A 115,343-nucleotide genomic window follows, 5' to 3' on the forward strand; every position below is an offset into this window, starting at 1 on the left:
ATCAAGGAAGGGCCCGGCACAGTGCTTCCAGCGCTGCGCCATAAGCGTGATCCGGTGGAGTCGAGTAGCCGACGACCAGTCCGTCGAACGCGGGCATGGTCGCGTCCGGATGCCGGAACGCGGCCAGCCCGTCGAGCGCGATCCCTTGCCAGGCGGCGGCTTTCACCACGGACGCCTCCGTGCCGGGCGGCAGCCGGAGCACCGCGTGCAGCCCGGCGGAGATCCCGGTGACCCCGATGTGCGGCGAAAGCGCGTCGACGAGCTGATCACGTCGGCGCCGGTAGCGCAGGCGCATCCGGCGGATGTGCCGGTCGTAGGCGCCGGAAGTGATGAAGTCCGCGAGTGTCAGCTGGTCGGGCACGCTCGCCCAGGCTTCGCGTTCCCCTTTGGCCGCAAGGACTTTCCCGACCAGATGCTCGGGCAGGACCATCCACCCGAGACGCAGCGCGGGTGACAGGCTCTTGCTCGCGGAGCCGATGTACAGCACGCGCTCGGGATCGAGGCCTTGCACCGCGCCGACCGGCTGGCGGTCGTACCGGAACTCACCGTCGTAGTCGTCTTCGATGACCAGGCCGCCCCTCGCCACGACTTCGGCGCGCCGCTCATGATGCAGTGGACCGCCGGTCGGGAACTGATGCGCGGGCGTCAGCAAGACCGTCTTCGTGGTCAGTTCCGCCACTCGCGCACCGCGTTCGTCCAGCGGCAGCGGGAAAGCACGCGGCAGCAACGACCAGTGGAACGGCAGGCCGTACGACTCGACGGACAGCGGACCGGTCAGCACGTGCGGGAACAGCAGCCTGAGCGCGTGCGCGAACCCCGAGCACACCACGATCCGGTCCGCCGACGTCCGCACCCCGCGCGCCCGCCCGAGATAGTCCGCCAGCGCGACGCGCAGTTCCACGCGACCACGCGGATCCCCCGGCCCGAACGCCTCGGACGGCGCGGCCGTCAACGCCCGGCGCGCGGACGCGAGCCAGTCTGCACGCGGGAACGAAGCCGCGTCCGGCTGGCCTTGCCGCAGGTTGTGCACGACCTTGGCCGCGGGCGGCTTCTTCGGCACCCGCACGGGTTTGACGGGCACGGCACGCTGGGCAACCCGCGTCCCGGAACCCTGGCGCGCGGTCAGCCTGCCCTCCGCGACCAGCTCCGCGTACGCGTCGGCGACCGTGTTGCGCGCGATGCCGAGATCCGTGGCCAGCGACCGGTACGGCGGCAGCCGCGTACCGGCCGGGAGCCTGCCGACGGCCTCGCGCAGCGCCCCGATGAGCGCCGCGCGCTTGCTCCCGGCCGCCGCGAGGTCGAGGTGCAGGTCGACCGAATTGACCCATGATTCTTCCATCGGAATGCACCATACATCGGGTCAAAATCGGCCGTAGATTGATCTCCATGACGCACCGAATCAACTTCGCCAAGACCGCGCCGAAGGCCTTCAAGGCCCTGATCGGCTTCGACGCCGCCGCCCGCGCCGAGCTCGACCCCGCGCTCGTCGAGCTGGTCCAGATCCGCGCCTCGCAGCTCAACGGCTGCGCCTACTGCCTGCACATGCACACCTCGGACGCCCGCAAGGCAGGCGAGAGCGAAGAGCGGCTGCACATGATCGCCGTGTGGCGCGACGCCTCGAGCTTCTTCAGCGAGAAGGAGCAGGCGGCACTCGCACTGGCGGAAGCCGTGACGCGGATTTCCGGCGGCGTGCCCGACGACGTCTACGCGACCGCCGCGCGGCACTTCGGCGAGACCGAACTCGCCCACCTGCTCGCGCTGATCTTCACCATCAACACCTGGAACCGCATCGCCATCAGCACCGCCAAGGTCCCCGGCACCGACGAGCGCGCCTAAGGGGTCGTGAGTGTTGCGGCCGGTTAGAACCGGCCGCAACACTCACGACTCAGCCGAGCAGGCCTTTCACCTGGGCGCCCGCGGCCGCCGCGGCTTCCTCCGGCGGGCGGGCGTGCGCCAGCACCTGCTGCTCCATGGTCCATACCACCTGCGAGACCTGGGGGTACTTGTCGCCGTAGATGCCGCGGGCGCGGGCGCTGAGCATCTGGTGCGCGAACACCGGGATGATCGGGCTCCACGCCCAGGCCTGGTCGGTGACCGTGTCCTTGCGGTTGGGGATGCCGGACAGGCCCTTCCCCAGCTCGGTCCGGCTGTTACCCGGGTCGGCGATCCACCTGGCCACGTCCCACGCCTCCTCGACGTGCGCGCTGCCCTTGCCGACGGCGAGCACCTCGCCGCCGAGCGGGGAGGCCGAGTTGCCGCCGGAGCCGGTCGGCCACAGCGCGACGTCCCAGCGGAACTTGACCTGCTCGACCGAGCTGAGCACCCACGGGCCGTTGATCATCATCGAGCAGCGGCCCGCGCCGAACTCGCGGCCGATCTCGGACTGGCCGGACTGCAGCATGGACTTCGGGACGCTCTTGTCCTGGTTGATCAGCTTGTCCACCAGGCTCAGCGCGGTCACGCTCGCCTTGTCGCCGAGGCCGCGCAGGTCCCCGCCCGCCTGCCACAGCAGCGGCAGGAACGTGAAAGTGCCTTCTTCGTTGGCAGCGGCCGAGAAACACAGCCCGGAGTGGTCGCCGGTGGTGAGTTTGCGGGCGTCGGCGACGAGGTCGTCCCAGGTCTTCGGCGGCTCGGGGATGCCGGCGGCGGTGAAGTGGTCCTTGTTGTACCAAAGCGCCGTGGTGTTGCTGCGGAACGGGACGCCGTAGAACTGCTTGTCCAGCTGGACGCTTTGGACGACCGGGTCGAGATACTCCTTGAGCGCGTCCCACATCTGCATGCGCGAAGTCAGATCCGTCAGCACGCCCTGTTTCGCGAACACCGGCACATCCGCGTTGTCGATCGCGGCGAGGTCGGGGAATGTGCCGTTCTTGGCGGCTTCCTGCAGTTTCGCGCGAAACTCGCCAAATCGGATGACCGTCCTGCTGATGGTCACATTCGGGTGACTTTTCTCGTACCGCGTGATCAAGCTTTTCACCGCGTTGTCGGCGCTGGGCGAATAGCCGAAATAGTCCCACCAGGTCAGTACCGTCTTGCCTGCCGAGTCGGCCTCCGAGTCACCACACGCCGAGGTCAGCGCCAGCAAACCCGTGAGTAGCAAGGAACCCAGCGCTCGGCGGGCACGGCGTCTTCCACTGGTCATCCCCGAACCCTAGCGGTACCGGCCAACGGGAATGCGCGGCTCATCACCCCTTTTGGCCATATCCGCGGAGTTTGGCCACAACACGTTCGATTTCCTCCGGCGGCAGCAACCGGGGCGTGCCTGCCGCCCGCGCGGTGAGCCAGACCTGGCATAGCCATTCGAGCTGACGGGTCCGCCCATATGCGTCGGCGAGCGACGAACCGAAGGTAATCGTCCCATGATTCGCGAGCAGGCAGCCGCGGCGTCCCGCCAATGCCCCGAGCATTGATTCGGCCAGCTCTTCGGTGCCATAGGTCGCATAAGGCGCGACCCGGACGGACGGCCCGATCAGCGCGCCCGCGTAATGCACGGCGGGCACCTCATCGACCAAAGTGGACACCGCGGTCGCGTGCAGCGCGTGCGTGTGGACCACCGCGGTGATCGGGGCGCCGTCGGGGTCGGCCGCGGTCCGGTAGAGCGCGAGGTGCATCGGCAGCTCGCTCGTCGGCTTCAGCGCCCCGTGCACGACCGTCCCGTCCAGCGAGACGACGGGGATGTCCGCCGCGCCGAGCGCCGCGTAGTCGACGCCGGTGGGCGTCACCGCCACCAGGTCGCCCCTGCGGGCCGACACGTTGCCCGAAGTCCCGACCACCAGGCCGTCGGCGGCCATCCTCCGCGCGTAGTCGGAGATTTCGGCACGCAGCTGTCCCATGAGCACCGCTAGAAAATACTGCGGCGCGCAGCGCCTCCGTTGAGGGTGGTGGTGGGCGACGGGCGGGGTTAGGGATCGGGAAGGTCCAGGAGTCCATCGACGACGTCGTCGAGACTTCCCTCGGCGGTCCAGAGCACCTGTCCGCCGGGATCGCAGCGCATGGCGGCCGCGTCGGTCGTGTAGCGCACGCGCAACGCGTCGGCCTGGCCACCCGGCCAGCTCCGCACGCCGTTGACCTGGACGAGTTCCCCGGAATCGTCGTGCGCCGGATGGAACGTCCACCCCACGTCCCGCAGTCTGGCCAGCCTTTTGAGCTCCGGATAGGCCACGAAAGCCTCATCCTCCATCATCCACCCCGGATGGTCACCGGCCCGCACGGAAGCGGCGAGGGCGTTCCGTACGGGCCGGCTTTCTCGGTGAGCGGGGATTCGCGCCACCGTTGACCACTGTGCAACGAGTTCCCACGGAGTGGAACGCCAGCGAGCGGGGGTGACGCGGGCGCGACGGGGAAACCTGGGGCAGATTCACGAGATCGTGACTCAGCGTGTCTGGTTGGTTAGACTTCACACTATTGGGAGGTCGACTATGCCGGAACCCAATCATCTACTCCGGGCGGCGCGCCACCGGCTGCCGTCCCCCGGCGCGCCCGGCGAACACGCCAGCCGCGCCGAAGTGGCTTCGGCGGTCAACCAGTGGCTTTGGCGGGAAACCGGCAAACGCTACGAGCTCGACGCGCATTACCTCGCCAAGCTCGAACGCGGCGTAGCACGCTGGCCCAACGCGGCCTACCGGTCGGGGCTCAGGCACGTGCTCGCCGCGCAGGACGACGCCGCGCTCGGTTTCCGGCCACCCCGGCGAGCGGATCGGGGGCCGACACCCGCGCCCAGCACGGTCACCAGTCCGCAATGGGACGCCGAACTGGTCGCCGAACGCGCGACGGCTGTAACGGGGGACGATTTGACGCCACCGACACGACGCACGGTCCTAGCCGGCGCGGCCACCCTCATGGGGGCCGCGCTGGCGGGCGAACTCGAACCCTTCCTACGCCCGACCGTCGTCGGGCACGGCAGGGGCACCGCGTTCACCGAGGAGGAACTCGAGTCAGCCGAGCAGCTCACCGCCACCCTGCGGGCCTGGCACACCCGCAACGGCACGCTCGCCCGCACAGCGGTGGTCGCGCAGCTCAACACGCACACGAGAAGGCTCCGCGCCGCGCCGCAGGGCACCCCGGAGACGCTGCGCGCGTTCCGGATCGGCGCCGAGCTCGCCGACGTCGCGGCCTCGATGACCTGGGACGCCGCGCTGCATTCGACCGCGCAGCGGTACTTCATCCTTTCCGCGCAGCTCGCGCACGCCGCCGGTGACGACGCGCTGGCCGCCGTCGCGCTCGCCTCGCTGGCCCGGCAGTGCTACGACCTCGGCCACCCCGACGACGGGCTCGAAATCGTCCAGCTCGCCCAGTACGGCACCCGCCGGACCGCCACGCCCAGGCTGCGCGCGGTGCTCGCGACCAGGGAGGCGTGGGCGTACGCGCTGCTCGGGGACGCGCGCGCGTTCCGCCGCACGGTCGGCCTCGCCGAGGACCACCACGCCGAGGGCGTGCGCGACATCGACGCGGTGACCCCGTCCGCGCGCAGCCTCGACGAGGCCGAGCTCGCCGGCGTGATCGGCGCCCGCTACCGCGACCTCGCCCGGTTCGACGCGAGCCACGCCCGCGATGCGCAGGAGTACATCGGGAAAGCGCTCGCCCTGCGCGATCCCGCCAGGGTGCGCAACCAGGTGTTCGACCTGATCGGGCTGGCCCGCGCGCACCTGATCACCCAGGAGCCGGACCGCGCGGCCGAACTGGTGCTGCGGGCACTGCCGCTCGCGGGCACCTGGACCGGCGGACGCGTCGGCACGAAGCTGCGGGACTTCCACCGCGAAGCCGCCCCGTTCACCACCGTTCCGGCCATGCGAGACGCCAGGGAAGCCGTTTCCACGCTCATCGCATGCTAGCGAGGAGACCTTTGCGCATCGGCATAACCGGACACACCACGCTCAGCGCTGCCAGTATCGGGCTGATCTCCGACCAGTTGCGTGCGCTGCTGGCCGATCAGCCGGACCTGGTCGGCGTGACCTGCCTGGCGCGCGGCGCGGACCAGCTGTTCGCACGGGCGGTGCTCGACCTCGGCGGCCGCATCGAGGTCGTGCTGCCCGCGGCGGACTACCGCGAGCGCAAGGTGAAACCCGGCAACCTCGCCGAGTTCGACGCGCTGCTCGGCGCGGCGGCCACCGTGCGCACCATGCCGTTCGCCGAGTCGGGCAGCGCCGCGTACATGGCGGCGAGCGAGCAGGTGCTGTCCACAGTGGACATGCTGGTCGCGGTATGGGACGGGAAGCCGGCAGGCGGCCACGGCGGAACGGCCGACGTGGTCCAAGCGGCCCGCGAACGCGCTATTCCGGTAACCGTCGTCTGGCCAATAGGCTGCGCCAGGGAATGATTTTGACCTAATTGGGGCCATAAGATTCACAACACCGTTTCGAGCAATGGTGAATCCGGGTGACGCCCGGCGTTCAAGATCTGTTCATCCTACCTATCCCCAGCTAGCGGGCCTCCACGAGACTCTTGGGGCAGCCAGCGGATTGACTCGTCCGATGTTTCGCTCGTAGTCTGGGCCGATCAGGATCAAGAACACCTTCAACTGAAATCCCCGGCTCCCCCGCATCGCCCACCGCAAGCCCGGCAGGCATCCGCCTCTGCCGCCGTGGCGTTCCGCGCCGTGCGCGTATTCACCAGGACCGGGGTTATCGGTCAGTGGAAGGCGTTTGATATAGGAGGCGCATTTCAGAATGCAACGACGTATTCGGATGCTCGCGGTGCTGGCCAGTGCCGTGACGATCATGGCGACCGCCACGGCGGCGAACGCCGCGGATCCCCTGCTGTCGCAGGGCAAACCGGTCACCGCGTCCACGCAGAGCGGCTGCTGCAGCGCCGCCGCCGCGGTCGACGGCGACTCGGCGACCCGCTGGGCCAGCACCGCCAACATCGATCCGTCCTGGATCTATGTCGACCTCGGCGCGACCGCCCATGTCAGCCGGGTCCGGCTGCAGTGGGACAAATCCTGCGCCACCGCGTACGAGATCGGTGTCTCGAACGACAAGACCACCTGGACCAAGATCTACTCGACCACCACCGGCCAGGGCGGCGTCGAGGATCTCACCACGGTCAGCGGTGACGGCCGCTACGTGCGCATGCTCGGCAGCAAGCGCTGCCGCACCGACGCCGCGTACGGCTACTCCCTGCAGGAGTTCGGCGTCTACGGCACGACCGGTGGCGGCGGCGACACCGTGCCGCCGACCCCGCCCGGCAAGCCGGAACTGGTCAGCGCCACCCCGAACAGCGCGACCATCAAGTGGGCGGCCGCGACGGACAACGTCGGCGTCACCGCCTACGACATCTTCCGCGACGGCCAGCTGTGCGCCACCACCGCGGGCAACGTGCTGCAGGGCACCTGCAACAACCTCAACCCCAACGTCACCTACGGCTTCTACGTCAACGCCCGCGACGCCGTCGGCAACATCTCGCAGGCCAGCGAGACCACGCCGGTGAAGACGCCGCCGTCGAACGACACGCAGAAGCCGACCGTGCCGACGAACGTCAAGGCCTCCAACGTCCAGAGCACCAGCGTCGGCCTGTCGTGGACCGCGTCGACCGACAACGTGGGCGTCACCGGCTACAACGTCTACAACGCCTCGGGCGGGACCAGCACCAAGGTCGGCTCGACGAACGGCACCAGCATCACCGTCGGCGGCCTGACCCCGAACACCGCGTACCACTTCCAGGTCACCGCGTTCGACGCCAACGGCAACGAAAGCGCCCCCAGCACCCCGCCGGTCGACGTCACCACCTCCGGCGGCTCGTCGTGCACCCCGTCGCAGGGCATGTGCACCGTCAAGCAGGTCGGCACCGACGACGACGTCGTGTGGGGCCTCGTCACGCTCGCGGACGGCACGATCCTCTACAACCAGCGCGACGCGCACACCATCGTGCACCTGAACCCGGCCACCGGCGCCAAGAAGACGATCGGCACCGTGCCGAACGTCCAGAGCACCAGCGGTGAAGGCGGCCTGACGGGTCTCGAGATCAACCCGAAGAGCTTCGCGAGCGACAACTGGCTCTACATCATGCACACCTCGCCGAGCGACAACCGGATCGTCCGCATCAAGTACGACCCGGCCGCCGACTCGCTGCTCACCTCCACCGAGCAGGTGCTGGTGAGCGGCATCCAGCGCAACAAGTTCCACGACGGCGGCCGCCTGCGCTTCAGCCCCGACGGCAAGTACCTGTTCGCGGGCACCGGCGACGCGCAGAACGGCGACAACGCGCAGAACAAGTCCAACCTCAACGGCAAGGTGCTGCGCATCAACCCGGACGGCACCATCCCGTCGGACAACCCGTTCGGCAACGCGATCTGGACGCTCGGCCACCGCAACATCCAGGGCCTGGCCTTCGACTCGCAGGGCAGGCTGTGGGAGCAGGAGTTCGGCAACTCGATCATGGACGAGACCAACCTGATCGAAAAGGGCGGCAACTACGGCTGGCCCAAGTGTGAAGGCACCTCGGGCAGCTGCGGCGGCTTCATCGCACCGAAGAAGACCTACCCGGTCGGCTCCGGTTCGTGCAGTGGCATCACGATCGTCCACGACGCGCTGTACGTGGCCTGCCAGAAGGGCGAGCGGATCTACCGTCACGAGATCAGCGGCAGCTCGCTGGTGAACTCGAAGCAGTTCTTCAGCGGCACCTACGGCCGTCTCCGCACGGTCGAGCCCGCGCCGAACGGCGGCATCTGGATGGCCACCTCCAACGGCGGTGACAAGGACAGCACCCCGCACAACAGCAACAACAGGATCTTCCACGTGACCGTGGCCTGATCTCCGGTTGCTCGGCGCCCCGCCCTTCACTCGAAGGGCGGGGCGTTTCACGTTTTCAGGTTTTCATCCACAGCCTCGGCTGCGGCACGGGCTTGGTGCTGACCGGTTTCAGCAGCACGAACCAGAGCAGTTCGACGAGCCAGAAGAAGAAAAGCCAGGCGATGATCAGCAATCCCGGCACGAGCACGAAAATCAGCGAAGGGATGGCGACCGCCAGCCAGAGCAACACTTCCCCGGCCCCGGCACCCGCCAGTTTCGACGCGCCGCGCACCCCCGCCCACATCATCCAGCGGCGGACGAACGCGACGCCGAGTTCCCGCATCGACCGCCGGAAAAGCCCGTCGGCGTCGGCGCGGCTGATGTCGCGCCGTCCGCACAGATAGTCATGCAGCACAGCGGATTTCGAGTAGACGCCGTACCTCGGCACCAGCCACACCAGGCAGCGCGGCACCGACGCGAAATCCGTCACGAAACCCGGATCCAGATTGAACAGCTCGCTATTTCCCTCATAAACCAGCGGCGCGACGAGCAGCCATGACGTGTCGTCGAGCTCCTGGACGATCAATTCACCTTCGAAAGGCATCGCACCCGCCTCCTCGCTTCGGCCGGCACTGTCCATGATCCATCAGCCGAAAGCGCGGAGTGACCGTTGACATCCAAATGATGACGATCCGTGATCCCAACACTCCACAAAGGACACTTGATTCACCAGGGTCAGCCGGCGCCCAGGCAGACGAACGGGCGGCGGAACGGGTCGGCGCCGATGGCGTCGGCGAGTGCGGAGGCTGGCGAGGTGGCGTTGGCGAGGCCGCGGTGATAGTCGTCCATCGCCGCGGCAGCCGCTTGGTCGCCGACGCGGCTGAGCGGGGCGATGACCGTGCGGGAGCCGCTGGCGAGCAGCGCGCTGGCGAAGCCGAGTGCCTCGTCGCCGGGGCGGATGCGGTTGAGCGCGAGTTCGCAGGCGGCGAGCACGACCTGGCGCGGCGGTTGTTTGAGACCCGCGATCTCGTGGGCGAACAAGGCGCCGTCGGCCAATTCCAGACGGGAGAACAGCGCGTTCTCGGGTTCGTGGGCGCCGTGGGCCGCGATATGCGCGAGCTTGGCGCCGTCGAGTGCCCGCAGGACGGACTTCACGGTCGCGCGGGAGCCGGACAGGAGGTTGGCGCCCTGGTGATGCGTGGCGAGCTTGTCGATCTCGCCGCGGGCGGCGGGCAGGTCGGGGCCGCGGGCGAGGACGATCTTGCGGGCGCGCGGGGTGCGGGTGTGCTCGGCGGCGAGCCAGGCCGTCGCCGACGGCGCGACCACCGCCGGGCGGGACTGCAGGCTCGGCAGCACTCCCCACGGGACGGCGTACAGCGCGCCCGTCGGCACGATCACGAGGTCACGGTGCCCGAGCATGGTGAGCGGCCGGATCAGCTGGGCGTCGAGCAGCTCGGCCTGCCTGCGCGCCGAGCCCATCACGGCCTCGACGAGCATCGGCGGCAGATGGTCGGGGGCGAGCGCGTTGAGGTCGACATTGAGCCTGCGCGCGTGCTCCCCCGCCGATTTCGCGGACCCGAGCCGCACCAGCCGGACCGCGCCGTCGGCGACCACGACCGCCACCACCGCGTCATCGGACACCGCGAAGCTCACCAGCGCGCGGTCGCCCAGCGCCTCGGCGACCTGGTTCACCGTCGCGACCGGACGCGGTTTGCCCCAGCGACCGGCGTCCCAGCCGAGCCGGTGCGACTCGCGCAGCCGTTCCGCGTACTTCGCCCGCAACGCCGACGTCGGGTGGCCGAGGTGCTGGGCTTGGTGGATCGCCTGGTCGAGGCCGCGCATTTCCGCGATCCGCTCCGCTACCTCGGGGTCGTCGGCGCCCGCGATCGGCTCATAGCGGTGTGTCTGGGCCCTGGTCCGCTCGAGCCAGTCGAAGACGCGCCTGGCCGTGCCACCGTCCAGCACCAGCTTCATGGCCAGCCCGGCGAGTTCCCGGCCGTGCAGCGCGGTGCCGGACACCAGTTCCAGCCCGCCCATCCGATCGCGGACCCGGTCCAGCTCGCCCAGCCCGGCCCGGATCTCGGTGAACGCCTTGGCTCGATCCCCTTGCCCGGCGGCGAGTTCCGCACGGCAGAGGCGGCGCAGCATCCGGTAGTCGATGGGGGTGACCTCACCGGGCCGCGGGATCCGGCGGAGGAGTTCGGCCGCGCGCCGCAGGTTGCCCCGCCGGATCTCCAGGCGGGCGGCCAGCATCCTGGCCGACGCGGCGCGATCGGCGAGCCTGGCGGGCATGGACTTCGCGATCCGCAACGCCCGCGCGGTCAGCGACGGCGACACCTCCCCCGACCGCAACGCCTCCCGCAGGTCCGCCCGCAGCCCGATGATCGCCGCGTCCGCGGCACAGGTCTGACAGCCCCAGCGCACCATGCCCTTACGTGCGGAGGCCGCCATCTGCCGGGCCAGCTCCAGCTCGTCGTTCAGCAACGCGGCCGTGGCCCGCATCAGCTCCACGAACGAAAGATCGGGGGTGAAACCGCGTTGTTCCCGCATCGCGGGCAGTACATCGTCGAAGTACGCGCCTGCCTCGTCCGCCAGCCCAGCCGTCAGCAGTGCTTCGGCTTGCCCCACGCGCAGGAAGAACGGGATCGCGACACCACGCTCGGCGTAGAACTGCTCGCTTTCGGCGTAGCACCGCAACGCCGCCGGGACATCGCCTATGCGCAGTTCCAAAGTGCCGAGCTGACGACGTGAATCGGCTGCCTGTCCCAGCGCGCCATGCTCTTCCGCGAGCGAGATGGCGTGGGTCAGGTCCTCGCGCGCCCCGCGGACATCACCCGCGCGGGTCCGCGCCACACCACGGCTGAACAGCGACTTCAAATAGCGGTCGAGCGCCACGACCGGATCGTCCGCGGTGGCCAGACCCTCCCGCTGGAGTTCGATCGACTTGTCGAGGTATCCGATGCCCTCGTCGTTGCGCCCGACCGCGAGCAGGATCAGCGCCTGGTTGTGGTGGACCGATCCGCTGAGCTCCGCGCGCAACCGCGCGTCGTCCACCTGCGCGATCAGCGGCCAGACTTTCTCGAGCTCGGCCTGCGCCGCCTCGATCCCGCTGACATCCCTGGAGAAATAGGTCAAGGAGATGAGCAGCCGGATCCGGGTGACCAGCCAGTCGCCGTCCCCAGGGGACTCGATCGAGTCCAGCATGGCCAGACCACGCCGCATCATCCGCAGACCATCGGGCAGCCGCGCCGTGCAAGCTGCATCGACCCCGGCTCGGTGTAATTCCCGAGCCTCGCGGATGAGCTTGCCTTGATCTGGTCCTGTCACAGCCACACTAGTATGACAACACAGACAGTAGTGATATTCGCCCGCCCGCCGAGCTTATTCGCCAGGCGGGCGAATACTTCCGTATGCAGGGACTTTCGAGTCAGTGCCCGCAGCCGTAGTCGACGCAGTCCGCCTTCTTGCCCGGGTCGGGCTTGGGCTGCGGTTCAGGCTGCGGTTCGGGCTTGGGGTCCGGTTCCAGGTCCGGCTCCGCCCCCAGCAGGTCATCGATGACCTGCGGATCCATGGCATTCTTGATGTCGGTAGGCGTGGACATTTCGATCTCCTCCCCTGGCGATCATTTGTTGCGCCCCATTCCGACGCAGCCCCGCGAAGTGCGGTTCCCTTAACGCTGCGTCGCCATTTGGCGGACCCTCACTCCGCCAATAGAGCAATGGTGACACAAAGCGAGCAAGATCGGGAGGAATTCCTACCGACAGTCAGCGATACGAGTGAATTCTCTCAGTTCACTCGCCCGGATGGACGCCCGCCGCCCGCCCTCCCGTCCGCCCGATCGGGCAGGGTCGTGAGTGGCGTGACCGGTTAGAACCGGCCATACCACTCACGAGCAGGTCAGCGGGTTAGTTCTCTCGGTCGGGCTCGGTGGGCGGCCTCGGTGGGCGGCGCGAAGACTTCGGTCGCACCGAGTGTGCTCACGGAGCGCCGAAACCTAACTTCGGAAACATGACCGACCTCCGTCATGGCCCGATCGCGGTGCTGACGACCGCGCACGCGATCTTCGAACGCACCAGGGTGACCGTGGCCCCGCGCCTCAGGTCCACTGTGGACAAACTACCCGGCGGCGTGCGCGACATCGCCGGCTATCACTTCGGCTGGTGCGACGAGCGCGGCGCGCCCGCGGCCGCGACGCCGGGCAAGATGTTGCGGCCCGCCTTGACCTTGCTGTGCGCGGAGGCCGTCGGCGCGCACGCCACGCAGGCGATCGAGCCCGCCGTCGCCGTCGAGCTGGTGCACAACTTCTCGCTGGTGCACGACGACGTGATGGACGGCGACGCGCTGCGCCGGTCGCGGCCGACGGTCTGGTCGGTTTTCGGCGTGCCCATGGCGATTCTGACCGGTGACGCGCTCGTGGTGCTCGCCATGGAGGTGCTCGCGGACACGCCGTCGTCCGCGACCAAGCTCGCCGTGGCGATGCGCGAGCTGATCGAAGGCCAGTTCCTCGATCTGTCGTTCGAGCGGCTCGCCACGGTCGGCCTCGACGCGTGCCTCGCGATGGCGGGCGGCAAGACCGCCGCGCTCCTGCGCTGCGCCTGCGAGCTCGGCGCCGCGCACGGCGGCGGGTCGCCGTCGGCCGTCAACGCGCTCGGCCGGTTCGGCTGGCATCTCGGGCTGGCGTTCCAGCTCGTCGACGATCTGCTCGGGATCTGGGGTGATCCGGCGGTGACCGGCAAGCCCGTGCTGGCCGATCTGGTGGCAGGCAAGAAGTCCTTGCCGGTCGCGGCCGCGCTGGCCTCGGGCGGGCGCGGCGCCGAGCAGCTCGCCGAACTCGCCGCCGCGCCGCCGGAACACCGGGACGTGCTGGCCATGGCGGCGCTCATCGAACGGCTCGGCGGCCGGTCGTGGGCGCATTCCGTCGCCGAAGCCCAGGTGCACACCGCGCTGGCGTGTCTCGACGAGGCCGGCGTGGCGCCTGCCGCCCGTGACGACCTGATCGCGCTAGCCACGCTGGTCACCGAACGGGATCGGTGACGACCATGCCACTCGAGATCCCCGACCTGGACCGCCGCTATCCGTTGCGCCGCAGTCCGCATTACGAAGCGGTCGCCGACGAGTTCCACGCCTGGTTCCTCGATCAGGGCCTGTTCACCACCGAGAAGCAACGCAAAGCCTTTGTCGCCAAGGACTATCCGTATCTCGTCTCGATCGCCTGGCCCGCCTGCGACCGGCGGACGCTCTGGGACTTCGCGACGCTGGCCGCCGCGCTTTCCGAACGGGACGACGAGGCCGACGCGGCCAGGGCCGGCGCGTCGCTCGGCAAGCTCCGTGCCAGCCTCGCGGATGTCCAAGCACACCAGTCGACCAGCTCGGAGCGCCGGTGGGGACCGCTGCTCGCGAAGGTCTGGCGGAGCATGCTGGAGTACGTCTCGCCGCAGATGATGACCAGGCTCGCTGACGCGATCTCCGGGTACCTCGAAGGCTGCATCGCTTACGACCTCAAGCAGATCGACGGCTACCGGTTCGGCTGCGTCGAGGACTATCTCGAAATCCGCCGCTTCACCATCGCGCAGCGCGTGGACCAGGTGCTGACCGAAATCAGCCTCGGGATCGACCTCGGCCAGGCACGCGACGACAAGCTGATCAAGGACCTGTGCGACCGCGATGTCGAGCGCGTGATCGTTTACCACGACCTGCTTTCGCTGCGGAAGGATCTCGCCGAGGGCGAGACCGAGAACATCGTGCTGGTGATCGCCGGCACCGAGGGCTGCGACCTGCAGGAGGCCGTGCACCGCACCTGCCGCCTGCTGGACAAGAAAATGGACCGCTACGAGGAAAGCGCCAGGAAGGTGCGGTTGTCGCCGCTCGGCTGGCGCGATGACGTCTGCCTGTTCGTGGACGGGCTCAACGACTTCACGTCCGGGCTCATCGAGTGGGCGACCTGTTCGGCGCGCTACACGATGGGCGAAACCAGCCAGTGGGCCACCAAGACGCAGATCGTGAGTGAGACGCCATGCCGATGACACGGGGACTTCCGGTGCTGGGCCACGCGCTGCGGCTGGCGCGCACGCCGTTGCGATTCGTCGAATCCGCGCGGGACAGTGGCGACGTCGTCGTCTTCCGGCTCGGGCCCAAGCGCTGTTACCTGGTCAACGATCCGGCTCTGGTGCGCGAGGTTTTGGTCACCAGGCAGAAGAACTTCGTCAAGGGCGGTCCCTTGTACGAGCAGCTGCGCAATCTGGTCGGCAAGGGGCTCGTCGCGTCGAGCGGGCAGCTGCACCGGCGGCAGCGCAAGCTGGTCCAGCCCGCGTTCCATCACCAGCGGATCGCGGGCTACGCGGAGGCCATCGCCGAAGTCGTCACCAGCACGTCCGAGAGCTGGCATGACGGGCAGGTGCTCGACGTCAATCACGAGATGCACTCGGTGAGCATCGGCATCCTGGCGAAGACGCTGTGCACCGCGCTGCCTGGTGACGAGTTCGCCGACGAGATCCGGCGGTCGCTTCCGGTGCTGCTGCAGGGAATCGCGCGTCGCGCGTACGTGCCCGCCGGGTTCTTGCACAAGCTGCCGCTGCCCGCCAACCGCCGGTTCGACGAGGCGCTGACCGGGCTGTGCGCGCTGATCGACCGGCTCGTCGCCGCCTGTCACGCGGACCCGGTGGACCGCGGCGACCTGCTGTCGCTGCTGACGTTGTCCGGGTCGATGTCGGATCAGCAGCTGCGAGACGAGGTGATGACCATGCTGCTGGCCGGGTTCGAGACGGCCGCGACGACGTTGATGTGGACCTTGCAGGTGCTGAGCACCCAGCCGGAGATCCAGCGGCGCGTGCAGGAGGAAGTGGACGGCGTCCTTTCGGGGCGGCAGGCGGGTCTCGAGGACCTGCCGAAGCTGGGCTACCTCCGCAACGTGCTGCTGGAGGCGATGCGGCGGTATCCGATCGCCTGGCTGCTGACGCGCCGCTGCGTCGACGAGACCGAGCTCGGCGGGGTACGGATCCCTGCCGACGCGGACGTCTTCTACAGCCCGTACGCGCTGCACCACCACCCGGCGTACTTCAGCGAGCCGCACACGTTCGATCCGGACCGCTGGCTGTCCGAAACCGCCAGGCCGTCCCACGCCTATCTGCCGTTCGGCGCGGGCACGCACAAATGCGTCGGCGAGTCCTTCGCGATGACCGAGATGATGCTCGCGGTCGCGGCGATCACGGCGCGCTGGCACGTGCTGCCGGTGCCGGACAGGCCGTTCGAGTGGTCGGCGACCAGCACGTACTCGCCGAAGGACTTACGGCTCGTCATCGAAGCGCGGTAGCCAGATCGGTCCGCGCGGTGATGCCGAGCTTGCGATAGACGCTGGTCAGGTGAATCTCGACGGTCCGAACGGCGACCTGGAGCCGTCCGGCGATCTGACGGTTGGTGTGGCCCTGCCGCGCGAGCAGGGCCACCCGGCGTTCGCTCGCGGTCAGCGCGCGGGCGCCGGTGAGATACCCGCCGCGCGGGCGTCCACCGGCACGGCGGAGTTCGGCGTGCCCGCGCCTGGCCAGCGGCCCGGCGCCACAGCGTTCGGCGAGCTCGGCGCCTTGGCGCAGCGCGGTCCTGGCGCGGGAAACGGCACCCGCCATGTGCTCGGCGGTGCCGAGGTCGATCAGGGCGTGCGCGAGTTCGAGGCCTTCGAGCAGGTCAACGGCCTCGCGGGCCAGCTTCAGGCCCGCCGCGCCCGGTGTGATGGCCCCCGCGACGCGCAGACTCACGCCGAGGCTGCGGCGCAGGCCGCTCGCGCGGGCGATCTCGACTTCCTCGCCTGCCAGCGCGCGGGCGCGGGCGTGGTCGCCGAGCGCGTAAACGCCAGTCGCGGCCAGGGAACGCCAGTTGCCCATGGCCGGGTTGTCCCAGCCCCACGCGACCATCCGGCGCCCGGCTTCGAGCAGCGCGGCGGTGCCTTCGGCGACGCGGCCGCCAGCGATGCGCAGTTTTCCTTGCGACAGCAGGAATCGGGCGCGGTTCCAGCCGTGGTCGCCGTCGTACATCGGATAGCGGGCCAGCGCGCGCTCAGCGCGGTCGTAGTCTCCACAAAGGACATACGCGTCGACGAGCCCGGCGATGAGCAGCGGATCATTCCTGCGCAGCAACGGCGTCGGCGCGAGTTCCAGCATCGATTCCGCCAGCGCCGCCGCCTTCGCGAGTTCACCGTGGCGGAGGTAGGCGTCGGTGAGCAGCACGACGGTGGGCAATCCGCGCGGCAGGGTTTCGAGCACGCGGATGGCTTCGGGCACGCGGTCGCAGTAGAGGAGCGCGCCCGCCGCGGCCGTCGCGGCGGGGAAGATCGTGTGGTCGCTCGCCACGCCCCGGTCGAGCGTCAGGTTCGCCAGGTGGACACCCTCGCCGATGTCACCGCGCGCGGCGCTGAGGAACGCCCGGATGGCGAGCAGCGCGCGTTCGCCGGGCGTGTCACCCATCGGGACGGTTTCCCAGTCCGCGCGGGGATTCCAGGTGGCGAGGTTGGCCGTGGAGAGCGCGAGCCGTTGCGCGGTCAACACCAGCGCGCAGTCGCGGCCCCGGACGCGGATGGCCGCGCGTTCCAGGATCTCGTGTGCCTCGACGGGACGTCCGCCATGGGAAACGGCCTGCGCCAGCACGGAATACGCCTGCGCGTACAGCTCGGGGTCCTGGTGGGGGTCGATTCCGGCGGCGACCTCGGTCAGTGTGTCGGCGACCCGGCGGGCGTCGAACCACGGGGTGGTCGCGGCGAGCATGTCGAGCAGATCGCGCGGGTCGGCCGGGTGTTCCCGGAGCGCGCGGCACACCAGCTCGCCCGCCTTGACGGCGTCTTCCCGGCTCAGCGCGGTCCGGGCGGCCTGCGCGAGCACGATCACCCGCCACACCTCGTCGCCGGGCGCGGTCTCGAGCAGGTGCTTCGCGATCTTCTCGGCCTCGGAATCCTTGTCGTACAAGTGTTTTGCCGCTTCAGCATGCGCTTTCTCGACCTCGTCGGCGGACATCCCGGCGAGGACGGTCTCGGCGGTGAACTCGTGCACGAACCGCGGCGCGGCGCCGCCGGTCGTCAGACCGGACTCGGCGAGCAGATGGGCGGCCTGGCGTGCCTCCACGCTGTCCATCTCCAGGGCATCGCTCGCGATGGCGAGCGTCCGCGCCATCTCCAGGCAGCGCGGCGGCAGCTCGGCCAGCCGATACCGGATCACTTCGGACAACGCGCGGCTCGCGTACCAGGCGACGGAGTCGGCTTCCCTGGCCCCGTGCCTGGCCAGGCTTTCCAGCAGCCGGTCCAGCATCTGCGGATTGCCGCCTGTGGCCCGGTGACATTCTTTCGCGAACGCTTCGTCCGACTCGCCCACGATGTCCCGGACAGCGGTCTCACTGAGCGGCCGGAGTGAGAGCGTCCGCGCGGCCACGAACGCCGGGTCGTCTCGGAACGCCCCGCCACGACGGCCCAGCACGACGAGCACGGCCAGCTCCCGCAGCCGCCGCGCGACGTACGCCAGCCAGCCGAGCGACGCGCGGTCCGCCCAGTCGACGTCATCGACGAGAAGCAGCACCGGCTCCCGCTCGGCCAGGTTCGCGAGCAGCCAGAACAACCCGTGCAGCGCGGCGAAGTCTCCTTCGGGCGTGACGGCCCGCGGGTCCAGCGCCCGCAGTGCCAGCTCGGCGGAGCCGGTGAGGAGTCGCGCACGCTCGCGGGTGTCCGCTGTGGCCAGCACGGGTTCCAGCAGCTGGCGGACGAGCCCGAGTCCGAACTCACGCTCGGGCAGGCTTCCCTGGGCGCGCAGCACCCGCATGCCCGTGGTCTGCGCGAGGTGGTCGAGCATCGCGGTCCGCCCGATCCCCGGCGGCCCTTCGATCACCGCCACCGCGCCCCGCCCGGCCCGCGCCCGCTCCGCGAGCGCCGACAGCTCGGCCAGCTCGGCCTCCCGTTCGAGCATCTTCCACCTCCCCTGCCTCCCTGTTCACGTACCGCGCGGCCGTGAGGTTCACGATGGACCGGCCGAACGGAGGCTGACCGCGGCGTCTCACTCTCGCTAAGTTGGTGAATGAATCACCGAGGGGAGCCCGGTATGTCTCGAGTCCTGACCGCGTTGCTCGGCTTGGCCTTGCTGCCGATCGCCGCCGCACCCGCTGCCTACGCTGCTGAGGCGCCACCGGCGGCATGCAGTGACGAACCACGGGATCTGCCGATCGACGAGTTCACCGACTATCGGGAACTGGTGGGCGAACTCGGCAGGCTGGAGCGGGCAAGCAAGGGCCGTGTCACCGTCAAGACGGCGGGCACGTCAACCCGTGGCAGGCGGATCCACCAGGTCACCGTCGGCACCGGCCCGAAGGTCTTCCTTGTCTCCAGCGAAATCCACGGCAACGAGAAGACCGGAACCGACGCGATCCTCCGGATATTGGAGTATCTCGGCACTTCGGAGTCCCGCGAGGCCCAGCGCCTGCGCCGCACGATCACCTTCGTCGCGGTCCCCAAGCTCAACCCCGACGGCGCCGAACTCGACCGCCGCGGCAACGACCTCTCCTGGGCCGAAGTCCAGCGCACCTTCCCCCAGCTCGCAGGCCGCCCGCCCGCCTGGAACTACCTCGACACCCAGCTGCAGGGCGACGATTACCGCACCCGCCCCGGCTTCGACGTCAACCGCGACTTCAACCCCGAACTCGGCTACCTCCCCCGCGCCGAGGACGTCCCCGGCGCCCCGGACCAGCCAGGCTGGTTCCTCACCCCGGAGGCCCGCGCACTGCGTTCGGTCTACGTCGGCCTGACGGCCCAGCGCGGCAAAGTGCCCGACGTGTACGTAGACCTGCACCACCAGGGAGCCTGCGTCAAACAGGCGGGCAGCAACCGTTTCCTCGACGTGGGGATCGACTATCCCCCGTTGCCGGACAAGTTCTTCGAGCCGGGCCAGAAGTACGCCAAGTACCGCGACGTGTACACAAAGGACGCCTCACGCCAGCTCGCGATCAGCGGCTTCAACGGAATCCGCGACGCCGGCTACCTCGGCGCCCGCTACCCCCACGACGCGGCCCGCGACCTGCCGGGCCAGGCTCGGTGTTCGTTCGCGCTGAACGGAACCGGGACCGTGCTGTTCGAGGTTCGCGGCCAGACACAGACTCTGGGTCAGTGGCATCGGGAGCACTTCACTCGGGCGGTCATCGCGGGGCTGACGAACATGCTGCGTGACGTCAGTAGTGGAGCGGTGACGACCATCGACCCCGAGAGCTTCGACGACCTTCCCGGGACGATCGAAACCCTTGGCAGGGCTGAGATCGTCGAGTAGGCCGGTCATGCCTTTCGAGTTCCCATCGCGTCTGCGTGTCCCTGGGTTTTGGGTCTGTTTGGGTCGGATCTAAAGACATCCCGTATGGACATTTCCGCTCCGGGGCCGGGTGGTGTTTGGGGTCGCCGCGGAAATATCCATACGGACCGAGGGCACGGTGGTCAGATTTCGTTGTGGCTCACCGGAAACCCCAGCTGGTACTTGCTGCCCGCCTGGGTGCTGGGTCGACCAGCCCGGCGTGTCTAGTGGCATATGACTCTAGATTCGCGTAGTGTGGAATGCATGATCAGCACCGAATACCCCGACGCCGCAGCACCACCGGAATGGTGGCGCTGCGACAAAGACACGCTGCTGCTCGCCTACGTCGCCCGCGAACGAGAAAAACGGCGCCTGGAGGCCGAGCAAGGACAAATCCTCGCCGAGATCGAATCCCGGGGTGTGAAGGAGGTGACCGGCTACGCCACGGTGCCGGGGATGCTGGTCGATTGGGTGCAGATCAAGCACTCCGAGGCCAAAGCCCGCGTCGACCGCGCCCGCGCCCTCAACCCCCGCCAAGACGGCGGCACCCGGATTCCCGCACTCGCACCACATGCAGCAGCCGCGGCATTGAATGGTGATCTCGGGGCGGCGCAGCTGGATCCGATCATCGCCGCCCTCGGGGCACTCCCGCCCACGGTGTCAGCGGAGGATCGGGAGACCGGCGAGGAGATCCTGGTCAACCTGGCCCGCACCGCCGGACCACGCCAGATCACCCACGCCGCCAAGAACCTGCGCGACCGGCTCGACCCGGACGGGCGCGAACCCAAAGACCCCGACCCAGCCGAACCCCGCCACGAACTCGGCTTCGTGACCCACCGCGACGGCACCCACGGCATAAAGATCAAAACCGACGCCGAAACCATCGCCCGATTGAAAGCAACCCTGGACCCACTCGCCAAACCCCGCCCCGCCACCGAAGAAGAAGGCCGCGACACCCGCTCCCAATGGCAACGCCTCGGGGACGCGTTCGCCACCTTTGTCCGCATCGGCATGGGCAACCCCGACATCCCCACCCAAGCCGGAGACAGCGTGCACGTCGTGGTCACCCTCGGCCTCGACGAACTCAAGACCGGCATCGGGCGGGCATGCCTGGATTTGGTCGGAGATATCAGCGCCAGCGACGCACGCCTGCTCGCCTGCGACTGCAAAGTCATCCCGGTCACCCTCGGCTCCCACGGCGAACCGCTCGATGTCGGCCGCGCCCAACGCCTCGCCACCCCGGCCCAGCGTCGGGCCCTCGCGATCCGCGACGGTGGCTGCGCCTTCCCCGGCTGCGACGCGCCCCCACAGCAATGCACCGCCCACCACATCGTTTTTTGGGCACACCATGGAGAAACCCGGATCGATAATCTCGTGCTGCTCTGCGGTCGGCACCACCGACTGATCCACAACAGTGACTGGGAAGTACGCATCGCCAGCGACGGACATCCCGAATTCATCCCACCGGCGTTCATCGACCCCGCACGCACACCCCGCCGCAACACCATGCACACCACACGAACCTGAACCCCACCGCAGGCGCGGGAAGCCCACCCGGCCGAGGCAGATCCTCTTTACTCGCTTCCGGCGCAGCAGCCGCGCCCTAAAGCACCAGAAGTGCCGCCGCCGCGTACTCAAGCTACGCCCCCAGGCCCACCGGCACTGGCACAGAAATCCGTCCGGTCTTGTGCAGGCTTTTCGGCCACTCAGCGGCCGAATATCCCACATAACAACCAAATACCCGGGCCGAGCGCTCAAAAGATCTCGGCCGGACCACCCACCCGATCACCCTTCCCGCCGCCATCGCACACCACGACCACGACAGCCCGAACCAACGCCCAGGCGCGCAGCAAGTACCACCTGAGGTTTCTGGCGAGCCCAAGCGGCGTTGTACCACCGTGCCCTCGGTCCGTATGGATATTTCCGCGGCGAGCACAAACACCACCCGACCCCACGAGCGGAAATTTCCATACGGGACCGCCCTAGATCCGACCCCAACAGACCCAAAACCAGAGCAAGCCGGAGACCTCCCCCGCCCACCATCCACGCGCCTAGCCCACCCGCCCCGGGCCGAACACGACCGGTGGCCTGTGCCCAGACGGACGACACGCGTGCACAGACGGACGACACGCGTACCCAGGTGGACGACACGCGTACACAGACGGACGACACGCGTACCTGGTCGGACGACACGCCAGCGTCCGACCGAGCCGGCCGGGCCGGGCCGGGCGGGGCGAGGCGAGGCGAGGCGAGGCGGGGCGGGGCGGGGGGCGGGCTTAGTCGGATTCGGGGATTACTTGGCGGGACTCGGGGAAGTGGCAGGCGGCCAGGTGGCCGGAGGTGGCCGAGGTGAGCTGGACCAGCGGTGGTTCCTCCGACGCGCAGATGTCCTGGGCCTTCCAGCAGCGGGTGCGGAAGCGGCAGCCCGACGGCGGGTTGATCGGGGACGGGACGTCGCCGGTGAGGCGGATGCGTTCGCGGTGGGCCTCGCTGTCGGGGTCGGCTTCGGGGACCGAAGACAGCAGGGCGTGGGTGTACGGGTGCTGGGGATTGCCGTAGAGGTCGGCGCGGTCGGCCACCTCCACGATCTTGCCGAGGTACATGACCGCGATGCGCTGGGAGAAGTGGCGGACCACCGCGAGGTCGTGGGCGATGAAGACGAACGCGATGCCGAGGTCCCTTTGCAGGCGCTGCAACAGGTTGACGACCTGGGCCTGGATCGAAACGTCCAATGCGGACACCGGCTCGTCCGCGACGATCAGGCGGGGTTCGAGTGCCAGTGCGCGGGCGACGCCGATGCGCTGGCGCTGGCCGCCGGAGAACTCGTGCGGGTAGCGGTTGTAGTGCTCGGGGTTGAGGCCGACCGTCTCGAGGAGCTCCTGGACGCGCTTCTTGCGGCCGCCGGGCGGGTCGATGTCGTTGACCTCCATGGGGCCCGCGACGATGGACCCGACCGTGTGGCGGGGGTTCAGCGACGAATACGGGTCCTGGAAGATCATCTGGATCTCGGACCGGATGGGGGCCAGTTCCTTGCGCGAGGAGTGCGTGATGTCGCGCCCGGCGTAGGTGATCTTGCCCGCCGTCGGTTCGAGGAGGCGGGCCAGCAGACGGCCGGTGGTCGACTTGCCGCAGCCGGATTCGCCGACCAGGCCGAAGGACTCGCCTTCGTGGACGGTCAGGTCGATGCCGTCGACGGCCTGCACCGAGCCGACACGGCGCTTGAAGATGGCGCCGCCGCGGACCGGGAAGTGCATCGTGAGGCCACGAGCTTCAAGGAGGGGCTCAGTCATCGCAGGGCCTCCTTGTCCGTAGTGGACAGATGGCAGGCCGCGGCGTGCTTGAGGTCAGGCGACAAGAGTGGACGCTCCGTGGTGCACAGGTTTCCGGGTACGCGGCCGACGTGGTCGCAGCGCGGGTTGAACGGGCAGCCGGTGGGCAGGTCGATCAGGCTCGGCGGGGTGCCGCGCACCGGGACCAGCGGGACGTCGACGTCGCCGCTGAGGTGCGGGATCGACGCGAGCAGGCCCCAGCTGTACGGGTGCGACGGCGTGTTCAGCACCTCGCGCACGGTGCCGCGCTCGACCGAGCGGCCCGCGTACATCACCAGCACGTCGTCGGCCATCTGCGCGACCACGCCCATGTCGTGCGTGATCAGGATGATCGAGGTCTCGAACTCGGCCTGCAGCTCGCGCAGCAGGTCGAGGATCTGGGCCTGCACGGTGACGTCGAGCGCGGTGGTCGGCTCGTCGGCGATGAGCAGGTCGGGGTCGCAGCACAGCGCGATCGCGATCATCGCGCGCTGGCGCATGCCGCCGGAGAACTGGTGCGGGTAGTCCGAGGCGCGCCTGGCCGGGATGCCGACCTTGCCGAGCATGTCGGCCGCGCGCTTGCGGGCGTCGCGTTTGGACGCTCCGGTGTGGCGGCGATAGGTCTCCGCGATCTGCTCGCCGATCGTGTAATACGGCGAAAGCGAGGTCAGCGGGTCCTGGAAGATCATCGAGATCCGGTTGCCGCGCAGCTTGCGCATCGACGACTCCGAGGCCGAGGTCAGGTCGATCCCGTCGAACAGGATCTCGCCGCCGATCTCGGTCTTCTCGGGGTTGTGCAGCCCGAGTATCGCCATGTTCGACACGCTCTTGCCGGAGCCGGACTCGCCGACGATGCCGAGCGTGCGGCCCTTGATCAGGTCGAACGACAACCCGTCGACGGCCTTGACCACACCGTCCTCTGTGGAGAAGTGCACTTTCAAGTCGCGCACGGAAAGCAGGCTCATCAGGCCACCTTGATTCGCGGGTCGATCACGGCGTAGACGATGTCGACGACGATGTTGGCCACCACCACCGCGGTCGCGGCGAGCAGCACCACGCCCATCATCATCGGCAGGTCCGAGGCGAACACGGAGTTCACCGCGAGCTGCCCGACACCGATCAGGCCGAACGAGGTCTCGGTGATGATCGCACCGGCGAACAGCACGGCGATGTCGAGACCGAGGATCGTCGCGATAGGACTCATCGCGCCGCGGAACGCGTGCTTGACGTACACCTCGCGGGTGCTCAAGCCCTTGGCGCGCACCGTCCTGATGTAGTCCTCGTTGAGCACGTCCACCATGGACGATCGTGTCAGCCGCGCGTAGTACGCGGTGTGGATGATCGCCAGGCAGGTCCACGGCAGGATCAGCCCGGTGACCCACTGGGCCGGACTGTCGAAAAAGGACGTGTACGTCGGCCGAGGCAGCAGGTCCGAGCTGTACACGAAGATGTAGAGGAAGAACGGCGCCATCACGTAGATCTGCATCGAGCCGCCGAGCAGCGCGAAGATCATCGAGATCTTGTCGGCGAGCTTTCCCTTGCGCAGCGCGGCGAGCATGCCCAGCCCGACGCCGAAGATCAGGAACAGCACCACCGCGCCGATGGCCAGCGAGATCGTCACCGGCAGCCGGTCGAGCACCGTGTCGAGCACCGGCTCCTTGTTGACGAAGGAGTAGCCGAGGCACGGCGCGTCGCACGGCTTGTCGCCGATGACCCGCCCGGCGAAGATCCCGCCGATGAACACCAGGTACTGCTGCCAGACCGGCTGGTCCAGCCCGAGGTCACGGCGGATCTGCTCGACCAGCACGGGTGTGCAGGACTTGCCGCAGGACAGCGCGGCGACCTCATTGCCGGGTACGGCGAAGAAGAGCAGGAACGTGATGGCGCTGATGATCAACAGGATGACCACGGCGCCCAGCACCCTGCGTGCCAGGAAAGCCAACATCGGGGGGATTCTCTCCGGAAACGCCAGCTGTCGACAGGTGGTGCCGTCTTTTCAGGCACCACCTGTCGACAGCTGGCTAAGGGGTCAGGACTTCAGGAAGAGGTTCGCGAAGTTCAGCACGCCGTGCGTGTCGACGGACGCGCCGCCGACGTTCGTGCCGGACATGATGAGCCGCCGCGTGTAGGCGTACGGGATCGCCGGGACCTTCTCCATGATCTTGGCGTCGAGCTTGGAGAACTCGTCACCCTGCTTGATCGGGTCGTCGATCGCCAGGATGCGGTCGATCTCCTTGTTGATCTCCGGGTCGTTGAAGTGCGAGTTGTTCGGGCGGCCGTCACCGATCTTGCGGCCGTCGTAGATCTCCGGGTAGACCGTCACGCCGGTCGGCCAGTCCGCCGCCCACGAGGACCAGTACAGGTCCAGGTTGTTGTTGACGGTGTCACGGGCGTCGTTGAACGTCTTCGGCTGCATCGGGATCTTCTCGACCTTGAAGCCGGCCTTCTCGAGGCCGTCCGCGATGGCGAGCGCTTCCTTCTCCCGGTTCGGCTGCTGGCTGTAGCCGAAGGAGATCGACTGGCCGAGCTTGCCGGCGTCGGTCAGCATCTTCTTGGCCTTCTCCGGGTCACCCTTGGGGTTGACGTCGGTGATGCCGGGCAGGTCGTACTTCTTCCAGCCGAGGTTGGCGGGCGAGCCGAGCGTGGTCGACAGGTCGCCGTAGAACGGGCCGCCGTTGGTCTGGCGCGCCTGCTCCTTCGGGAACGCGGTGAGCAGCGCCTTGCGCACGTTCACGTCGGTGATGCGGGTGGTGTTGATCGAGTAGACCTCGGACGCCGAGGTCGCGACGTCGAGCACCTGCGCCTTGAGCTTCGGGTCGTTCATGACCTGGTCGATGCGCTCGGCGGGCACCGAGTGGTACAGCGCGGTGGCGTTCTTGTCGTCGCCGGCGCCGGCGGTCAGCCGGTCGGTGATCTCCGGGGGCAGCGGGCCGAAGTTGATGGTGAAGCCGTCGACGAACTGGTGCCGGATCGGGTCGGTGTTCGGGTCCCAGAACTCGTTCTTGACGAGCTTCAGCGACTTGTCGACAACGTGCGACTCGATCTTGTACGGGCCGTTGGTCGGCGGGTTGGCGTCGAGGCCTTCCTTGCTGTCCTTGGCCTTCTGCACCGGCACGGTGGTGCCGAGCGCCGCGGCGAACGGGAAGTCCGGGTGCGGCTTGGGCAGCTTGAAGATGATGGTCTTGTCGTCGGGAACCTCGATCTTGTCGTTCCCGAGCTCCTTGCCGTCGTACGGGCCGTTGTAGACCTTCGAGAACTCTTCCGAGTCGGCCAGCCAGGTCTGGATGTACGGGAAGCCGCGGTTGTACTTCTCGTAGAACGAGCGCTCGACGGCCCACTTGAAGTCGGCGGCCACGATCGGCGTGCCGTCGGAGTGCTTGATGCCGTCCTTCAGCGTGTACTTCCAGGTCTTGCCGCCGTCGGTGGACTCACCGGTGTTGGTGGCCAGGTCGCCGACCAGCGTCGTCTTGTCGCCCTCGATCTTGTACATGGTCAGGCGGCGCGAGATCAGCTCGGAGATGGTCTGGTCCGGCGAGGTCTGCATCTGGCCCGGGTCGTAGTGGGTCTGGTCCTGGCGCCACAGCGCGGTGATCGTGCCACCCTTGCGCGAGCCGGGGACTTCCTTGGCCGGGCCCTTCGACTGGGACCCGTCCTTGTCGAGGGAGACCTTGCTGACCTCGTTCTTGGGCGCGTCGGTGGTCCCCGAGTTCTGGCCACCGGCGCTGCAGCCGCCGACGAGCAGCGACGCGGCCATCGCGACGCCGACGATCTTCTTCGGTTTCATCTGTCTCCCTGACTTCTTAACGGTGTGACTTCGGGTCGAGCGCGTCGCGGACGGAATCCCCGAGCAGGTTGAAGGCGAGCACGAAAATGATGAGCGCGATGCCGGGGAAGGTCAGATAGGTGATGTCGGCCTTGATGTAGTCGCCGCCGTCGTGGATCATCCGGCCCCAGTCGGGCGTCGGCTCGACCATCCCGACGCCCAGGTAGGACAGCGCGGCCTCGGTGGTCACCATCGCGGGCACGTCCAGCGTCGCGACGATCAGGATCGGCGTGATCAGGTTCGGCAGCAGCTCCTTGAAGATGATCCGCCGCGAACCGGCGCCGGACACCCGCGCGGCCTCGATGAACTCGCGCTCCCGCAGCGAGAGCACCTGGCCGCGCAGCAGCCGCGCGACCCGCGTCCAGCCGAAGACCGAGAGCACCAGCACCAGCGAGATGACCCGCAGCCAGATCGGCGCCTCCTTGCCGGGCGCGATGAACAGCGCGAGCGCGATCGGCATGAACGCCAGGTAGAACAGGGTCGACGGGATGGCCAGCAGCACGTCGATGACCCGGCCGATGAAGTAGTCGGCCTTGCCGCCCAGGTAGCCGGCGGCGATGCCGACGATGGCGCCGAACGCGGTGACGATGAAGACCACGACCAGCGCGATCAGCAGCGAGGTCCGGATGCCGTAGACCAGCTGCATCAGCACGTCACGGCCCAGTTTCGGCTCGAGGCCGAACCAGAACTCGCCGTCGATGCCGCCGTTGGGCTTCACCGGGATGCCGGTGTCGGTCAGCAGGCCGGGCCGGTCGAGGCCGTAGTGGGTGTACGGATCCTTGCCGTACAGCCAGGAGATGACCGGCGCGCCGAGCCCGATGACGAAGTAGAAGAGCACGACGCAGGCCGAGATCACGCCCGCTTTGTCGCGGCGGAACCTGCGCCAGGCGAGTTGCCCGGGCGAACGGCCTGGTGGTGGCTTTTTGACACCTGTGGTGGTCACCTCGGCGACGGCGGCAGGCGTCACCTCGGCGGAAAACAGCTCGGACACTTCTCCCCTGTCACCCGCATGCGTCAAAGAACGGGCGGAAATTTACGGTCCCGAGGATAGGGGCGTCAACCACCGATGGTTGGTTTTCCAGGTTACGAAATGGCCATGGCCGGTAATTAAGCGATTTCTTAGGGTAATTACACCCGAAAGCGTTTACCCGTTTTCGGCGGCCAGCCCGATGGCGACGTCGATGATCATGTCCTCCTGACCGCCGACCAGCCCCAGGTCACCGCACTTGCGCAGGATTTCGTGGGCGGGCACTTTGTACCGCTCCGCCGCGCGCTCGGCGTGCAGCAGGAAGCTCGAGTAGACGCCCGCCCAGCCCTGCACGATCGCGTTGCGATCCATTTTCGGCCATCGGTGCAGGTAGGGCCGCACGACTTCCTCGGCGGCGCTGGTCACGGCGAGCACGTCGAGGCCGGTTTCGATACCCATCCGGTCGAACACGGCGGCCAGCACTTCGGTAGGGGAATTACCCGACCCGGCGCCGAGCGCGCACAGCGACCCGTCGATGTAGCGGACCCCGGACTCGTACGCGAGTACCGAATTGGCTACCCCGAGTGACAGGTTCTGGTGGCCGTGATAACCGACCCAGGCCTCGTCGCCGACCTCGGCGACGAGCGCCTCGAACCGGGCCTTCGCCTCGTGCATGAGCAGCGCGCCCGCGGAGTCGGTGACGTAGGCGGCCTGACACCCGGCGTCGACCATGATCCGCGCCTGCTTCGCGAGGTTCTCCGGTGGCGTCCGGTGGGCCATCATCAGGAACCCGGCCGTCTCCATCCCCAGCTCGCGGGCGACACCGAAATGCTGGGGCGAGACGTCGGCCTCGGTGCAGTGGGTGGCGACCCTGACCATGTCGGCGCCGGCGTCGCGGGCGCGGCGAAGATCGTCGGCGGTGCCGATGCCGGGCACGAGCAGCACCGCGATCTTGGCCAGCTTCGCCTCGTCGCGGGCGGCCGCGATGAGCTTCAGCTCGTCGGTGCGGGAGAAGCCGTAGTTGAACGACGAACCGCCGAGGCCGTCACCATGGGTCACCTCGATGACGCCTGCCCCGGCCGCGTCGAGCGCGCGAACGGTGTCGCGCACTTGGGTTTCGGTGAATTGATGTGCCATCGCGTGACTGCCGTCGCGCAAGGTGGTGTCGACGATGCGGACGTCGTGATCGAATGCCGGTTTCATGCGAGCAGCTCCCCCACGCGGACCGCGGCGGCGGTCATGATGTCGAGATTTCCGGCATATTCCGGTAGATAGTCACCGTTTCCTTTGACTTCGAGAAAGAGAGCGACACGGCCGTTCCCGTCCCAGTCTTCGCGTGGATCGTCGAATTGCGGTTCGGCGCGCAAGGTGTAACCGGGAACGTAGTGCTGGACTTCGGCGACCATTTCGTGGACCGACGCGGTGATCGCGTCCCGGTCGGCTTCGGGGGAAATCGCGCAGAACACGGTGTCGCGCATGATCATCGGCGGTTCCACCGGATTCAGGATGATGATCGCCTTGCCCTTTTCCGCGCCGCCGACCTCGGCGACCGCGCGCGAGGTGACGTGGGTGAACTCGTCGATGTTCGCGCGGGTGCCCGGCCCGGCGCCGCGTGACGCGACCGAGGCGACGATCTCGGCGTACGGCACCGGTGTGATCCGGGAAACGGCGTGCACCATGGGAATCGTGGCCTGGCCGCCGCAGGTGATCATCGAGATGTTGGGCGCGTCCAGGTGCTCGCGCAGGTTGACCGGCGGGCACACCATCGGGCCGAGATACGCGGGCGTGAGGTCGATCGCGCGGACCCCGGCCTCGGCGTAGCGCGGCGCGTTGGCGAGGTGCGCCTTCGCCGAGGTCGCCTCGAACACCAAGTCCGGCAAGGGATCCTGGTTCAGCAGCCAGTCGACGCCATCCGCGGACGCCTTGATCCCCTGCTCCCTGGCACGGGCGAGACCGTCGGATTCGACCACGCCGACCACGTAGCCGACCTCGATCTCCTTGCTGCGCTTGAGTTTCGTCAGCAGATCGGTGCCGATGTTGCCGGGTCCGACGATGGCCGCGGTGATGGTCATGCCTCGACTGTCACGCCTGTGCCCGATCAGGAACAGTCTCTCGTTCCACTCAGCGGCACGGGACGTCGATGAGCAGGCAGGTGACATTGTCGAAACCGCCGGCGCCGTTGGCCAGCGCGACGAGTTCGGCGGCGGCGGTCTCCCGATCCGAATAGAGGGCGTTGTGGATCGCTTCGATCTCGACGTAATCGGTGAGGCCGTCCGAGCAGAGCAGATAGCGGTCGCCGGGCAGCGCGTCGTGCCAGCTGAGATCGGGCTCGTGCGGCTCGGTGCCGCTCTGCAGCGCGCGCATCAGCATGTTGCGGCGCGGGTGCTCCGCCGCTTCCTCGGCGGTCATCCGGCCCTCGTCGACCAGCGCCTGGACCATTGTGTGGTCGCGGGTGATCTGGCGCAGCTCGCCGTTGCGCAGGAGGTACCCGCGCGAATCGCCGATGTGGCCGAGCTGGAAGCGGCTGCCGTCCCAGCGCATCGCGGTCAGCGTGGTGCCGCAGCCGAACGGGGCCCGCTCGTCGAGCCTGCGCGCGATCTCGGCGACGACGAAGCCCAGGTCGGTGTCTTCGAACTCGCGCAGCACGTCGATGGCGATCGTGCTGGCCAGGTCGCCGTGCCCGTGCCCGCCCATGCCGTCGGCGATGGCCTGCACCTGAGGGGTCAGGTACGCCGAGTCCTCGTTGACCTGGCGGCGGAGTCCGACGTCCGTCGCCATGGTCAGCCCCAATCGTGTCATGACCCCAGTAGACCAGTTGTGAAGTCAGTACACAAGCAGTTAGTCTGTGTACATGGACGCCACCGTCAATCTCGGCGACATCGCCCGGCTCGTCGACGTCGGGCGGGCCGCGGTCAGCAACTGGCGACGGCGGCACGAGGACTTCCCGCGCCCGGTCGGCGGCACAGCGTCGAGCCCGCTGTTCTCCCTCGCCGAGGTCGAGAAGTGGTTGCGCGACAACGGGAAGTCGTTCGAGGTCTCCCCGGCCGACCGGATCTGGCAGCGGCTGCGCGCGGCGGACGACGATCTGCGGCTCGGCGAGCTGCTGGTCGAAGCGGGGCGCGAGATACAGGACGCCGCGACGTTCGAGTTCCTCTGCCAGCGGTATTTCGAGGCGCATTCACGGCGGCTGAACCTGACGCCGGTGGACGTCGCCGAGCTGATGGTCCGGCTGGTCGGCGGCGGGCCGGTGACCGATCCGGCCTGCGGCGTCGGGACACTGCTGATGGCGGCGGGGTCCGGCGCCGGGCAGGAGCTGGACCCGGTCAGTGCCCAGATCAGCGCCCTGCGCGTGCCGGGCGCTGAGGTCTTCGCCGGGGATTCCCTGCGCGCCAACGGGTTGGCGCCCGCGGACGCCGTGGTGTGCGATCCGCCGTGGCATGACCGGGCCTGGGGGTACGACGAGCTGATCGGCGACCCGCGCTGGGAGTACGGGCTGCCGCCGCGCGGCGAGCCGGAACTCGCGTGGGTGCAGCATTGCCTCTCGCTGGCCAAACCCGGCGGGCGCGTCGCGATCCTGCTTCCGCTGGCCGCCGCGAGCCGACGGCCCGGTAAGCGGATTCGCGGGAACCTGCTGCGGGCGGGCGCTTTGCTCGGCGTGATCACGCTGCCGGGCGCGACGCGGGACCTCTGGCTGCTGCGCCGCCCGGTGCCCGGCGAGCCGCCGCCGTCGAAAATCCTGTTGCTGGAGGCGGAGAATCTGGCCGAGATCGAGTCGGCGGAAGCGTCGACCCGGATCATCGACCTGCTCGACGACGACGTCGACCTGAGCCCGGCTCGCCACCGGGACGCCGATGTCGCGGCTGCCTTCGCGGACGCGCTGCAGCGGTTTCAGGCGGCCTCGCCGGTGCTCCCGTCGCTTGAGCCCGCGTCCGGCACACCGATGACCACGCTCGGCGAGCTGATCAAGGCCGCGCCCGGCGACGAGCCGGTCACGTCGCCCACCGGGGCGACGTACCTGATCGACCCCGAGCTGCTCGATCCCGGCTTCCTGGCGGGCGCTTTGCGTGCGGCGCTGGCGAAACCGGCGTCCGGGTCGAGCCGGTTGGACGTCAAGCGGACTCCGGTGCCCAGGCTCACGCTGGCGGAGCAACGTGCTTACGGTGCGGCGTTCGAGCAGCTCACCGCGTTGGAGGAAAGCCTGCGCGCGGCCACGGCGGCGGGTGACGCGCTGGTGCGGTTAGGCTTCGAGGGACTGCTGGGTGGGCGGCTCGGACCGCGTTAAGGGGACTGGAATGCTCATCGCCGACCGGTACGAGCTCGACGACCTGCCGCTCGGCCAGGGCGGGATGGGCGCCGTCCACGGTGGACACGACAAGCACCTCGACCGCCGCGTCGCGATCAAGTTCCTGCGTCTGCCCGGCGGTCCCGAGGACGAGCTGACCCGACGCTTCGTCCGCGAGGCCCGCATCCTGGCCAAACTCGAGCACCCGGGCGCGCCGATCCTCTACGACTTCGGCATGTTCGAAGGCAGGCTGTTCCAGGTCATCCAGTTCATCGACGGCATCACGGTCGCCGACCTGCTGAGCGAACACGGCCCGTTGCCGGTGCCCTGGGCTGCCTCGATCGCGGCCCAGGCGTGCACGGTGCTTTCGGCGGCGCACGCGTTGTCGATCTGCCATCGCGATCTCAAGCCCACCAACCTGATGCTCTGCCCGGATGGCGGCGTCAAGGTGCTCGACTTCGGCCTCGCGGTCCTGCGTGAGACGGACGTAGCGCAGTTCACGCGCGGCGGCCAGATCCTCGGCACCCCCGCCTACATGGCGCCCGAGCAGATCCAGCGCGGCTCGTCGGGCCCGCACAGTGACCTGTACGCGCTGGGCTGCCTGCTGCACGAAATGCTTACCGGCCAACCGCTTTTCAGCGGGCCAACGGCTTACGCGGTCTTCGAGCGACATGTGAAGGAGCGCCCGGCCCCGGTGCGCGGCCTGCCCGCCGGGCTGAACGCTTTGATCGCCGCGTTGCTGGAGAAGGACCCGTCGCGCCGCCCCGCCGGCGCGGTGGTTTACGAGGGCTTGCAGGCGTTCACAGCCGATCTGCCCCCTTTGCCCGGGTTCGTCTCGGGCGAGCCGAACCCGGGACGGATGTACGCGCGCATCGTGGGCCGGGTCAAGGACTCGTGACCTCCTGAAAAGCTCACCCGCGACGGCATTTTTACCCACGGGGAAACCCGGGATGGCCGCACGCTCATTACGCTGAATAGCCCACGTCCCCTATATGCGTTTCTCACCCCTACCGCAAAACAGGAGTGTTCAACTCGTTCGAACCGGCGTTACCGTTTCCCTTGAGATTTCTGGCCAAGAACTCGAGCCTCCCTTTCCCGCTTTCCCCTCAAGGAGAACCTATGTCCGATTTCGAACTCGACTCCCTCGACCTCGGCGAGCTGACCGTCACGTCATTGCGTGACACGGTCGCGCTGCCCGAGACCGGCGCGTCCTGGGGCTCCTGCTCCTGCCAGGGTTCGTCTTCCTGCAGCCAGCAGCCCGTAGAGCAGTAGTGCCCGAACCGACAGCGACGCGGACATCGAGTGCGTGCGGGGCGGTTCTCGCCCCGTACGCGCTCGTCCGTGGTGCCGCGGCCGCTTATCCCGGCGAGCGCGCGGCGAGCGCTGCATTCCGAGGGATACTGGCCAGGCTGACCGTGCTCGAAAGTGAGCTGGCGGCACTCGCTCCGGTGCTCTGTGACGCTTTATATGTCAGTTCCGGAACCCATTCGGCCGCATTTCATCGCGACGTGGTCCTGCCGTTGCGGCGCGCGGTGTTCAACGGCCGCGAACCGGCGCTCGACCGGCTCGGCGATCTGCCGCGCCGCGTTCCCGAGCTGGCCGCCTGGCTGGGCGCCCGTGCCGAGCACGAGGCCGCCCGCGAACAACTCGCCGGGCTCGCCGCCGAGGCGCTCGCGGCCGACCGCGAGAACCTGACCGAGCTGTGCGCCGACCCGGCTTTACGCAAAGCCATCGCGCTGACCAGTGAAGATCTGCTCCGCGCGGTCTTGCGCACGAGCGCGACGCCGGACAAGCGCGGCCGCAAGGCCGAGCCGACCGTGCTGCGCTATGCCTTGCGCGCCAGCACCAAGACCAGCCCGCTGTCGTGGTTCACCTTCGTCGGCTGGGGCAGGCTCGACGACCACCGCACGAGCGACGGCTGGCCGTCCGACGCGCATCTGGCGATCGTCACCACCGCCAACCGCGCGCTCGTCGAAACCTTCCTCGACGCCGTGCTCACCGAAGAGCGCAGCCGCACCCTGCCGCACCACCTCACCAGCGAACCCCGCATCGAAGACGGCCGCGCCACGTTCCTGCGCACCCGGCTGCAGCTCGCGGGCGGGCGCTTCCTCACCTCGGCCGAAGACGAGGTCACGGTCGCCCACAGTGGACCGCTCGGCCTCGTGCTCATGTTGGCGCGCAAGGGAATCCTGCTCGACGACCTCATCGCCGAACTCACCAACCGGCTGGGCAGACCGGCTGACAAGTACGTCGGCCAGCTCGTCAGCGCGGGCCTGCTCGTCCCGTCCGCGCCGATCGACCCTCAGTCCGCCGACGCCGTGCGCGACCTCGCGGACTGGCTCCGGCCGGGCCCGCTCGCCGAGCGGCTCGACGAGATCGCCGACGCGACCGCCGCTTTCGGCGCCACCGGACCCGAACAACGGCAGCAGGCCCTCAACGCGCTCGGCGCACGCTGGACCGCGTTGTTCGAGGCGATCGGCCGTCCTGGACCGGCCGCACCCGTGCTCACCGAAGACGTGATCATCCGCGAACCGTTGCCACTGGGCGGTTTCCTCTCCCCCGACGACCACACGGCGCTCGGCGAGATCGCCGCGGTCGCCGAACGCTTCGACCTCGGCCACACCCTGCGCGGCGCGCTGCGCGAGCGGTTCGTCGCCCGCTACGGCGCCGGCGGCGTCTGCCCGCGCCCCTGGGAATTCGCCTCCGAAGTCCGCGACACCTGGAAAACCCTCACGACCACCGAACCGGCGCCGACCAGCGACCACCCGCTCGACGAGGTCACGCTGCCCGAAGCGCTGGTCCGCGAGGCGGCCGCGACGTCACCGCACCGTCCGATGTCGTACTCGTTCTTCGTCCAGAACGACCCCGGCACCGGCCTGCTCTGCGTCAATCACCTGCACGGCGGCTGGGGCCGCTTCACCAGCCGTTTCCTGCCCTCGCTCGACCCGGCCGCCGCCGAAGCCGTGTCCCGGCAGCTCCGTGGTCACCTCGCCAGGCCGGTGCAGATCCGCCCGGTCGGCGGGTTCAACGCCAACCTGCACCCGAAGCTGGTCGCGGACGAACTCGGCGACGACCCGCGCTGGTCGTCGCTCACCGAGTCGGACCTCGAACTCTTCGACGACGGCACCGAACTGCGGCTCCGGCTGAAGACCACCGGCGAGGCGCTCGACGTGCTCTATCCCGGGTTCCTCGCGCCGGTCATGCTGCCGGACCGGCTGGCCCCGTTCCTCAACGACTTCCCGACCGGGCTGGCGACGTTCCGCTCGCTCATTCCCCAGTACAGCAAGGCAATCCCCGGCGGCGTGCTCACTACGACGCCACGGCTGCGGCACGGGAACGTCGTGCTGCGCCGTCGCCGCTGGCTGCTCGAAGCGGGCACGGTCGACAGGCTGAGCGCCGACCTGGCCGCCGAGGACGTGCCGGTCCGCGCGGCCGCGAAGTGGCGCGCGCTGCTCGGCCTGCCCGAGCAGGTCTTCCTCCACCCGGTAGCCCCCGCCGGCGGCGAGCGCTCGGCCGCCGGGCTGCTGAAGTACCTGCAGCAGCCGAAACCGCACCTGGCCGACCTCGGGTCCGCGCTGCACCTGCGCAGTCTCCGCAAGTGGCTGGCCAGGCACGAGAACGGTGTCGTGTTCGAAGAGGCACTGCCCGCGGCGGGCGGGCGCGCCCAGCCGCGCCGCGCGGTCGAGCTGGTCGTGGAGACCTACCGGAACGGAAGTCCACAATGGACGTGATCTGCCACTACCACCATCCCGTCAAGGCCCCGCTCCTGCGCGAGGCGATCCTGCCGATCGCGGAAGAGCTGGCCGGAGCCGGGCTCGGCGTCCACCTCGAGCGGCACTGGCTGCACGGCCCGCACATCCGGATCGCGCTCCGCGACGCGGAGGCCGAGTCACATGCCGCCGAGGCCGCCGTCCGGCTGCGCAAATACCTGAGTACGCGGCCGTCGACGGCGGACATCGACACGGCGACGCTGCTGGCCGAGGCCGCCGAAGCCGGACCGGTCGAGCTGCTGGAACCACCGTACGAACCGATCTGGCCGGACAACACGGTCCGCGTGGAACCGGCGAGGGTCCTGCCCACGCTCGGCCCCGACGGTGTCGGCGTCCGCACCGAACTGCTCCGGCTCGGCGTGCCCGCCGTGCGTGCGGCCTGCGAATTCCTCGGTGACCACGGGGATTCCGCCGCGTCGCGGCTGCAGATCGCCATGGTCGCGTTGACCGCGCACGCCGCGCGCTACCCGGCCGGGCTGACCGCCGGCTACCACTCGTATCTCTCGCATCTCGAGGACTTCCTCGCCAACGACGACCCGGACGGCCGCCTCGCCGCCCAGTTCGAAGCGCAGTGGAACCGTCACCGCGCCCAGGTATTGGCGTTGGTCGAACGTGTGACGGACGGCGAGGAAGCGTGGACCGCCTGGTCCGGCGCGGCTTGGCGGCACGTCGAATCCCGGCTCGAGGCGGGCGCCGACCTGAGCGGTGGCGCCGGGCGGCGGCGCGAGAGGTTCAGCGAATACCACCAGCTCATGCACCAGGCCGACCCCGAAGGCGCGATGCGCGTGCGGCCGGACATCCTGACCTATCGGTGGTGCACGAACATGCTCTATCAGCTCCTCATGCTCTGCGACCTGCGGCCGCTGGAGCGTTATCTCGCCGCCTACCTGGTCACCCGCGCGGTCCCGGTGCTCACCGGGCACGACTGGCGCGCCGAAATGGCCACCGCGATCCGGAGCCGTCGATGACCCGCCTGCGCCCGGGTGTCCGGGCCACCGCCGTCCGGGACGGGGTGCACGTCCGTGGCTGGTCAGGCAGCTTCACCGTGGCGGGCGCGAGCGCGGTTCCCCGGCTGTGGCAACGACTTGAGGACGCGTTGCGACTCGGTGACCCGGACGCCTTGCTCGCGCAAGCCGGGCCCGGCGCGCGGCGGGTGCTGACGACACTGCTCGACACGTTGGCCGAGCACGGCATGCTCGTGTCCGAAGAGGACACCGATGACTGGTTCGGCGCGATCGCGCCTCACCCCGGTGTCGCGGCGCGGACGGCACGTGGCCTGACCGTCACCGTGCGCGCACCCGAGAACGATCTGCTGGCGACAGCCGTGTGCCGGTCGCTGTCCCGCTTCGGTATCGCGACGGCCAGGGTTCCCGGTCCGCGCGGCCCGGTGCTCCTGTCCACTTCGGACCATGCCGTGGCGGTGGGCGAAGGCGGCGGCACCGCGTTCGTCAGCGAGCCGGGCCCTCCCGGCCGGGCCAGGGCCGACGGCCGCGCGTTGACCGCCAGGCTGGGCCTCAAGCGTGCCGAACCCGCCGCCGATCCGCTGATCTCGCTGGTCGCGGGCACGGCCGTGCAGCGGCTGCTGGCCGCCGCGACCGGACTGCCCGACCCGGCGAGCTACGGCGACGACCCGCGTCTGCTGCCCGGCTGCGCGGCCGTGCTGATCGCCACCGCGAACGGCGCCGAGTATCACCCGTGGCAGCCGCGTACCCAGCCGACCACGCTCACAGAAGCACTGCGGCTGGTGGAAGCCTTGGGCGACAACAAGATCGGCTGTCTTCCCGAGTCGGTGCCGGAGGCGCTCCCCCAGCTGCCCGTCGCGCTCGCGCGCTGCGGCGATGTGCTGGGGAGCGCGGTGCGCACCGATCTGGCCAGGATCGAAGCCGCCTGCGCGGCCGCCGAACATCTGCTCGGCGTCGACACCGTCGGCGTCAACCGCGAGCACGCGGAAGGCCGGGCACTGCGTAAAGCCGCCGCGAAGCTGCAAGGCGTCGTGACGATCGAAGCCACCCAGGAGGATGCGATGAGGTTCGTCTCGCTGGCGGCGACCGGCCGGGCACAGGCACGGCTCGCGGGATTCGACCCGCGCCACCTCCCGGTACCCAGCGGCGCCCTGTCCACTTTGGATGGTGTGGATGTGCCTTGGCTCAAGGAAATCGCCGACCGCGAGGCCCAGCTGCGGCACAACCTCGATCGGCTCGTCGGGCCGCAGCAGTTCCTCACGCTCGGGGACATCGCATGATCGACGCGCTCAGCGAGACCCTTCCGGTGCTGACACTCGCCGAAGCGCTCGCCATCACCGACGGCTCCGCCGTGGTCGTGCTGGCCGACTGGACCCCGCGCGAGGCCGCCGCGCTCGCCAGGCACGCGTCGCGCACGGACGTCCTGCACCTGCCGATCCGCTTCGACGGCGCGCTCGTCCTCGTCGGGCCGGTGCTGCGCCGGGGCGTCACCGGCTGCCTGCACTGCGCCGAAAAGCAGCGGCTGACGACCGCGCGCACCCCGCGTCACGACCCTGACCTGCTGCTTGGCGGATTACCGTCACCCGCGCTGCTCGACGGGATCGCCGCACTCGCCGAGTCGATCCTCCTCACACCGGAGCCCGGCGTGGTCTGGACCTTGCACGGCGGCCGGGGCACCTGGTCGAGGCACGAGATCCGGCCGGTCGGCGGCTGCGACGTCTGCGCTCCCCTGCCGGACGACGAGCCGGAGCGGTTCGCGCTCGAACCCCGGCCACTGCCCGATCCCTCGGTGCTGCGCCAGCCGAACCCGCGGACCTCACTCGAAAACCTGCGCGAAACCCTGCACGACCCGGTTTTCGGCCCGGTCCAGCACGTCTACCGCACCGAGGACTCGGTGTTCGGGCTGACCAGCGCGCTCATCGCGCGTGGCCTGCCGTTGCCGGAAGGCGGCTTCGGGCGCGGCGCCGACTTCCACGGCAGCGAGCGCGTCGCGCTGCTCGAAGCGCTCGAACGCTACGCGGGCGCGCAGCCGACCGGCCGCCGGACGGCGCTGCGCGCGTCGTTCGCGGAGCTGGGGCCGGACAAGGCGCTCGACCCGGAACGCCTCGGCCTGCCCGATCCCGCCTACCACGGGCATCCGTCCGCGCCGACCGTCCCGTATCACCCCGATCTCGAACTCGCCTGGGTGCACGGCTGGTCGCTCAGCCGCGACCGCTCGGTGGCCGTGCCCGAGCACGTCGCCTACTGGGATCCGCCCGGTTCGGCGCGCGTCGTCTACGAATGCTCCAACGGCTGCGGGCTCGGCAACAGCCCCGAGGAAGCCGCGCTGTACGGGCTGTTCGAGATCGCCGAGCGCGACGCGTTCCTGATGGCCTGGTATCAGCGCAAGCCACTGCCGCCGGTCCGGATTCCCGGCGACCTGGTCACGTCCACGCTGGTCGGCCGGGCAGCCGAGCTGGGCTATCGGGTCACGGTCGTCAACGCCACCAACGATTTCGGCATCCCCGCGATGGTCGCCATCGCCCGCTACGAGGGTGCCGACCAGGACGCTCCGCAGGCCTTCATCGCGGCGGGCGCGCACCACGATCCAGCCACGGCCGTCCGGTCGGCGATCTCCGAGCTGGTGTCGAACGTCGGTTACGTGACCAGGCGCGCCACCGCCGAGCCCGGCTGGCGTGACCTCGACCGGCTGCGGCGGATGTTCACCGAACCGGAGCTGGTGCTGACGCTCGACGACCACGTCGGCGTCAACACACTTCCGGAAGCGTTGCCGCGCATCGAAGCACTGATCGCAGACCTGCCCGAAGCCGCGCTCGCCGAGGCCCCGCCGGTGCACGACCTGACCGACCTGCTGCGCACGACCGTCGACCGGCTCGACCTCGAGGTCGTGGTGGTCCGGCTGGACGAGCCCGGCGCCCGCGACCGGCTTGGCCTGTCGTGCGTGAAGGTCATCGTGCCCGGCTCGATCCCGATGACGTTCGGGCACGTGAACCACCGCACGCGCGGGCTGCCGCGGCTCGGTGGCGACCTGTTCGTCGACCCGCACCCGTTCCCGTGAGGAGCCGCGCCGTGGAGTGGACCAGCCTGCATTGTTTCCTGCACTGCACGCCGGAGGTGGCCGACGAGTTCCTGCTCGCCGACGTCGCGCCGCTGCTGGCGGACCAAGCGTGGTTCTTCATCCGCTACGGCGAAGGCGGGCCGCATCTGCGGATCCGGGTGCGCGACGCCGATCCGGACCTCGCGGACCGGCTGCACGTGCTGGCCTCGAAGCTGCCGGAGCTGAAAGGCTCGTGGCCGTCCAAGCACGGTGAAGTGCGCGAAATCCCTTATGTGCCAGAGACTTCCCGCTACGGTGGGCCGCTGGCGCTGCCGATCGCCGAAGAGGTGTTCACCGAGTCGACCCAGGTCGCGTTGCGCGTGATCGCCGAGACGCCCGTCCGCGCGGACCGGCTGTCGGTCGCGACCACACTCGCCGTGGCGACCGGCCGCGCGCTGGGCATGGACCGGCTGGAGACCGCGCGCTGGCTGCGGCGGCATTCCCGCAGCTGGCAGCACGCGGCCGGGGTCTCGCTGCTTCCGGCGCCGGTCATCCACGCCAAGGTCAACGCCGTCTACGCGGGCCAGCGGCAGGCGCTCATCGGCCGGATCGAAGACGCCTACGCACCCGACTGGTCGGACGCGGTGAGCGCGGCGGACTCGTCGCTGGACCTGGGCGAGGCGCGGACCTGGGTATGGGCGTCACAGCTGCACATGCTGTTCAACCGCATGGGTGTGGTGCCGGACGAGGAACGCGCGGTCTGCTTGCTGACCGCACGCGCGCTGCTCGACGACGACGAGACGTTCTTCGGCGAGGACGGCCCGGACACGCAGTACCTGGAGCACAGCAAGTTCCACATCGGCGCCCGTGCCGAGTCCGCGGCGAAGACCATCCCGGTGCCGGAACGCTCGGGCGGCACACCGCTGCCGCATTCGCCGCTGCCTCCGGTGCTCCTCGGCGAGACGCTGACCAGCCGCGTCTCCACCCGAGGCGCGCTGACTGGGCCGCTCACGGCGAACGATCTGGGCACCCTGCTGTGGAACGCGCACGCGGAAACGCATCGCACGGGCGGGCACGCGCATCGGCCGTACCCGAGCGCGGGCGCGCTGTACACCGCGCGGCTGCGGCTGTTCGCCATGGCGGTCGATGGCGTCGAGCCCGGGTGCTACGAGGTCGTGCCCGAGAACCGGGCGTTGCGGCGGGTCGGCAACCTTCCGTCCACTGAGGACTTGTCGGCGTTGTCGGGATATCTCCTGCGGCCGCCGGACGACCCGTACGCGATCAACGTCGAAGCCGCGCCAGTGATGCTGGGTCTCTATGTCGACCTCGGCGTGCTGCGGCAGCGTTATGGCTTGCGGGCGTTGCGACTCGGGTTGCTGGAAGCCGGGCATCTCGCGCAGACGCTCCTGCTGGTCGCCGCGGCGCTCGGGCTCGGCGGCACGCCGATCAACGGGTTCAACGACGATCTCGCGCATGAACTGCTCGGCCTCGACGACCTGACCCAGCCACTGCAATACCTGGTCCCACTGGGCAGGCTGTGATTTGCCGTTGAGCGGGAAGGGGTGGTCTGCACCACCTCCGGCCTCCTACCGTGGTGCACGAGCCACAACGAGGAGGCACCGTGTCGAAGCTCGGCCGACTGCTGCTCGCCGGTGTCACCGGCCTGGTCACCTTCGCGTCACCGGCGTCGGCGGGCGGGCAAACCACGCTGTACGCGGCGCCGTCCGGGTCCGGCACGGCCTGCACCCAAGCCGCGCCCTGCGATCTCGAAGGCGCGCGGGCGCGGGCTTCCGCGCTGACCGACGGGCAAAGCGGCGACATCGTCGTCTACCTGCGTGGTGGGACGTATCGCCTGACGAAGCCGTTGAAGCTCGGGCCTGGCGATTCCGGGCGCAACGGATTCACCGTGGCGTACCGGGCTTTCCCTGGTGAGACACCGGTGTTGAGCGGCGCGCAGCGGGTCACCGGCTTCACGCTGCACGACGCGGCCAAGAACATCTACAAGGCGTCCGTGCCCGCGGGTACCGACACGCGGCAGCTGTTCGTCAACGGGAAGCGGGCCGAACGCGCGCGGACCGCGCTGGACGCGACGAAGTTCACCACGACCTCGACCGGGTTCACCACCACGGATCCGGCGTTCGCCAAGTTCACGAACCAGTCGGACGTGGAGATCGCGCAGGACAACAAGTGGAAGCACATGCGCTGCCCGCTCGCGTCGATCACGGCTTCGGGCGGCGGTTCGGCGTTGAAGGTGCAGCCCGCGTGCTGGGACAACAACAACACGCACGTGATCAACCGGCAGTTCCCGTTCAACGGCAACGGCTTGCCCAAGCTCGACGGCGTGACCTGGGTCGAGAACGCCTATCAGCTGCTGACGAAACCCGGTCAGTGGTACCTCGACCGCGGCGCGGCGGCGCTGTACTACATCCCGCGCGCGGGTGAGCAGATGACGACCGCCGAGGTCGAACTGCCGACGCTGGAGAACCTGCTCTCGCTGACCGGGACACCCGGCCATCTCGCGCCGGTGGACGACTCCGACGCCCGGGCCGTCTACAAAGGATCGTGGTCGGCGTCGTCCGGCCGCGCGCTCGGCGACTTCGGCGACGGCGTGCACGTCACCAAGTCGAAGGGTGCTTCGGTGACGTTCACGTTCACCGGCACCGGGCTCGACGTGCTGGCCGAGACGAACACCGACCAGGGCACGTTCGACGCCACGGTCGACGGGAAAGCTTCCAGCGGCACGGAAAAGGGCAGCACCCGGCTGGCTCAGCAAGTGGTGTTCTCGGTGAAGGGGCTCGCGAAGGGCGCGCACACGGTCACGTTGACCAGCACGAGCACGGCGAACTTCCTGGTCGACGCGTTCGTGGTGACCCCGGACGTGGTCGCGCCGGTGCACGACGTCACGGTCAGCGGTCTCACGTTCACCGGGACCACGTGGCTGCTGCCTTCGGCGGATGGCTATGTCGACAACCAGGCCGGTATCCAATGGTCGGCCAAGGCCCCGCACGATCCACTCAAGACGGCCGCCGCCGTCGAAGTCCACAGAGGACAGCGGGTTTCGTTCAGCGGCAACACGTTCACGCATCTCGGCGGCGCCGGGCTCGCGTACGCCGACGGCACGCAGAACTCGGCGATCGACCACAACACGTTCAGCGACCTCTCGGGTTCGGGTATCGCCGTCGGCGAGGTCGACGACTACTACCTCGCCGACACCGCACGGATGACGTTGTCGGACACCATTTCCGACAACATCGTCGACACACCCGGCCAGGATTACCGGGACGCGGTCGGCATCTGGGTCGGGCACAGCAAGCTGGCCACGGTGACGCACAACGAGGTCCGGCACGCGCCGTACTCCGGGATCTCGCTCGGCTGGGGCTGGGGCTACGCGTCGGCCTGCGACCTGCAAGCCAAGCAGGGGCTGCCGACGTGCCGACGCGGGACCATCTACTCAGGACAGAACAAGATCCTCGGCAACCGCGTCAACGACGTGATGCGCGTGCTGCACGACGGCGGCGCGATCTACACGCTCGGCGGGCAGACCGGCTCCGAGTTCGCGGGCAACTACCTGAGCCTGGCGCCGAATAACAACAACATGGTCTACCACGACGAGGGCAGCGCCTACTGGAACACGCACGACAACGTGATCAGCAACGGCACCGGCCGCTGGGTCGGCATGTGGACCCCGACCATCCACGACATCACGATCCACGACAACTACACCGACAACGCCGAAGTGAAGAACAAGGGCACCAAGGTGACGATCACCGCCACCACCGTGGTCACCGGCGGCAACTGGCCCGCGGCCGCGAAGGCGATCATGGCGGCCGCCGGGCCTCGGTAGCCGTTTTCCCGCACACTTGAGTCCATGGGAATCCTGGACGGCAAAGCGATCGTGGTCACCGGAGCCGGCCGAGGCCTCGGCAGGGCGTACGCCGAGCACGCCGCGGCCGCGGGCGCCGCGGTGGTGGTCAACGACGTACACGGCGCCGAAGAGGTCGCCTCGGGGATCCGCGAAACGGGCGGCCGCGCGCTCGCCAGCCCGCGCTCGGTGGCCGACCCCGGGCAGGCGGCCGCGGTCATCGACGACTGCGTCCGCGAGTTCGGCGCACTCGACGGCCTGGTCAACAACGCCGCGGTCAGCTACCACGCCGCGCCATGGGAAGACGACGACCCCGCCAGGACCCGCGCGCTGGTCGAGGTCAACATCCTCGGCACGTTCTACTGCGGCACGGCCGCCGCCAAGGTCATGCACGCGCAAGGCCGCGGCGCGATCGTCAACGCCGGGTCCGGCTCGATGCTCGGCCAGGGCCGCGCGGCGGCCTACTCGGCGTCGAAAGGCGCGGTCGCGTCGATGACCTTCTCGTGGGCGGCGGACCTGGCTCCCCACGGCGTCCGCGTCAACGGCATCTGCCCGCGCGCCTGGACCCCGATGATGGAGGCCGACCCGAACGCGGCACTGCGCAGCAACCGCGACGAGACCCCGGACCGGATGGCCCCGCTGGTGACGTACCTGCTCAGCGACCTCGCAGCGGGCGTCAACGGGCAGCTGGTCCGCTTCGCGGGCGACAAGCTCCACATCGTCCGCCACGCGGGCATCAAGGAACCCGTCCTCTCCCACGAAACCTGGACCGTCGACACCATCGCCGCCGCCTTCGACAAAGACCTGACCCCGGAGATCAGGTCCGCCAAGAACTGGGCGGTCTGAGAACGGGATAAAGCGGGCTTTATATCGGGACGCTCTTCCCCGATATAAAGCCCGCTTTATCCCGTTCTGACGTGAACCCACGTGCGTGTCCATGCGCTTACTTACCGTGGCCGTTTTCACGGCATGCAACCTGCGCCTAACCCCCTGAAGTGCTGATCTGTGCCGCTTGTCACCCGGGCGTGACTTTGGCGTTGCCGTTTCGTAATACTCGGCTCGCCCCGAGAATCCCCCGACCGAATAAGTGAGCAGAAAATGGCAGGCCGACATAGCAAGAAGCCCGCGGCATGGAAGTTGCCGACCGGACTCGCGACTTCCGTGACGGCAGGGCTCGCTCTGACGTTCTGGCTCACCAGCGGCCCAGGCGGCGAGGCCGTCGCCAACGGCGGTGCGAACATGGCGTTGCAGGCCCCGCTGCACACCACCGTTCCCACTACGTCGTCCTCGGTTCCGTCGTCGTCGGCCACCCCGACCCCGACTTCGACCCCGTCGCCGACCAGTGAGCAGCCCAAGACGAGCGCACCGGTCAAGAAGGCTCCCCCGGCCAAGGAGTGCTCGACCAGCCTGAGCGGCACGAAGCCGTACGTCGCGCAGGTCGGCAACCACGTCAAGGCCAAGTTCGGCATCGACGAGGTCGGCGGTGTCGCGAGCCGCGCCAACGCGAGCGACCACCCGGCCGGTCTCGCGCTCGACTTCATGGTCGACACCGCGACCGGCAACCAGGTGGCCGACTACGTGCTGGCGAACCAGAAGGACTTCGGCGTCAGCTACGTCATCTGGCGTCAGCGCTACAACGACGGCAGCGGCTGGGACGCCATGGAGGACCGCGGCGGCGCGACCGCCAACCACATGGACCACGTCCACGTGTCCTTCAAGTCCGGCGCCAAGGTCAACGTCACCTGCTAGAACGCGATAAAGCGGGCTTTATCCCGGTGTGGCATAAAGCCCGCTTTATCCCGGTCCTAGGACACGACCAGCGCGTAGTCGGCGTCCGTGGCCGCGGTTTCCTTGTGCGCGTCCACGTTGACCTGGGTCGCGAGGACCTCGACGGTCCACGTGCCCGGCGCCGCGCTCGCGAGCAGGACGTTCTCGACGGTGTCGACCGTGTTCGGCACACCTCCCGAAGTCGAGAAGTTGCCCGCGCGCAAGCCGTTGTTGCCGTAGTACACGGTGCCGTCCGGCGCGGTGACCTTCAGGCTCAGGTCGTTCACGCGCGCGACCGAAGCGGTCGGCGAGCCGGCCGGGTCCGTGTAGGCCAGCGTCGCCTTGAACGGCTTGGCCGCGCTGACGTTCACCGTGTACTTCTTCGACTGGCCGGTGCTCAGCAGGTCGGTCTCGTCGACCAGCACCGGCAGCTTCCAGCCGTTCGCCTTGGCCGCCTCGTGCAGCGTGCGCAGGTTCGCGGTGCCCCAGCCCTGATGCGTGCGAGTCATGTCACTTGTGGTGCCAGTGAACGGGAACTGCTCGGCGCCGTTGATGAGCAACGCTTTCGCCGTCGCCGCGTGCGGACGGCTCGCGAAGACGTCACGGGCCTTGCCGGGGCCGCCGTCGAAGACGCCGTCCGCCCACATCTGGAACAGCAGGCCCGCGTTGCCGCAGGTGATCGGCGTCGCGCCGCTCGTGCCGCCGAACGAGGTCGTGTACGAGGTGTTGCTCGACGACGAGGTCGTGTCGATGCGGTCGTAGTAGTTGGACAGCTCCGGCTTGATGCGGCCGTCGGCCGCCGGGCCGATGCTGGCGCCGCCGTTCCACTTGTCGTCGGCGCGGCTCAGCGTGTTGTAGTGGTACTGCCCGCCGACCGAGAGCACGTTCTTCGCCCACGCCTGCGGACGCGACTGCGTCGACCCGGCGTTGCTCTGCGACTGGCAGATCAGCAGGTCGTGATCGAAGACGATCCGGTCCATCTCGGCCGACACCGAGGTGTACGCCGTGGTCAGGCCGCCGCCCCAGCTGTTGCTCTGGAACACCGCGCGGTACGGACCGGCCGGGTCGACGAGCTGTTTCGTGTGGCCGTAGCGGTCGGACTTGTTGTTGGTGGCGAAGATGCCCTGGCCTTCCGGCAGCAGGCCGCGGTGCGGCGCGCTCACGCCGGACGCGAAGATCTCGCCATAGGTCGAGGTGCCGTGGCCGGTGTCGGTCGAGTTCGAGCCGTGCAGCAGCACCGGCTTGGCCTGGAACTCCTGGTGCGTCGCGCGGACGCCGCCGTCCATCACCTCGCCGCGCACACCTTGGCCGCGATAGCCGGCGATGGTCTCCAGATAGTTGGCGCCGCCCGCTTCGCGAGCGTTCGCCATGTCGGTCTCAGGATCGGACACCGCGCCGACCGCGAGAACCTCCGGCGACTGGGCGATCGTCGAAGCCTGACCGTAGCCGAGCAGCGCGACGATGTGCTGGCCGCTCTCCGAAATCGCCTCGACGTGCCCGCCGAGACGCAGGATCTGCTCGGCGATCGCGCGCTGGTCGGCCGTGTCCGTCTCGACCAGCGTGACGAGGTAACGACCGGTCGACGCCATCGACAGCTCGAGCTTGTCCGACGCCCGGTATTCGCCGATCCAACGCACGAAATCCAATTCCGAGGCGGATTTCCGCGCTTTTTCACTCATACGCACGACGTAAGCGAAATCGGGAATGTAAGAACCGATTCGCACGCCGAGTCCGCGCAATTTCTGGCGTTGTGCGTCGGTGAGGCTGTCGCGGACCTGCAGCAGGTAGGCGCCGCGCCAGCCAGCCGTGATCGCGGCCGACCGCTGCGCGAGCGGGTCGAATGTCCGCCCGGCCAAGTGAATCAACCGGGTTTCGCCGGGAGCCGCGGCCACCGCGGCCGCGGGCACTGCGCTGGTGAGCAGGATTACGCCCAGCATGGGCGCCAGTAAGCGGGCAGACCTCGGCCGTGGCATGAATTACCTCCGGGGATCAGCGGGGACGCGGATCAGACATTACCGGCGAATTGCCAGTTGATCAGCCACCGAACGGCCCAGGAGGTGATTATCCAACCGGGGGAAATGGCGTAGTAACTGTTAACGGGGACGGCAGAATTGCCGTACTGGCCACTGATCGGGACCGGAAGGATCCGTGCGATGATTCGCGTCGCCCTCGTGCTGCTGACCCTCACCGCGCTCACCGCTTGCGGTCCGGGCACCCCGCCCCCGCCTCCCGCCTACAAACTGACCGGCGACGCCTGTTCCGCGACCGACACCGCGGAACTGGCGGCCCTCACCGGCGACACCTCGGCCAAGGGCGAGGCGGAGAAGCTGAAGCCCGGCTACACCGGCGGCGCTTGCAAATGGACCTTCGATGGCGGCAAGGGTTACGTCATGCTCAACACCTTCATCGCGATCCACCCGACCGACGAAGCGTCGAAGAAGATGCACGACGATTTCCGGGTTTCCGACGCGAAAGCCGACGCGTCGAGCGACGACAAGACCGTGACCGACGTGAAGGATCTGGGCACGACCGCCTACCTGTACCGCGAGCACGACGACAAGACCCCGTGGAAACCGGCCGACCAGTGGCTGTACAAGTTCGGCGTCCAGCACGGGACGCTGACGCTGACGGTCCTCGCCAACGGCTACGCGCGCGAAGCCGATGGCTGGCCGTCGAAAGAGCAGGACCTTCAGGACAAGGTCAAGGCGATCGCATCGGGGATCATGAAGAAGCTGGCTGGCTGACCTCGGCGAGCAGCGAGTCGAACCCGCCGCGGATGCCGTCGGCGAGCAGCTGGACGTCGGGCACGCCGTCGAAGTCCGCGTTGACGCCGAAGGTGATCTGGTCGAGGTAGGAGAAAATGCCGATCGAGATCCGCAGGGTGCTGGCGATCGGCACGTACGGGTACATCTCGGTCATCGGCCTGCCGAGGAAGTAGAGCGGCACACGCGGGCCGGGCACATTCGTGGTGACGGTCTGCAGCAGCTGCTGCGGGAACCGCATCGCGGTGCGCGAACCGAGCGCCAGCAGCGTCGGCGCGGCGAAGTCACCGAGCCCGGTGATGACGTCCGCGCCGGCGGCCTGGCGGCTGCTCTTGAGGTCGTCCATCTGCGCGCGGACGGCGGCCAGGCGCTTGAGCGGGTCCGGCTCGCTGACCGGGAGGTTGACCAGCACGGCGCTCACCCGGTTGTTGAGCTTGTTGTGCTCGTCCTTCGACCGCATCGACACCGGCACCATGGTCCGCACGACCATGCCGTCGGTCAGCTCGCCGCGCTTGGCCAGCAGGTCATGGAAGCCGCCGCTGATCGCGGTGAGGATGACGTCGTTGACCGTGCCGCCGGTGACCTTGCGGATCTGCTTGATCTCGGCGAGGTCCGCCTTCGCCCACACCCAGCGCCGGTGCGGCCCGATCGGCCCGTTGAGCGAGGTCGCCGCGCGGGTGGTGAGCCGCTTGACGGTGCCGGGCAGGCTGCCGGCCAGCGCGCGGCCGACGTCGAGCAGCTCAGACGAGCTGCGCAGCCTGCGCGCGAGCCCCGGGATGGCCGACAGGTGCTTGACCGGAGTGGCCACGGCGTCCTTCAGCCCGGAGCCGACCAGGTCCAAGGTGGACGGTGCGGGTTCCGGCTTCCACTCGGCCACCTCGCCGATCTCGGTGGCGTCCGCCCGGAAGTCGAGCAGCATCTGCATCAGGTCGGTGCCCGCGACGCCGTCGATCATGCAGTGGTGGACCTTGGAGATCAGCGCCCAGCGGCCGCCCTCGAGCCCCTCGACCAGCCACATCTCCCACAGCGGCTTCGAGAAGTCGAGCCGCTGCGCGAAGACCCGACCGGCGAGGTTGCGCAGCTGGTCGTCGTTGCCGGGAGACGGGACCGCCGTGTGCCGGACGTGGTACAGGATCTGGAAGTGGTCGTCGTCCACCCAGACCGGGCGGCCGACGTGCAGCGGCAGGCTCTTCACCCGCTGCCGGTACCGGGGCACCCCGTCCAGCTTCGACATCAGCCGCCGGATGACATCGCCGTACGACGGCGCGGGGCCCTCGAACACCAGCACCGACCCGACGTGCATCGGCACGTTCTCGTCCTCGACAAAATAGAAACCCGCGTCCATCGCGCTCATTCGATCCACAGCGGTCAACTGTAAAGGTCAAGGGCAGGTCACGGCGAGGGACCAAACCGGTGAGATGTGCGCCTCACCTGCGCATATGCCGGTGACCGGGGTCACCCGTTCGCCCCCAAACAAGTCCACTGTGGACCTCGGCCCGCCCTCGCTCGGGGTCGTGAGTGGTATGGCCGGTTAGAACCGGCCGGAACACTCACGACCCCGTGTCGAGTGGTCGCATACGAGCGAAAGCCGAGTTTGGGCCATTGGACGGCCAAAACTCGGCTTTCGCTCGTATGCAATCTGGTGAGGGGCCCCTTCACCCGGCTAAGGAATGTATGAAGGCTCCCCTCATACAACGCCGACTGTATGAAGGCTCCCTTCATACGCCGAGAGCTGTATGAAGGCTCCCTTCATCTCGCTCAGCTGGATGAGGGCTCCCTTCATACAACGCGAGGTGGATGAAGGGAGCCTTCATACAGCCGCCCAGACCGGGGTCGTGAGTGGTATGGCCGGTTAGAACCGGCCGGAACACTCACGACCCAACGCGCACGAGTCCGCTAGAACAGGCGGGCCCAGTGGTACTGGAGGTAGACCTCCCAGGGCTTGGCGGCGCGGTCGAGGAACATCAGGTTGTCCATGCGGCAGTTGCACGGGTTGCCCTCGCGGGTGTTCTGCGGGAAGCTGCCGCCGATCTTGATGCCGAGCGGGTTCGTCGCCGAGGCGAGGTCCGGCTCCGGCTCGCCCGCGACGGCCCACGGGTCGCCCTTGTCGACGTAGAACCCGTCGACCGGGGAGCCGTTGCGGTACAGGGCCATCGTGCCGTTGTCGTAGTCGAACGTCGCCGCCAGGAACACCCATTCGTTGAGCGGCAACAGCTTCTGCCAGTCCTCGGTGGCGGCGAACGTCTGCGAGGCGGCGCCGTCGACCCGCCTGCCCAGCGCCACCAGGTGCAGTTTGCCGTCCACGTTGATCAACTCGAGCAGCGCGCGCACGGCGTGGCCGTCGGAGTTGCCGGACAGCAGGCCGACCAGGCCGACCGCGCCGTAGCGGGCGCCCGGGGTCGATGAGCCGGGGTTGGGGCTCGGGTTCTCGCCGGTCATCTTGACCCAGCCCATGATCGTCGCCTCTTTGGCCCCGTTGAACGCCTTGAGCGTCGGCTGGCCACCGGGCGTGTAGAGCCCGGCCTTCCAGTCGTCCGTGCCCTTCACCGTCGGGTTGACCTGCTTGACCTGCAACGAATTCCGGCTGGACACGCCGTCGCGCACGCGCATGTCCGCGCCGCCGTTGATGAGGTTGATGGTCGTGCCGGACTTCCCTTGGTCCGCCTCCTGCGCGGGCTGGCCTTTCACCGGGTGCTCGAAGTCGTAGTAGGCGACCAGATTCCTGGCCAATGTCGGGAAAACGCCGCGAGGCCAGTGCTCCACCGTCGCCCCGGCGGGGACCGCCAGCGACAAGCCGAGCACCACCGCCAGCGGCAACGCCAAAAGCCGTTTCATCATTTCTCCCTGGTGCCGGTGACGGTCAGGTCGCGCAGGCGCCCGATGTTGTCGAACGAGCCGAAGCCGACCCGGCCGGACTTGAACGTGGGGTCGATCGCGGTCATCAGCGGCGCGTCGGAACCGTCGACGTAGACCGCGATCTCGCCGGTCGCCGCGCAATGCGTCACTTCGACGTCATGCCACCGCGCGTCCTTGACCGCGGGCTGCGCGCCGACCGAGCGCGCGGCGTCCCATTGGTCGTCGATGCGGAGCCGGTCGGCGTTGTTGACCGCGAAGATCCCGTTGTGCGGATAGATCGTGTTGTCCTGCGAGAGATGCGCGTAATAGAACTGCGTGTCCGACTGGTAGCCGAACACGATGATCACGTCGCGGTTGGGGATGTCGACCGGGGTGTCCAGCCGGACCTCGGCGTCGATCCGCACCGAACCGAACGCCGGCCCCTTGGTCAGCACGGCGTATTCGAACGGCCTGCGCGGGCCCGGCCGCTGCTCCCCCGCCTGCGCGAGCACCACCTCACGGCCGGGGAACTGCCACTTCGCCGGGGTGACCGGCGCCCAGTCCTGAGCACTCATCGCGTGCGAGACCTCGGTGTGCCCGACCCGGCAGTCCGCGAACCGGCGCGTGCCGGTGATCTTCCAGATCTTGCCGTTCGCCTTGGCCGTCAGGTACAGCTCGCCGGACTGGTCCTGGCCGAACCGCAGGTCGACGCGCGGGTCGCCGGCGAGTTCCTTCATGGTGACGCGCTTGCCTGCCTCGTTGTAGAGCATCAGCTGCTGGACCTTCGCCAGCGGCGCGCCGAGCCTCATCTCACGCACGTCGCTGTAGAGCACGGTGCCGCCGACGCCCTCGGCGAAGAGGTACTTGCCGTACAGGCCATCGAGCTTGTGTCCACGGTAGACGAACCCGCCCATGAGCGCGTTCCCGCTGTCGGCACAGGGTTTCTGGCTGGCGAGCCGGTTGTGGTCGAACGCGGCGACCGGGTAGGTGTAGCCGAACTTCTTGTCGTCGGGCGGCAACGGGAAGACACCACAGCTGGGATCGCCACGCTTGTAGAGGAACGGGCCTTCCCGTTCACTCCAGCCGAGATTCGCGCCGGGCGTGATCTCGTAGACCGACTCGACGGCCTTCTCGCCGATGTGCCCGAGGAACATCGGGTGCCGCCAGCCCGCCGGGTCCCAGGTGAACCGGTACGGGTCGCGCATGCCGGACGCGTAGATCTCGCCGAGCGCGCCAGCCTTGCCCACGAATGGGTTCGCGCGCGGGACGCCGTACTTGCCGTTGGCGCCGTTCGTGCCGCGCGGATCGATGCGGAGGATCTTTCCTTGCGGCACCATAAGATCCTGCGGCACCGAGTTCTTGACGCCGACGCCACCGTCGCCGACGGCCATGTACAGCAGGCCGTAATCGGCGTCCCACCAGTGCGCGGTCGGGTTGAAGCCGATCTCCTGAATACCGTGGAGCTGGCCTTCGAACCCGAGGCGCATCACCTCGCGGTGCGTGCCGGAGAAGACGTCGGCCTTCGGGTCCGTGGCGGTCCACTCGGTGAGCACGCCCTGCGCCGTCTGCTGCTCCGGATACGCGAGGTCGGGCTTCTTGCTGGTCAGCGCGCCCCACGCCTCGGTGTGGATGGTGTAGAACCGCCCGTTCTGGGCGAAGCGCGGATGGAACGCGACGAAGCCGAACCCGCTGCCGAGCCCCTTGTGCGTGTAGAAGTCGGCGCCGGCCGCCTCCGCGCCGACGTCGAGGTAGACGTGCTGCTGGCCGTCTTTCAGGAAGTAGAGCTTGCCGTTGAGGTCGGGAACGTACAACCGGCCGGAGTGGTCCGGCAGCTCGCCGAGGTAGTTGATCCGGTTCCAGCGTTTCAACCGGCTGTCGGTCGGCGCGGGCACCGGCTCCGACTTCGGGAGCGTGGCGATCTCCTTGAGCGTGAGGCCGAGCCCGGACACGGCAGGCGTCGGCAAGGGATCGAGCACTTGCTCATCGGCGCGTGCCGACGGCGTGAGCAAGCCGGTCACCAGTACGGTGACGAGCATGGCCAGTGAGCACGGTCTGGATCTGGACATTCGCCCCACCACTCTGTGCAGTCTGAATACCTGATTCTGAAAGCGCTTTCCCACGGCGGATTTCAGACCATACAGAGGCCAAAGCGGCATAGGCAAGCGCCTAACGGACGCGAACTTCCTCAATCTCGGACGACTGCCACGAACCGCCGTGACCTTGCGAGTTCACGGTCGCGGCGAGCTTTCCGGTGACGCCGGGGGCGACACTCACGGTGAAGTCGATCGGCGGATAAGCCTTATGTGGCGCGAGAACATCGTTACGGGTGCACCTGTCACCCAAGCAGGTCCAGCCCTGCCCGGCGGCTTTCACCGGCGCCAGTCCCGCGGGCAGTTCGATGCTCACCGCCTGCACACTCCCGTCGGCGCCCTCGCGGCCACGGCTGCCGAGCGTCACCCGGAACACCCCCGTCCCGCCTGCCGGGAAAACGGCGGGGAAATGTCCCACTTCGAGACGCAACGGGCTCCTGATGAACTCATGCGGACCCGGCGCGTTTCCTGGATATACCAACGGGAGATAAGGGACCGGGTTCCCGATAAGCGGGATATCCCGAGCCGACGGCACGTAGTCATCCGGCATCACGCGACCGTCGGCGCCGACCACGCCGAAGCAATAGCCGAGCGCGCGTGCGCCGTCGATGATCTGCGGCACCGCGGCGACGGTCGCGGCGCCGGCCGGGGTGTCGATCGGGCCGTCGTGCAGTCCGATCAGCGCACCGGGCCGCAGTCCCGCGAGGATCGCGTCCCTGATCTCGGTGGCGGTCCTGGCCGGGTCCCAGTCCGTGGCGTCGATCCACTCACCGTCCTCCCGCGCGAAGATCGAGTAGCCCAGTGAGGTGAGCGTCGCCCTGGTCGGCGGGTCCGCCACGGTGTACGGCGGCCGCACCCCCTTGAAGGTCAGCGGCGCGCCGGCACTGGCCAGCGCTTCCTCGGTCCGCCGCACCTCCTTGACGACCGCGGCGGCGGGCAGTTCGGGGAGATACGGGTGCAGGTAGGTATGGCTGAGCTGGACATGGCCTTCGGCGACCTGGAACGCCGGGAGCCGCGGATTCGCGTCGACGCGCACGCCGTTGTCGAAGAAGGTCGCGTGCACCCGCTTGTCCCGCAGTACTTTCAAGGTCCGCGGCCGGTAGTACGACGGGCCGTCGTCGAAGGTGAGCGCGACGTACTGGCCGCACCCCGTCCGCGCCGGTGCGGCGACCGGCGCCGTGAGCGAGGTCAGCGCGGTGACGGCCGCGAGCGTGAGCGCAGCGAACATACCGATCCCCCAGGCAGTCGGGTAACGCGTACTCGGATGGTGCCACGGCACGGCGTGGAACGGTCCGCCGTGGCCGGAAGCTGCCGCTCGCGGAATCCGCTTGACGCGCCTTGAAAGATCAAGGCATGAGCGAGATCCGGCTACGCCCCGCCGAACCGCACGAGGCCGACGCCATCACCGCACTGGCGCGCCGGTCGAAGGCGCACTGGGGATACAGCCAGGAGTTCCTGGACCGGGTCCGCGACATCCTGGTCGTCCACCCGGAGCAGATCCACGACGACCGGGTGGTCGTGGCCGATCGCGACGGCGCGCTGCTCGGCTTCTACCGGATCGACGGCAAGCCGCCCTCGGGCGAGCTGGCGGATCTGTTCCTCGACCCCGCCTCGATCGGCACCGGGCTCGGGCGCAGGCTCTGGGAGCACGCCCTGGCGGCGGCCAAGGCGCAGGGCTTCGAGAGCCTCGACCTCGAAGCCGACCCGAACGCCGAGCCGTTCTACCTGCACATGGGCGCGGAGCGCACGGGCGAGATCGAGGTCTACCCCGGGCGGTCACTGCCGGTCATGACTGTTTCTCTCTAGCCTTCGCGCGGCGCTTGCCCTCGTGCATGGCCACCACCCTGGCGATCGGGATGGTGTGCCCCTCGGCGACGAGATCGTCCGGGAGCCGCTGCGGGGCGGGCATGGACTCCGCCCAGGGATCGCGCTCGCCCAGCAGCCCCGGCGCGGTCTTGATGGTGAAGTCGCGCGGGCTGACCTGCGCCAGGTCGTCCCAGGCGACCGGGAACGACACCGGCGCGCCGGGCCGGATGCGCGGGCTGTAGGCGGACACCACGGTCGCGCCGCCCGCGCGCGTCGAATCGAGGAACACCTTCCCGCCGCGGTCTTCCTTGATGTAGGCCGTGGTCGCGAGCCCGGGATCGATCCGCTCGGCGCGCGCGGCGAGCGCGCGCGTCGCGGCGGCGACGTCCTCGATGCCCCGCGGTTCGAGCGGGACGAAGATGTGCAGGCCCTTGGCGCCGCTGGTCTTGACGACGCCTTCGAGCCCGTCTGCGGCCAGCGCCTGGCGGACCAGGAAAGCCGCGCGGACGACCACACCGAAGTCCTCGCCCTCGGGCGGATCGAGGTCCATCACCAGGTGGCCGGGGCTGGACTCGCCGATGCGCGCCAGCGGCACGTGGTACTCGATCGAGCGCTGATTCGCCAGCCACAGCAGGGTTTTGCGGTCGTCGCAGACGACGTAGGAGACCTCGCGGTGGGACGACTCGGCCCACATCGACGCCCGGCGCACCCAGTCCGGGGTGTACTTGGCGGCGTTCTTCTGCATGAACGGCGCCTGACCGGGGCGGACGCGGAGCACCGACAGCGGCCGGTCGGCCAGGCACGGCAGGATGCGGTCGCGGACGGCGTCGAGGTAGTCGACGAGGTCGCGTTTGGTCGCGTCCGCCCCGTCGAACAGTGCCGAGCCGAGACTCGTCAGCGATACCCCGTCGCGTACCTCGTCGCTGGTCATCGCCCCACGATGCCACATCCGGACACCCCGTGCGTTTCGCTCGAAACATCAGCTCATTCGGACCCTTTATCGATTGAGTTTCGGACGTATTCCCGTCAGACATCCGATCACCTCTTGCCCAGCGTGGGCCTGCTGGCGTACATACCTCTCTGAAACCGTCGAGCACGTCTTCTCTCCGCCGCAGGGGACGTCTGTCAGGAGGCAGTTCGTGCTGGGTACGAAGAAGTACGCCTTGTTCCGCCGTGTCGGGATTCTGCTCGCCACGCTCCTGCTCGTCGCCGGGCTGGCCCCGGCGACCGCCAACGCCGAGTTGCAGCATCCACGCCAGGACTGGCTGCGCGCGTCGACCGCGGGCCTGTTCCTGCACTGGGGTATGCGCACCTCGCCCGGCTACACCAGTTGCACCGCTTGGGAATCCGCTGTCACGAACGGCGGCTGGAACGCCAAGTACTGGATCGACGAGGCCAAGAAACTGCACGCGCAGTACGTCGTGCTGGCCTCGTTCCACTCGCGGCTCGGGTACGCGCGGGCGTGGCCGTCGAACGTCCCCGGCAGCTGTTCCACCAAGCGGGACTTCCTCGGAGAGCTGATCGAGGCGGGCAAGGCGCAGAACGTCAAGGTCATCAACTACATGACCGACGACCCGCAGTGGCACAACGAGGGCGGGCACGAGTGGCTCGACTCGGCCGCCTACTCGAAGTACCACGGCAGCAACGTCGACCTGACCCAGCGGGACGGGTTCGGCCGGTTCAGCTACGACAACTTCGTCGAGGTCATGCAGCGCTACCCGGATCTCGCCGGGTTCTGGATCGACAACGACAACGCGTACTGGGAGTCGAGCGGGCTCTACGAGCGCATCCGCAAGGACCGCCCGAACTACCTGCTGAGCAACAACAACGAAGACACGCCGATCATGGACACGATCAGCAACGAGCAGAAGACCGGCATGACGCCGTCGTACGACTACCCGCAGGCCGTCTACACCGCCGCGCCGCGGCTGATCGAGGCCTGCTTCAAGCTGCCGAGCACCGGCGCGTGGTGGTACAGCGGGTCGAACTCCTCGGTCGACTACAAGCTCACGCTCGGCCGGTTCCTGACCAACAAGGGCTCGGACGTCAAGGCGCTGATGGCGGAGACCGCCATGGTGAACGGGAAGTTCCCGTCCAACCAGGAGGCGTTCAACAACTACGCGAACGGCTTCTTCGACAAGATCTGGGAGTCGATCGACGGCACCTGGGGCGGCGGCTACGACCACGCGGGCCTCAAGCCGGGCTTCTGGAACAACGGCGCGCACGGCGTGACGACCGTGAGCAAGACCAACCCGAACCTGAACTACATCCACGTCATCACGCCGCCTTCGGGCAGCACGCTTTCGGTGCGGGACAACGGGTACAAGGTCACGAAGGTGACCAACCTGCGCACCGGCGCGACGGTCGCGCACACGCAGTCCGGCGGCTCGCTCACGCTGAGCGGGGTGTCGAGCTGGGACCAGTACGACACGGTCTTCAAGGTCGAGACCAGCGGCCGCGAGGGCATCATCCCGCCGTCGACGTACACGATGAGCGCCAGCAACGCCGCCAGCGGCCACCCGGCCTCGGCCGCGGCGGACGGCAGTTACCTGACGTACTGGGACGCCTCGTCGACCCAGCCCGCTTCGCTGCGCTTCGACCTGGGCTCGGCCAAGAAGGTGCAGTACGTCGCGCTGAACCAGCGTGAGGACTCGACGACGTACCCGTCCTCGGGCTCGGCGCGGATCAAGAACTACCGCGTCTACGTCAGCAACGACGGGACCAACTGGGGCAACCCGATCAAGACGGGCGCGTTGCCCAACCACCGCGGCGTGCAGTTCATCGATCTGCCCTCGGGCACGACGGCACGGCACGTCCGCGTGGAGAAGGTGGACAGCCAGGGCAACAACCGCCTGCGCGTCGACGAGGCCTGGCTCGGCTCGGACTACGCGGCGGGCGGCGGCACGGTCCCGCCGGACCCGACGCGGATCGAGGCCGAGAACGCGACGATCAGCGCGGGCGTGGTCGAGTCCAACCACGCGGGCTTCTCGGGCACCGGGTTCGTGAACTACGACAACGCGGTGGGCAGCAGTGTCGAGTTCACGGTGAACGCCACGGCGGCGGGCCCGGCTTCGCTGAAGCTGGGGTACGCCAACGGGACCACGGTGAACCGCCCGATGGACGTCTCGGTCAACGGCACGACCGTGGCCTCCGCGGTGGCCTTCGAGGGCACCGGCGCCTGGACGACGTGGACCACGGCCACGATCCCGGTCACCCTGGTGGCCGGGGCGAACAAGGTCCGCTTCACCGCGACCACGGCCAACGGCGGCCCGAACGTCGACTACCTCCAGCTGGACTAAAAGGCTCGTGCGCGTTGCGGGCGGTTAGAACCGCCCGCAACGCGCACGACCCCAACGCCGAGGTTCCCCGAAAAAACTTTGGTGACCCGTGTCGAAACCCCGGCCTCCCGTCCGACGCGTCTGTGTGAGCCGAGACGTGAAGGGGAACACCATGGGGAACCACAGGCGCTGGACCTCCGCTCTGCTGGCCGCGGCCGCACTGGCCACGGCGACCGCCGTTCCGGCGGCGGCAGCGGACGCGGGAGCGATCGTCAGGACCGCGTCGGGGCCGGTCAGCGGGACCGTCCACGACGGGTACCGGACGTTTCAGGGCATCCCGTTCGCCGCGCCGCCGGTCGGCGAGCTGCGGTGGAAGTCGCCGCAGCCGCCGCGGAAGTGGACCGAGACGCGGGACGCGACCAAGCCGGGCGCGCGGTGCGCGCAGAGCGCGGGCGGTGGCACGCCCAGCGACGTCGAGGACTGCCTCTTCCTGAACGTCACCACGCCGGGCACCGGCAAGAACAAGCCGGTCATGGTCTGGCTGCATGGCGGTGGCAACAGCTACGGCAGCGCGGACGGGTTCGACGGGCACCGGCTCGCCGTCGGCGGCGATGTCGTCGTGGTGACCACCAACTACCGGCTCGGGGTGTTCGGGTTCGGCGGGCTGCCGGGCCTGGACGGCACCGGCGGGTTCGGTCTCGAGGACCAGCAGGCCGCGCTGCGCTGGGTGCGGGCCAACGCCGCCGCGTTCGGGGGCGACCCCGGCAACGTCACGCTGTTCGGTGAGTCCGGCGGGTCCTTCGACGTCTGCGCGCAGCTGACCTCGCCGGGCGCGCGGGGCCTGTTCCAGCGGGCCATCATGCAGAGTGGCTCTTGTTCGACCACCTGGCCGGCCAACGGGATCATTTACGGCCAGCCCGGCAAGTCGGCATGGGCGTCAACGGACGCCATCGCGGCCGACGGCGCCGCTCTCGCCGCCCGCCACGGGTGCTCCGACGTCGCCTGCCTGCGCGGCGTCCCGGCGGGCGAACTCGCCAACGACCCGCTGATCAGCCAGCCGACCGCGGCCGGTTTCGGCAACCGCGTGCTGCCCGAGCGACCGGACCGCGCGCTCGCCGCGGGCCGCTTCAACCGGGTGCCCGTCATCTCCGGCAACACCCGCGACGAGGGCAGGCTGACCTCCGCGTTCACCCCGCACCCGTTCACCGAGGACCAGTACCAGCAGCTGCTCCGCGACGGTTTCGGTGACCAGGCGGCCCGCATCGCCGCGCGGTACCCGACGAGCAAGTACGGCACGCCCGCGCTGGCTTGGGCGACCGTGCTGACCGACGGCGTCTGGGCGTGCCACCAGCTGGCCGACAACCGGGCGCTCGCCAGGAAGACCACGAACTTCGGCTTCGAGTTCGCCGACCGCTCCGCGCCGACCGGGTACTTCCCCTTCCCCGAGGACGTGCCGCCGGGCGCCTTCCACTCGTCGGACGTGGCCTATCTCTTCGACGTGGCCGGTTTCCCCGTGACGTTCACGCCGGAGCAGCAGCGTCTCGCCGACCAGATGATCGGCTACTGGGCCCGGTTCGCCGCGACCGGTGACCCGAACGGCCACGACCTGCCGCGCTGGTCCCGTTTCGACGGCGCCGTCCAGTCACTCGCACCGGGCGCGATCAAGCCGGTCGACGCCGGACGCGAGCACGGCTGCGGCTTCTGGGCCAACTGAGTCGTGAGTGGTACGGCCGGTTAGAACCGGCCGTACCACTCACGACCCTGGCTGGATGTAGATGGCGCCGAAGCCGGATTCGGTGCGCACGGGACGCCGGACGATCGCGACGCCGAAGCGCAGATCGGCCGGTTTGCCCGCACTGTCCACACAGAACACCGTCGCCAGCGTTCCGCCGAAACCGGCCGAAATCAGGTCCACGCCTCGGCAATAGCCGGGCCGCGAGCCCAGTGTCGTCACCTGCAGCACATCACCGCGCGCGACACCGCGGAAGCCGACGGCGTAGACACCGGCCGCCAGCTGCTTCGAGGTCCCGTTCTGCAGGAACGACAGGTCTCGCACCGAGCCGAGGCGCCAGTCGCTGTCGGCCGCGGCGCCGGTTTCTATTGCGTGGCAAGCGATTTCGACCGTCGAGACGACCTGGCACCGGGTGTGACCGTCGCCGTACGGGGTCACCTGCGCGTAGCCGGTCATCGGCGGCACGAGATACCGGCCCGGCCCCGCGTGGCGCACGGCCGTCGCATCGGGACGGACGTCACCAGCCGAGCCTTGCGCGAAGAAAATGTCGAACCCGACGTCCGCCGGTGCCGTTTCGGAGCGGCAGGTGACGGTGATCAGCTGGTCGTCGCCGTCCGGCGTGGTCTCGCGGACGCCACACGAGACCGCGGCGCCCGCGGCCCAGTGGTTGACGGTGACGTGCGCGACCCCGTCCTCGGCGGCGACGCCCGGCAGGCGCACGCGGTACTCACCGGCGGCGAGGTGCGTGAGCGTGACCTTGCGCCCGGCCTGGCCCGCGTCCTTCTGCCAGGTCCCCCACACGCCGTCGCCCGCCATCGGGCGCTCGGCCCCCAGCGGCTGGCCGTATTCGTTGTCGACCCGCGCGTACCCCCACTTGCGCGCGGGTGGCGGCGCCGGGGCCTCGGGTGGCGGCGCGGCGGCCGTCGGCGCGGGCGGCACGATCGGCGCGACGACGCCGCGGGGCGGATCGTCGGCCAGGTACGGCATGCCGGGAGCGGGCTCGCCGGTGGGTGCGACGGCGGCCGTCGGGACCTCCGGCAGCACGGGCTTGCCCGCGATCGGCTCGGCCGCCTCACCGGGCGGGGCGGCGAGCACGCCCTGCTCACGCCGGTCGGCGTGCGGCGCGAGCACCAGCACCGCGCCGACGACCAGCAGCCCGATCACCCCGGCGGCGGCGTTGGCGGATCGCCGGACGACGCGCGGGTTGCGGCGCGCGAACTCGGTCACGGCGCCGGCGCGCTGGATCACCCCGGCGCGCCGCTTGAGCAGCGCGAGTGCCGCCGCGCGGCGTGGTCCGTCCCGTTCGGACAGTTCGAGCAGCCCGGGTCCGAGCGCCCACCGGCCATAGCTTTCAGCGTCCTCGGCACGGGAGCCCTCGGCGATCAGCGCCCGGGTGATCGCCTCGTGCGTCGCCCGGCGCGCGCGGGCGAGCCGCCGGTCGACGTCGGCGACGGGAACGCAGACCACGGCGGCGAGCTCGGTGCCGACCACCGGGACGCCGTTCTCCACGGTGAGGCGGACGTGTTCGGCCATCAGCCGCCGGAGCCCCGGCTCGACGCGCTTGATCGCGTCCCGTATCCGCAGCACCAGCTCTTCGTCGCCGGCCATCCACCCTCCCGCAGCGATCCAGTCCTGTCCAGTCCAGTCTGTGCGGTGGCTGCGATTAATCCCCGTAAAGCGAGAATGCCTTATCCGGGCCCGCGGGAGTTGCTCCATTTCGGTGAACGGACCGGGTGGTTTCCGACACGACCGGGTGACAGGATGATCCGCTGGGCAACCGAGGCGGTGGCCGCCCAGCGGAGCCCGGCTCAGGGCGCGACGGCCCAGGAAATCTTCTCAATACCGTTGTTGATCGCACCGATTTTGGCGAACGCGGCCTTGTCCAAGTTCAGGTCGCCTTTCTTGCCGTCGGTGTTGACGTCGACGATCTGCACCTTCACCGAGCCTTTCGGACCGGTGACCAGCACGACGACGCCGCAATTGACGCTGCTGGCGTTCTGGTCGCCGTACTGCGGCAGGTTCAGCCCGGCGATGTTCTGCTTCGGCAGCTTCGGCAGGTTCTTGGACTTCGCGCAGGCGACCTGGTCGAAGTCGGGCACGTAGTCGGTGAACGTCGCCTTTCCCTTGAACGTGCCCGTGCCCAGGTTGCCCGCGTACGGCGCCGCGAAGGCGGCAGGAGCGGACAGGGTGAGCAACGCGACGGCGACACCGGCGACCGTGCAACGTGAACGCATGGAAACAACCTCTTCTCAGTGGTGGATTTCGCGGAATACGGCACCCGGGAAAAGAAGAGGCGGCGTTCGCACTCGGCGGCGGTTTCGGAATACGGAAACGGCCTTTTCTTCGCCCGGCGACACTGCCGGAAAAGACAGTAAGGCGTCACCGCGTGATTGATCAGCCACCAACCGAGCGACAGACCAAAGTCTATAATTCGAAAGTCGTAATTGTCAGCACGCTTGCCGTGGCCGTCTGCCCCACACACCGGAACGTACCGCGGCTTTGTCATACATGCCAAGAGAAGTGTGCGGCAAAGCGGTGGCGAACTCGACGAGCACGAACACGCCGCCGACCCGTTCGGCCACCCAGCGGACGAGGTCTTCCTCGGAGACCGCGGCACCCGGGTCCGGCACCACGACGGCTTTCAGCGCGTCACCCATTTCCCTGCCGGGAATACCGACCACGCAGGCCTCGCGCACGCCGTGATGCGCTGTCAAGATCGATTCGATCTCGCGCGCGGGCACGGTCGCGCCATTCGCGACGATCACCTCGCGCTCGCGCCGTGAGATGTAGACGAAACCGCGGTCGTCGGTCACCGCGCGGTCACCGGTGAGCAACCGGCCGCCGCGCAGCGCGCGCTCGGTCTCCGCGCGGCGGTTCCAGTACCGCAGCATCACGTGCGGCCCGCGCGCCTCGATCTCGCCCTCGCGCCCGGCGGGCACCTCACGGCGCTCGCCGTCGACGATGCGCAGGTTCGTGATCGCGACCGGGCGCCCGCAGGACGACAACGGCAGGTGGTCGCCGGACGCCACGGCGACGGCGTGGTCCCGCTTGGTCAGCACGGTCAGCTGATTCGGCGCCTCGGTCTGGCCGTAGAGCTGGGTGAAGATCGGCCCGCACGTCTCGATCGCGTGCAGCAGCCGCCGCCGGTCGACCGGCGCGCCACCATAGATGACGGTGCTCAGCGTCGCCGTCTCGGCGCGCGCCCGGGACATCCGGTCCACCAGCCGGTACAGCCGGTCCGGCGCCACCAGCGTCGCGGTGACGCGCTCACGCGCGATGACCTCGACCAGCGCGTCGGCGTCGAACCCGCCGACGATGACGTTGGTGCCGCCGCGCAGCCACACCGGCAGCACGAACCCGCCGCCCGCGTGGGTCAGCGGCGCGACATGCGCGAACCGGTCGCGCGCGCCGAGCCCGAGTTCGACCATCTCGCTGAACAGCACCGCGATCACCGTGCGATGGCTGTGCACGACGCCTTTGGGCTGGCCGGTGGTGCCGAGCGTGTAGTAGATCCCGTACAGGTCGTCCTGGCCGACCTCGGGTGCGCCGGGGCCGTCGGACTGGTCCGCCATCAGCCGGTCCAGCGCGTGGCCGCCGGGCAGCACCGCGCCGGGGTCGGCGCAGACCACGGCGTCGACCCCGCTCGTGCCCCTGATCCGCGCCACCCGTTCGGCGTGCGGCGCGTCGTGGACCAGCACGCTCGCCCCGGAGTCGCAGACGATGTGCTGGTGATCGGCCACGCGGAGCCGCGTGTTGAGCGGCACCACCACCAGCCCGGCCCACAGCGCGCCGTAGTAGACGTCGAGCAGCTCCGGCCGGTCCGCCATCAGGATCGCGACCCGGTCGCCCTTCTCCAGCCCGAGCCCGCGCAGCGCCCGGCCCGCCCGCCGGATCCGGCTGATGAGCTCGCGGTAGGTGATCCGCTTTTCCCCGTGCACCACCGCGATCTCGGGCCCGTAGGCCAATGCGCACCGCTCGACGAGACTGCCGATGGTGTGGTCGAACATGCACTCAACGCTAAGTCGCGGTCCGCTTCGGGCCCATGTCGGACAGGCACACCTCGCCAGCCTGGAACACTCGGTATCCCACAGTATCCAGGGCTCAGCCCGCCGCCTCCATGGACGAGTCGCCCGTGCGCTCCGGTCCGCCCAGCGCGCGCCGCAGCCGCAACGCCACCAGCAGTTCGGTGCGGCGTTCGGTGAGCGCCTCGCCCAGCAGCTCAGTGGCGCCGCGCAGCCGCATGCGCACGGTGTTCTCGTGCACCCCGAGTTCCGCGGCGGCCTTGGCCTGCGACCCCGCCGACAACGACATCAGCAGCGTTTCCCTGATCCGGTCGGCCCGTTCGGTGTCCTCAGCGAGCTCACCCAGTTCCTCGGCGATGAAGCGGTGCGCCGCGCGCTTGTCTTCGAGCAGCAGCGCTTCGAGCCGGACGTCGCGGTACCACAGGCAATCGCCGGGATAGGCGAGCGTGGTCCGCAGCGCCGCGGCGCGGGTGGCCTCCTCGTGCGAGCGGCGCAGGCCGTCGATCCCGTTCGACGGCCCGCCCATGGCCATCGGCATGCCCAGCAGTGAAACCGCCTGCTTGATCCTGGTGAGCGCCTTGGTGTCCTGCCTGCGCGCGTAGCCGAGCCAGACGGCCCAGCTCGACGCGCCGCGCTGGACCATCAGCGAGCCCCACGCCCCGGTCTGCTGGCGCAGGGTGGCGACCACGCGGACCACCTCGTGCCGGTCACCGCTCTCGAGCAGCAGCGCCACGTGACAGGCACGCAGCCGGTAGCCGAGCTCGTCGTCGAGGAACTGGCCGTACTCGAGCTTGCCGCCGTCGAGTATCTCCTCCACCAGCGCGCGGCGGCGGTCCTCGCCGGTGCTCGCCAGCTGGTCGGTCACCGTCTTGTACTGATCGCCGATCAGGTCGACGGCCTGGGTGAAGTACGCGAAGACCGCGTGCGTGGGGTTGCCGAAGACGCCGTTCATCGAGCGGTCGCCGCTGTCGCTCGCGAGGAAGGCGAGCGCGAGCCACTGCTGCCAGAACTGCTCCAGCCCGACCCAGTAGGCCCGTTCGAGCGACGAGAACGGGATGCCGAGCTCGGCGGTGAGCCCCGCGAACGTCAAGATCGGGGCGAACTCGGTGTCCTCGACCGTCTTCCGGCCGGTCGCGATGTCCACCAGCGACCCGATGTTCGTGCCGACGCACCGCCGCAGCACCTGATCGAACCCGGTCTCGGCCGCCTCCGCCGGGAACACCCGCGTCGCGATCGCGTCGTGCACCGAGGTCACGATGGCGTCGAGGTCGATCCGGTTCGCGGCCTTCGCCGTGACGGATGGCTCGCGCGGCACGGACATCGATGGACCTCCTAGAGCCGGCTCACTCCAGCATGGTCTCCCCGCACCGGCCGCACAATGGGTGACTAGCCACCCTGCGGGTTGTGGTCGCTCACCCCGCCCCAGCGGCCCGGCGGCAGGACGATCACGCGCACCTTGCCGATGATGTTGCCCACCGGCACCGCGCCCGGCAGTCCGCCACCGCCCTGGCAGCGCGAGTCGCACGAGTCGTTGCGGTTGTCGCCCATCACCCAGACCATCCCGGCCGGCACCTTGACCGGCTCGAATGCCTGCTGCGTGTTGGGCTCGCCGAGCCAGTGGATGTACGGCTCGTCGAGTGGCTTCCCGTCCACGAGCACGCGGTTCTGCGCGTCGCAGCACTGCACGGTCTGCCCGCCGACGGCGATGACCCGCTTGACGAAGTCACGCTCGTCCGGCGGCGCGAAGCCGACCAGCGAGCCGAGCCAGCGGAACGTGCTGGTGATGAAGTTGCCGGACTCCTGCGGCGCGATCTCGGCGTTGCCCCAGGATTCGGGGCCCTTGAACACGATCACGTCGCCGGGGCTCGGGTCGTTGAAGTCGTAGACCACGCGGTCGACCAGCACCCGGTCGCCGAAGCAGCCGGTGCAGCCGTGCAGTGTGGACTCCATCGACTCCGACGGGATCATGAAGACCTTGCCGAGGAACTGCTGGATCAGGATGGTCAGCACGAGCGCGACCGCGATCAGAATCGGCAATTCCTTCCAGAATGACCGTTTCTTCTTCGGTAGCTTTCCCCGCCGAGAGCGCCTCGAGGTGCCTTCGGCTTTCGCCGCACCGCCTTCGGCGTCGTCATCGTCTTCGGCGGCATTCGGGGTAACGGGTTCGGCCACGTCGCCAGGCTACCCATCAAATGCGGATGACGGTTGGGTTGCGATGCCTGCGCCACGGTCGGGTGACGGGGCAGACTGGCCGCCGGTCGAGAGAAGGGGGCACGGATGTCGAAACTACGCACTTTGGTACTGGCCACACTGTTCGCGGTGCTCTCGCTGATCGGGACATCGGCGCACGCGACGCCGGCGCCGCCGGTCGCCGCGGTCGCGCACGCGCATGCCCAGACCGCTGAGGAGACCGCCCAGCAGGATCAGAAGACGGCCAAGAGCAAGCTCGTCGCGGGCGGGGTCGCGCTCGTGCTGCTGTTGCTGGTGGTCTGGGGCCGCAGTCTGCGCAAGCCCAAGAAGAAGAAAGAGGAGCCCAAGAAGTAGGCGCTGCTCCAAGCGGGTTGCGGTCGTTGCAATAGACTAGAACATGTTCTTATCTGAGTGCCATGGCCGACAACCTCTCTCGTCGCAAGCTGTTCGTGGGCACCGGTCTCGCGGCGGCGTCCGGGCTAGTGAGCCCCGCTCCGGCGATGGCCGCCGAAGAGTTCGACGTGGTCGTGGTCGGCGCGGGAGCGGCCGGGATGACCGCGGCGCTGACCGTCGCGAAACGCGGCCTGAGCTGCGTGGTGGTCGAAAAGGCGCCGGTGTTCGGCGGCTCGGCCGCCCGTTCCGGCGCGGGCATCTGGATCCCGTGCAACCCGGTGCTGGCCGCCGCGGGCGTGCGTGACGATCCCCAGCAGGCGGCGGCGTATCTGGCAGCGGTCGTCGGCGACGCGGTGCCCGCCGCGCGGCAGAACGCGTTCTTGTCCAACGGCCCGGCGATGATCTCGTTCGTGATGGCGAACAGCCCGCTGCGGTTCCGCTGGATGGAGGGCTACAGCGACTACTACCCGGAGTTGCCCGGCGGCATGCCGAACGGCCGGTCGATCGAACCGGACATGTTCGACGGAAATCTGCTCGGCCCCGAGCTGGCGCGGCTGAATCCGCCGTATATCCCGACACCACCGGGCCTGGTCGTGTTCAGCGCCGACTACAAGTGGCTCAACCTGGCCGCGGTCAACCCGAAGGGCACCGCGGTCTCGGCCGCCTGCCTCGCGCGCGGCACCGAGGCCGCGCTGAAGGGCCAGAAGCCGCTCACCATGGGCCAATCGCTCGCGGGCGCGCTGCGTGCGGGACTGCTGGCCGCCAACGTGCCGGTCTGGCTGAACACCCCGCTGCTGGACCTGCACAGCGAGGGCGGCAAGGTCACCGGCGTCGTGGTTTCCCGTGGTGGCACCGAAACCCTGGTCCGCGCGCGGCGCGGGGTGATTGTCGGCTCCGGCGGGTTCGAGCACAACGCGAGCATGCGCGCGCAGTACCAGCAGCAGCCGATCGGCACGGAGTGGACGGTCGGCGCGAGCTCGAACACCGGCGACGGCATCCGCGCGGGCGCGCGGGCGGGCGCGGCGCTGGCGTTGATGGACGACGCGTGGTGGGGCCCGGCGATCCCGTTACCGGAGGAACCGTGGTTCTGCCTGGCCGAGCGGACGCTGCCGGGCGGGCTGATCGTCAACACGGCCGGGCAGCGCTTCGTCAACGAGGCCGCGCCGTACAGCGACGTCGTCCACACGATGTACCAGCGCGGGCACACGGCGGCCTGGCTCGTGGTCGATCAGCACTACCGCAACAAGTACCTGTTCAAGGACGTGCTGCCGACGCTGCCGTTCCCGGACGCGTGGTACTCCTCGGGCGCGGTGGTGAAGTCGTGGACAGTGGACGGTCTGGCGACCGCGATGGGCGTGCCGCAGAACGCCTTGCGTGCCACCGTTTCCCGCTTCAACGGCTTCGCTCGCTCGGGTGACGACGCCGACTTCCGGCGCGGCGAGAGCGTCTACGACCATTACTACACCGACCCCGGCGTGTACCCGGACTCGTGCCTGGCGCCGCTGTGGCTCGCGCCGTACTACGCGTTCAAGATCGTGCCGGGCGACCTCGGCACCAAGGGCGGGCTGGTCACCGACGCCCGCGCGCGGGTGCTGCGCCAGGACGGTTCGGCCATCCCCGGCCTGTACGCGGCGGGCAACGCGAGCGCCGCGGTGATGGGCCGCAGCTACGCGGGCGCCGGTTCGACCATCGGCCCCGCGATGACGTTCGGCTACATCGCGGGCAAGGACGTCTAGCGGGGCACCCAGAGCGTCACGCGAGTGCCCCGGCCAGGCCTCGAATCGATCGTGCCCCGGCCACCGACCTCGGCGAGCCTCGCGATGATCGACTGGCTGATGCCGAAGCCGGGCGGCTGTTCCCGCATGCTGAAGCCGTCGCCGTGATCGCGCGCGACCACGGCGATGCCGCCTTCGCGTTCCTCGATCCGCAGCACGACCTGGTTGGTGCCCGCGTGCTTGATGGTGTTGCGCATGGCCTCGCGCACCGCGTCGCACATGGCGTCACGCCGGGCCTGCGAGAGCTTGAGTTCCTGGTCCGACTCGGCGGCCACGAGCTGGGTGCGCAACCCGTCGCGCGCCATCTCGGTGGCGACCTCGGCCAGCTCGGCCGCCAGCCCGCGGTCGACCTCCGGTGGCTCGACCCCGACCAGCTCACGCCGGATCTCGGCGGCCTGCGCCCGCGCGGCCGCGCGGAGTTCGTCGAGGCGGTCCGCGGCCTGTGTGCGGTCACTCGGCGTCGCCATGGACATCGCCTCGAGCGTCTGCAGCACGCCGTCGTGCATGACCCGCTGATACCGCAACCGCTCGGCCTGACGTCCTTCGCGCATCCCGATCCCCAGCGCGAACCGCGTCCCGACCCCGAGCACGACCAGGATCCCCGCCGCGACGAACATCGCCACGACCAGCGCGAAAAAGCAGCCGACCGACCGGTTCAGCGCGAGCGGATCGGTGAGCGGCAGCCCGCCTGCCAAGGTCAGCCCCGCCCGCACCGGAACCGACGCGGCGAGCATCGCCAGCGACGCCCCGATGCCGAAGAACGAGGCCCACAGCACGATCGAGCCGACCATCCAGGTCCACGTCACGTCCACCGCGAACGGCTGGATCCGCGCGGGCACGCTCACCGCGACCGCCAGGTTCAGCAGGACACCGAACCCGAGATCGACGGCCATCATCCGGCCGACGACCTTCGCGCGGATCCCGGGCCCGCGCAGCACCCAGATCACCGCGGCCACGTTCACCGCGACCGCGACCACCGTCGCGCTGAGCACCGGAGCCAGCCCGAGTGTCCCGTTGTTCGACACATAACCGATGAAAACCTTGGGAAATCCGGCGACCCGGTACAGCAGGCCGCCCAGCACGGCATAGCGGCTGGCCCGCATGAGGATCGAGTCACCGTCTTCTTCGACCGCGACGACCGTGCGCCAGTCGGGCATGCTGTCGAGGTCCGGCTGCGGCGAACGGGCCAGCACCGAGGAACCCTTACGGAGCAACGCCTTGACGAAACTGGCGGACGGTGCCGTCGGGCTCGCCTCTGGCATCGGCGTCCTTCCCGTGCGGCGTCGGGCATTGAGCCTGTCAGCGCGGGCGGGTTGCCGTCAAGAACGGTTATTTGGTGGCCATGAGCAGGTACTCGTGCGCCTTGTTGGACACCATCGGGTCATCGCCACTGATCTTGCGCTCGTAGAGATGGATGCGTTCGTCGCCGAGCGTCAGGTGACGGCCGAGCACGGCGGAGGCGTCCCACGCGAGCGGGACGAATTTGCCGGCCAGGCGGCGGTTCTGGACCGCGATGACCGCGTGCGCGCCGGGGCGCATGGTGCGGGCGATGGCGGCGAAGGCCTCGTCGAGCGCGTCGAGATAGTCGCCGTACTCGCGCAGTGCGTACATCTGACCGTCCGTTGTGGACTCTTGGTCGAGATTCGTGCCGAAGTACGGGAGATCGCAGAGCACGAGGTCGACGCAGCCGTCGGGCAGCGGCGGCTTGCGGGCGTCACCGCAGAGCATGATCTGCCCGGGGTACTTGCCCTCGATGCGGTGCCCGGCTTCCGCGGCGCGTGATTCGGTGATCTCCATGCCGATGCCGCGGCGGCCCTCGACCGAGGCCGCGACCAGCGTGGTTCCCCAGCCCGCGAACGGGTCGAAGACGAGGTCACCCGGCTTGCTCAGCTCGAGGATCAGCGGGCGGAGCTGACTGACGAGCCCGGCCTGGCCCGCCGCGGCGGCCAGTTCGTGCTCGCCGTCTTCGGCCTCGAGCACCAGCCAACTCTGCACGCCCACGCAGCTCACCCCAAGTTTCCGCCCTCGACGACGCCGGTGAGCATAGCCGCGCGCGTGACCACGAGGAAGACGGTGAAAATACCGTCGCCCACCCTATTGGAATGAAGCATTCCGTTCTGCTATCGTTGCGGAACCAAGCATTCCGTTCCAACTCTGGGAGACACCGTGACCGCCATCCTCGAAGCCCCGGCCGCAGCGCCGATACAGCAGCCGGTGCGCGCCGATCGCCGCTGGCTGGGCCTGTTCGCGATCCTCGCCGCCGACCTGCTGAACCTGCTCGACTCGACGGTCGGCACGATCGCCGCGCCCGCGATCCGCGCCGACCTGGGCGGCTCGACCTCGACGCTGCAGTGGATCGCCGCGGGCTACACCCTCGCGATGGCGGTCGGCCTGCTGGTCGGCGGCAGGCTCGGCGACATGTACGGCCGCAAGCGGATGATGATGATCGGCGTCGTCGGCTTCCTCGCCGCGTCTTTCCTGTGCGGCGTCAGCTTTTCCCCGGAGATGCTGCTGGCGGCGCGGGTGCTGCAGGGCGCGTTCGGCGCGGTGATGGTGCCGCAGTCGTTCGGCCTGATGCGTGAGCTGTTCGGCGCCGACGTCGGCAAGGCGTTCGCGCTGCTCGGGCCGGTGATCGGGCTCGCCACCGTGCTCGGCCCCGTGGTCGCGGGACTGCTCGTCGACGCGGACCTGTTCGGCACCGGCTGGCGGATGATCTTCCTGATCAACGTCCCGCTCGGCGCGTTCGCACTGGCCGTCGGCAGCCGGGTCCTGCCCTCCTCCGAGCCCGCCGCCCGCGGTCAGCGGCTCGACGTCCGCGGCGCCGTGCTGGCGGCGGCCGGGATGTTCCTGCTGGTCTTCCCGCTGACGCAGGGCCACGAACTCGGCTGGCCCGCCTGGACGCTCGTGCTGCTCGCCGCTTCGGTTCCCACGCTGGGCGTCTTCGCCTGGACGCAGCACCGGCAGGCGCAGATCGGCGCGGCCGTGCTGATCCGGCTCACCGTGTTCGCGAAGCGCTCGTACAGCTCCGGCGTCGGCTTCGTGCTCGCGTTCTTCGGCGTGATCACCGGGTTCTCGCTGGCCGTCGGCCTGTTCCTGCAGCTCGGCCTCGGCTATTCCCCGCTGCGCGCCAGCCTCACGATGGCGCCGTGGGCGGTCGGCGCGTTCGTCGGGTCCGCGCTGAGCAGCATGCTGATGACCAAGCTCGGCCGCCACATCCTGCACATCGGCCTCGGCTTCATGGCGCTCGGCCTGACCGGGCTGTTCTTCACCTTCGACGGCAGCCTGCTCGCCCCGCTGGCGGTGTTCGGGTTCGGCATGGGCATGATCTTCGTGCCCCTGTTCGACATCATCGTCGGCGATCTCGGCGACGACGAGGTCGGCTCGGCGTCCGGCGTGCTCACCTCGGTCCAGCAGCTCGGCGCGTCGCTCGGCATCGCGGTGCTGGGCACGGTCTTCTTCAGCGAAGCCGGTCCTGCGGCAGGGGTTCCGGAGTTCGTCGGAGCGGCCCGGGTGGTCGCGCTGATCGCGCTCGCGCTCACGGCGGTGACGTTCGCGCTCGGCTTCCTGCTCCCCAAGAAGGCCCGTCAGTAGGCTGCTAGGCCAAGGAGGGATTCCCGTGGCGCTCAACGGCAGGAAGGCGCAGGCCGCCCGCAACGACGAGATCATCGTGGCGGCCGCGCGCGAGGTGTTCATCGCCGACCCCTCGGCACCCATCGCCGCCGTCGCGGACCACGCGGGCGTCGGGATCAGCGCGCTCTACCGGCGTTACCCCAGCAAGGACGACCTGCTGCGCAAGCTCTGCTTCGACGGTCTCATGACCCACATCGAGACCCTCGAAGCGGCGCTCGCCGACGACGGCGACGCCTGGACGGTCTTCGAGACGTTCATGCGCCGCGTCGTCGAGAAGGACACCCACTCGATCACCATCGCGCTGGCCGGCAAGTTCACCCCGTCCGAGGAGCTCTACGACGCGGCGGCCCGGGCAGGCCGTCTCGGCACCGAGCTGATGGACCGGACCAGGAAGGCGGGCGCCATCCGCGCAGACTTCTCGGACGCGGACCTCGGCGCGGTCTTCGAGCAGCTGGCGGCCATCCACATCGGCGACGAGGAACGGACTTCGGCCTTGCGCCAGCGCTACCTCACGCTCGTGCTCGACGGCCTGCGCACGGCGACGACCCCGCTCCCCGGCACCCCGCCCACCCTCGAGGAACGCGCCCAGCGCTGGGCCGTGCCGTAAGTGTCACTCGGGGGTCGTGAGTGGTATGGCCGGTTCTAACCGGCCGCAACACTCACGACCCCGGTGCGGCATCATGATCGCCATGACCGCTCCGGCCCCCGCCCGCCGCAAGTACGAGCTGACCACGGTCCGCCGCAGCGACCTGCGGAACCCGGCCGTGGTCACCGGTCCGCTGCCCGCCACCCACGGCGCCGACAACGACCCGCGCTACCCGTCGCCCAAGACGCTGCGGAACGTGGTCGCGATCATCATCGACCTCGTGGTCCATCTCGGGGTCGGTGTGGCGGTCGGGCTGGTGGCGAAGCAGCGGCTGCCCGGGTCGCCTTGGGTGCTCTACGCGCTGCTCGCGTTCATCGCGGCGTCGATCGTGCACCGGATCTTCCTGCACCGGGTCTTCGGGGCGACCCTGGGTAAGGCGTTGACGGGCGTGCGGCTCATCCGCGACGACAACGGCGGGCGGCCGGGTCTTTGGGCGCTCACGCGGTTCTGGCTAGTCAGCCTGCTCACCTGCATTTCCGCCTTCAACATCTAGCTCGGCCCACAAATACGAGACGTAGTCACGTTCCGAGGGGCCCAGTGACTCGAAGTCGAGTTCGCGAATGGGCGCGACGACCTCCGCGTCCAAGAAGGTGGTATCCGCAAGCTCGTAGACGGCGTGGAGCTGGCATTCCCGGCACGACGCGGTGGTTTCGACAGTCGCGGCGGTCAGCATCACCGTGGTCAGCAGGCGCACTTCGGCCCGGCTGAAGGAGCTGACCCAGTCGGTGACCCCGCCGCAAGCCTCCTCGCGCACCGCGGGATCGTCATCGGTCAGCGAGTGCACCAGCTTGATCATGTTCGACGCACCAACGCTCATATCGCACCCCCAGCGCCAGGGTAGTGGGTCGTCCCTCGTGCACGCGAGAACGCCTGCGCGAGTGACAACTCCGCTGCATCTAGCGGAGCAGAGGTACCACTCGCGCCCGGACACCCGCGCACACCGGCCATCCCGAGCAGCCGGGGTCGTGAGTGTTGCGGCCGGTTAGAACCGGCCGCAACACTCACGACCCATTTACAGGGTTTTTTCGATGAAAGCGCGGAAGCGGGCGAAGGCGTCTTCGAGGGACGCGGGGTCGCAGGCCGCGCCGAACTTGCGGCCGTCGCACCAGGACCAGATCCAGCGGGCGGGGCCGGGCTCGGTGAGCGCTTTGGTCAGCCTGCGGCCGTCGGCGCTCGTGTGCGCGATGTCGATCTCGAAGATCCAGCCGGGATTGTCGAGCGTCTTGATCGTCATGCCGAACTCGTGCTCCCATTCTCCGTCGCACTGGGCCGCGTACCAGTCCTGCACAAAGCGGAAAGCGCTCACAGCGCGAGCCTAGGACACCGGCTTTTCCCGCACCAGACTCAAAGCACCGACAGATCCACCGCCGAGCCCATGACCTTGTAGCCCGCGTTGTTGGGGTGCAAATGGTCACCCGAGTCGTATTCGGGGCGGAGTGTGAGCGGGTCCGCCGGATCGCGCAAGGCGGCGTCGAAGTCGACCACCGCGTCGAACACCTTGCTGTCGCGGATGAACTTGTTCACCGCCACGCGATTCCGTTCGTAGGCCTCGGTGTACGAATGCCAGCCTTTGAACGGGCCGAGCGTGCCGATCACCACGCGGATACCGCGGGCGTGGGCTTGGGCGGCGATCTGCTGCAGCGCCGAGGAAATCAGGGCCGGGGTGGCCGCGTCGGTCTTCGCGTCGTTGATGCCGAGCGCGATGATCACCGTGCGGATGCCGGACTTCGCGAAGACGTCGCGGTCGAGGCGGGCGAGCGCGTTGACGCCGCCGGTGGCCGGCGAATCGGTGAGCAAGGCGTTGCCGGGGATGCCCGCGTTGACCACCGACAGCCGGCGCGACGCGGGCTGGGTGAGCAGGCGGTCGGCGAGGATGTCCGGCCAGCGCTGGTTCGTGCCCGAGGTCGATCCCGAGCCGCTGGTGATCGAGTCGCCGAACGCCACGACCGTGCCCCGCGCCGAGTTCGTCCGCACCTCGACGTCCGCCAGGTAGTGCGTGAAACCCGTGGTTTCCGTATAGGCGCCAGGCGCTTCTTCGGCGGCGTGGTCGCCGCCCGTGCGGGCGATGAACGAGGTCTGCAACGCGCTGCGGTGATAAGTGATCGGGCCCGACGGGGTCGGGGTGAACGTCGTGACCAGCAGGTTGCCGTCCGCCGGGACGGCGAGCGCGACCGGGTCGCTCAGCACTTCGGAGCCCGGCGAGAGGGTGATCGCCGCGGCGCCGCCGAAGGTCAGCGAACGCAGTGAGCCCTGGACGGCTTCGGGGGTCTTGGCGCCCGCGGCGACCGCGACGGTCACGTGGGACATCGTGACCGGCTTTGGACTGAACACATTAGACAGTCGCACTCGGACAGAACTGCCACCCGCGCTCGTGTGCACGAGGTTGCGAATGGAGCAGCCCGCGCAATCGTCGGGCAACGCGCCATTGTTGGCGGTGCCCCAGGTGGCCACCCAGGTATCGGGCGGCGGGGCGTCCGGGGACGCGGTGGCCGCCACCCCCGCCGAGATCAGCACGGCTGCCGCGACCGAGGACACTACCCAACGCTGAGTACGAGACATAGGGCAATCATCAGATCTATGACACCGGACGTCTACCTCCATCCGCGCTAAATCCCGTTTTTCGCTCCCGCTGAGCGATACCCATCCGATGTATGAACCCAACGCAGGACGCTGCGAAAGCGGCCGGATACGGGCGGTTGACACAGAAGGTCTAGACCTCTTACGTTCGCATTCTCGCGCGAGTCACCTGCCCCGTCGTCCCCACAATGGCTGTGAGGTTCGCATGACACGACTGCGCCGCTTCCTTCTCGTGTCCATTTTTGTCATTTCCGGTTTTCTCGGCGCCGCGCCGTTCGCGACCGCCGATGAAGTGACCACCCAGGCCTGCGAACAGAAGAGCACACTCGCCGGCACACACCTGACCGACAAGCAGATCGCCCAATACGCGCGCAACGCCGGTCTGCGCGGCAACGGGCTCGTCATCTCGATCGCCGTCGCGCTCGCCGAGAGCCAGGGCTGGACCCGCGCGGTGCTGATCAACACCGACTGCAGCCGCGACCGCGGCGTCTGGCAGATCAACTCCTACTGGCACTCCGAGGTCTCCGACACCCAGGCCTTCAACCCGGCCTCGGCGGCGACCGCGACGTACACCATCTCCTCGGGCGGCAGTAACTGGACGCCCTGGGTGACCTACAACAACGGCGCGTACCAGCAGTACCTGGCCCGCGCCCGCACCGCCGCGGCCGCCGTCGGCGGCTGACCCGGCAGCACCGTCGCCGGCACCGCGGCCGCGCGGTGTCGGCGACACCACTTTTGAACGCGTTCAAAACGCGCGTACAGTCGGTGCCATGAAGATCGTGATACCCGGTGGCACCGGGCAGGTCGGGACCATCCTCAGCCGCGCGCTCACCGGGGACGGGCACGAGGTCGTCGTGCTCAGCCGCAGGCCGGGGCCGCACCACTGGGACGGGCGCACCCTCGGCCCATGGGCGGCCGAGCTCGACGGCTGCGACGCGGTGATCAACCTCGCGGGCCGCAGCGTGAGCTGCCGCTACACCGAGGCGAACCTCAAGGAGATGATGGACTCCCGCGTCGACTCGGCGCGGGTCGTCGGCGAGGCCATCGCGCTCGCGAAGCGCCCGCCGAAGGTCTGGCTGCAGATGAGCACGGCGACCGTCTACGCCCACCGCTTCGACGCGGCCAACGACGAGGCCACCGGGATCATCGGCGGCGCCGAGCCGGGCGTCCCCGGCTACTGGGGTTTCAGCGTCGACATCGCCAAAGCCTGGGAAGAAGCCCAGGACCAGGCCGAAACGCCGGACACGCGCAAGGTCGCGCTCCGGGCCGCGATGGTGATGAGCCCGGACCGCGGCGGCGTGTTCAGCGTGCTGCGCGCGATGGCGCGCCTCAGGCTCGGCGGCCCGGTCGGCGGCGGCCGTCAGTACGTCTCGTGGATCCACGAGACCGACTTCGTCAACGCGGTCCGGTTCCTCATCGAGAGCGAGCTGAGCGGACCAGTGAACCTCGCCGCGCCCGCTCCCCTGCCGCAGCGCGACTTCATGCGGGCGCTGCGCCGGGCGTGCGGGGTCAGGCTCGGGCTGCCCGCGACCAAGTGGATGGCCGAGATCGGTGCTCTCGTACTGCGGTCCGACACCGAGCTGCTGCTCAAGAGCCGCCGTGTCGTCCCGGAGCGGCTGCTCGGCGCGGGGTTCGCCTTCGAGTATCCGGAATGGCCGGACGCGGCGCTCGATCTGGCGCGGAAGGCCCGTTCGTCGGGACACACCGACCACTCGCGGACCGTTCGTCGCGACGGCTGAGCCGGTTCGGCGCCGCGTCCGTGTCTCAGAATGCGCCGGGCGTCCCGGCCGCGAAGAGACCTGGAGTGAGGACATGGGAATCACCGTGGGCATCGTCGACGACGAGGTCCTGTTCCGCACGGGCGTTCGTGACGCGCTGGAACGGGCCGGGGAGTTCGACGTCATCGGAGAGGCGCGCGACGGCGTCGCGGCCGTCGAACTCGCCAGAAGGCATGTGCCGCAGGTGCTGGTGATGAACCTCGACGGGCTCGCGTCCGTCGAGCGGATCAGGGCGCACACCCCGGACACCCGGATCGTGGTGCTGGCCGCGCCGCACGCGCACGAGCAGGTGGTGCCCGCGCTGCGCGCCGGCGCGATGGGTTTCCTGTGCAAGAACGGGAAAGCCGCCGAGCTCGTGAACGCCGTGCGGGTGGTCGCGGCCGGGGACGCCATCCTCAGCCCCGCCGTCACGCGGAGCTTGGTCGAGCACCTCGCCACCAGCTCGTCGGAAAACCGCGAGCACGCCCGCAAGCAGATCGCCCAGCTCAGCCAGCGGGAGCGATCCGTGCTGGCGCACATCGCCAAGGGACTTGGCAACGTGCAGATCGCCCGCGCACTGTCGCTTTCGGAGGGTTCCATCAAGGCACATGTCAGCCGGGTGCTCGGCAAACTCGGCTGTGACAACCGGGTCCAGGCCGCGATGCTCGCGCGCGACGCGGAGCTGTGCGGCTGAACCACGTGCGGCTGAAAGAATGGTGACGTTCACCCGCCCGCGCCTGCGGGTGAACGCCACCGGGCATCATCCGACGCGTTCGATGCGAGCGCGCCGGATGAGGAACTTGCCGGGCTCGCGGACCTGTTCGAAGGCCGCGTTGTTGAGCAGCGCGCAGCTGCCGGACGGTCCGCTCACCGCGACCGTGGTGGACTTGTCATTGTCCAAATTGGTCACTTTGAGCCGGGTGCCGACCGGGAACTGGTTGCTCGTGACCGCCGGGGCGCCCGCCTCACCCGAGAGTGTCACCGTCGAACCCTTGCATACTTGTTGCGCGGCAATGGGTTCTTCGGCTGGATCGGGCTCAGCGGCCGGCTGTTCCGGCTCGGCGACCGGCGGCTGTTCCGGCTGCGGCAAGGGAATCGGAGCCGCGACCGCGCCGGTGCAGCCAGCAGCCTTCCGCCGCTGCTGGATGAGGTCGACGACGGCCTGCCGGTTCGCGATGCGTGCCCCGGAAAGCTGGTCAGGGTTGGCCTTCTGGTCTGCGATGAACTTCAAGTTGTTCCCCAAAGCGGTATCGAGTCCTTGGCAGCTCTCGGCCGCCTCACTGGAAGGCGTCGTCGACGTGAAGATGGCGGTGGCGATGCCCGCCACTCCCAGCACGGACGCGATGCCGATCGTGGCGCGCTTACGATGCTTACCAACGCTTCTCAGGTAACCCATTCGTCTTCCTCCGGCGGTTTCTGGTTGCGCCCACGGGAGGAGATACGGCCGCATAACGAAACTGGTTCAGTTCTATTTCGGGCTAGCTCCCGTCAAAGCGGGAACTCGCCTGGTGGCACGGCGGAGCCGATGAACGATCCGGTCCCGCCGTCCGCGCCGGCGGCGAGCCACCAGGCGGCCTGGGCCGCGGTCGAGATCCCGTCGACGACCACGCGGGCGTCGACCTCGCCGACCAGCGCGGCGACGTACGAAGCCTGATGGTCTGCCAGGCGCGCGGCGATGCGGACGAAGTGGACGCCGTGGGTGTGGACCGCGGCGAGATCGTCCGGCGCCAGGCCGAAGTCGACGAGAACCGTGCGCACACCGAGTTCGGCGAGGTTCGCCAGATTGGTGGCCGCGCCGGGGATCGTCAGCGCGCCGACCGGCATGCCGATCATCAGCTGCCGGGGCGGCAGGCGGGTGTCGTCGAGGATCTGGAGCACCCTGGCGACCAGGTGGGCGTCGGCGGCCTGGTGGGCGGTGAGGCCGACCGCGAGCGGGCGGGTGAAGCCGCGCCGCTGGCGCCACCAGTGTGCTTGACCGGCCGCCGTGCGCAGCAGCCAGTCGCCGAGCGGGAGGATCAGGCCGGTGCGCTCCGCCAGTTCCGTGCAGCGCGCGTGGCCGAGCGGGCCCTCCTCGGGATGCTCCCAGTGCAGCACGGCCTCGACGCCGGCGAGCCTGCCGTCGGCGAGCCGGGTCACCGGGCGGTAGCGGACGGTGATCTGGCCGTTTTCCCAGGCGCCGGGCATGCTCACGGCGAGGCCGTGCGCGTACCTGTCTTCAGCGTCGGCGGCGGGATCGAACAGTTCCCACTGGCCTCGGCGGCCCGTCTTGGCGCGGCGCAGCGTCTGGTCGGCGGCGCGCAGCAGCTCGGCCGGGTCGATGTCGGGCGACGGGCGGTGCACGATGCCCGCGCTCACCGAGGCCGCGAGGCCGTGACCGTCCACATAGAACGGTTCGGCGAGTTCGGCGTTGATCTCGGCCATGATGGTGGCGACCGGCGGGGTGCCTGCCGTGTTCTCCACCAGTATGCCGAACTCGTCGCCGTCGAAGCGCGCGATGATCGTCTTTTCCTTGGCCAGCACGGCTCTCAGCCGCTGCGCGACGTGCACCAGCAGCCGCTCACCCGCCCGTCTGCCCAGGCTGTTGCACAGCAGGCCGAACGCGTCGAGGTCCAGGTGGAAGAGGGTGACGCCGTGCGCGGAGCCCGCCGCACCCAGCGCGGCCTCCAGCCTGGTGCCGAAGAACTGGCGGTTCGGCAGGCCGGTGAGCATGTCGTGCAGCGACTGGCGGCTCAATTCGCTTTGCAGCAACATCAATTCGGTGCCGTCCTCGATGACGGCGACGTAGTGGCTCGGCTGGTCGTCGGCGCCGCGCAGCAGTGACACGGTCAGCGCGACCCTGGCGACGTCGCCGTCCTTGCGTAGCAGGCGCTGGGTCTGGCGCAGGCGGTCCTTGGTGCCGTCCAGCAGGGCACGCAGGCCGTCGCGCAGCATCCGCTCGGCTTCCGGGTGCACGAGCTCGGCCAGCTCGACGCCGGTCAGCTCGGACTGCGTGAGCCCGAGTATCACGCCGGCCGCGGCGTTGGCCCGCTGCACCCGGCCGTCGAGGCCGACGATCAGCACGCCGCTCGACGAAGACGTGATGACCTCGTCGAACCGCGCTTCGCTCTCCTTGAGGTTCCATTTGGCGTCACGGACGGCTTTGAGCAGCGAGAGGTGCATGCTTTCCTGCTGGTCGAACACCGCGCGCTGGGCCGCGGCCAGGAATCCGCACGCCAACGCGCTCTGCGCGAGCAGAATCCGCTCCGCGAACCGTTCCATCGGCTGGAATTCGGGGAGCGCCAGCATTCCTTTGCCGAGCACGTCGAGTGTGCAGCGCATTCCCGCTTCGCCTACATAGCCGAGCGCGACCAGCCGTTCGCCGACCTGACGGATCGGCTTGATGTCCTCGTCGCGCACCGCGTCGCACAGGATGTCGAGCTGGACGCACAATTCCCGGCCCAGCTCTTCGGAATCCAGCGGCACGACGACGACACCGCTGAGCAGATACGTCCATTTACGCGCGAGCGCCGCCCGCGAGCGGCCGCGGTCCGGCTGGGCGGGCAGGGGTTCAGATCGGCTTGGGTTCGGCATTTCCCTCGCCTTGGTGAGAGTGCACAGTGCGCGGCAGTTTACCCACCACGCGTCTGCCCGCGCTCGGCCGAAAGCATGAAAGGACGTCACACAATCGGAAGAGAATTCGTTGATCCGCGTCACGCTCGGTCGAGCGCTTTCTTGTGGCCTACGCCAGCATAAACCAGCATGTTCATTCCGGGTTCGTCGGCGATGTCGGCGGGGCCGTGCGGCCGCCATTCCCCACATCCGACAAGACCGGGTTCGACCAGCTCGAAACCGTCGAACAACGCGGTGATCTGCGCGTGTGTGCGCAGATTGACCTGATCGGGACTCTTGCTGCGCTTGATCGCGTCGGTCGCCTCGGCCAGCTCCGCGCCTTGATGATCTCCGGAAACATGACTGATCGCCAAATAGCTTCCGGGAACGAGCACGGAACTGTATCGAGCCAGCAGACCGGCCGGATCCGAGTCGTCGGGAACCCAATGCAACATCAACAACATCAATAACCCGACCGGTTCGTCAAAATCGAGCAGACGCCGCGCTTCGGGACTCGCGAGAATGGCCTCGGGGTCGCGCATATCGGCGTGCACGACGGCCGCGCGATCATTACCGGTGAGCATGAGTTCGCTGTGCGCGACCGCGACCGGATCACGATCGACATAAACGACACGGCAGTCCGCTTTCTCCGCCTGCGCCACCTCGTGCACGTTGGCCACGGTCGGGATTCCCGAGCCGACGTCGAGGAACTGCCGGATTCCCCGCCCCACCATGAATCGCACGACCCGGCCGAGGAACTGGCGGTTCACCCTGGCCGCGGTGCGCAGGCCCGGCATGGCCCGCTCGATCTGGTCGCCGACCGCGCGGTCGGCCGCGAAGTTGTGCCCGCCGCCCAGCATGAAGTCGTACGTGCGGGCCATGCTCGGCACGGACACGTCCACACTCGGCGGAACCCATTCCTGTTGCCGCGTCACATGATCACCTTCTTGTGAGGAGAAGCGGAAGAGCCTAGCCGGTCACGCTGTCACCAGTCGCTGCGCCATCGGCGTGAGGCCGGACCACCCGATCGGGCACTGTCTGCCTCCCCCGGACGGGCCTATGGTGAACGCTTCCCAACGACTCGGCGAGGAGTCTTTGATGGCCGTCCCGGTGGCGCCCGGGCGGTGGCCTTTTCTCGGGCACACCCCCGCGATGCTGCGACAACGTTTCGCCTTCACCGCCGGGTTGCGCGCGCACGGGGAAATCGTGAAGGTCTTTCTCGGGCCACTGCCCGCGTATTTCGTCACCAGCCCGGAACTCGCTCATCGCGTGCTGGTCACCGAGGGCGCGAGTTTCCGCAAAGGCGCCATGTTCGACAAATTCCGACCGTACGTCGGCAACGGCCTGTTGCTCTCGAACGGCGCTTTCCACTTGCGGCAGCGGCGGTTGATCCAGCCCGCGTTCCACCACGAGCGCATCGCGCGCTACGCCGAAACCATGGTCAAAGCCGCACGAGAACTCACTTCGGCGTGGCGGCCCGGCGAGGTCCGCGAGATCGACGAGGACATGCAGGCACTGGCCGTCACCATTGTCGGCGAGACGTTGTTCTCCACCGAAATCGGGCAGCGCGCGATCAGCGAAGTGCGCCGGTCGATCTTCATCGTGATCAAACAAGGCATGATCCGCGCGCTTTCCCCCGCTTTCATGGAAAAGCTGCCCTTGCAGGGAAATCGCGAGTTCGACGCGGCCATCGAGCGTATGCGTGCCATCGTGCTCGAGGTCATCGCGAGCCGGCGTGCCGAAGAAACCGATCACGGTGATGTGTTGTCGATGCTGCTGCTGGCGCGAGACGACAGTGGTGTTGAAATGACCGATCAGCAGGTCTACGACGAGGTCATCACGTTGCTGACGGCGGGCATCGAAACCACCGCGCTCGCGCTTTCCTGGATATTCCACGAGATCGCGCGGCATCACGACGTCGAACAGCGGCTGCACGCCGAGGTCGACGCGGTGCTCGGCGGCCGTCCGGTGTGCTTCGCCGACGTGCCGCGCCTGAAGTTCACCGCGATGGTGGTCAACGAGGTGCTGCGGATGTATCCCGTGTGGATACTCATGCGGCGGGCCATCGCGGCGGTCGAGCTCGCCGGAGCCCGCATCCAGCCGGGCGACGAGGTCATCGTCAGCCCGCACGCGCTCCACTTCGACCCGGATTCCTTCCCTGACCCGGAAAAGTTCGACCCCGATCGCTGGTCGGGCGCCGCACCGCCGCGGGGCGCGTTCATCCCGTTCGGCGCGGGCAACCGCCAGTGCGTCGGGAATGTCTTCGCCCAGACGGAAATCATCCTGACCGTGGCCACGGTGGCCGCGCGCTGGCGGCTGGCACCCGTGCCGGACCGGCCGGTGCGCGTGCGGTTCACCTCGGCCGCCTATCCCAGCACCATGCCCATGACGACCACTCGGAGGTAGTCCCCTCTTGCGTTTTTCAAGGCTCTGCGTCGTGACCCTGCTCGCCGCCGCAGCACTGCTCGTGCCCAGCTCCGCCCGCGCCACGCAAGTGACCTGTGAGGACGTGCGGGTGCCGGTGACGGCCGGGCTGCTGCCCGCGACCATGTACGGCAGGCTCTGCACACCCCACGGCGCCGGCACCGTGCAGGTGCTCATTCCCGGCGGCACCTACAACGGGTCCTATTGGGACATCGCGTACACGCCGGAGACGCGCTCGTTCCGGCTCGCGATGAACGACGCGGGTTATGCCACGCTCGCCATCGACCGGCTCGGCACCGGGCAGAGCTCGAAGCCGCTGAGCGCGCTCCTGACCGCGACCGTCCAGGCCAACGCCGTGCACCAGGTCATCCAGACGCTGCGGCCCCGGTTCTCGAAGGTGATCGTCGGCGGGCACTCCATCGGCGCCGCGATGGCGATGATCGAGGCGGGCTTCCACCACGACGTCGACGGCGTGCTGGTCACCGACATGACGCACCGGATGAACTACATCACCGTCGTCCCGGTGCTGGCGCAGATGATCCCGGCACCACTCGACCCGCAGCTCGGCGGGCGCGGCCTCGACGCCGGCTATCTGACCACCGCGCCCGGCACCCGGTACACCTCGTTCCACGCGCCCGGTCCTGACGTGCCGGGCGCGATCGCGTTCGACGAGTCCACAAAGGACGTGTTCGCCACGACGGAGGCGATCGACACGATCGCGCTCACCACCGTGGTCATCCCGGCGTCGGCGCAGATCAACGTCCCGGTGCTGCTGGTCGTCGGCAGCGGTGACTCGCACTTCTGCGGCCTGCCGCTCGGCAGCGACTGCTCGTCGGCGGAGGCCTTGCGGCAATCGGAATCGCCGTACTTCGCGCCCGCCGCGCAGCTGCGGACGTACCTGCTCGACGGGTATGGGCACTCGATCAACTACGCGCCCAACGCGCCGGACTTCCACCAGGCCGTCAAGGACTGGCTTCAGACCCTCGGTTAGACACTGGAAATCGCGGGCGCGGGCGTCGCGGCGAGCACATCGGCGACGACGTCCGCGGCGCCGCGCCGGTCGAGTTCGGCTTCCGCGGTGAGGACGAGGCGATGCGCCAGCACCGGCGCGGCGACGTCCTTGATGTCGTCGGGCGTGACGAACCGCCGTCCGTCGGTCGCGGCGAGCGCCTGCCCGGCGCGCACCAGCGCGATGCTGCCGCGCGGGCTGGCGCCGAAGCGCACGGCCGCGTGCTCGCGCGTCGCCGCGGCCAGCCTAGCGGCGTATTCGACGACCGCTCTGTCCAAATGCGACGATCGAACCTCCGCGATCGCGTCGCGCAGCGTCGCCACGTCGACCACGGCGGGCAGGTCGTCGGGGCTGACGCCGGCGCAGTCGCTCATGATAACGAACACCTCGGACTCGAGGTCCGGATAGCCGACGCTCAGCCGCATCAGGAACCGGTCGAGCTGCGCCTCCGGCAGCCGGTAGGTGCCTTCCAGCTCGATCGGGTTCTGGGTGGCGATCACCAGGAACGGCCTCGGCACCTCGTGGCCTGCCGCGTCCACCGTCACCCGCCGCTCGGCCATGACCTCCAGCAGCGCGGACTGCGTCTTCGGCGTGCCGCGGTTGATCTCGTCGGCCACCACGACGTTCGCGAAGATCCCGCCGGGGTGGAACGCGAACCGCTCGTCCTTCTGGTGGTAGACGGTGACGCCGGTGATGTCGCCCGGCAGCAGGTCGGGGGTGAACTGGATGCGGTTCCAGCTGCCGCCGATACTGCGCGCGAGGCACCGGGCGAGCGTCGTCTTGCCCAGCCCCGGCACGTCCTCGACGAGCAGGTGCCCCTCCGCGAGCAGCGCGGCGATCGCCAGGCGCACCACCTCCGGCTTCCCCCGGATCACGCCCTGGACGTTGCGTGCGATCAGCTCGTAGACCTCGCCTGCCGTAGACCTGCCCACCAGTCCCCCTTTCGCGTCCTCGCAGGCTAACGGCGCCGGTACAGAAATCCCCCTGTTCCGGTACAGCGGTCAGGAATGCTTGCGGTCATAGAGCTCTTCGGCCAGCGAACTGCCCATCAGCCCGCCGAAGATCCCCGCGGCGATCCCGGCGACCATGCCCACCGGCGACGCGATCACCGCCCCGGTCGCGATCCCGAAGGCCAGCGAACCCGAAGCTCCCCCGAGCCCGGTGCAGGCCGCCAGGCTCAGCGGCTTGCGTGCCTGCTCGAGGTAGTAGAAGTCCTCCTCGTAGACCTCGGGTTCCTCCGGCGGATCCGGCAGCTCCGGCGTCTGGTTCAGCCAGACGTCCTCGGGAATGACGAGGTAGTAGGTGTCGTCCTCCGGGCGTTCGTCGAGCGCGGCCGTCATGACGCGATGTCGATCGGGAGGATCTTGAAGTGGTGGTGGTGCTTGCCGTGGTGCCGTTTCACCTGCTCCAGGTCCTTTTTGGACTTCTCGAGGTGCTTGCGCGCCTTGGCGAGCCGCTCGGTGGCCTCGTCGACGGCCTTCTGCGCGTGATCGACCGCCGCGACGGCCTTCTCGACCGTGTGGTGCACGGTCCTCTTCACCACGGGCGTTGTTTCCTTCTGGACCGCGGCTCGCACGACGTACTTCGGCGCCTTTTGTGTCGACACCGGGACCGCCTTGCGCTGGGGCGCCTTCGCCGTTTTCGGTGCTACGGCCGGTTTGGGAGCGACGGCGGGTTTGGGAGCGACGGCAGGCTTGTGCACCGGCGCGGGCGCGACCTGCTTGGCCGCCGCGACGGGCTCCGGCGCCTTCGCCGGCGCCGGCGCGGGAGCGGCTGGCTCGGCCGGTTTCGCCTGCGCGGCGTCCTTGACCTCCGGCTGCCCCTCGAACAACGCGTTGGCCGTGGTCGCCCCGAGCGCGGCCGTGGCCAGCCCCGCCACCCCGTAGACGGCCGCCCGCCGCAGATTCGACTTGCTCTTCATCCCGTTCACCCCGCTCGTCTCCGGTAACGCGGGCAGCCTCCCGCGCCCCGGTTCATCCGCGGTTCATCGGCGCGTCTCAAGCCTCGAGCCGGTAGCCCCGGCCGTGCACGGTGTGAATGACCCCGGGTTCCCGCAGCTTCGCCCTGACCCGGCGCACCACGGCGTCGACCACGTTCGACATCGGATCGGCGCTGGTGTCCCAGCAATGCTCGAGCAGCTCATCGCGCCCGACGGCCTGCCCGCTCCGGATCATGAGGTACTCCAGCACCGCGAACTCCTTGTCGCTCAAGGTGAGCAGCACCCCGCCCCGCCGCACCTCCCGGCGCGCGGAGTCGAGCACGACATCGTCCACCCTGAGCACCGACGGCCTCCCGTCCGCCGAGCGGCGGCAGAGCGCCAGCACCCGCGCGGTCATCTCGGCGACCGCGAACGGCTTGACCAGGTAATCGTCCCCGCCGTGCTCGAACCCGCCGATCCGGTCGGCGAGGCTGTCGCGGGAGGTGAGGAAGAGGACCGGGACCGCCCAGCCCTCCTGACGCCGCCGGTAGACGTAGCCCGCGGAGTCACCGTCGGGGAGCATGCGGTCGAAGACCACGCAGTCGTAGGCCTTAGTAAGCGCCTTGTCGGCCTCTGCGATGTCCCTGGCCTGGGTGACGGCGAGGCTGGTCGCGGTCAGCTCGGCGGTGACGGCGGCGCGGAGCTCGTCGTCGTCCTCGACCACCAATACCTCTGCCATCGAGGACCGAGCGTAACCGTCTTGGCTGCCCCTGGGTTGGCAGGAACCGGCCAGGGGTCGTGAGTGTTCTGACCGGTTCTAACCGGCCGCAACACTCACGACCCCAACGCTCAGCCGAGTTCCAGAACCCCGGCGGCGTACGCCGTGTTCATGCGCAGGATCTCCAGCGCGAGCCCGTAGTCGATGAACTCCAGGGTGTCCCGGGCGCTGTGGATGTGGGTGTTCGCGCCGTCAGCCCCCTCGATCGTGAGCACGGCGGGCATGCCCTCGTCGATGAACGGGACGTGGTCGCTGTTGAACGGGTGCAAGCTCGTCTGCACGCCCAGCGAGGTGTACGTCGCCGCGGCCTCGGCGAGGCCGTCGATGACCGGCTGCGACACGGCCGCGCCTTCGAGCAGGACCGAGGGCGGGGGTGAGTTCAGCGTGCCGATCATGTCCATGTTGACCACCGCGCGTATCCGCATCCGCTCGCCCGCGGGCAGCTGCGCGACGTGGCGAAGGCTGCCGAAGAGTCCCTGCTCCTCGCCGCCGAACAGGATGAACCGCACGTCGTGGCGGAACTGGACGCCGGCGAGCGCGCGGGCGATCGCGAGCAGGCCCGCACTGCCCGATCCGTTGTCGTCGGCGCCCGGCGCCGGGCCGCCCGCGAGGTTGATCGAGTCGAGGTGGGCCGTGACGAGGACCAGTTCGTGCGGGCCGCGATTGGTGCCCAGGCGGTCGGCGATGACGTTGCGCGTGGTCTTGCCGCCGAGCGGGACCGATTCCGTGGTCACGGCATAGCCGGCGGCCGAGAGTTCGGCGGCGGCCCAGGTCGCCGCCGCGTCGAAGCCAGGGCTCGTGGAATGCCTGCTGGTGAACGAAACCAGCTTCGTCAGGTCGGCCTCGAACGAAGCCCGTGTCAGTTTGTCGACACAGGCCTGGATCCAGGCCACCGGGGCGCGCCCGGCCGCCGGTGCCAACCGTTCCAGCACGACGGTGTCCCAGGGGACCGGCCGGACCGAATAGCAAGGCTCGTAAGGACTTCCCGGCTGCGGGATGTCCCCGGCCGCGATGAGGTAGCGGCCGCCGTCCAGGAGGATCGGCACCTCCGGATGCTCCTCCTGGAACAACCGGCCGTTCTGGGTGACGAGCCGCAGACTCGTGACGTCCGCCCGTGGCCCGGCGGCGAGCACGGCGTCCCCCATGCGGACCCAGCGGAAGCCCGCCGGGATCGCGCCGGGGGTGGTGCGGAAGATCGTGGTCTCGTCGACGAGCAGCCCGGGCACGTCGGTAAGCTTGTCGAGGTCCCCGCCGAGCTGGACCGCGCGCATGCCGAGCGCCTTGGCCGCGCGGACGTGGTCGGCGTTCTCCGTCACGAAGAAGACGTCCGCCAGTCCGACCCCGGCTTTTCCGGCAGCAGCAAGGAAAACGCGCTTGTCGGGCTTGAACACACCCACGTCCGTGGACAGCGTGACCCGTTCCTCGAGTGGCTCGAAGAACGAGCGGATGCCGAGTTTGTCGAGGATCGCGTAGTAACGGTCGCGGATTTCCGGGATGTCCGCCGGGGTGGCGGGCATGTCGAAGTCCGACAGCAGCGCGAGCTTGGCCGCCGGTAGCTCGCTGATCGCGCGCAAGGTCTCGAGCGCGCCGGGGAGCAGGATGTCGTTCTGCTCCAACGTGTTCCCTAGATCGAACAGTACGAGTCTCATGGTACATCGAAGCTTTCGACCACGCCCGCGAGTGAGGACGACGAGGACGGCGGCGAGACCGCTGCCGTGCCCATGCCCCGCTTCGCGAAGCCTTGCCAAACCTCGGGAAGATCCGCCGCGTTCAGCGCTGCCACGGCCGAGATGATGCCGTCGCGGGCTTGGGTGTACGTGGGACGGGAGGGGGTGAGCTTGAGGCCGCCGATGACGTACTCGAGCATGCGGCGCTCGGCCTCGGCGTGCCCGTGTTTGGCCACCAGGTTGACGAAAACCTCCCACAGCGTGGCGCACCAGACCTCGCCCGCGTTGTGGACCTCGTTGTTCGGGCCGCCGCCGTTGGGGTTGCGCAGCGGGCCTGACGGCAGCACGACGTTGGCGCTGATGTGCTTGAACGTCAACGGGTTCTTGCCGAGGTCGGCCGTGTACGGGTAACGGCGGATCGAGAAGTAGTAGTTGTCACGGAAGCTCGAGGTGAGGTCGGTCCAGCCGCCGACGGCGAACGTGCCGTTCGCGAAATTGTCGGTGGCCTGTGATGTCATGCAGATGGCGAAGAAATCGCCCCAGCCCTCGCCCATCGCCCGGCCTTGCTGATTGGACAAGCCGGTGGCGTTGCCGACCAGCCGGTTGGTGACGTAATGCCCCATCTCGTGGAAGGTGATCAATGCGTCGAAATTACTCGTCCGGCTCGGCAGCGGGCTGACCCCGACGAACTCGTACATCTGCATGCGCGGGCTGGCGCCGTCCGCGGGGGTGGACATGTTCGCGTTGTCCGTGCCGCTGAAGTCGTGCCCCTCGGCCAGAATCGGGTCGCCGCCGGACCCGCCACGGCCGAAGTTGTCCTGCTGCGCGTTACCCGCCGCCTCGTCGAAGCCGGCTTCGTACCAGCGGTCGTGCAGCCAGTTCACGTGCACGAACATGCCGACCAGGCTCGACTGCAGGTTGTTCGGGTCACTCGCGGCCTTGCTGTGGTCGTAGGTGTACTCGAAGCAGCCTGGCGCGCTCGCCTTGCCGACGACGTCGCCGTCGCCGAAGCCCTGCGGCGCGGCGAGGTCCGCGTAGGCGAAGCAGTTGTTGCCCTGGGTGGTCGTCGCGCCGTCCGGCAGCCACGGGTCGCCTTTGAGGAGGCCCTCGGTGTCGATCACGCGCTCGGGAATGGTCCGCGCCTGGAACCCGTCGAGCCTGCCCGTCGGATGCGGGGTGCCCGGCGCCGGGCCGTCCTCGGGCCGGAGCACCGCGTCGCCGGTGTTGAAGACCTTGTACTTGAAGGAGGAGTCGGCACTGAGGTTCTTGCGGAACAACACGTCCGGGTCATCGACGGAGTCGATGACGTAGCTGAAAGCGGGGAAGCCCTTGATCCACAGTTCGAGGTAGTAGCCCGGTGACAACTGGCCGTCGCCGAGCGGGAAGAGCACGTCCTTGACACGCACCGGCCGTTCGAACGCGGGCCTGCTGTCGGCCTCCGGGACCGCGTAGAAGCGGTACTGGCCGTCCTCGCCTTCGAGTGGAGTGAACTCGGCGGGTTCGTAGTGCGTGCCGGTCAGGTCGTGCGCGGCGCGGGAGATCGCCTCTTCGGCGGAGGTCACCGGGCCTGCCGAGCGCTGCCCGCCCGCCTCCGTGGCGCCGGGGAAGAACTGGCCCGCGAGCGCGATCACCTGGTTGTCCCCGCCGATCGCGGCGGTGACCTCCGAGCTGAACACCTCGACGCCCTCGACCCGCTGGACGAGCTGCACCGTGGGCAGCCCGCGCCCGCTGACCGAGACCACCTCGACCCCGGCGGCGTCCGAAGGCGACAGCTCCCACAGGTCACCGCGCTCGCGCACGAAATTCGCGGCCGCTTCCTCGGGCGACGCGGCGCCGACGCTCGTCAGCCTGCCCGCCGGGCGCTCGACGGCGATGCGGTTCGGCAGGCCGGTGGCCTCGTCGTAGTCGACGAGCAGGCCGGGGATCTCGGCCGAGAGCCGGCCGTGGCCTCCGGTGCGGGAGGGCGCCGAAAGCGGCGTGCCCCGGGCAGCCCGCGCGCCCGAGTCGTACAGCGCGTTGAAATCTTCCGGGATCTGACTCTGTCCGGCCATTTCTTGCCCCTCACGCAAAGCGATTTCGCGTCCGTCTCCGAGTGTGCTTCTAAAAGAGAGGCTCAGCGCCCGGTAAATACACAGTGGAGACCAACCCGTGACTGTATGGCCGCGCCTTCGGCCAAGATGGACACATGACCGTTTCAGCGCACCCCTTCGCACCGCCCGCCCACGAAGCGCACTGGGTGGTGACCGCCAGGGAATTGGCCACCGGTTTCGCCGCGACCGCGGCGGAACTCGACGAGTCCGCCGAGATCCCGCTCGCCAACCTGCGCGCGCTGCACGCCAGCGGGCTCGACGCCGCGACCCTGCCCGAAGAGCACGGCGGGCAGAACCTGAGTTACCGCACCTTCGGCGCGGTGCTGCGTCTGCTGAGCGCGGCCTGCCCGTCCACGGCCTGTATCTGGCTCATGCACATCGGCGCGGCGGGCGGGCTCGTGCAGATGTCCGCCCCCGAGGCCGCGAGCTTTTACGCGGACGAGCTGAAAGCGGGCAAACGCTTCGCCAACGCGTTGTCCGAACCGGCATGCGGCAATCTGTTCCTGCTGCCGCAGCAGACCGCCGAACCGGCCGAAGGCGGTTTCCGGCTCACCGGCGCCAAGCGTTTCGTGAGCGGCTGCGAAATAGCCGATCATTTCCTCGTCAACGCGCTCGTCGACGGCACACCGGCATTCTTCGGCCACGCGCCGGACGACACGATGACCTACGTCCCCATCTGGGACACCATGGGCCTGCGCGCCAGCCGCAGCCAGCTCCTCACCTTCGACGGCACCCTGCTGCGCGCCGACCGCCGTTGTCTCCCGCCGTCCGGGCCGCGCCCCAACCACATCGCCGCCGGGCTCGCGTATCTCTCACTCGGCATCGCCGACGCCGCGCTCGCCGCGCTGACCGAGCACGCGCGCTCACGCACCATCCCGACCACCCGGCAGCCGCTCTCGGACATGCAGTGGCTGGAGTTCGAGGCGGCCGACGCCGCGCTCAAACTGGACGCGGCCGCGATGTACGCGGGGCACAGCATGTGGCTGGCCGACCAGAACTCACCCGGCTTCATCGGTTCGACCGTGCGCGCCAAGCCGCTCGCCAACGAGGCCGCGCGCGACATCGCCCAGCTCGGCGTGCGTGTCGGCGGCGGCTCGGGGTACCTGCGCACCTCGCCGATCCAGCGCATCTTCCGCGACGCGCAAGCGGGCGGGCTGATGGCCTACTCGGTCGAGGTCTGCAAAGCCCACCTCGGCAAGGAAACGTTGACAGCTCTGGCGAACGAGTGATCTGATCAGCACGGTTTCCGCCGCCGATGAAACGATCTCGCTGGAGGAGACTGTGCTCACTCGCCGGGCTTTGCTGACCTCGCTGGCCGCCGCGGCCGCACTCCCGCTGACCGGCGCACCCGCGCTCGCGGCGCCCACGTGGCAGCAACGCTGGAGCCCGGTCCCCGGCAAGGACGGGCTCGGCGCCTTCGAAGGCGTCGAGGACGACCGCGCGGGCTCGCACCCCGGCGTCAAGCACATCTACCCCGTCCGTGACACATTCCGCTTCGACATGCACAAACGTGACCGCGACACGGCCACGGACCGTCAGCGCAACGAGGTGCGCGGCATGCGCACGGCGGGCGAGGCGTTGTCGATGGGCAACGGTGAGACGTGGCGCATCGCCTACTCGATGTTCATCCCGTCGAGCCTCAAGGCGACGAGCAGCTTCACCCACATCATGCAGACCAAGATGCCGGGCCTCGGCTCACTGCCGATCACCACGATGTCCTTGCGCCGCACCGGAACCCTCGCGGAGATCGAGTTCAGGGTGACCGAGGGCAACGTGCTCGTCGGGCACACCCCGCTCGCCCCGCTGCAGGACAGGTGGATCGACACCGAGGTCGAGCTGGGCATCGGCGACGGCGCGGCGGGCTCCGTCGCGTGGACGATCCGCAGCGGCGGGCAGACCGTACTGGCCGAGCGGAAGTCCGGAGTGGACACTTGGCTGGGCGACCGGGTCCGCCCCAAATGGGGCATCTACCGGTCGCTCAGCGACTCCGCACAGATCCAGGACTGCTACCTGCTCCTGCGCGATCTCAAGGCCTGGCAGCGAATTTGACGAACACGTCCGGCACGTCGTTGGTGTCGCACGGCGCCAGATTCGAAGCGTAGGAACCGAAAACGACCGTCCGGCCGTCCGCGCTGAGCGACGGCGCCAGCGAGAAGCTGTCGCCGCGCACGGTCGGGCTCGTCGTCTTGCCGGTGACCAGGTTCTTCACGAAGACGTCGTCGACCTTGTTGGTGTCATGCGGAACCAGGTTCGACGAGATCGAGCTGAACGCGATCGTGCTGCCGTCCGCGCTGATCACCGGCCCCAGCGGGGACGCCTCGGCGAGCGTGCCGTCCGAGGCGGTGTTGACGCGCGAGATCGCGCCGGTGACGAGGTCCTTGACGAACACGTCCGGCGTGTCCTCGGTGTCGCCCGGCACCAGAGTGTCGCCCCAGGCGACGAAAGCGACCTTGCGGCCGTCGGCGGTGATCGACGGCATGAGCGTGTACGACTTGCCCTGCGTGCCGTCGGCCGCGGTGTTCGCCCTGACGATCCCGCCGGTGCGCCGGTCCTTGACGAACATGTCCACGCTCGCGTTGGTGTCGCCGGGCACCAGGTTGGTCGCCGCGGACGGGAACACCACGTACCGCCCGTCCGCGCTCAGTGCGATGCCGTGCGAGACCAGCTTGTCGCCCTGCGTCCCGTCCGCGGCCACACTGACCCGCTCGATCGCTTGCGTGACAAGGTCTTTCACGAACACGTCCGCGACGCCGTTCGTGTCACCGGGCACCAGGTTCGAGGCGTCCGAGCGGAACGCGACGAACCGGCCGTCGGCACTCAGCGCGGGCGATCCGTACGACGCGGCGTTGCCACCCTCGCTCACCGAGACCACGGTCCCCCGGCGTCTGTCCTTGACGAACACGTCGTCGACGCCATTGGTGTCGCCGGGCACCAGATTCGTGGCGCTGGAAAGGAAAGCGACGTACCGGCCATCGGCACTGAGCGCGGGCGGATCGTAGGACGGGCCATCGCCATCGGTGACCCGGTCGACCGAACCGGTCCAGAGATCCTTGACGAAGACGTCGGAAACCCCGTTGCGATCCCCTCTGACCAAAGTGGACGCTTCCGAAGGAAAGGCCACGTACCGGCCATCGGCACTGATCACCGGCGTCCACGACGCGCCGTCGCCATGCGTGCCCCACTGCGACCTGCTGACCAGGTCGACGCCGTGACTCGCCGAGGCGGGTGTTCCGGCGAGCGCGACAAGGCCCACCACACCGAGTACGAGGATTTTCCTGCCGACCACGAAGACTCCCAGTGCTAGTACGAGGCGGCGGAGCCGTGAGCATAGCGAACTTGCGCTGGAGCGCGCTCCAGGTCGTAGCGTCGAAGCCATGACCACCGCACAGCACAAGATCGGCTCCGGCTTCACCGACACCAGCACCGCGACCGAGGTCCTCCACGGCATCGACCTGACCGGCAAGCTCGCCCTCGTCACCGGTGGCTACTCGGGCATCGGGCTCGAGACGACCAAGGCGCTGGCCGCCGCGGGCGCGTTCGTCGTGGCGCCAGCCCGCCGCCGCGCGGTCGCCGAGGAAGCACTGGCCGGTATCGAAAACGTCGAGATCGACGAGCTCGACCTCGGCGATCCCGAGAGCATCCGGACCTTCGCGGACCGGTTCCTCGCCACCGGCAGGCGCATCGACATGATCATCACCAGCGCGGGCGTCATGGCGAGCCCCGAGTCGCGGGTCGGCCCCGGCTGGGAGGCCCAGTTCGGCATCAACCACCTCGGCCACTTCGCGCTGGTCAACCGGCTCTGGGAGGCCGTCGCGGACGGCGCGCGGATCATCTCGGTGTCCTCGCGCGGCCACCACTTCTCCCCCATCCGCTGGGACGACATCGAATTCACGGCCGGCTACGACAAGTGGCAGGCCTATGGCCAGGCCAAGACGGCCAACATCCTGTTCGCCGTGCAGCTCGACAAGTTCGGCCGTGACCGCGGGATCCGCGCGTTCTCGCTGCACCCCGGCCGGATCCGCACCAACCTCATCCGGCACCTCGAGCTGCGGGAGATGGTCGAAGCCGGGTTCATGGACACCGAAGGCAACATGGTCGGCGACGCCAAGACCCCGGAGCAGGGCGCGGCGACGCAGGTGTGGGCCGCCACCTCGCCGCTGCTCGACGGCATGGGCGGGCTCTACCTCCAGGACTGCGACGTCGCCGAGCCAGCGCCCGCCGACGGCACCATCGCCGGCGTCCGCGACTACGCGCTCGACCCCACCGAGGCCGCGCGCCTGTGGGTGCTGTCGGCCGACCGCACCGGCGTGAACGCCTTCGCCTGACGTATCCGGCGCCCCGATCCCGTGCTCCTGTCTCTGTGGACGCACGGGATCTACGGCAGGCGCTCGACGTGGTGCGCCTGCTCAACGAGGACATCACGGGCGAGCTCAGCCAGGACGCGCTGGCCCGGTTCACCTCGCTCGTCGGCTGTGACATGGCGTCCTACGCGGTCACCGACCACGGGTCGAGCGCGGTCGTCGACGCCGCCACCGACCGGCCGGAGCACAACCTGCTCGGCACGCCCGGTTTCGCCGAGGCGCTGCGCGAGCATCCCGGGTTCGGCGCCTACCGCTCGGGCAAGCTGGCCTTGGGCTCGTCGATCGCGCTGAGCGAACTCGGTGACCGGCGTTCACTCGGCAGGCTCGCGCTGTTCGCCGACCACTGGCAGCCGAGGGGCATCGTCGACCAGCTCGTCTGCGTGATCGGGCTCGACGGCCGCCACGGCACCGTGCTCACGTTCAACCGGTCCCGTCGCGGATTCTCGCGACGGGACCGTGCCGTCGTCGAACTGCTCGCGCCCCACGTCCAGCAGCGCGTCACCACCGGCAAGCGGCTGGCCGCGCTCGCCATGGCGGCCCGGATCGCCGAGCCGGTCGACCGCGCACTCGACCGGCTGTCCGCGCTGACGCCCAGGGAACGCGACGTCGCGCGGCACCTCGCGAGCGGCGCGACGGACCGGGAGATCGCGCGGGTGCTGATGATCAGCCACCGAACCGTCCACAAGCATCTTGAGCAGATCTACCGCAAGCTCGGCCTGACGAACCGGACCGGCCTGCTGGCGCTGGTCACCCGCGCTTAGACGCGGTATCCGTGGTTGCCGAACGTCAACCCGCTCCACTGGTGCGTGCCGGAGAAGACATCGCGTTCCCACGTGTGCGCCAGCAGCTGATACGGCCGCAGGTCGTTCGACGCGTACGCGATCTTGATCGGCAGGATGTGCGGATGGGCGCCGTCGACGCCGCCGCTGACCGCGAGCGTGCGGCCGTCCTGGTGCACGTAGCTGGCCTGGAACGGCGCGACGGAGGTGATCCGGAGCCTGCCGTGCCAGCCGTCGCTGTTCATGTCCCACTGGCCGATCCAGTCACCGGCCGACCAGCCCGAGGTCGGGCGGCCGGGCAGCCCGGAGCGGCTGAGCACCGTGCCGAACGGGGTGCCGTTCCACGAATGCGAACCGGCCGCGAACGCCTTTTCCCAGCTGTACAGGCAAACCCGGTGTTCCTGGCCGGTCTTGGTTCCCGGCTGGACACGGCCGGTGCCGTCGGCCACCCAGAAGTGCAGGATCTGGCCGTTCTGCTCGGTGTAGCCGTTGACGTCGTGACGCTGGCCGTCGCGGTAGTAGTTGCCCAGCTTGGTCGGCTGCCCGGCGCCGGACCGGAAGTCGGTGGTGCGCCGGATGACCAGCTCGCCGCGCCAGCCGTCGTGGTCCATCTGCCAGCGGCCCAGCCAGGCCGCGTCCCATTGCGGCGACGCGTTGACGTCCGCGACGTCCTGGACGAAGCGGCCGCCGAGGATCGGCCAGGTCTGGTCGTTGTACGGGACGGTGATGAACTTGTTCTCGCCCCAAGAGTTCTTGACCAGCCACTCCCGTTTGATCCGGTCGAAGCCGACGATCAGGATGCAGTGTTTCGGCACGTCGGCCACCAGCTCGTAGCCGCCCGCGATCACGGCTTCGATGTCGGCGGGCGTCGGGTTCCACGGCACCGCGCCGAACCGGGTGACGCGGTACTTGGCGTTCTCCCGCGCGGCGGTGGGGATGTTGGCCGTCAGGAACTCGAACGCGTCGAGCTGCTCCTGGCTGGAGTTCCAGTCGAGGTTCCCGCACGCCGGGGTGGCCGTCTTGAGCTGGTCCATCCGCCCCCCGTCGAGGTACGGCGCGTACGACTCGGCCGGGATCGCAGCCCGCGCGATGTGGTCGATGATGTCCGAACTGCCCTGGAAGCCCCAATACGAGCTGTTGTTCTCGTGCGGGGTCGTCGAGCTCGCGTAGTCGCCGTAAAGCTCGAAGACCTTGTTCATGTGGAACGCGTAGTGCTCGGAAAGGTCCAGCTCGACGCCGTATTTGCGCTTGTAGGCCGCTTCGACGGCCGCGACGCCCGCGAACGCGTAGCAGGTGCCGCGGGAACCCTGGTTCTTGAAGCCGGTCTGGTACTGCGCGAGCGAGACGACGTCGCCGGCGAGCTTGCGCTCCGGCGTGACCACGAGCCCGTTGCGCGCGGCGTTCTCGCTGGCGAGCTTGACGGCGCGCCGGTGCGCGGCGAGGTCGGTGTTCGCGAGCGCCATGCCGGGATCGATCAGCCCGGTCACCGCCGCTCCGGCGAACACCGCGCCCCCGACACCCAGCCGCAGCGCGCTCCGCCGGTTCACAGATTTTTCGGTCACCGCTCAGTCCTCCCCTGATCGCGATCAGCTCGCCTCAGGCTGGCGGGCGGGCGCACCCAGGCGACAGGGAGGACGGCCGGGCAAAGCCGGGAAACCGTCCCGGGGTCAGCTGCGGAAGGTGCGGCGATAGGTGTCCGGCGGCACGCCGACCGTGCGGTGGAAGTGCCGCCGCAACGTGGTGGCGGTGCCCATGCCCGCCGCCTCCGCGATGGCGTCGACGCTCTCGTCGGTGGTCTCCAGCAGCTCCTGGGCCCGGCGGATCCGCTGGGTGAGCAGCCATTGGAGCGGGGTGGTGCCGGTCGCCGAGCGGAAGTGACGGCCGAGGTTGCGTGAGCTCATGTTCGCCTGGCGGGCCAGATCCTCGACGGTGAGCGGCTGGTCGAGCCGCTGCGCCACCCACGGGAAGAGGGCGGCGAGCGGCCGGTCGTCCTGAGGCGGCACCGGCGTGGTGACGAACTGGGCCTGCCCACCCGCGCGGTGCGGCGGCACGACCAGCCGCCGGGCGACCGCGTTGGCGATCGCCGAGCCGTGGTCGGTGCGGACGAGATGCAGGCAGAGGTCCAGTGCGGCGGCCTTGCCAGCGGCGGTGAGGACGGTGCCGTTGTCGACGTAGAGGACATCCGGGTCGACCTCGACCCGCGGATACCGCTCGGCGAGCGCGTCGGTGTGCGCCCAGTGCGTGGTCGCGCGCAGCCCGTCGAGCAGTCCGGCGGCGGCCAGCACGAACGCGCCCGTGCAGAGCGACACGATCCGCGCGCCCGCTTCGTGGGCCGCGCGGACGGCGTCGACGAGGTCGGCAGGCGGGTCGGTATCGGCGTCGACCAGCGCGGGCACGATGACCGTCCCGGCCGCGGGCAGGTGGTCGAGACCGTGATCGGGTTCCAGCAGGAACCGGCCGACCCGCACGGCTTTCGCGCCGCAGACGGTGAAGTCGTACCAGGGATCGGTGATGTGGGTCAGATCGGACCCGAACACCTCAGAGGCGACGGCCAGCTCGAAATGCAGCATGCCCTCGGTGGCGGCGAGCGCGACGGTCCTCATGTCCGAAATTGTACGGGAGATGGCATTCCGGACACTGGTCGGCGGGCGCCCATGCGGACAGGATCGTCCTCAGCAGATGGATCCAGCCGGGGAGTGAAGATGGAATCGGGTCAGCGGGTCACGGTGTTCGGCGCGTACGGGCACACCGGGCGGTTCGTGGTCGCGGAGCTGGTCGAACGCGGGTTCGTGCCGGTGCTTTCGGGTCGTGACGCGAGCAAGCTGGCGTCGCTTCCGGCAGGCGAGATACGGCAGGCGTCGATCGACGATCCGGCCTCGCTCGACCGCGCATTGGCCGGCGTGGCGGCCGTGATCAACACCGCCGGGCCGTTCGCCGACACGGCCGCGCCGGTGATCGAAGCGGCGCTGCGCGCGGGTATCCCGTACGTCGACGTGGCGGCCGAGATCGAGGCGAACGCGGACACGTTCGCCCGGTTCACGGGCGCGAACACCGTCGTGCTCCCAGCGATGGCGTTCTACGGCGGGCTCGGCGACCTGCTCGCGACCGCCGCACTGGGCGACTGGACCTCGGCCGACGAAGTGCACGTCGCGTACGGCCTGAGCAGCTGGCACCCGACGGCGGGCACGCTCGCCGCCGGCAAGGTGTCCCGGGACCGGCGCGGCGGCAAGCACGTCCGGTTCGCCGGCGGCCGGCTGGAGTACACCGACGACGGCGGCTCGGCGATGAAGTGGGAATTCCCGGCGCCGCTGGGCGAACGCGACGTCATCGGCGAGTTCACGATGGCCGATGTCGTCACGATTCCCAGCCATGTGAAGGTTTCCGAGGTACGCACCTACATGGCGGCCGAGGCGGCGAAGGATCTGCTGGCCCCGGACAGCACGGCGCCGGTCGCGGTCGACGACCTCGGCCGGTCTTCGCAGACCTTCCTGGTCGACGTGATCGTGCGCTCGGGCGGCGAAGAACGCCGGATCGTCGCGCGCGGCCAGGACATTTACGCGGTCACCGCCCCACTCGCGGTCGAGGCGGTGCGGCGGATTCTCGCCGGGCAGAACCGGGTGAGCGGCGTCGCTTCGGCCGGGGAGTTGTTCGACGCGCCCGATTTCCTGCGCGCGCTGGCTCCCCACATCACGGTCGACACCGTGCTGTGACAGGCTCCCGGTCCAGGGCTCGAACCTGGACGAGCGGATCCAAAATCCGCCGTGCTGCCTATTACACCAACCGGGAATGGTGCGGTTCCGGGGACTCGAACCCCGACTGGACCGGCCCTCGACCGGACGCCTCTGCCAATTGGGCTAGAACCGCTCGCCGACGCACCAAAAAAGCCGCCTGACCGGTTTTCCGGCGGGCGGCTCTTGGGCTTGACGAGGAATCACGTCACAGCAAGAGCCTGCCTCGAAGCAGGTGACCAAGCTGCTGCTGTTGTGCCCACATGACCTGCTCCTCGCTCGACGTTGTGCGCCCATCATCGCCAGCCCCGCTCCGAACCGTCAATTCCTTTTCAGGGGTCGTGAGTGTTTAGGCCGGTTAGAACCGGCCGGAACACTCACGACCCCTTAGTGTGCGAGCGGGATCGCAGGTCGCGAGAAGCGCGGGTAACCACGGGGCGTTACCGGATAATTCCCGTTCCAACCGTCCGGTTTGTCACCGTCCTTTGTCGACAGTCGGGATGTCGATCAAGCAAACCGGGCACCACCAGCGATTACGCCGCGTCGCAAGTCGTTTGGGACCAAAGCTGTTTCTCGGTACGGGCGAGGCAGTTGACAGACAACGGTGGCGGAAAGTCACGATTTTACGAATTCGGTACTACCGTCGGACTTTGTGTTGATAGTCCGCGCTCGACTGTCGCTCCCCCAGCAAAGGAACCGGTGAATCATCATGTCGAAACCTGCGATCGTGCTGCTCAGCGGCGGCCTCGACTCGACCACCACCTTGGCCATCGCGAAGGACCAGGGCTTCGCGCCGTACGTGTTGAGTTTTCGTTACGGGCAAAGGCATTCCGTTGAGCTGACCGCCGCGCAGCGGGTAGCCGAGCATCAGGGCGTGGAACGGCACATCATCGCCGACATCGATCTGCGGGTGTTCGGCGGCTCCGCGCTGACCGATGATATCGAGGTGCTCAAGGGCCGGACGGAAGCGGAAATGAACGAGGGAATCCCGAGTTCGTACGTTCCGGCACGCAATACGATCTTCCTTTCCTTCGCGCTCGCGTATGCCGAGGTCACGGGCGCGCGGGACATCTTCACCGGGGTCACGGCCGTGGACTACAGCGGCTATCCCGACTGCCGTCCCGAGTATCTCGCCGCTTACGAGACGATGGCCAATCTCGCGACCAAGTCCGCGGTCGAGGGCGAGAGCCCGATCAAGGTGCACGCGCCACTGCTGCGACTGTCCAAAGCGGACATCATCCGTACCGGGACCCGGCTCGGCGTCGACTATTCGCTGACTTCGAGCTGCTACGACCCCGACGACGAGGGGCGCGCCTGCGGCCAGTGTGACACCTGTGTGCTGCGGCTCAAAGGTTTCACCGAAGCCGGTGTGCCCGATCCGGTGCGCTATCAGGGTGTGTCGGCATGACCTATCACATCAAGGAGATCTTTTATACGCTGCAAGGAGAAGGCAGGCACGCGGGACGGCCCGCGGTGTTCTGCCGGTTCTCACGCTGCAACCTGTGGACCGGCCTCGAAAAGGACCGGCATCGCGCGATCTGCCAGTTCTGCGATACCGACTTCGTCGGCACGGACGGCGAGAACGGCGGTAAATTCCGCACTCCGGAAGCGCTCGCCGAAGCCGTCGAGAGCCTGTGGCCATCCGAGTCCCACGAGCAGCGGTTCGTCGTCTGCACTGGGGGTGAGCCGCTGCTGCAGCTCGACACCGCGGCCATCGACGCCTTGCACGCCAAGGGTTTCGAGATCTCCGTCGAGACCAACGGCACGCAGGCTCCGCCGGACGGCATCGACTGGCTGTGCGTCAGCCCGAAGCTGGGTTCGCGGCTGCTGGTCGAACGCGGCGACGAGCTGAAACTCGTCTACCCGCAGGAAAACGGTGAACCCGAGCAGTTCGAGCACCTGAAGTTCGACTCGTTCCGGCTCCAGCCGATGGACGGGCCCGACGCCGAGGCCAACACGCGCGCCGCGGTCCGCTACTGCCTGGAGCATCCGCTGTGGCATCTCTCGCTGCAGACGCACAAGTATCTCGGGATCGCGTGATGGGCACGCACACCGTGCTGGTCCGGCACAATTTCGAGACCGCGCACCGGCTGCCGCACCTGGCGGGCAAGTGTCTCAACCTGCACGGGCATTCGTGGTGGATGGAAGCGACGGTGTCCGCGCCGTCGCTGACCGCCGGGACGGTGGTCGAGTTCGGTGATCTCAAGCGCCGGGTGCGCGACTGGATCGACACCCATCTCGACCACGGCGCCATGCTCGGCGCGGCCGATCCGCTCGCCTGCCTGCTCCTGGAGCACAAGAGCAAGGTGTTCCGCTTCGGCGCCGGGGATCCCGACCCCGCCGAACGGTTCGCCGAAGACCTCGCCTACCCGACGGTCGAGGCCGTCGCCGAGCTGCTGGCCAGGGTCGTCGGCGACGCGCTGGGCAGCCTCGACCACGCGCCCGGCGCGTTCGTCTCGCGGGTCTCCGTGAGCGAGACCCATGTCAACGCCGCCGAGTTCAAGGAGTCCCGATGACACTGACCATGCCGAACACCGCGCTCGAAGATCCGTGGCACGAGAACGCGCTGGCCGAGGCGGCCGGGCACGCGCGCGCCATGTTCGAGGCGCTGGGCATCGACTGCGAGACCACGTCGACCGCGCGGACCCCGCACCGGTTCGTCAAGGCGCTCGCGGAGCTGACCAGCGGGCTGCGGCAGGATCCGGCCCGGCATCTGCGGGTGCAGTTCCCCGCGGAGTCGGCAAGCCAGGGCATCATCGCCGCGGTCGACGTGCCGTTCGTGGCCGTGTGCGAGCACCACGTGCTGCCGTTCCTCGGCCGGGCGACGGTCGCGTACCGGCCCTCGCCGGGCGGGCGCATCGTCGGGCTGTCCAAGCTCGCGCGCGTGCTGCAGGGGTACGCGGCGCGGCCGCAAGTGCAGGAGCGGCTCGGCGAGCAGGTGGTCGAGGCGCTCACCACCGAGCTCTCCTCGGATGCCGCGGCCTGCCTGATCCGCTCCGAGCACGCCTGCCTGACGCTGCGCGGCGCCGAGGCGCACGGCGCGGTCATGGTCACCACGCACCTGACCGGCGAGTTCACCACCGACCCGTGCCTGCGCGCCCAGGTGCTCGCGCTCGCCCCCGCCCACGCCCGCCGCTGAGAGGAACCGTCATGACCTTGTCCACCGTCTCCGGCCTCGACGCCGCCGCGGTGCGCGCGCATCCGCTGTGCGGACCCGCCGAATTCATGCCCGCCCGCTACCGGGGCCCGCACCGGCTCGGCCATCTCGGCTGGCTCGACTTCACCAGCAGGCTCGAACGCGGCGAGGAGACCTCACTGGTCTGCTCGGCGACCGCGGCCAACGAGCGGGTGCTCGACGTCGGCGGCGGCACCGGCGAGCTCACCCGCGCCGTCGCCGTCCAATTAGGACACTGCACGACCGTCGAGCCGCACTCCGAACGCGTCGCCGCGCTCAACGAGTACGCCGAGGCAGGCGGCACCGGCACGATCGAGATCCTGCCGGGCCGCGCGGAATCGCTCCCGTTCACCGACGGGACGTTCGACGCGGTGATCGCGACCTGGATCCTGCCGTATGTCGACGATCTGGAGCGCGCGGTCCGCGAGATGGCGCGGGTGTGCGACCCGCGCCATCCGGCCGCGAAAATCGTGCTGATCGGCGGGGCCCCGGACAACGAGCTGGTGAGCATCCTGAACCAGGCCTGCGTGCCGCTCGCGGGCGAGCCGCACGACCACCAGGGTCACCTGCTCGCGGTCGCGGCTGGCATCCTCGCCGGGGAGGGCTTCGGCGACTTCACGCTGTACCGGACGGAGGCGTCGCTGCGCTTCCCCGAGCCGGACCCCGAAGCACGCGTCCACGCGGCGGCGGAGACGCTGGTCAACTTCTGGTTCGAGGGTCACCCCGCGGGCGCGGAGCTGCGGCGCGCGGTCAAGCCGGTGATCCGGCGGCACTTCGAGCGGCGCCCGCACGCCATCGGCGACCAGGGCACGGTCCTGGTCGCCCGCCCGCGCAAGCGGTGACGCCCGGGGTCGCGCGGTAACCCGCGGGATAAAGCCTGCTTTTCTCCGCGGGATAAAGCGGGCTTTATCCCGGGGTCGCGCGAGCCTGGGTCCGGCCGGGGTCTGGGCTCGCCCGAGAGCTGGGTCCGCCCGAGCCTTGGGTTCGCCCGGCGTCTGGGGTCGCCCGAGCCTTGGGGTCAGTGAGGGCCTCCCTCACCACGGATAGCTTGGTGAAGGAGGCCCTCACCAAACCGCAATTGGTGAGGGAGGCCCTCACTCGGCCGCCCTGGGTGAGGGAGGCCCTCACTCAGGTCTGCTGGATGAAGGCTCCCTTCATCCAGGTCCGACTGTATGAAGGCTCCCTTCATCACGCCTGGCTAGATGAAGGCGCCCCTCATCCAAGCCCAGCCGGATGAAGGCTCCCCTCATCCCGCCTGGCTAGATGAAGGCGCCCCTCATCCAAGCCCAGCCGGATGAAGGCTCCCCTCATCCCGCATAGCTGGATGAAGGCTCCCTTCATACAAGTCCAGCTGTATGAAGGGAGCCTTCATCCGGCCCAGCGCACCCGTCCTCCCCCAGCCCAGGGGGTCGTGAGTGTTCCGGCCGGTTAGAACCGGCCGCACCACTCACGACCACTACGAGGCGAGGGCGCGCTTAGCTCGGTGACGACGGACCGCGTCGCGGTTCGCGCAGGTGGGCGAGCAGTAGCGCTGCTGCCCGCCCCGGCTGAAGTCGGCGAAGGGGTTGCGGCACTCGGTCAGCTCGCAGCGGCTGAGCCGGTGCATGCCGCGGCCGGTCAGGTGCAACGCGGTCCCGACGCTGATCAGCGCGCGGAGCAGGCGCGCGACCGGGAGGCCGTAGTCGCGGTAGTGGATGTGCCAGCCGTCGCCCGCGTGGTCGGTCAAGCGAGGGTACGCCGACGACTCGGCCAGCAGCTCGTTGAGCAGCGCGGCCCTGGCCTGCGGGTTCGAGGCCTCGACGACCCGCAGCCAGCGGCCGAGGAAGACGTTCACCTCCGCGAGGTCGTCGGCGGTCGCCGCCTGCTCCAGCACCACGCCCGCCCCGACGCAGCGGGCGGTCAGTTCTTCGGCGGTCAGCGGCGGCGACGTTGTGAGGCTCGTCGCAAGCCGGACCGGATCTTCTCCGTAAGGGTTCAGCCGCATAGGACCATTACAGCATCCTGAGACCATGGCTGCTTCACATACATGGGTCACCACCTCGAGCCATTTGACCAGCGAAGGCTGGGTCGTCTACCAGCGTTGTCTCTGCGGGGAAACGCGCATCGTGCTGAACAAGGAGGCCGTGCACCGGTCTTCGTAGCCGGTCGCGGCAGCAGGGCACCCCCAGTTCGGCCTTGCTGCCGCGACCGGCTCTCCCTCCGGCTCACTACGGGCGGGCCGGGTGTTCTCGCTGGCGCACGTTCAGCATGCCCCGATGGGCTGCCCTTGTGGACGGGTTGCCCGTCGCCTCGGGCGACAGGAGCCGGGCGACGGGGCGACCGGATGGCGCAACGCCCTCAAACTCAGTTGCATGCAGCCGCGCACGCACCCCGGTCCCGATCCCTAGGTGCCCGGCACCGTGATCGGTAACCTGGCGGAGGTGGAGACGTCGCCATGGTCACGTGCGGCTGATGCCGAAGACCCCGGACGCGACGCTCCCAGCGCAAGTGATCCGGTCGAGGCACGGAGTGCACATGACTGAACAGCCCGCCACTTTCGGCGTTGAGCTGCGGCGTCGGCGGACGGACGCGGGGTTCTCCCTGGCGACCTTCGCCCAGCGAGTGCACTACAGCAAGGGCTATCTCGGCCGGATCGAGACCGGGGAGAAGCCGGCGACGCTCGACCTCGCCCGACGCTGCGACGCGGCGTTGGAGGCGGGCGGAGCGCTCGTCGCGCTGGTACCCAAGGAAGCCACCCCGTCCGATCCACCCGCGATGGCCACCTCTGAGCCTGACAGTGAGCCTGACAACGAGGTGTGGGTGATGACCATGGAACCGGACGGGTCGAGCAGGCTGGTGCCGATGCGGCGCCGTGAGGCGCTGGCCGTGGGCGCGGCCTCGCTGCTCGGGCTGACGCTCGGGTCGCAGAGCAGTGCCGCCGCCGCGCGGCAGGACAGCACGATCGTCGCCTTCAAGGCGCTGTTCGAGCAGACGAGACAGCTCGGCCAGATCACCGGCCCGAGTGTGGTGCTCCCGACGGTGATCGCGCAGACGCACACCCTGCGCGGGCTGGCCACGGGCGCCGACAGCCGGTCGCGCGCGGAGCTGCTGCAGCTGGCCGCGCGCTACGCCGAGTACGCGGGCTGGATGACCCAGGAGGCTGGCGACGACCGCGGCGCGCTCTGGTGGACGCGGTCGGCGGTCGACATGGCCAACGCCGCGGGCGACACCGAGCTGAGCACGTACGCGCTGATCAGGCAGGCGCTGATCACGCTGTACCAGGACGACGCCGCGAGCACCATCGGGCTCGCGCGGCAGGCGGGCTCCGACCCGCGCACCCCCGCCCGCATCCGCGGCCTCGCCGCGCTGCGCGAGGCCCAGGGGCACGCGCTGGCCTGCGACTACGACCAGACCCAGCGCTCGCTCGACCTGGCGCAGCAGCTGCTCGCCGACTCTGCGGACAAGAGCAAGGACGGCGTGGTGACCGGCTCCGCGTCGGTGACGAGCACCCGGCTGCAGGCCATGGTCGCCGGCTGGTGCCTGCACGACCTCGGCCGCCCGCAGCAGGCCGGTGACCTGCTCGACGCGCAGCTCAACGCGATCCCCGACTCCGCGCGCCGCACGCACGCCCGGTTCGGCGCGCGCCGGGCGCTGGCGTACGCGTCGGCTGGCGAGATCGATCACGCGTGCACGCTCGCGCACCGGGTGCTCGACAGCGCGGAGGTGGTCGACTCGGCGACCATCCGCGTCGACCTGCGCCGCCTCACCCGCACGCTGGCCAGATGGCACAGCCACCAGCCGGTCCGTGATCTCTACCCGCGCCTGAACGCGGCGTTGCGGACGCCCATCGGCTGAGTTCGCCGCCTTGCTACCTTGGGACATCGCTGGCAGCCGATGCTCAGGGGGAACGCGTGGGCGGTGTGTTCGTCAACTACCGCACGGGCGACGGCGACTTCGCGGCGACGCTGATCAACCGGGTGCTCACCGCCCGGTTCGGCGCCGACCAGGTGTTCCTCGCCAGCCGGTCCATCCGCCCCGGCGAGGACTTCACCAAGAAGATCATCGAGCGGCTGCACGACTGCGACGTGCTGCTGGCGGTGATCGGCGCGCGCTGGCATTCGGTCACCGACCGGCAGCGCAAGCGTGAGCTGACCGCGCCGGACGACTGGGTGCACCGCGAGATCGCCGAGGCGTTCCGGCACGGCCTGCGGGTCATCCCGGTGTTCCTCGACCACGCGGTCGCGCTGACCGAGGCCGAGCTGCCCGACGACATCGCCGCGCTCGCACGCTGCCAGTTCCTCCGGCTGAGCCACCGCAACGACGCCCGCGACCTGTCCAGGCTGGTCGACGAGCTGTCCGATCTGGTGCCCGGCCTGGTGCTGAGCCGGGTGTTCACGGCCGCGCCGCCACCGCCGAGCCGCAACCTCGAACCCAGCGCCTGGCTGCGCGCCGAGTACCAGCTCGTGCCGTTCGCGGGCCGCGAAGGCGACCTCAAGATCCTGCGCGACTGGACCGACACGCCGAAGTCGGTGTCCGGGCACCTGGTCAGCGGACCGGCCGGGCAGGGCAAGACGCGGCTGGGGCATCAGCTGTGCCAGGACCTGGCCGGGTACGGCTGGGTCACCGGGTTCCTGCACGAGAACGCCGCCGTCGCCGACATCGAGAACCTGAGCAAGATCGACAGCCCGCTGCTGGTCGTCATCGACAACCCCGAGCCGAGGTCCGACCAGGTGCAGGCGGTGGCGACCGCGTTCATGGAGCGCCCGCCGACCGCGCCGCCCGCGCGCCTGCTGCTGCTCAGCGGCGAAGTCGGCGAGTGGCTGCGACGGCTGCGCACCCATGACGACGACCGCGTCCGGAGTGTGTTCGGCACGCTCGACGTGCAGGTGCTCGCGCCACCACCGGGCCGCCGCGCCGAGTTCCACCGCGCGGCGGCCGCCTATGCCGGCTACCTCGATGTCCCGGTCACGGACCTGCCGGTGCCCGGCGATCTGGAGCATCAGCGCTACGCGACCACCAGGGCGATCCACGCGGCCGCACTGCTCGCGCTACTCGACGAGAACCCCGGCGAGGACCTGCGGCCGGACGCGCGGCTGTACCGCGCGGCGCGCCCGGAATGCCCGTACCGCGGCCTGCAGCCGTTCCAGGAGCAGGACGCCGAGGTCTTCTGGGGCCGTGACCAGCAGATCGCCGACCTGGCCAAGGTGATCGACCGGCACCGCATGGTGATGGTGTTCGGGCCGTCGGGCTGCGGGAAGTCGTCACTGATCAGGGCGGGCATCCTGCCCCCGCTGCGCCGCGACGACGTGGCGCTGACCGTGTTCCGGCCCAGTCCCGACATCGCGCCGCTGGAGCAGCTGACCCAGGCGCTCGCACCGATCGTCGGCGCCGACCGGCTCGGCGTGAGCGGTGATCTCGGACTGCTGGCCGACGCCGTGGTCGAGACCGTGGGACGGCTCGTCCTGTTCGTCGACCAGTTCGAGGAACTCGTCGCGGTCAAGCCCGAAGCGGCCAGGGAAATGCTCGAACTCGTCGCCGACCTGGTGCGCGCGGCGCCGCTGCGGCCTGCCGGCCCGCCCGCCATCCGGGCGGTGTTCACCGGGCGCTCCGCCGACCTCGACGAGGTGCTGACCACCGACCTGGCCGCGATCCTGCACACCGTCCCGCTCCCCCGGATGGGCCAGGAAGGCTTGCGCACGGCCATCACCGGCCCCGCCGACCTCCCGCTGGTCTCGTTCGAACCGGGACTGGTCGACCGGATCATCGCCGACGCCGCCGACTCACCGGGCAAGCTCCCGCTGGTCGAGTTCGCCCTGACGAGGCTGTGGGAATCGCAGCAGGGCGGCACGCTGACCCACCGCGGCTACGACGAGCAGGGCGGCGTCACCGGCGCGCTGGCTTCGTACGCGCAGGAGGTCAGCACCGAGCTGCTGCTGCCGAGCGAGCAGAAACTCGCCGAGCAGCTGCTCGTCCAGCTGGCCAGGCCCAACGACGACGGCGGCTTCACCCTCACGCCCGCCCGGTTCGACCAGCTCGACCCCGAGTCGCGCGAGCTCGCGAGGACGCTTTCGAAGCACCGGCTCGTGGTCGTCCGGCACGACCCCGGTCAGCCGGAGATCGTCGCGCTCGCGCACGAGGCGCTCGTCCAGCAGTGGCCGCAGCTGCGCGAATGGCTGGCCGCCGCCCACGATTTCCGTGCCTGGCAAGAACAATTGCGCATCGCGCTCGGCCAGTGGCAGCTCGGCGGCCGTGACCCGAGCACGCTGCTGCGCGGCAACCCGCTGACCACCGCCGAGGACTGGCTGGCCAAGCAGCCGATCGGCCTCACCGCCGAGGAACGCGACTTCATCACCGCCAGCCGGAGCCACCAGCGCCGGGGTGTCCGCCGCTGGCGCCTGGTGACCGCGCTGATCGGGGTGCTGGCACTGGTCGCGACCACTTCGGCGGCGCTGGCGTTCAGCCAGAACAGCGAGCTCAGCGGCCAGCTGCGGACGGCGGCGGCGGTCGCGCTCGCCCAGGAGTCCCAGCGCCGCGACGACTCGAACCCGTTGACAGCACTGCAACTCGCCGAAGCTGCGTGGCGCCACGGCCCGAACCGGCCCGAGGCCTACTCGGCGCTTTTGCAGCAATATCTCAAGTTCTCGTCGGTCGACGAGATCAAGTCCGGACTGTGGACCGGCGCCCTGGCCGACGCCACCACGACTCCGGACGGGAAGACCGCCGTCACCGCCGAGGAAGACGGCAAGATCACCGCGTGGACGGACCTGCTCGGCCGGTCCCCGCAGCGCTGGTTCGTCGCGACGGTGCCCACGGTGCAGACGATCCTGGTGAGCCCGGACGGCCGCTGGCTCGCCGCGTCGGACAACCGTGACGGCATCACGCTCTGGGACCTCGTCCAGCACCGAGGGCCGCTCCCGCTGCGCACGCCCACCGCGAAAGCCGACGAACGCGGCAAGCTGGTCAGCGCGACCTTCTCGGCGGACGGCGGCAAGCTGATCACGACGGTGCTGCGCAGCGGCACGCAGCCCGCCGTCGAGGTGTGGGACGTGCAGCAACGCCAACCCGCGGCACCGGGTTTCAACGCCCCGGCACCAGCGGAAACCAGCACAGCGCTCTACGTGGCGCCGGACGGCACGAGCGCTTGGTTCGCCGAGCAGCAACCGGGCGGTTCCGCGCGGACGGTGCTGCGCGACCTGGCGACGGGCGCCGAGATCCGGTCCACACCCGCGGACACCGTCACCCCGGGTGGGTTTTTCCTGCGATGCCAGGACGGCCGTTTGTCCATTTTGGACCCGACGAGCGGCGCGGTCCGGTTCACCAGGACGGTCCCCGCGTGCCCCACCGGGCTGACCGACCTGAGCGGGCGGTTCGCGGTGTTCGACGACAGCTCGGCGAAGGACGCGTTCGGCGTGCTCGGGCTGATCGACCTCGGCACCGGCCAGGCGTTCACCCTGCCGCGCCCGCGCACCGTGCGACCGCGTCAGGCCAACGACCTGACCAAGTTCAACACCGAGCCCGTCTTGGTATTGCCCGGCCCCGGCGGGCCTTCGGTCTTCCAGCTGAGCACCGACGCGCTGCTGCGGTTCCGCGTCCCCGACGCCACCGACGACCTCGCCGGTCCCGCCCCGTCGACCCCGCCGGGCACGACGGCGCTGAGCTGGGACGGACGGCTCCTGGCGACACTGACGCAGGACGGGGCACTGCAGGCGTACGACCTGGGCAGCCGCACGCGGATCGCGTTCAAGACGAGCGGGGTGAAGCTGGCCGCCAACCCCCAGCTCACATTCAGTGCCGACGGCATGTGGCTGACCGCGATCAGCACGGACGGCGACGTGCTGGTGTTGTCCACCACCACCTTCACGCTCGCCAGGACCATCAAGGTCCTGCCGATGTATTCCAAAGACGTGGCGCCACCACACCTCTCGGTCGTGCCTGTGTGGGCCGACCAGGTGCTGATCCTGCACGGTGGTGAGCTCGGCACCTGGAACCTGAGCACCGGTGGGGCGATCCGGAATCCGCTGCAGATCCGCGAAGGCTACGCACAAGCACAGGAGTTCGCCCGTGACTCGGTGGCACTGCCATGGCAGGAGGCCAGGGTGGAGGTGCTGATCGCGTCGATCGACGGGGTGGAGCTCTGGGACACGAGCTCGGGCCAGCTCAAACGCTCGGTGCAGCCACGGCCGGGCAGTCCCACCCCGGAGATCATCACCGACGCCGCGGGCACCCGGGTCGCGATCCACTACAAGGCGGCCAACCAGCTGACGATCTGGGCCCCTGAACAGGAGGATGTCCGGCAGCGTCCGGTGCCGCTGCCCGGCGACCTCTCACTCGTCGCGTTCACCGCGGACAACAAGTTGATCTCCAGCTCGGCCGATGGCGGGGTGCAGGTCTGGGACCTCGGCTCGGGCAGCGGCATCGCGAACTTCCGCGTGCCCGGCGCGTCGGGCGGCTGGTCACTCTTCGGCGACGTGCTGACCACCGCCACCCGAAGCGGCCCGCTGTCGATCGACATGACCCCGGCCAAGTGGATCGATCACCTGTGCCGTGTCAACGATCGCGACTACACCGCCGAGGAGCGCGCGCTGCTCCCCGGCGGAACGGACCCAGGCCCGCCCTGCGGCAAGTGAGCTAACCTCGGCCGCAGACGACCCCCCGGCAGCCTTGCGGATCGCCGGAGGTGGTGTTGCCGCCGCCGTCGACGACGGCCGTGCCCGGGTTGACGTTGATGCCGAACCGGGCGTTGTTCTTGGTGTGGTTGCCCTTCACCACGACGATGACCTGATTGTCCTTGATGTCAACGACCGTCAGCCCGTCGTGCCCGTATGTCTCGTCTCCGGTCCCGAAGCCGTTCCCGGCGAACTCGTTGTCTGAGATCTCGACAGTGGTGCCCGGCGCGCCCACCCAGCCGAAATTGACAATGACACCGGACGCCTTCGCCCCGAGGAAATGGTTCCCGGAGAGCTTTCCCCATGCGGAATCCGTGATCTCCAAAGCTCGGTTGTCCGCGTCACGGAAGACGTTTCCAGAGATCGTGAAGTGCTTCCAGGACATCATCAACACCCTGGAGCCGTCGAAGGTGTTGTTGGTGAGCACGTTGTCGTCGGCGCTGGATTCGCCGAGCGCCAGCGTGCTGTTCGTCACCGTCGCGATCTTGCAGCCAGGCGCGAATATGTCGATGGCCACCGTCATCCGGTCCGCCGTCACCGATGATCCCTGCTGATCACAGGTAAAGTTCTTGACCTTCAGCAGACCGTCCTGGAAGACGCAGGAGCTGTTGTCGCCGCAGTGAGAGATGGCGTGGTAGGAATCGCTGCCGGTGAGGTTCGACCCGACGGCCGTCACCGAGCTTCCATGGTCGAACCTGAACGGGCTGAACGCGTCCATCGTCGAATTGCGGATCTGCAGATTGCGCGTCCGCTCCGCGGTGATCGCGAAATGATCGAAGTTGTCCTGGGCCAAGCCCCTGGCGGTCACGTGGTCGATGGTGACGTCGGCGGCGTCGGCAACCACGATCCCGTCCGCGAACTGCCGGACCGTGCCGTTGCGGATGGTGACCTTCGAGCCACCGGTGACCACGATGCCCTTGCGCGCGGCCGAGGTGCTGTCCGTGGACAGGGTGTGGCCGTTGAGATCGAGCGTCACATCGCTCGCCGCGATCGTGACGCCGACACCGGTCGAGCAGATCAGGTCGGCGGTCAGCACGGCGTTCGTGGTGACCTTGTCGCCGCAGCGCACCTCGTGGGGCGCGGGCGCCACCGTCACCTCCCGGGACTGCTCGACCGTCGTGGCGCCGCCGGTGACCGCGAGCTTCACGGTGTAGGTGCCCTCGGCGGCGAAGACGTGCTGGAACTCGGGCGCGGTCGAAGTCACGACCTCACCGCCGGCGCCGGTGACCGACCAGGCCAGGCCCGAGTAGCGGCCGCCGGTGAGTTCGGCGCTGATGGTGGCCGCCCTGCCCACCTGCGGCACCTCCGGCGTCACCACCAGCTTGACGATGCGGGGCGGCGCGTCCGCCGAGTCGATCACTACCTGGGCTGCCGCACGGCCCGTCTGCCCGGTGCTCAGCTGGGCCGAGACGTTCACGGTGAATGTGCCTGCCTGAGACCACCGGTGCTTGACGCCCGTGCCGGTGGCCGTAGCGCCGTCACCGAAGGTCCATTGGGCGCCGGACACCCCCACCGCGCCGGTGCCGCGCGCGGTGAGCTGGAACTCGTCACCGACCATGCCGTGGTCACGCGGGCTGATCTCGATGGACACCGCGGTGGCCGTGTCGGGCCCCGGCTGGGGCCCGGTCGGCGGGACCGGACCGGTGCCGGGATCGCCGCCGGTGGTGGGAAGCGGACCGGGATCGCCGATGCCGGGAACCGGGGTCGTGCCCTCTTCCGGCTTGGCCGGGTTGTACTTCGAGATCGGGCGGACGCCGCCCTCGCCGCTGAGGATGCCTGCCTGATCACTCAGCGGGTCGTTGTAGAAGACCATGCCGTCGCGGCTCAGCAGCTCGAAGCGGACCGGGCGGTTGAACAGCTGGCGCTCGGCGAGCAGGCGCCGCTGCGCGAGGTCGACGATGAACGCCTTGCCGGTCGCGTAGTCCGGCACCACCACGCGGTTGCCGATCTCGACAGCGCGGCCGAGGTCGCCGGGGCCGGACAGCGGGATGGGCGCGCAGGAGCCCGCGTCGAACCCGCAGACCAGGAGCTGGCCGCGGGCGCTGTCCGAGATCAGCAGCCTGGCTTCGCCGGACGAGCCGCTCACCGCGACCGTCTCGCCGGGCGCCAGGTCGACCGGGAGGGACTTGGTGACCTTGCCGTCGGTGTCGAGCAGCTCGGCCGTGCGGCGCGCGGTGTCGACGATCGCGGGGTGCCCGCCGGTCAGCGTGAGGTGCGCGCTGCCGGGCGTGTGCGCCTGCGCGCGCGAGTGCCGGTTGCCGCCGTAGTGCCAGACCAGGTCGCCGGTCTGCTCGTCGAGCACCCAGAGCCTGTTGTCGGCGTCCATCACGGGCTCGTCGGGGACCGCGCGGACGTTCAGCGGAACCCCGCCCAGCGGCTGCAGGGTCTTGGCGTCGGACTTCGTGAACATGCCGCTCTGCGTGTCGAGCGTGTAGACGGCGTCGGCGGTGGGGAACACCGAGAGTGAGGCGCCCGCACCGGCGGTCACCGGGGCCGGCTGCGTGCGCTCGCGCGTCGCGCCGTCGACCCTGACCAGCGAGTCGCGGGTGCGGTTGAGCACGTAGCCGGTCAGCCCGTCCTGCACCGCGGTGAGGACGCTGCCCGGCTGGTCGACCTGGACCTGCGCGGCCACCTCGGCCGACGTGCCGTCCAGCAGCGTCAGCTGCCCGACGGAGCCGGAGGCCACCCACGCGGCCCCGGAGTGCAGGCGGACCTGGGGAGCGACGTCGCGGGTGTCGGCTCCGGCGACCAGCCCGGCCACCAGTGTGACGGCGCCCATGATCCCGGCGGCCGTTCTGAGCCCGCGCGGCAGCGGAAGCTTCACGTGATCACCTGATTCCCCATCATTTCAGCGAGCCCCGTCGCTGCCTGTTCCCCCGAAGGAGCGGCCGGGGATCGAGCCTCGCCCGCATCCATAGTAGGGACTGACTCCGCGGATACAGCTGGGTTCGCAACTGTGATTCCAGTTGCCATGCCTCGGCGACGGCGGCCTCGTCCGGCTCGCGGGGCGCGTAGACGGCGGCCGTGGCCAGCGGCGCCAGCCCGACCACCGCGCCGGCGGCGACCCCGAGCACGGCCACCGCGCGGTCGGCCGTCTCCTTCGCGGTCAGCGACGCCGACACCGGCACGCCCCGCTCGATCAGCCGGTCGACGGCCTCCTGCCAGGCGCCGAGCACCTTCCCGGCGTTGGTCGGGGCGGCGCGGCGACGCCAGCGCCGCCGCGCCTTCTCGGCGAGGATCAACACCACCCCGAGCAGCAGCAGCGCCGCCAGGACGGCGGCGACGAGCCCGGCGCCGCGCGCGACGGCGTTGCCCGCGCCGGCCGGTGACGCGGCGATGTCCGGCGACGGCGCGACGACCGGCGGCTTGCCCAGCGGCGGGTTCGGCGGCTGCTGGCCCGCCACCGGCAGTTCCGGGCGCTGCTTGCCGTCACCGGCGCTGCCGCTGAGGTCGGTCGGCTCGAACGGGACCCAGCCGTAGCCGTCGAAGTGCACCTCGGCCCAGGCGTGCACGTCGTGGCTGGTCACGGTGTATCCGGCGGTCGACGGCCCGTCGAGGCGGTACCCCGCGGCGACCCGTGCGGGGAAGCCGGCGGCGCGGGCGAGCACGGCGAAGGCGGACGCGCGCTGCTCGGCGAAACCACCGCTGGACGGCCCGCCGGTGAGCAGCTTGAGCAGCGCGCCGTACGAGTGGCCCGGCTGGGCGTCGACGTCGTAGCGCAGGTCGCGCAGGTAGTTCTCGATCTCGGCGAGCTTCCCGTACGAGGTCGGCTGGGTCGCCGTGAGCTGGCTCGCGAGCGCGGGGAACAGCGGCGGCAGGTCACCGGGCAGTGCGAGGTAGCGCTGGTATTCGGGTCCCTTGCTGGGCGACGCGGTCACCAGGCC

Annotated in this window: 94 protein-coding genes and 2 tRNA genes (1 of these 96 only partly in view); 47 read left to right on the plus strand and 49 right to left on the minus strand. The window is 69.2% G+C overall.

The window, feature by feature from the left end; translation table 11 throughout:
- Window position 1: 1 nt before the first annotated feature.
- The gene (gene pdxR, locus BLV57_RS31890; protein ID WP_091295267.1) at window positions 2-1,339 is read right to left on the minus strand and encodes a MocR-like pyridoxine biosynthesis transcription factor PdxR; all 1,338 of its coding nucleotides are present in this window, start codon (window positions 1,337-1,339) and stop codon (window positions 2-4) included.
- Between the two features lie 47 nt (window positions 1,340-1,386).
- On the opposite strand from pdxR, the gene BLV57_RS31895 reads away from it, so the two are divergent.
- The gene (locus BLV57_RS31895) at window positions 1,387-1,836 is read left to right on the plus strand and encodes a carboxymuconolactone decarboxylase family protein (protein ID WP_091295269.1); all 450 of its coding nucleotides are present in this window, start codon (window positions 1,387-1,389) and stop codon (window positions 1,834-1,836) included.
- Window positions 1,837-1,885: 49 nt separating this feature from the next.
- Here the strand turns inward: BLV57_RS31895 and BLV57_RS31900 are convergent, their stop codons facing one another.
- The 3 genes from BLV57_RS31900 to BLV57_RS31910 all read right to left on the minus strand — a co-directional run bounded on the left by BLV57_RS31900 (window position 1,886) and on the right by BLV57_RS31910 (window position 4,183).
- Window positions 1,886-3,142, minus strand: a complete 1,257-nt coding sequence (locus BLV57_RS31900) for an ABC transporter substrate-binding protein (RefSeq protein ID WP_091295272.1) — start codon at window positions 3,140-3,142, stop codon at window positions 1,886-1,888.
- 43 nt (window positions 3,143-3,185) lie between these two features.
- Window positions 3,186-3,833, minus strand: a complete 648-nt coding sequence (locus BLV57_RS31905; RefSeq protein WP_425426058.1) for a class II aldolase/adducin family protein — start codon at window positions 3,831-3,833, stop codon at window positions 3,186-3,188.
- Window positions 3,834-3,901: 68 nt separating this feature from the next.
- The gene (locus BLV57_RS31910; protein ID WP_091296006.1) at window positions 3,902-4,183 is read right to left on the minus strand and encodes a hypothetical protein; all 282 of its coding nucleotides are present in this window, start codon (window positions 4,181-4,183) and stop codon (window positions 3,902-3,904) included.
- 235 nt (window positions 4,184-4,418) lie between these two features.
- Here BLV57_RS31910 and BLV57_RS31915 point away from each other — a divergent pair, with 235 nt between their 5' ends.
- From BLV57_RS31915 to BLV57_RS31925, 3 genes are all read left to right on the plus strand, one after another.
- Window positions 4,419-5,831: an NsdA family TPR-like regulatory protein gene (locus tag BLV57_RS31915; RefSeq protein WP_245757603.1), complete on the plus strand. Its 1,413-nt coding sequence runs from the start codon at window positions 4,419-4,421 to the stop codon at window positions 5,829-5,831.
- Window positions 5,825-6,316 (plus strand): hypothetical protein, encoded by a 492-nt coding sequence (locus BLV57_RS31920; RefSeq protein ID WP_091295278.1) that lies wholly within the window; start codon window positions 5,825-5,827, stop codon window positions 6,314-6,316. The genes BLV57_RS31915 and BLV57_RS31920 overlap by 7 nt, the downstream gene beginning before the upstream one ends.
- A 349-nt stretch (window positions 6,317-6,665) precedes the next feature.
- Window positions 6,666-8,747 (plus strand): PQQ-dependent sugar dehydrogenase, encoded by a 2,082-nt coding sequence (locus BLV57_RS31925; protein WP_425426056.1) that lies wholly within the window; start codon window positions 6,666-6,668, stop codon window positions 8,745-8,747.
- A 55-nt stretch (window positions 8,748-8,802) separates the two neighbouring features.
- Here the strand turns inward: BLV57_RS31925 and BLV57_RS31930 are convergent, their stop codons facing one another.
- From BLV57_RS31930 to BLV57_RS43455, 3 genes are all read right to left on the minus strand, one after another.
- On the minus strand, window positions 8,803-9,330 hold the full coding sequence (locus BLV57_RS31930) for a DUF1353 domain-containing protein (protein WP_091295283.1): 528 nt from the start codon (window positions 9,328-9,330) through the stop codon (window positions 8,803-8,805).
- A 131-nt stretch (window positions 9,331-9,461) separates the two neighbouring features.
- Entirely contained in the window at window positions 9,462-11,951 is a 2,490-nt protein-coding gene (locus tag BLV57_RS31935) for a CHAT domain-containing protein (RefSeq protein WP_091295285.1), read from the minus strand.
- A 202-nt stretch (window positions 11,952-12,153) separates the two neighbouring features.
- Entirely contained in the window at window positions 12,154-12,327 is a 174-nt protein-coding gene (locus BLV57_RS43455) for a hypothetical protein (RefSeq protein ID WP_176968897.1), read from the minus strand.
- Window positions 12,328-12,734: 407 nt separating this feature from the next.
- Between BLV57_RS43455 and BLV57_RS31940 the strand changes: the two genes are divergently transcribed.
- From BLV57_RS31940 to BLV57_RS31950, 3 genes are read left to right on the plus strand one after another with little or no spacing between them, the layout of a single operon-like run.
- Window positions 12,735-13,760 (plus strand): polyprenyl synthetase family protein, encoded by a 1,026-nt coding sequence (locus tag BLV57_RS31940; protein ID WP_091295287.1) that lies wholly within the window; start codon window positions 12,735-12,737, stop codon window positions 13,758-13,760.
- A 5-nt stretch (window positions 13,761-13,765) separates the two neighbouring features.
- Window positions 13,766-14,749, plus strand: coding sequence for a terpene synthase family protein (locus BLV57_RS31945; protein ID WP_143047194.1), 984 nt, complete (start codon window positions 13,766-13,768; stop codon window positions 14,747-14,749).
- Complete coding sequence (locus BLV57_RS31950) at window positions 14,740-16,035, plus strand: cytochrome P450 (protein WP_091295291.1); 1,296 nt, start codon at window positions 14,740-14,742, stop codon at window positions 16,033-16,035. Before BLV57_RS31945 ends, BLV57_RS31950 begins: the two co-directional genes overlap by 10 nt.
- Here the strand turns inward: BLV57_RS31950 and BLV57_RS31955 are convergent.
- Window positions 16,019-18,661: an AAA family ATPase gene (locus BLV57_RS31955; protein ID WP_091295293.1), complete on the minus strand. Its 2,643-nt coding sequence runs from the start codon at window positions 18,659-18,661 to the stop codon at window positions 16,019-16,021. The two genes, BLV57_RS31950 and BLV57_RS31955, sit on opposite strands and share 17 nt — an antisense overlap.
- 132 nt (window positions 18,662-18,793) lie before the next feature.
- Between BLV57_RS31955 and BLV57_RS31960 the strand changes: the two genes are divergently transcribed.
- Complete coding sequence (locus tag BLV57_RS31960) at window positions 18,794-20,008, plus strand: M14 family zinc carboxypeptidase (protein ID WP_245757604.1); 1,215 nt, start codon at window positions 18,794-18,796, stop codon at window positions 20,006-20,008.
- A 282-nt stretch (window positions 20,009-20,290) separates the two neighbouring features.
- On the plus strand, window positions 20,291-21,553 hold the full coding sequence (locus BLV57_RS31965; protein WP_091295297.1) for an HNH endonuclease signature motif containing protein: 1,263 nt from the start codon (window positions 20,291-20,293) through the stop codon (window positions 21,551-21,553).
- 749 nt (window positions 21,554-22,302) lie between these two features.
- Here the strand turns inward: BLV57_RS31965 and BLV57_RS31970 are convergent.
- The 8 genes from BLV57_RS31970 to BLV57_RS32005 all read right to left on the minus strand — a co-directional run bounded on the left by BLV57_RS31970 (window position 22,303) and on the right by BLV57_RS32005 (window position 30,923).
- Window positions 22,303-23,316, minus strand: coding sequence for an ABC transporter ATP-binding protein (locus BLV57_RS31970; RefSeq protein WP_091295300.1), 1,014 nt, complete (start codon window positions 23,314-23,316; stop codon window positions 22,303-22,305).
- The gene (locus BLV57_RS31975) at window positions 23,313-24,299 is read right to left on the minus strand and encodes an ABC transporter ATP-binding protein (RefSeq protein ID WP_091295302.1); all 987 of its coding nucleotides are present in this window, start codon (window positions 24,297-24,299) and stop codon (window positions 23,313-23,315) included. The genes BLV57_RS31970 and BLV57_RS31975 overlap by 4 nt, the downstream gene beginning before the upstream one ends.
- Window positions 24,299-25,279 carry an ABC transporter permease gene (locus BLV57_RS31980; RefSeq protein ID WP_091295304.1) on the minus strand — a complete coding sequence of 327 codons (981 nt, stop codon included), beginning with the start codon at window positions 25,277-25,279 and terminating at the stop codon, window positions 24,299-24,301. The genes BLV57_RS31975 and BLV57_RS31980 overlap by 1 nt, the downstream gene beginning before the upstream one ends.
- 84 nt (window positions 25,280-25,363) lie before the next feature.
- The gene (locus tag BLV57_RS31985) at window positions 25,364-27,118 is read right to left on the minus strand and encodes an ABC transporter substrate-binding protein (RefSeq protein WP_091295306.1); all 1,755 of its coding nucleotides are present in this window, start codon (window positions 27,116-27,118) and stop codon (window positions 25,364-25,366) included.
- Between the two features lie 16 nt (window positions 27,119-27,134).
- Window positions 27,135-28,148 carry an ABC transporter permease gene (locus BLV57_RS31990; protein WP_218134920.1) on the minus strand — a complete coding sequence of 338 codons (1,014 nt, stop codon included), beginning with the start codon at window positions 28,146-28,148 and terminating at the stop codon, window positions 27,135-27,137.
- A gap of 153 nt (window positions 28,149-28,301) precedes the next feature.
- Complete coding sequence (gene dmpG / locus BLV57_RS31995) at window positions 28,302-29,327, minus strand: 4-hydroxy-2-oxovalerate aldolase (protein WP_091295308.1); 1,026 nt, start codon at window positions 29,325-29,327, stop codon at window positions 28,302-28,304.
- Entirely contained in the window at window positions 29,324-30,196 is an 873-nt protein-coding gene (locus tag BLV57_RS32000; protein ID WP_091295310.1) for an acetaldehyde dehydrogenase (acetylating), read from the minus strand. Before BLV57_RS32000 ends, dmpG begins: the two co-directional genes overlap by 4 nt.
- Window positions 30,197-30,245: 49 nt before the next feature.
- On the minus strand, window positions 30,246-30,923 hold the full coding sequence (locus tag BLV57_RS32005) for a PP2C family protein-serine/threonine phosphatase (RefSeq protein ID WP_091295313.1): 678 nt from the start codon (window positions 30,921-30,923) through the stop codon (window positions 30,246-30,248).
- 46 nt (window positions 30,924-30,969) lie between these two features.
- Here BLV57_RS32005 and BLV57_RS32010 point away from each other — a divergent pair, with 46 nt between their 5' ends.
- The 11 genes from BLV57_RS32010 (at window position 30,970) to BLV57_RS43460 (ending at window position 45,786) form a co-directional block, all read left to right on the plus strand.
- A complete protein-coding gene (locus BLV57_RS32010) occupies window positions 30,970-32,406 on the plus strand; it encodes an N-6 DNA methylase (RefSeq protein WP_091295315.1) in 1,437 nt (478 codons plus the stop codon).
- Between the two features lie 10 nt (window positions 32,407-32,416).
- Window positions 32,417-33,304 (plus strand): serine/threonine-protein kinase, encoded by an 888-nt coding sequence (locus tag BLV57_RS32015; protein WP_091295318.1) that lies wholly within the window; start codon window positions 32,417-32,419, stop codon window positions 33,302-33,304.
- A gap of 221 nt (window positions 33,305-33,525) precedes the next feature.
- On the plus strand, window positions 33,526-33,678 hold the full coding sequence (locus tag BLV57_RS32020; RefSeq protein ID WP_094030697.1) for a thiazolylpeptide-type bacteriocin: 153 nt from the start codon (window positions 33,526-33,528) through the stop codon (window positions 33,676-33,678).
- Window positions 33,678-36,137 carry a lantibiotic dehydratase gene (locus tag BLV57_RS32025; RefSeq protein WP_091295320.1) on the plus strand — a complete coding sequence of 820 codons (2,460 nt, stop codon included), beginning with the start codon at window positions 33,678-33,680 and terminating at the stop codon, window positions 36,135-36,137. Before BLV57_RS32020 ends, BLV57_RS32025 begins: the two co-directional genes overlap by 1 nt.
- Window positions 36,128-37,144 (plus strand): lantibiotic dehydratase C-terminal domain-containing protein, encoded by a 1,017-nt coding sequence (locus tag BLV57_RS32030; protein ID WP_091295323.1) that lies wholly within the window; start codon window positions 36,128-36,130, stop codon window positions 37,142-37,144. Before BLV57_RS32025 ends, BLV57_RS32030 begins: the two co-directional genes overlap by 10 nt.
- Window positions 37,141-38,418: a hypothetical protein gene (locus BLV57_RS32035; RefSeq protein ID WP_091295326.1), complete on the plus strand. Its 1,278-nt coding sequence runs from the start codon at window positions 37,141-37,143 to the stop codon at window positions 38,416-38,418. Before BLV57_RS32030 ends, BLV57_RS32035 begins: the two co-directional genes overlap by 4 nt.
- Window positions 38,415-40,196, plus strand: a complete 1,782-nt coding sequence (locus BLV57_RS32040) for a TOMM precursor leader peptide-binding protein (protein ID WP_091295329.1) — start codon at window positions 38,415-38,417, stop codon at window positions 40,194-40,196. The genes BLV57_RS32035 and BLV57_RS32040 overlap by 4 nt, the downstream gene beginning before the upstream one ends.
- Window positions 40,197-40,207: 11 nt before the next feature.
- Window positions 40,208-41,716 (plus strand): thiopeptide-type bacteriocin biosynthesis protein, encoded by a 1,509-nt coding sequence (locus tag BLV57_RS32045; protein ID WP_218134921.1) that lies wholly within the window; start codon window positions 40,208-40,210, stop codon window positions 41,714-41,716.
- An 80-nt stretch (window positions 41,717-41,796) separates the two neighbouring features.
- Window positions 41,797-44,019 (plus strand): right-handed parallel beta-helix repeat-containing protein, encoded by a 2,223-nt coding sequence (locus BLV57_RS32050; protein WP_091295335.1) that lies wholly within the window; start codon window positions 41,797-41,799, stop codon window positions 44,017-44,019.
- A gap of 24 nt (window positions 44,020-44,043) precedes the next feature.
- A complete protein-coding gene (locus tag BLV57_RS32055) occupies window positions 44,044-44,883 on the plus strand; it encodes an SDR family NAD(P)-dependent oxidoreductase (protein WP_091295338.1) in 840 nt (279 codons plus the stop codon).
- A 252-nt stretch (window positions 44,884-45,135) separates the two neighbouring features.
- On the plus strand, window positions 45,136-45,786 hold the full coding sequence (locus BLV57_RS43460; protein WP_176968898.1) for a VldE C-terminal domain-containing protein: 651 nt from the start codon (window positions 45,136-45,138) through the stop codon (window positions 45,784-45,786).
- Window positions 45,787-45,842: 56 nt separating this feature from the next.
- Here the strand turns inward: BLV57_RS43460 and BLV57_RS32065 are convergent, their stop codons facing one another.
- Entirely contained in the window at window positions 45,843-47,741 is a 1,899-nt protein-coding gene (locus tag BLV57_RS32065; protein ID WP_245757605.1) for a S8 family serine peptidase, read from the minus strand.
- 216 nt (window positions 47,742-47,957) lie between these two features.
- Between BLV57_RS32065 and BLV57_RS32070 the strand changes: the two genes are divergently transcribed.
- Window positions 47,958-48,548 carry a hypothetical protein gene (locus BLV57_RS32070; RefSeq protein WP_091295342.1) on the plus strand — a complete coding sequence of 197 codons (591 nt, stop codon included), beginning with the start codon at window positions 47,958-47,960 and terminating at the stop codon, window positions 48,546-48,548.
- On the opposite strand, the gene BLV57_RS32075 is transcribed toward BLV57_RS32070, so the two are convergent.
- The 4 genes from BLV57_RS32075 to BLV57_RS32090 all read right to left on the minus strand — a co-directional run bounded on the left by BLV57_RS32075 (window position 48,526) and on the right by BLV57_RS32090 (window position 54,719).
- Window positions 48,526-49,920: a WS/DGAT/MGAT family O-acyltransferase gene (locus BLV57_RS32075; protein ID WP_245757621.1), complete on the minus strand. Its 1,395-nt coding sequence runs from the start codon at window positions 49,918-49,920 to the stop codon at window positions 48,526-48,528. The two genes, BLV57_RS32070 and BLV57_RS32075, sit on opposite strands and share 23 nt — an antisense overlap.
- Before the next feature lie 542 nt (window positions 49,921-50,462).
- Window positions 50,463-51,401 carry a LamG domain-containing protein gene (locus BLV57_RS32080; protein ID WP_091295346.1) on the minus strand — a complete coding sequence of 313 codons (939 nt, stop codon included), beginning with the start codon at window positions 51,399-51,401 and terminating at the stop codon, window positions 50,463-50,465.
- Window positions 51,401-53,467: a PQQ-dependent sugar dehydrogenase gene (locus tag BLV57_RS32085; protein ID WP_091295349.1), complete on the minus strand. Its 2,067-nt coding sequence runs from the start codon at window positions 53,465-53,467 to the stop codon at window positions 51,401-51,403. The genes BLV57_RS32080 and BLV57_RS32085 overlap by 1 nt, the downstream gene beginning before the upstream one ends.
- Before the next feature lie 100 nt (window positions 53,468-53,567).
- On the minus strand, window positions 53,568-54,719 hold the full coding sequence (locus BLV57_RS32090) for a polysaccharide deacetylase family protein (RefSeq protein ID WP_091295352.1): 1,152 nt from the start codon (window positions 54,717-54,719) through the stop codon (window positions 53,568-53,570).
- Window positions 54,720-54,844: 125 nt separating this feature from the next.
- On the opposite strand from BLV57_RS32090, the gene BLV57_RS32095 reads away from it, so the two are divergent.
- On the plus strand, window positions 54,845-55,297 hold the full coding sequence (locus BLV57_RS32095; protein WP_245757606.1) for a GNAT family N-acetyltransferase: 453 nt from the start codon (window positions 54,845-54,847) through the stop codon (window positions 55,295-55,297).
- Here BLV57_RS32095 and BLV57_RS32100 read toward each other — a convergent pair.
- Window positions 55,278-56,228, minus strand: a complete 951-nt coding sequence (locus tag BLV57_RS32100; protein ID WP_176968899.1) for a DNA polymerase domain-containing protein — start codon at window positions 56,226-56,228, stop codon at window positions 55,278-55,280. The two genes, BLV57_RS32095 and BLV57_RS32100, sit on opposite strands and share 20 nt — an antisense overlap.
- A 208-nt stretch (window positions 56,229-56,436) precedes the next feature.
- On the opposite strand from BLV57_RS32100, the gene BLV57_RS32105 reads away from it, so the two are divergent.
- Together BLV57_RS32105 and BLV57_RS32110 are read left to right on the plus strand one after the other, a co-directional pair.
- Window positions 56,437-58,596 (plus strand): discoidin domain-containing protein, encoded by a 2,160-nt coding sequence (locus BLV57_RS32105; protein ID WP_245757607.1) that lies wholly within the window; start codon window positions 56,437-56,439, stop codon window positions 58,594-58,596.
- Between the two features lie 151 nt (window positions 58,597-58,747).
- Window positions 58,748-60,289, plus strand: coding sequence for a carboxylesterase/lipase family protein (locus BLV57_RS32110; protein ID WP_091295357.1), 1,542 nt, complete (start codon window positions 58,748-58,750; stop codon window positions 60,287-60,289).
- Between the two features lie 39 nt (window positions 60,290-60,328).
- On the opposite strand, the gene BLV57_RS32115 is transcribed toward BLV57_RS32110, so the two are convergent.
- The 5 genes from BLV57_RS32115 to lepB form a co-directional block, all read right to left on the minus strand.
- The gene (locus BLV57_RS32115; protein WP_091295359.1) at window positions 60,329-61,915 is read right to left on the minus strand and encodes a hypothetical protein; all 1,587 of its coding nucleotides are present in this window, start codon (window positions 61,913-61,915) and stop codon (window positions 60,329-60,331) included.
- A 200-nt stretch (window positions 61,916-62,115) separates the two neighbouring features.
- Window positions 62,116-62,541: an expansin family protein gene (locus BLV57_RS32120; RefSeq protein ID WP_091295362.1), complete on the minus strand. Its 426-nt coding sequence runs from the start codon at window positions 62,539-62,541 to the stop codon at window positions 62,116-62,118.
- A 213-nt stretch (window positions 62,542-62,754) separates the two neighbouring features.
- Window positions 62,755-64,314: an AMP-binding protein gene (locus tag BLV57_RS32125; RefSeq protein ID WP_091295365.1), complete on the minus strand. Its 1,560-nt coding sequence runs from the start codon at window positions 64,312-64,314 to the stop codon at window positions 62,755-62,757.
- 94 nt (window positions 64,315-64,408) lie between these two features.
- Entirely contained in the window at window positions 64,409-65,650 is a 1,242-nt protein-coding gene (locus tag BLV57_RS32130; protein ID WP_091295367.1) for a PucR family transcriptional regulator, read from the minus strand.
- A gap of 65 nt (window positions 65,651-65,715) precedes the next feature.
- Window positions 65,716-66,501 carry a signal peptidase I gene (lepB, locus tag BLV57_RS32135; RefSeq protein ID WP_091295370.1) on the minus strand — a complete coding sequence of 262 codons (786 nt, stop codon included), beginning with the start codon at window positions 66,499-66,501 and terminating at the stop codon, window positions 65,716-65,718.
- 105 nt (window positions 66,502-66,606) lie between these two features.
- On the opposite strand from lepB, the gene BLV57_RS32140 reads away from it, so the two are divergent.
- Window positions 66,607-66,873 carry a hypothetical protein gene (locus tag BLV57_RS32140; RefSeq protein ID WP_091295373.1) on the plus strand — a complete coding sequence of 89 codons (267 nt, stop codon included), beginning with the start codon at window positions 66,607-66,609 and terminating at the stop codon, window positions 66,871-66,873.
- 62 nt (window positions 66,874-66,935) lie between these two features.
- Window positions 66,936-68,648 carry a 3-oxosteroid 1-dehydrogenase gene (gene kstD, locus BLV57_RS32145; RefSeq protein WP_091295376.1) on the plus strand — a complete coding sequence of 571 codons (1,713 nt, stop codon included), beginning with the start codon at window positions 66,936-66,938 and terminating at the stop codon, window positions 68,646-68,648.
- On the opposite strand, the gene BLV57_RS32150 is transcribed toward kstD, so the two are convergent.
- Together BLV57_RS32150 and BLV57_RS32155 are read right to left on the minus strand one after the other, a co-directional pair.
- Window positions 68,645-69,949: a sensor histidine kinase gene (locus BLV57_RS32150; protein ID WP_091295378.1), complete on the minus strand. Its 1,305-nt coding sequence runs from the start codon at window positions 69,947-69,949 to the stop codon at window positions 68,645-68,647. The two genes, kstD and BLV57_RS32150, sit on opposite strands and share 4 nt — an antisense overlap.
- A gap of 67 nt (window positions 69,950-70,016) precedes the next feature.
- Entirely contained in the window at window positions 70,017-70,688 is a 672-nt protein-coding gene (locus tag BLV57_RS32155) for a TRM11 family SAM-dependent methyltransferase (protein WP_176968900.1), read from the minus strand.
- A 165-nt stretch (window positions 70,689-70,853) separates the two neighbouring features.
- Here BLV57_RS32155 and BLV57_RS32160 point away from each other — a divergent pair, with 165 nt between their 5' ends.
- From BLV57_RS32160 to BLV57_RS32170, 3 genes are all read left to right on the plus strand, one after another.
- Window positions 70,854-72,278: an MFS transporter gene (locus tag BLV57_RS32160; RefSeq protein ID WP_245757608.1), complete on the plus strand. Its 1,425-nt coding sequence runs from the start codon at window positions 70,854-70,856 to the stop codon at window positions 72,276-72,278.
- Between the two features lie 25 nt (window positions 72,279-72,303).
- Window positions 72,304-72,924, plus strand: coding sequence for a TetR/AcrR family transcriptional regulator (locus BLV57_RS32165; protein ID WP_245757609.1), 621 nt, complete (start codon window positions 72,304-72,306; stop codon window positions 72,922-72,924).
- An 82-nt stretch (window positions 72,925-73,006) separates the two neighbouring features.
- A complete protein-coding gene (locus BLV57_RS32170) occupies window positions 73,007-73,456 on the plus strand; it encodes an RDD family protein (RefSeq protein WP_176968901.1) in 450 nt (149 codons plus the stop codon).
- Here the strand turns inward: BLV57_RS32170 and BLV57_RS32175 are convergent.
- The 3 genes from BLV57_RS32175 to BLV57_RS32185 form a co-directional block, all read right to left on the minus strand.
- A complete protein-coding gene (locus BLV57_RS32175) occupies window positions 73,415-73,759 on the minus strand; it encodes a hypothetical protein (protein WP_091295387.1) in 345 nt (114 codons plus the stop codon). The genes BLV57_RS32170 and BLV57_RS32175 overlap by 42 nt on opposite strands.
- A 216-nt stretch (window positions 73,760-73,975) precedes the next feature.
- Entirely contained in the window at window positions 73,976-74,269 is a 294-nt protein-coding gene (locus BLV57_RS32180) for an Imm53 family immunity protein (protein ID WP_091295390.1), read from the minus strand.
- Window positions 74,270-74,307: 38 nt separating this feature from the next.
- Entirely contained in the window at window positions 74,308-75,498 is a 1,191-nt protein-coding gene (locus BLV57_RS32185; RefSeq protein WP_245757610.1) for an SGNH/GDSL hydrolase family protein, read from the minus strand.
- Window positions 75,499-75,745: 247 nt separating this feature from the next.
- On the opposite strand from BLV57_RS32185, the gene BLV57_RS32190 reads away from it, so the two are divergent.
- The 3 genes from BLV57_RS32190 to BLV57_RS32200 all read left to right on the plus strand — a co-directional run bounded on the left by BLV57_RS32190 (window position 75,746) and on the right by BLV57_RS32200 (window position 77,991).
- Window positions 75,746-76,222, plus strand: coding sequence for a transglycosylase SLT domain-containing protein (locus tag BLV57_RS32190; RefSeq protein ID WP_091295396.1), 477 nt, complete (start codon window positions 75,746-75,748; stop codon window positions 76,220-76,222).
- A gap of 88 nt (window positions 76,223-76,310) precedes the next feature.
- Window positions 76,311-77,279 (plus strand): TIGR01777 family oxidoreductase, encoded by a 969-nt coding sequence (locus BLV57_RS32195; protein ID WP_091295399.1) that lies wholly within the window; start codon window positions 76,311-76,313, stop codon window positions 77,277-77,279.
- A gap of 73 nt (window positions 77,280-77,352) precedes the next feature.
- Entirely contained in the window at window positions 77,353-77,991 is a 639-nt protein-coding gene (locus BLV57_RS32200; RefSeq protein WP_091295402.1) for a LuxR C-terminal-related transcriptional regulator, read from the plus strand.
- 66 nt (window positions 77,992-78,057) lie between these two features.
- Here the strand turns inward: BLV57_RS32200 and BLV57_RS32205 are convergent, their stop codons facing one another.
- The 3 genes from BLV57_RS32205 to BLV57_RS32215 all read right to left on the minus strand — a co-directional run bounded on the left by BLV57_RS32205 (window position 78,058) and on the right by BLV57_RS32215 (window position 81,820).
- Entirely contained in the window at window positions 78,058-78,693 is a 636-nt protein-coding gene (locus BLV57_RS32205) for a hypothetical protein (RefSeq protein ID WP_091295404.1), read from the minus strand.
- 92 nt (window positions 78,694-78,785) lie between these two features.
- Complete coding sequence (locus BLV57_RS32210; protein WP_091295407.1) at window positions 78,786-80,867, minus strand: putative bifunctional diguanylate cyclase/phosphodiesterase; 2,082 nt, start codon at window positions 80,865-80,867, stop codon at window positions 78,786-78,788.
- A gap of 119 nt (window positions 80,868-80,986) precedes the next feature.
- Window positions 80,987-81,820, minus strand: a complete 834-nt coding sequence (locus BLV57_RS32215) for an SAM-dependent methyltransferase (protein ID WP_091295408.1) — start codon at window positions 81,818-81,820, stop codon at window positions 80,987-80,989.
- Window positions 81,821-81,983: 163 nt separating this feature from the next.
- Between BLV57_RS32215 and BLV57_RS32220 the strand changes: the two genes are divergently transcribed.
- Together BLV57_RS32220 and BLV57_RS32225 are read left to right on the plus strand one after the other, a co-directional pair.
- Window positions 81,984-83,291: a cytochrome P450 gene (locus tag BLV57_RS32220; protein ID WP_091295411.1), complete on the plus strand. Its 1,308-nt coding sequence runs from the start codon at window positions 81,984-81,986 to the stop codon at window positions 83,289-83,291.
- 31 nt (window positions 83,292-83,322) lie between these two features.
- Window positions 83,323-84,300 carry an alpha/beta hydrolase gene (locus BLV57_RS32225; RefSeq protein WP_245757612.1) on the plus strand — a complete coding sequence of 326 codons (978 nt, stop codon included), beginning with the start codon at window positions 83,323-83,325 and terminating at the stop codon, window positions 84,298-84,300.
- Here the strand turns inward: BLV57_RS32225 and BLV57_RS32230 are convergent.
- The 6 genes from BLV57_RS32230 to BLV57_RS32255 form a co-directional block, all read right to left on the minus strand.
- Window positions 84,297-85,250 (minus strand): AAA family ATPase, encoded by a 954-nt coding sequence (locus BLV57_RS32230; RefSeq protein WP_091295413.1) that lies wholly within the window; start codon window positions 85,248-85,250, stop codon window positions 84,297-84,299. The genes BLV57_RS32225 and BLV57_RS32230 overlap by 4 nt on opposite strands.
- 69 nt (window positions 85,251-85,319) lie before the next feature.
- Complete coding sequence (locus BLV57_RS32235) at window positions 85,320-85,658, minus strand: hypothetical protein (RefSeq protein ID WP_091295415.1); 339 nt, start codon at window positions 85,656-85,658, stop codon at window positions 85,320-85,322.
- The gene (locus tag BLV57_RS32240) at window positions 85,655-86,239 is read right to left on the minus strand and encodes a hypothetical protein (protein WP_091295418.1); all 585 of its coding nucleotides are present in this window, start codon (window positions 86,237-86,239) and stop codon (window positions 85,655-85,657) included. The genes BLV57_RS32235 and BLV57_RS32240 overlap by 4 nt, the downstream gene beginning before the upstream one ends.
- Window positions 86,240-86,315: 76 nt before the next feature.
- On the minus strand, window positions 86,316-86,975 hold the full coding sequence (locus BLV57_RS32245) for a winged helix-turn-helix domain-containing protein (RefSeq protein WP_176968902.1): 660 nt from the start codon (window positions 86,973-86,975) through the stop codon (window positions 86,316-86,318).
- A gap of 110 nt (window positions 86,976-87,085) precedes the next feature.
- On the minus strand, window positions 87,086-88,663 hold the full coding sequence (locus tag BLV57_RS32250) for a M28 family peptidase (protein WP_218134923.1): 1,578 nt from the start codon (window positions 88,661-88,663) through the stop codon (window positions 87,086-87,088).
- Complete coding sequence (locus tag BLV57_RS32255) at window positions 88,660-90,732, minus strand: M36 family metallopeptidase (RefSeq protein ID WP_091295422.1); 2,073 nt, start codon at window positions 90,730-90,732, stop codon at window positions 88,660-88,662. The genes BLV57_RS32250 and BLV57_RS32255 overlap by 4 nt, the downstream gene beginning before the upstream one ends.
- A gap of 134 nt (window positions 90,733-90,866) precedes the next feature.
- On the opposite strand from BLV57_RS32255, the gene BLV57_RS32260 reads away from it, so the two are divergent.
- Window positions 90,867-92,000, plus strand: coding sequence for an acyl-CoA dehydrogenase family protein (locus tag BLV57_RS32260; RefSeq protein WP_091295425.1), 1,134 nt, complete (start codon window positions 90,867-90,869; stop codon window positions 91,998-92,000).
- A 52-nt stretch (window positions 92,001-92,052) separates the two neighbouring features.
- Window positions 92,053-92,820 (plus strand): Tat pathway signal sequence domain protein, encoded by a 768-nt coding sequence (locus BLV57_RS32265; protein WP_176968903.1) that lies wholly within the window; start codon window positions 92,053-92,055, stop codon window positions 92,818-92,820.
- On the opposite strand, the gene BLV57_RS32270 is transcribed toward BLV57_RS32265, so the two are convergent.
- The gene (locus tag BLV57_RS32270; RefSeq protein WP_091295429.1) at window positions 92,798-94,057 is read right to left on the minus strand and encodes a TolB family protein; all 1,260 of its coding nucleotides are present in this window, start codon (window positions 94,055-94,057) and stop codon (window positions 92,798-92,800) included. The genes BLV57_RS32265 and BLV57_RS32270 overlap by 23 nt on opposite strands.
- 88 nt (window positions 94,058-94,145) lie before the next feature.
- Here BLV57_RS32270 and BLV57_RS32275 point away from each other — a divergent pair, with 88 nt between their 5' ends.
- The gene (locus BLV57_RS32275) at window positions 94,146-95,096 is read left to right on the plus strand and encodes an SDR family NAD(P)-dependent oxidoreductase (RefSeq protein WP_091295431.1); all 951 of its coding nucleotides are present in this window, start codon (window positions 94,146-94,148) and stop codon (window positions 95,094-95,096) included.
- A gap of 35 nt (window positions 95,097-95,131) precedes the next feature.
- Entirely contained in the window at window positions 95,132-95,893 is a 762-nt protein-coding gene (locus BLV57_RS32280; RefSeq protein WP_091295433.1) for a helix-turn-helix transcriptional regulator, read from the plus strand.
- Here BLV57_RS32280 and BLV57_RS32285 read toward each other — a convergent pair.
- Together BLV57_RS32285 and BLV57_RS32290 are read right to left on the minus strand one after the other, a co-directional pair.
- Entirely contained in the window at window positions 95,890-97,473 is a 1,584-nt protein-coding gene (locus tag BLV57_RS32285; RefSeq protein WP_143047196.1) for a C1 family peptidase, read from the minus strand. The genes BLV57_RS32280 and BLV57_RS32285 overlap by 4 nt on opposite strands.
- Before the next feature lie 105 nt (window positions 97,474-97,578).
- Window positions 97,579-98,514 (minus strand): helix-turn-helix domain-containing protein, encoded by a 936-nt coding sequence (locus BLV57_RS32290; protein WP_091295437.1) that lies wholly within the window; start codon window positions 98,512-98,514, stop codon window positions 97,579-97,581.
- A 99-nt stretch (window positions 98,515-98,613) separates the two neighbouring features.
- Here BLV57_RS32290 and BLV57_RS32295 point away from each other — a divergent pair, with 99 nt between their 5' ends.
- Window positions 98,614-99,621 carry a saccharopine dehydrogenase family protein gene (locus tag BLV57_RS32295; protein WP_091296028.1) on the plus strand — a complete coding sequence of 336 codons (1,008 nt, stop codon included), beginning with the start codon at window positions 98,614-98,616 and terminating at the stop codon, window positions 99,619-99,621.
- Window positions 99,622-99,625: 4 nt separating this feature from the next.
- Here the strand turns inward: BLV57_RS32295 and BLV57_RS32300 are convergent.
- Window positions 99,626-99,697, minus strand: a tRNA-Gln gene (locus tag BLV57_RS32300).
- A 1-nt stretch (window position 99,698) separates the two neighbouring features.
- Window positions 99,699-99,775 (minus strand) — tRNA-Leu (locus BLV57_RS32305).
- Window positions 99,776-100,348: 573 nt separating this feature from the next.
- Between BLV57_RS32305 and queC the strand changes: the two genes are divergently transcribed.
- From queC to BLV57_RS32330, 5 genes are read left to right on the plus strand one after another with little or no spacing between them, the layout of a single operon-like run.
- Complete coding sequence (gene queC / locus BLV57_RS32310) at window positions 100,349-101,047, plus strand: 7-cyano-7-deazaguanine synthase QueC (RefSeq protein WP_091295440.1); 699 nt, start codon at window positions 100,349-100,351, stop codon at window positions 101,045-101,047.
- A complete protein-coding gene (gene queE / locus BLV57_RS32315; RefSeq protein WP_091295441.1) occupies window positions 101,044-101,679 on the plus strand; it encodes a 7-carboxy-7-deazaguanine synthase in 636 nt (211 codons plus the stop codon). Before queC ends, queE begins: the two co-directional genes overlap by 4 nt.
- Window positions 101,679-102,155: a 6-pyruvoyl trahydropterin synthase family protein gene (locus BLV57_RS32320; protein ID WP_091295444.1), complete on the plus strand. Its 477-nt coding sequence runs from the start codon at window positions 101,679-101,681 to the stop codon at window positions 102,153-102,155. Before queE ends, BLV57_RS32320 begins: the two co-directional genes overlap by 1 nt.
- Window positions 102,152-102,778, plus strand: coding sequence for a GTP cyclohydrolase I (folE, locus tag BLV57_RS32325; protein ID WP_245757613.1), 627 nt, complete (start codon window positions 102,152-102,154; stop codon window positions 102,776-102,778). The genes BLV57_RS32320 and folE overlap by 4 nt, the downstream gene beginning before the upstream one ends.
- A gap of 11 nt (window positions 102,779-102,789) precedes the next feature.
- Window positions 102,790-103,656: a class I SAM-dependent methyltransferase gene (locus BLV57_RS32330; RefSeq protein WP_091295447.1), complete on the plus strand. Its 867-nt coding sequence runs from the start codon at window positions 102,790-102,792 to the stop codon at window positions 103,654-103,656.
- Window positions 103,657-104,270: 614 nt separating this feature from the next.
- Here BLV57_RS32330 and BLV57_RS32335 read toward each other — a convergent pair.
- Window positions 104,271-104,798, minus strand: a complete 528-nt coding sequence (locus BLV57_RS32335; protein ID WP_091295448.1) for a CGNR zinc finger domain-containing protein — start codon at window positions 104,796-104,798, stop codon at window positions 104,271-104,273.
- 25 nt (window positions 104,799-104,823) lie between these two features.
- Here BLV57_RS32335 and BLV57_RS44270 point away from each other — a divergent pair, with 25 nt between their 5' ends.
- The 3 genes from BLV57_RS44270 (at window position 104,824) to BLV57_RS32345 (ending at window position 111,420) form a co-directional block, all read left to right on the plus strand.
- Window positions 104,824-104,955, plus strand: coding sequence for a hypothetical protein (locus tag BLV57_RS44270; RefSeq protein WP_281244449.1), 132 nt, complete (start codon window positions 104,824-104,826; stop codon window positions 104,953-104,955).
- A 373-nt stretch (window positions 104,956-105,328) separates the two neighbouring features.
- A complete protein-coding gene (locus BLV57_RS32340) occupies window positions 105,329-106,648 on the plus strand; it encodes a helix-turn-helix domain-containing protein (protein WP_091295451.1) in 1,320 nt (439 codons plus the stop codon).
- Window positions 106,649-106,704: 56 nt separating this feature from the next.
- Window positions 106,705-111,420, plus strand: coding sequence for an nSTAND1 domain-containing NTPase (locus BLV57_RS32345; protein ID WP_091295452.1), 4,716 nt, complete (start codon window positions 106,705-106,707; stop codon window positions 111,418-111,420).
- Between the two features lies 1 nt (window position 111,421).
- On the opposite strand, the gene BLV57_RS32350 is transcribed toward BLV57_RS32345, so the two are convergent.
- Both BLV57_RS32350 and BLV57_RS32355 read right to left on the minus strand, forming a co-directional pair.
- Window positions 111,422-114,283 carry a PKD domain-containing protein gene (locus BLV57_RS32350; RefSeq protein WP_091295454.1) on the minus strand — a complete coding sequence of 954 codons (2,862 nt, stop codon included), beginning with the start codon at window positions 114,281-114,283 and terminating at the stop codon, window positions 111,422-111,424.
- Between the two features lie 19 nt (window positions 114,284-114,302).
- Window positions 114,303-115,343, minus strand: partial view of a transglutaminase TgpA family protein gene (locus BLV57_RS32355; RefSeq protein WP_091295457.1) — the end only. Its footprint extends 1,152 nt past the window's final position; 1,041 of the gene's 2,193 nt are visible here — the last part of the coding sequence; its start codon lies off the right edge, out of view; it ends in the stop codon at window positions 114,303-114,305.

Origin of the sequence: Amycolatopsis xylanica (genome assembly GCF_900107045.1) — a bacterium.
GTDB classification, from domain to species: domain Bacteria; phylum Actinomycetota; class Actinomycetes; order Mycobacteriales; family Pseudonocardiaceae; genus Amycolatopsis; species Amycolatopsis xylanica.

Excerpts from the sequence above, each read along its gene's own strand:
- BLV57_RS32245 (WP_176968902.1), bottom strand. The coding sequence starts at position 86,975 with ATGGCAGAGGTATTGGTGGTCGAGGACGACGACGAGCTCCGCGCCGCC.
- BLV57_RS31980 (WP_091295304.1), bottom strand. The coding sequence starts at position 25,279 with ATGTTGGCTTTCCTGGCACGCAGGGTGCTGGGCGCCGTGGTCATCCTG.
- BLV57_RS32220 (WP_091295411.1), top strand. The coding sequence starts at position 81,984 with ATGGCCGTCCCGGTGGCGCCCGGGCGGTGGCCTTTTCTCGGGCACACC.
- BLV57_RS31940 (WP_091295287.1), top strand. The coding sequence starts at position 12,735 with ATGACCGACCTCCGTCATGGCCCGATCGCGGTGCTGACGACCGCGCAC.
- BLV57_RS32070 (WP_091295342.1), top strand. The coding sequence starts at position 47,958 with ATGATTCGCGTCGCCCTCGTGCTGCTGACCCTCACCGCGCTCACCGCT.
- BLV57_RS32150 (WP_091295378.1), bottom strand. The coding sequence starts at position 69,949 with ATGCCAGAGGCGAGCCCGACGGCACCGTCCGCCAGTTTCGTCAAGGCG.
- BLV57_RS32210 (WP_091295407.1), bottom strand. The coding sequence starts at position 80,867 with ATGCCGAACCCAAGCCGATCTGAACCCCTGCCCGCCCAGCCGGACCGC.
- BLV57_RS32240 (WP_091295418.1), bottom strand. The coding sequence starts at position 86,239 with ATGAAGAGCAAGTCGAATCTGCGGCGGGCGGCCGTCTACGGGGTGGCG.
- BLV57_RS32120 (WP_091295362.1), bottom strand. The coding sequence starts at position 62,541 with ATGCGTTCACGTTGCACGGTCGCCGGTGTCGCCGTCGCGTTGCTCACC.
- BLV57_RS32290 (WP_091295437.1), bottom strand. The coding sequence starts at position 98,514 with ATGAGGACCGTCGCGCTCGCCGCCACCGAGGGCATGCTGCATTTCGAG.
- kstD (WP_091295376.1), top strand. The coding sequence starts at position 66,936 with ATGGCCGACAACCTCTCTCGTCGCAAGCTGTTCGTGGGCACCGGTCTC.
- BLV57_RS32250 (WP_218134923.1), bottom strand. The coding sequence starts at position 88,663 with ATGAGACTCGTACTGTTCGATCTAGGGAACACGTTGGAGCAGAACGAC.
- BLV57_RS32275 (WP_091295431.1), top strand. The coding sequence starts at position 94,146 with ATGACCACCGCACAGCACAAGATCGGCTCCGGCTTCACCGACACCAGC.
- BLV57_RS31955 (WP_091295293.1), bottom strand. The coding sequence starts at position 18,661 with ATGCTCGAACGGGAGGCCGAGCTGGCCGAGCTGTCGGCGCTCGCGGAG.
- BLV57_RS32040 (WP_091295329.1), top strand. The coding sequence starts at position 38,415 with ATGATCGACGCGCTCAGCGAGACCCTTCCGGTGCTGACACTCGCCGAA.
- BLV57_RS32000 (WP_091295310.1), bottom strand. The coding sequence starts at position 30,196 with ATGACCATCACCGCGGCCATCGTCGGACCCGGCAACATCGGCACCGAT.
- BLV57_RS31920 (WP_091295278.1), top strand. The coding sequence starts at position 5,825 with ATGCTAGCGAGGAGACCTTTGCGCATCGGCATAACCGGACACACCACG.
- BLV57_RS32190 (WP_091295396.1), top strand. The coding sequence starts at position 75,746 with ATGACACGACTGCGCCGCTTCCTTCTCGTGTCCATTTTTGTCATTTCC.
- BLV57_RS32110 (WP_091295357.1), top strand. The coding sequence starts at position 58,748 with ATGGGGAACCACAGGCGCTGGACCTCCGCTCTGCTGGCCGCGGCCGCA.
- folE (WP_245757613.1), top strand. The coding sequence starts at position 102,152 with ATGACACTGACCATGCCGAACACCGCGCTCGAAGATCCGTGGCACGAG.
- queE (WP_091295441.1), top strand. The coding sequence starts at position 101,044 with ATGACCTATCACATCAAGGAGATCTTTTATACGCTGCAAGGAGAAGGC.
- BLV57_RS31970 (WP_091295300.1), bottom strand. The coding sequence starts at position 23,316 with ATGACTGAGCCCCTCCTTGAAGCTCGTGGCCTCACGATGCACTTCCCG.
- BLV57_RS31945 (WP_143047194.1), top strand. The coding sequence starts at position 13,766 with ATGCCACTCGAGATCCCCGACCTGGACCGCCGCTATCCGTTGCGCCGC.
- BLV57_RS32330 (WP_091295447.1), top strand. The coding sequence starts at position 102,790 with ATGACCTTGTCCACCGTCTCCGGCCTCGACGCCGCCGCGGTGCGCGCG.
- BLV57_RS32005 (WP_091295313.1), bottom strand. The coding sequence starts at position 30,923 with ATGACACGATTGGGGCTGACCATGGCGACGGACGTCGGACTCCGCCGC.
- BLV57_RS32030 (WP_091295323.1), top strand. The coding sequence starts at position 36,128 with ATGGACGTGATCTGCCACTACCACCATCCCGTCAAGGCCCCGCTCCTG.
- BLV57_RS32095 (WP_245757606.1), top strand. The coding sequence starts at position 54,845 with ATGAGCGAGATCCGGCTACGCCCCGCCGAACCGCACGAGGCCGACGCC.
- BLV57_RS32015 (WP_091295318.1), top strand. The coding sequence starts at position 32,417 with ATGCTCATCGCCGACCGGTACGAGCTCGACGACCTGCCGCTCGGCCAG.
- BLV57_RS32055 (WP_091295338.1), top strand. The coding sequence starts at position 44,044 with ATGGGAATCCTGGACGGCAAAGCGATCGTGGTCACCGGAGCCGGCCGA.
- BLV57_RS43460 (WP_176968898.1), top strand. The coding sequence starts at position 45,136 with ATGGCAGGCCGACATAGCAAGAAGCCCGCGGCATGGAAGTTGCCGACC.
- BLV57_RS32170 (WP_176968901.1), top strand. The coding sequence starts at position 73,007 with ATGACCGCTCCGGCCCCCGCCCGCCGCAAGTACGAGCTGACCACGGTC.
- BLV57_RS32205 (WP_091295404.1), bottom strand. The coding sequence starts at position 78,693 with ATGGGTTACCTGAGAAGCGTTGGTAAGCATCGTAAGCGCGCCACGATC.
- BLV57_RS32295 (WP_091296028.1), top strand. The coding sequence starts at position 98,614 with ATGGAATCGGGTCAGCGGGTCACGGTGTTCGGCGCGTACGGGCACACC.
- BLV57_RS32035 (WP_091295326.1), top strand. The coding sequence starts at position 37,141 with ATGACCCGCCTGCGCCCGGGTGTCCGGGCCACCGCCGTCCGGGACGGG.
- BLV57_RS31965 (WP_091295297.1), top strand. The coding sequence starts at position 20,291 with ATGATCAGCACCGAATACCCCGACGCCGCAGCACCACCGGAATGGTGG.
- BLV57_RS32090 (WP_091295352.1), bottom strand. The coding sequence starts at position 54,719 with ATGTTCGCTGCGCTCACGCTCGCGGCCGTCACCGCGCTGACCTCGCTC.
- BLV57_RS31925 (WP_425426056.1), top strand. The coding sequence starts at position 6,666 with ATGCAACGACGTATTCGGATGCTCGCGGTGCTGGCCAGTGCCGTGACG.
- pdxR (WP_091295267.1), bottom strand. The coding sequence starts at position 1,339 with ATGGAAGAATCATGGGTCAATTCGGTCGACCTGCACCTCGACCTCGCG.
- BLV57_RS32260 (WP_091295425.1), top strand. The coding sequence starts at position 90,867 with ATGACCGTTTCAGCGCACCCCTTCGCACCGCCCGCCCACGAAGCGCAC.
- BLV57_RS32100 (WP_176968899.1), bottom strand. The coding sequence starts at position 56,228 with ATGACCAGCGACGAGGTACGCGACGGGGTATCGCTGACGAGTCTCGGC.
- BLV57_RS43455 (WP_176968897.1), bottom strand. The coding sequence starts at position 12,327 with ATGTCCACGCCTACCGACATCAAGAATGCCATGGATCCGCAGGTCATC.
- BLV57_RS32175 (WP_091295387.1), bottom strand. The coding sequence starts at position 73,759 with ATGATCAAGCTGGTGCACTCGCTGACCGATGACGATCCCGCGGTGCGC.
- BLV57_RS32335 (WP_091295448.1), bottom strand. The coding sequence starts at position 104,798 with ATGCGGCTGAACCCTTACGGAGAAGATCCGGTCCGGCTTGCGACGAGC.
- BLV57_RS32195 (WP_091295399.1), top strand. The coding sequence starts at position 76,311 with ATGAAGATCGTGATACCCGGTGGCACCGGGCAGGTCGGGACCATCCTC.
- dmpG (WP_091295308.1), bottom strand. The coding sequence starts at position 29,327 with ATGAAACCGGCATTCGATCACGACGTCCGCATCGTCGACACCACCTTG.
- BLV57_RS32235 (WP_091295415.1), bottom strand. The coding sequence starts at position 85,658 with ATGACGGCCGCGCTCGACGAACGCCCGGAGGACGACACCTACTACCTC.
- BLV57_RS32085 (WP_091295349.1), bottom strand. The coding sequence starts at position 53,467 with ATGTCCAGATCCAGACCGTGCTCACTGGCCATGCTCGTCACCGTACTG.
- BLV57_RS32020 (WP_094030697.1), top strand. The coding sequence starts at position 33,526 with ATGTCCGATTTCGAACTCGACTCCCTCGACCTCGGCGAGCTGACCGTC.
- BLV57_RS32140 (WP_091295373.1), top strand. The coding sequence starts at position 66,607 with ATGTCGAAACTACGCACTTTGGTACTGGCCACACTGTTCGCGGTGCTC.
- BLV57_RS32075 (WP_245757621.1), bottom strand. The coding sequence starts at position 49,920 with ATGAGCGCGATGGACGCGGGTTTCTATTTTGTCGAGGACGAGAACGTG.
- queC (WP_091295440.1), top strand. The coding sequence starts at position 100,349 with ATGTCGAAACCTGCGATCGTGCTGCTCAGCGGCGGCCTCGACTCGACC.
- BLV57_RS31985 (WP_091295306.1), bottom strand. The coding sequence starts at position 27,118 with ATGAAACCGAAGAAGATCGTCGGCGTCGCGATGGCCGCGTCGCTGCTC.
- BLV57_RS31910 (WP_091296006.1), bottom strand. The coding sequence starts at position 4,183 with ATGATGGAGGATGAGGCTTTCGTGGCCTATCCGGAGCTCAAAAGGCTG.
- BLV57_RS31930 (WP_091295283.1), bottom strand. The coding sequence starts at position 9,330 with ATGCCTTTCGAAGGTGAATTGATCGTCCAGGAGCTCGACGACACGTCA.
- BLV57_RS31935 (WP_091295285.1), bottom strand. The coding sequence starts at position 11,951 with ATGATGCGGCGTGGTCTGGCCATGCTGGACTCGATCGAGTCCCCTGGG.
- BLV57_RS32065 (WP_245757605.1), bottom strand. The coding sequence starts at position 47,741 with ATGCTGGGCGTAATCCTGCTCACCAGCGCAGTGCCCGCGGCCGCGGTG.
- BLV57_RS32340 (WP_091295451.1), top strand. The coding sequence starts at position 105,329 with ATGACTGAACAGCCCGCCACTTTCGGCGTTGAGCTGCGGCGTCGGCGG.
- BLV57_RS31975 (WP_091295302.1), bottom strand. The coding sequence starts at position 24,299 with ATGAGCCTGCTTTCCGTGCGCGACTTGAAAGTGCACTTCTCCACAGAG.
- BLV57_RS32255 (WP_091295422.1), bottom strand. The coding sequence starts at position 90,732 with ATGGCCGGACAGAGTCAGATCCCGGAAGATTTCAACGCGCTGTACGAC.
- BLV57_RS31950 (WP_091295291.1), top strand. The coding sequence starts at position 14,740 with ATGCCGATGACACGGGGACTTCCGGTGCTGGGCCACGCGCTGCGGCTG.
- BLV57_RS32125 (WP_091295365.1), bottom strand. The coding sequence starts at position 64,314 with ATGTTCGACCACACCATCGGCAGTCTCGTCGAGCGGTGCGCATTGGCC.
- BLV57_RS31895 (WP_091295269.1), top strand. The coding sequence starts at position 1,387 with ATGACGCACCGAATCAACTTCGCCAAGACCGCGCCGAAGGCCTTCAAG.
- BLV57_RS32320 (WP_091295444.1), top strand. The coding sequence starts at position 101,679 with ATGGGCACGCACACCGTGCTGGTCCGGCACAATTTCGAGACCGCGCAC.
- BLV57_RS32115 (WP_091295359.1), bottom strand. The coding sequence starts at position 61,915 with ATGGCCGGCGACGAAGAGCTGGTGCTGCGGATACGGGACGCGATCAAG.
- BLV57_RS32130 (WP_091295367.1), bottom strand. The coding sequence starts at position 65,650 with ATGTCCGTGCCGCGCGAGCCATCCGTCACGGCGAAGGCCGCGAACCGG.
- BLV57_RS32200 (WP_091295402.1), top strand. The coding sequence starts at position 77,353 with ATGGGAATCACCGTGGGCATCGTCGACGACGAGGTCCTGTTCCGCACG.
- BLV57_RS31900 (WP_091295272.1), bottom strand. The coding sequence starts at position 3,142 with ATGACCAGTGGAAGACGCCGTGCCCGCCGAGCGCTGGGTTCCTTGCTA.
- BLV57_RS32080 (WP_091295346.1), bottom strand. The coding sequence starts at position 51,401 with ATGAAACGGCTTTTGGCGTTGCCGCTGGCGGTGGTGCTCGGCTTGTCG.
- BLV57_RS31915 (WP_245757603.1), top strand. The coding sequence starts at position 4,419 with ATGCCGGAACCCAATCATCTACTCCGGGCGGCGCGCCACCGGCTGCCG.
- BLV57_RS31905 (WP_425426058.1), bottom strand. The coding sequence starts at position 3,833 with ATGGGACAGCTGCGTGCCGAAATCTCCGACTACGCGCGGAGGATGGCC.
- BLV57_RS44270 (WP_281244449.1), top strand. The coding sequence starts at position 104,824 with ATGGCTGCTTCACATACATGGGTCACCACCTCGAGCCATTTGACCAGC.
- BLV57_RS31960 (WP_245757604.1), top strand. The coding sequence starts at position 18,794 with ATGTCTCGAGTCCTGACCGCGTTGCTCGGCTTGGCCTTGCTGCCGATC.